Annotated in this window: 99 protein-coding genes (1 of these 99 running past the window's edge); 59 read left to right on the forward strand and 40 right to left on the reverse strand. The window is 61.4% G+C overall.

Annotated features, from left to right (window positions below; all coding sequences use genetic code 11):
• The first annotated feature begins 109 nt into the window (after positions 1 to 109).
• Together AC1RMG_RS08215 and AC1RMG_RS08220 are read left to right on the forward strand one after the other, a co-directional pair.
• Positions 110 to 1234, forward strand: coding sequence for a polysaccharide deacetylase family protein (locus tag AC1RMG_RS08215; protein WP_053156463.1), 1125 nt, complete (start codon positions 110 to 112; stop codon positions 1232 to 1234).
• 346 nt (positions 1235 to 1580) lie between these two features.
• Positions 1581 to 2975: a PhoH family protein gene (locus AC1RMG_RS08220; RefSeq protein WP_011059380.1), complete on the forward strand. Its 1395-nt coding sequence runs from the start codon at positions 1581 to 1583 to the stop codon at positions 2973 to 2975.
• A 59-nt stretch (positions 2976 to 3034) separates the two neighbouring features.
• On the opposite strand, the gene AC1RMG_RS08225 is transcribed toward AC1RMG_RS08220, so the two are convergent.
• Genes AC1RMG_RS08225 through AC1RMG_RS08235 form a run of 3 tightly spaced genes read right to left on the reverse strand, consistent with a single transcriptional unit; the run spans position 3035 to position 7689 of the window.
• Positions 3035 to 6097 carry a MexW/MexI family multidrug efflux RND transporter permease subunit gene (locus AC1RMG_RS08225; RefSeq protein ID WP_072443060.1) on the reverse strand — a complete coding sequence of 1021 codons (3063 nt, stop codon included), beginning with the start codon at positions 6095 to 6097 and terminating at the stop codon, positions 3035 to 3037.
• Entirely contained in the window at positions 6094 to 7245 is a 1152-nt protein-coding gene (locus tag AC1RMG_RS08230; RefSeq protein ID WP_125062791.1) for an efflux RND transporter periplasmic adaptor subunit, read from the reverse strand. Before AC1RMG_RS08230 ends, AC1RMG_RS08225 begins: the two co-directional genes overlap by 4 nt.
• A gap of 30 nt (positions 7246 to 7275) precedes the next feature.
• Positions 7276 to 7689, reverse strand: a complete 414-nt coding sequence (locus AC1RMG_RS08235; RefSeq protein ID WP_015634243.1) for a VOC family protein — start codon at positions 7687 to 7689, stop codon at positions 7276 to 7278.
• Positions 7690 to 7735: 46 nt separating this feature from the next.
• Here AC1RMG_RS08235 and AC1RMG_RS08240 point away from each other — a divergent pair, with 46 nt between their 5' ends.
• A complete protein-coding gene (locus AC1RMG_RS08240; RefSeq protein WP_011059384.1) occupies positions 7736 to 8662 on the forward strand; it encodes a LysR family transcriptional regulator in 927 nt (308 codons plus the stop codon).
• Here AC1RMG_RS08240 and ribD read toward each other — a convergent pair.
• The 6 genes from ribD to AC1RMG_RS08270 all read right to left on the reverse strand — a co-directional run bounded on the left by ribD (position 8641) and on the right by AC1RMG_RS08270 (position 14531).
• Positions 8641 to 9747: a bifunctional diaminohydroxyphosphoribosylaminopyrimidine deaminase/5-amino-6-(5-phosphoribosylamino)uracil reductase RibD gene (ribD, locus tag AC1RMG_RS08245; RefSeq protein WP_011059385.1), complete on the reverse strand. Its 1107-nt coding sequence runs from the start codon at positions 9745 to 9747 to the stop codon at positions 8641 to 8643. The two genes, AC1RMG_RS08240 and ribD, sit on opposite strands and share 22 nt — an antisense overlap.
• The gene (locus tag AC1RMG_RS08250) at positions 9744 to 11447 is read right to left on the reverse strand and encodes a WD40 repeat domain-containing protein (protein ID WP_015634244.1); all 1704 of its coding nucleotides are present in this window, start codon (positions 11445 to 11447) and stop codon (positions 9744 to 9746) included. Before AC1RMG_RS08250 ends, ribD begins: the two co-directional genes overlap by 4 nt.
• A gap of 80 nt (positions 11448 to 11527) precedes the next feature.
• Entirely contained in the window at positions 11528 to 12127 is a 600-nt protein-coding gene (locus AC1RMG_RS08255; protein ID WP_011059387.1) for a GTP cyclohydrolase II, read from the reverse strand.
• Positions 12128 to 12193: 66 nt separating this feature from the next.
• Positions 12194 to 13201 (reverse strand): formylglycine-generating enzyme family protein, encoded by a 1008-nt coding sequence (locus tag AC1RMG_RS08260; protein ID WP_170866326.1) that lies wholly within the window; start codon positions 13199 to 13201, stop codon positions 12194 to 12196.
• A gap of 41 nt (positions 13202 to 13242) precedes the next feature.
• Positions 13243 to 13983 (reverse strand): class I SAM-dependent methyltransferase, encoded by a 741-nt coding sequence (locus AC1RMG_RS08265; RefSeq protein WP_015634246.1) that lies wholly within the window; start codon positions 13981 to 13983, stop codon positions 13243 to 13245.
• Positions 13984 to 14084: 101 nt separating this feature from the next.
• Positions 14085 to 14531: a DMT family transporter gene (locus AC1RMG_RS08270; RefSeq protein ID WP_011059390.1), complete on the reverse strand. Its 447-nt coding sequence runs from the start codon at positions 14529 to 14531 to the stop codon at positions 14085 to 14087.
• Between the two features lie 230 nt (positions 14532 to 14761).
• Here AC1RMG_RS08270 and moaC point away from each other — a divergent pair, with 230 nt between their 5' ends.
• The 4 genes from moaC to AC1RMG_RS08290 all read left to right on the forward strand — a co-directional run bounded on the left by moaC (position 14762) and on the right by AC1RMG_RS08290 (position 16923).
• Entirely contained in the window at positions 14762 to 15235 is a 474-nt protein-coding gene (gene moaC, locus AC1RMG_RS08275) for a cyclic pyranopterin monophosphate synthase MoaC (protein WP_493168916.1), read from the forward strand.
• The gene (locus AC1RMG_RS08280; RefSeq protein ID WP_493168918.1) at positions 15232 to 15474 is read left to right on the forward strand and encodes a MoaD/ThiS family protein; all 243 of its coding nucleotides are present in this window, start codon (positions 15232 to 15234) and stop codon (positions 15472 to 15474) included. Before moaC ends, AC1RMG_RS08280 begins: the two co-directional genes overlap by 4 nt.
• 1 nt (position 15475) lies before the next feature.
• Positions 15476 to 15928 carry a molybdopterin synthase catalytic subunit MoaE gene (moaE, locus tag AC1RMG_RS08285; RefSeq protein WP_283990866.1) on the forward strand — a complete coding sequence of 151 codons (453 nt, stop codon included), beginning with the start codon at positions 15476 to 15478 and terminating at the stop codon, positions 15926 to 15928.
• Positions 15929 to 16146: 218 nt separating this feature from the next.
• The gene (locus AC1RMG_RS08290) at positions 16147 to 16923 is read left to right on the forward strand and encodes an ABC transporter substrate-binding protein (RefSeq protein ID WP_015634249.1); all 777 of its coding nucleotides are present in this window, start codon (positions 16147 to 16149) and stop codon (positions 16921 to 16923) included.
• A 94-nt stretch (positions 16924 to 17017) separates the two neighbouring features.
• On the opposite strand, the gene AC1RMG_RS08295 is transcribed toward AC1RMG_RS08290, so the two are convergent.
• From AC1RMG_RS08295 to AC1RMG_RS08315, 5 genes are all read right to left on the reverse strand, one after another.
• A complete protein-coding gene (locus tag AC1RMG_RS08295; RefSeq protein ID WP_011059395.1) occupies positions 17018 to 17647 on the reverse strand; it encodes a helix-turn-helix transcriptional regulator in 630 nt (209 codons plus the stop codon).
• A gap of 73 nt (positions 17648 to 17720) precedes the next feature.
• The gene (locus AC1RMG_RS08300; RefSeq protein ID WP_019094753.1) at positions 17721 to 18860 is read right to left on the reverse strand and encodes an NAD(P)/FAD-dependent oxidoreductase; all 1140 of its coding nucleotides are present in this window, start codon (positions 18858 to 18860) and stop codon (positions 17721 to 17723) included.
• A gap of 33 nt (positions 18861 to 18893) precedes the next feature.
• Positions 18894 to 19847 (reverse strand): ornithine cyclodeaminase family protein, encoded by a 954-nt coding sequence (locus tag AC1RMG_RS08305; protein WP_493168921.1) that lies wholly within the window; start codon positions 19845 to 19847, stop codon positions 18894 to 18896.
• A gap of 140 nt (positions 19848 to 19987) precedes the next feature.
• Positions 19988 to 21484, reverse strand: coding sequence for an ATP-dependent RNA helicase RhlB (rhlB, locus tag AC1RMG_RS08310; RefSeq protein ID WP_015634252.1), 1497 nt, complete (start codon positions 21482 to 21484; stop codon positions 19988 to 19990).
• A gap of 97 nt (positions 21485 to 21581) precedes the next feature.
• Entirely contained in the window at positions 21582 to 22238 is a 657-nt protein-coding gene (locus AC1RMG_RS08315) for an alpha/beta hydrolase (protein WP_011059398.1), read from the reverse strand.
• A gap of 476 nt (positions 22239 to 22714) precedes the next feature.
• On the opposite strand from AC1RMG_RS08315, the gene AC1RMG_RS08320 reads away from it, so the two are divergent.
• The 4 genes from AC1RMG_RS08320 (at position 22715) to AC1RMG_RS08335 (ending at position 26873) form a co-directional block, all read left to right on the forward strand.
• Positions 22715 to 23743, forward strand: coding sequence for an amino acid ABC transporter substrate-binding protein (locus tag AC1RMG_RS08320; protein WP_011059399.1), 1029 nt, complete (start codon positions 22715 to 22717; stop codon positions 23741 to 23743).
• A gap of 65 nt (positions 23744 to 23808) precedes the next feature.
• Positions 23809 to 24990, forward strand: a complete 1182-nt coding sequence (locus tag AC1RMG_RS08325) for an amino acid ABC transporter permease (RefSeq protein ID WP_011059400.1) — start codon at positions 23809 to 23811, stop codon at positions 24988 to 24990.
• Between the two features lie 10 nt (positions 24991 to 25000).
• On the forward strand, positions 25001 to 26098 hold the full coding sequence (locus AC1RMG_RS08330) for an amino acid ABC transporter permease (protein ID WP_011059401.1): 1098 nt from the start codon (positions 25001 to 25003) through the stop codon (positions 26096 to 26098).
• A 10-nt stretch (positions 26099 to 26108) separates the two neighbouring features.
• Positions 26109 to 26873, forward strand: a complete 765-nt coding sequence (locus AC1RMG_RS08335; RefSeq protein WP_011059402.1) for an amino acid ABC transporter ATP-binding protein — start codon at positions 26109 to 26111, stop codon at positions 26871 to 26873.
• Positions 26874 to 26938: 65 nt separating this feature from the next.
• Here the strand turns inward: AC1RMG_RS08335 and AC1RMG_RS08340 are convergent, their stop codons facing one another.
• Positions 26939 to 27421: a type II toxin-antitoxin system MqsA family antitoxin gene (locus AC1RMG_RS08340; RefSeq protein WP_015634254.1), complete on the reverse strand. Its 483-nt coding sequence runs from the start codon at positions 27419 to 27421 to the stop codon at positions 26939 to 26941.
• Positions 27418 to 27729 (reverse strand): type II toxin-antitoxin system MqsR family toxin, encoded by a 312-nt coding sequence (locus AC1RMG_RS08345; RefSeq protein WP_011059404.1) that lies wholly within the window; start codon positions 27727 to 27729, stop codon positions 27418 to 27420. The genes AC1RMG_RS08340 and AC1RMG_RS08345 overlap by 4 nt, the downstream gene beginning before the upstream one ends.
• Before the next feature lie 16 nt (positions 27730 to 27745).
• Here AC1RMG_RS08345 and AC1RMG_RS08350 point away from each other — a divergent pair, with 16 nt between their 5' ends.
• The 6 genes from AC1RMG_RS08350 (at position 27746) to AC1RMG_RS08375 (ending at position 31828) form a co-directional block, all read left to right on the forward strand.
• Positions 27746 to 27889, forward strand: coding sequence for a hypothetical protein (locus AC1RMG_RS08350; protein WP_350404221.1), 144 nt, complete (start codon positions 27746 to 27748; stop codon positions 27887 to 27889).
• Positions 27890 to 27894: 5 nt separating this feature from the next.
• The gene (locus AC1RMG_RS08355; RefSeq protein WP_065364583.1) at positions 27895 to 28554 is read left to right on the forward strand and encodes a FadR/GntR family transcriptional regulator; all 660 of its coding nucleotides are present in this window, start codon (positions 27895 to 27897) and stop codon (positions 28552 to 28554) included.
• 13 nt (positions 28555 to 28567) lie between these two features.
• Complete coding sequence (locus AC1RMG_RS08360; protein ID WP_262213382.1) at positions 28568 to 29860, forward strand: CynX/NimT family MFS transporter; 1293 nt, start codon at positions 28568 to 28570, stop codon at positions 29858 to 29860.
• Positions 29861 to 29959: 99 nt separating this feature from the next.
• Positions 29960 to 30430, forward strand: a complete 471-nt coding sequence (locus AC1RMG_RS08365) for a nuclear transport factor 2 family protein (RefSeq protein ID WP_011059407.1) — start codon at positions 29960 to 29962, stop codon at positions 30428 to 30430.
• A 54-nt stretch (positions 30431 to 30484) separates the two neighbouring features.
• Positions 30485 to 30805, forward strand: a complete 321-nt coding sequence (locus AC1RMG_RS08370) for a GIY-YIG nuclease family protein (RefSeq protein WP_493168924.1) — start codon at positions 30485 to 30487, stop codon at positions 30803 to 30805.
• An 87-nt stretch (positions 30806 to 30892) separates the two neighbouring features.
• Positions 30893 to 31828, forward strand: coding sequence for a glutathione S-transferase family protein (locus AC1RMG_RS08375; protein ID WP_210671547.1), 936 nt, complete (start codon positions 30893 to 30895; stop codon positions 31826 to 31828).
• 79 nt (positions 31829 to 31907) lie between these two features.
• On the opposite strand, the gene AC1RMG_RS08380 is transcribed toward AC1RMG_RS08375, so the two are convergent.
• Entirely contained in the window at positions 31908 to 32261 is a 354-nt protein-coding gene (locus AC1RMG_RS08380) for a glutaredoxin family protein (protein WP_493168926.1), read from the reverse strand.
• Entirely contained in the window at positions 32261 to 33265 is a 1005-nt protein-coding gene (yejK, locus tag AC1RMG_RS08385) for a nucleoid-associated protein YejK (protein WP_015634258.1), read from the reverse strand. The genes AC1RMG_RS08380 and yejK overlap by 1 nt, the downstream gene beginning before the upstream one ends.
• Positions 33266 to 33659: 394 nt before the next feature.
• On the opposite strand from yejK, the gene AC1RMG_RS08390 reads away from it, so the two are divergent.
• A complete protein-coding gene (locus AC1RMG_RS08390; RefSeq protein ID WP_003440137.1) occupies positions 33660 to 33941 on the forward strand; it encodes an HU family DNA-binding protein in 282 nt (93 codons plus the stop codon).
• A 94-nt stretch (positions 33942 to 34035) separates the two neighbouring features.
• Here AC1RMG_RS08390 and rlmF read toward each other — a convergent pair whose 3' ends face one another.
• From rlmF to AC1RMG_RS08415, 5 genes are all read right to left on the reverse strand, one after another.
• Positions 34036 to 35061, reverse strand: coding sequence for a 23S rRNA (adenine(1618)-N(6))-methyltransferase RlmF (gene rlmF, locus AC1RMG_RS08395; protein WP_493168928.1), 1026 nt, complete (start codon positions 35059 to 35061; stop codon positions 34036 to 34038).
• Positions 35062 to 35266: 205 nt separating this feature from the next.
• Positions 35267 to 38113, reverse strand: coding sequence for a valine--tRNA ligase (locus AC1RMG_RS08400; protein ID WP_493168930.1), 2847 nt, complete (start codon positions 38111 to 38113; stop codon positions 35267 to 35269).
• Between the two features lie 119 nt (positions 38114 to 38232).
• Positions 38233 to 38721 carry a DNA polymerase III subunit chi gene (locus AC1RMG_RS08405; RefSeq protein ID WP_493168932.1) on the reverse strand — a complete coding sequence of 163 codons (489 nt, stop codon included), beginning with the start codon at positions 38719 to 38721 and terminating at the stop codon, positions 38233 to 38235.
• A 7-nt stretch (positions 38722 to 38728) separates the two neighbouring features.
• Positions 38729 to 39157, reverse strand: coding sequence for a DNA polymerase III subunit chi (locus AC1RMG_RS08410; protein WP_015634262.1), 429 nt, complete (start codon positions 39155 to 39157; stop codon positions 38729 to 38731).
• Positions 39158 to 39217: 60 nt separating this feature from the next.
• Positions 39218 to 40708 (reverse strand): leucyl aminopeptidase, encoded by a 1491-nt coding sequence (locus AC1RMG_RS08415; protein WP_065364580.1) that lies wholly within the window; start codon positions 40706 to 40708, stop codon positions 39218 to 39220.
• Between the two features lie 306 nt (positions 40709 to 41014).
• On the opposite strand from AC1RMG_RS08415, the gene lptF reads away from it, so the two are divergent.
• The 8 genes from lptF to pdxJ all read left to right on the forward strand — a co-directional run bounded on the left by lptF (position 41015) and on the right by pdxJ (position 49420).
• Positions 41015 to 42133 carry an LPS export ABC transporter permease LptF gene (gene lptF, locus AC1RMG_RS08420; protein ID WP_015634263.1) on the forward strand — a complete coding sequence of 373 codons (1119 nt, stop codon included), beginning with the start codon at positions 41015 to 41017 and terminating at the stop codon, positions 42131 to 42133.
• Positions 42126 to 43187 carry an LPS export ABC transporter permease LptG gene (gene lptG, locus AC1RMG_RS08425; RefSeq protein ID WP_011059418.1) on the forward strand — a complete coding sequence of 354 codons (1062 nt, stop codon included), beginning with the start codon at positions 42126 to 42128 and terminating at the stop codon, positions 43185 to 43187. The genes lptF and lptG overlap by 8 nt, the downstream gene beginning before the upstream one ends.
• A gap of 168 nt (positions 43188 to 43355) precedes the next feature.
• Positions 43356 to 45155, forward strand: a complete 1800-nt coding sequence (lepA, locus tag AC1RMG_RS08430) for a translation elongation factor 4 (protein WP_011059419.1) — start codon at positions 43356 to 43358, stop codon at positions 45153 to 45155.
• A 5-nt stretch (positions 45156 to 45160) separates the two neighbouring features.
• Entirely contained in the window at positions 45161 to 46015 is an 855-nt protein-coding gene (gene lepB, locus AC1RMG_RS08435) for a signal peptidase I (protein WP_011059420.1), read from the forward strand.
• 216 nt (positions 46016 to 46231) lie between these two features.
• Positions 46232 to 46921 (forward strand): ribonuclease III, encoded by a 690-nt coding sequence (gene rnc, locus AC1RMG_RS08440; protein WP_011059421.1) that lies wholly within the window; start codon positions 46232 to 46234, stop codon positions 46919 to 46921.
• Positions 46914 to 47816 carry a GTPase Era gene (gene era / locus AC1RMG_RS08445; RefSeq protein WP_019094760.1) on the forward strand — a complete coding sequence of 301 codons (903 nt, stop codon included), beginning with the start codon at positions 46914 to 46916 and terminating at the stop codon, positions 47814 to 47816. Before rnc ends, era begins: the two co-directional genes overlap by 8 nt.
• A 118-nt stretch (positions 47817 to 47934) precedes the next feature.
• Positions 47935 to 48624: a DNA repair protein RecO gene (recO, locus tag AC1RMG_RS08450; RefSeq protein ID WP_011059423.1), complete on the forward strand. Its 690-nt coding sequence runs from the start codon at positions 47935 to 47937 to the stop codon at positions 48622 to 48624.
• A 49-nt stretch (positions 48625 to 48673) separates the two neighbouring features.
• Positions 48674 to 49420: a pyridoxine 5'-phosphate synthase gene (gene pdxJ / locus AC1RMG_RS08455; protein ID WP_011059424.1), complete on the forward strand. Its 747-nt coding sequence runs from the start codon at positions 48674 to 48676 to the stop codon at positions 49418 to 49420.
• Between the two features lie 66 nt (positions 49421 to 49486).
• On the opposite strand, the gene mltF is transcribed toward pdxJ, so the two are convergent.
• On the reverse strand, positions 49487 to 50947 hold the full coding sequence (mltF, locus tag AC1RMG_RS08460; RefSeq protein ID WP_011059425.1) for a membrane-bound lytic murein transglycosylase MltF: 1461 nt from the start codon (positions 50945 to 50947) through the stop codon (positions 49487 to 49489).
• 287 nt (positions 50948 to 51234) lie between these two features.
• Here mltF and purL point away from each other — a divergent pair, with 287 nt between their 5' ends.
• Positions 51235 to 55131 (forward strand): phosphoribosylformylglycinamidine synthase, encoded by a 3897-nt coding sequence (purL, locus tag AC1RMG_RS08465; protein ID WP_011059426.1) that lies wholly within the window; start codon positions 51235 to 51237, stop codon positions 55129 to 55131.
• A 5-nt stretch (positions 55132 to 55136) separates the two neighbouring features.
• Positions 55137 to 55448 (forward strand): YqfO family protein, encoded by a 312-nt coding sequence (locus AC1RMG_RS08470; protein WP_015634269.1) that lies wholly within the window; start codon positions 55137 to 55139, stop codon positions 55446 to 55448.
• Positions 55449 to 55571: 123 nt separating this feature from the next.
• Here the strand turns inward: AC1RMG_RS08470 and nagE are convergent, their stop codons facing one another.
• The 7 genes from nagE to AC1RMG_RS08505 all read right to left on the reverse strand — a co-directional run bounded on the left by nagE (position 55572) and on the right by AC1RMG_RS08505 (position 64097).
• Positions 55572 to 57278, reverse strand: a complete 1707-nt coding sequence (nagE, locus tag AC1RMG_RS08475; protein WP_019094762.1) for an N-acetylglucosamine-specific PTS transporter subunit IIBC — start codon at positions 57276 to 57278, stop codon at positions 55572 to 55574.
• Between the two features lie 22 nt (positions 57279 to 57300).
• Positions 57301 to 59823, reverse strand: coding sequence for a phosphoenolpyruvate--protein phosphotransferase (ptsP, locus tag AC1RMG_RS08480; protein ID WP_262213095.1), 2523 nt, complete (start codon positions 59821 to 59823; stop codon positions 57301 to 57303).
• 26 nt (positions 59824 to 59849) lie between these two features.
• A complete protein-coding gene (locus AC1RMG_RS08485; RefSeq protein ID WP_011059430.1) occupies positions 59850 to 60872 on the reverse strand; it encodes an SIS domain-containing protein in 1023 nt (340 codons plus the stop codon).
• Positions 60853 to 61959: an N-acetylglucosamine-6-phosphate deacetylase gene (nagA, locus tag AC1RMG_RS08490; protein ID WP_072443088.1), complete on the reverse strand. Its 1107-nt coding sequence runs from the start codon at positions 61957 to 61959 to the stop codon at positions 60853 to 60855. The genes AC1RMG_RS08485 and nagA overlap by 20 nt, the downstream gene beginning before the upstream one ends.
• Positions 61960 to 61986: 27 nt before the next feature.
• Positions 61987 to 62718, reverse strand: a complete 732-nt coding sequence (locus AC1RMG_RS08495) for a GntR family transcriptional regulator (RefSeq protein ID WP_011059432.1) — start codon at positions 62716 to 62718, stop codon at positions 61987 to 61989.
• Between the two features lie 275 nt (positions 62719 to 62993).
• The gene (locus AC1RMG_RS08500) at positions 62994 to 63497 is read right to left on the reverse strand and encodes a L,D-transpeptidase family protein (protein ID WP_011059433.1); all 504 of its coding nucleotides are present in this window, start codon (positions 63495 to 63497) and stop codon (positions 62994 to 62996) included.
• Positions 63498 to 63545: 48 nt separating this feature from the next.
• A complete protein-coding gene (locus AC1RMG_RS08505) occupies positions 63546 to 64097 on the reverse strand; it encodes an NUDIX hydrolase (protein ID WP_011059434.1) in 552 nt (183 codons plus the stop codon).
• A gap of 147 nt (positions 64098 to 64244) precedes the next feature.
• Here AC1RMG_RS08505 and AC1RMG_RS08510 point away from each other — a divergent pair, with 147 nt between their 5' ends.
• The 13 genes from AC1RMG_RS08510 to AC1RMG_RS08570 all read left to right on the forward strand — a co-directional run bounded on the left by AC1RMG_RS08510 (position 64245) and on the right by AC1RMG_RS08570 (position 79660).
• Positions 64245 to 64844, forward strand: coding sequence for a CoA pyrophosphatase (locus AC1RMG_RS08510; RefSeq protein WP_011059435.1), 600 nt, complete (start codon positions 64245 to 64247; stop codon positions 64842 to 64844).
• A gap of 56 nt (positions 64845 to 64900) precedes the next feature.
• A complete protein-coding gene (locus AC1RMG_RS08515; protein WP_011059436.1) occupies positions 64901 to 65425 on the forward strand; it encodes a gamma carbonic anhydrase family protein in 525 nt (174 codons plus the stop codon).
• A complete protein-coding gene (locus AC1RMG_RS08520) occupies positions 65422 to 65637 on the forward strand; it encodes a DUF1289 domain-containing protein (RefSeq protein ID WP_011059437.1) in 216 nt (71 codons plus the stop codon). The genes AC1RMG_RS08515 and AC1RMG_RS08520 overlap by 4 nt, the downstream gene beginning before the upstream one ends.
• Before the next feature lie 132 nt (positions 65638 to 65769).
• Positions 65770 to 66237: a preQ0 transporter gene (locus AC1RMG_RS08525; protein WP_011059438.1), complete on the forward strand. Its 468-nt coding sequence runs from the start codon at positions 65770 to 65772 to the stop codon at positions 66235 to 66237.
• A 93-nt stretch (positions 66238 to 66330) separates the two neighbouring features.
• Entirely contained in the window at positions 66331 to 67512 is a 1182-nt protein-coding gene (gene purT, locus AC1RMG_RS08530) for a formate-dependent phosphoribosylglycinamide formyltransferase (protein ID WP_493168936.1), read from the forward strand.
• Between the two features lie 1110 nt (positions 67513 to 68622).
• The gene (locus tag AC1RMG_RS08535; RefSeq protein ID WP_125062599.1) at positions 68623 to 70077 is read left to right on the forward strand and encodes a mannose-1-phosphate guanylyltransferase/mannose-6-phosphate isomerase; all 1455 of its coding nucleotides are present in this window, start codon (positions 68623 to 68625) and stop codon (positions 70075 to 70077) included.
• 199 nt (positions 70078 to 70276) lie between these two features.
• Positions 70277 to 71071, forward strand: a complete 795-nt coding sequence (locus AC1RMG_RS08540) for an ABC transporter permease (protein ID WP_125062600.1) — start codon at positions 70277 to 70279, stop codon at positions 71069 to 71071.
• Positions 71071 to 72318, forward strand: a complete 1248-nt coding sequence (locus AC1RMG_RS08545) for an ABC transporter ATP-binding protein (protein ID WP_125062601.1) — start codon at positions 71071 to 71073, stop codon at positions 72316 to 72318. The genes AC1RMG_RS08540 and AC1RMG_RS08545 overlap by 1 nt, the downstream gene beginning before the upstream one ends.
• Positions 72315 to 74414: a class I SAM-dependent methyltransferase gene (locus tag AC1RMG_RS08550; RefSeq protein WP_194237944.1), complete on the forward strand. Its 2100-nt coding sequence runs from the start codon at positions 72315 to 72317 to the stop codon at positions 74412 to 74414. The genes AC1RMG_RS08545 and AC1RMG_RS08550 overlap by 4 nt, the downstream gene beginning before the upstream one ends.
• A 226-nt stretch (positions 74415 to 74640) precedes the next feature.
• Positions 74641 to 75894 carry a glycosyltransferase gene (locus AC1RMG_RS08555; RefSeq protein WP_493168940.1) on the forward strand — a complete coding sequence of 418 codons (1254 nt, stop codon included), beginning with the start codon at positions 74641 to 74643 and terminating at the stop codon, positions 75892 to 75894.
• Positions 75895 to 76128: 234 nt separating this feature from the next.
• Positions 76129 to 77400 (forward strand): glycosyltransferase, encoded by a 1272-nt coding sequence (locus AC1RMG_RS08560; protein ID WP_125062604.1) that lies wholly within the window; start codon positions 76129 to 76131, stop codon positions 77398 to 77400.
• A complete protein-coding gene (locus tag AC1RMG_RS08565) occupies positions 77397 to 78527 on the forward strand; it encodes a glycosyltransferase family 4 protein (protein WP_368994149.1) in 1131 nt (376 codons plus the stop codon). Before AC1RMG_RS08560 ends, AC1RMG_RS08565 begins: the two co-directional genes overlap by 4 nt.
• 8 nt (positions 78528 to 78535) lie before the next feature.
• On the forward strand, positions 78536 to 79660 hold the full coding sequence (locus AC1RMG_RS08570; protein ID WP_125062606.1) for a glycosyltransferase family 4 protein: 1125 nt from the start codon (positions 78536 to 78538) through the stop codon (positions 79658 to 79660).
• Positions 79661 to 79758: 98 nt separating this feature from the next.
• Here the strand turns inward: AC1RMG_RS08570 and cysC are convergent, their stop codons facing one another.
• From cysC to AC1RMG_RS08590, 4 genes are all read right to left on the reverse strand, one after another.
• Complete coding sequence (gene cysC, locus AC1RMG_RS08575) at positions 79759 to 80355, reverse strand: adenylyl-sulfate kinase (protein ID WP_125062607.1); 597 nt, start codon at positions 80353 to 80355, stop codon at positions 79759 to 79761.
• Positions 80356 to 80761: 406 nt separating this feature from the next.
• The gene (locus tag AC1RMG_RS08580; RefSeq protein WP_262213086.1) at positions 80762 to 82075 is read right to left on the reverse strand and encodes an MFS transporter; all 1314 of its coding nucleotides are present in this window, start codon (positions 82073 to 82075) and stop codon (positions 80762 to 80764) included.
• A gap of 290 nt (positions 82076 to 82365) precedes the next feature.
• Positions 82366 to 83595: a transporter associated domain-containing protein gene (locus AC1RMG_RS08585; RefSeq protein ID WP_019094768.1), complete on the reverse strand. Its 1230-nt coding sequence runs from the start codon at positions 83593 to 83595 to the stop codon at positions 82366 to 82368.
• Between the two features lie 9 nt (positions 83596 to 83604).
• Positions 83605 to 84417: a cytochrome C assembly family protein gene (locus AC1RMG_RS08590; protein ID WP_125062609.1), complete on the reverse strand. Its 813-nt coding sequence runs from the start codon at positions 84415 to 84417 to the stop codon at positions 83605 to 83607.
• 209 nt (positions 84418 to 84626) lie between these two features.
• Here AC1RMG_RS08590 and ffh point away from each other — a divergent pair, with 209 nt between their 5' ends.
• The 5 genes from ffh to rplS all read left to right on the forward strand — a co-directional run bounded on the left by ffh (position 84627) and on the right by rplS (position 88198).
• Entirely contained in the window at positions 84627 to 86003 is a 1377-nt protein-coding gene (gene ffh / locus AC1RMG_RS08595) for a signal recognition particle protein (RefSeq protein ID WP_161466239.1), read from the forward strand.
• Between the two features lie 250 nt (positions 86004 to 86253).
• Positions 86254 to 86505 carry a 30S ribosomal protein S16 gene (gene rpsP / locus AC1RMG_RS08600; RefSeq protein WP_007927680.1) on the forward strand — a complete coding sequence of 84 codons (252 nt, stop codon included), beginning with the start codon at positions 86254 to 86256 and terminating at the stop codon, positions 86503 to 86505.
• 5 nt (positions 86506 to 86510) lie between these two features.
• Positions 86511 to 87047 (forward strand): ribosome maturation factor RimM, encoded by a 537-nt coding sequence (gene rimM, locus AC1RMG_RS08605; protein WP_493168944.1) that lies wholly within the window; start codon positions 86511 to 86513, stop codon positions 87045 to 87047.
• Positions 87029 to 87802 carry a tRNA (guanosine(37)-N1)-methyltransferase TrmD gene (gene trmD / locus AC1RMG_RS08610; RefSeq protein ID WP_019094770.1) on the forward strand — a complete coding sequence of 258 codons (774 nt, stop codon included), beginning with the start codon at positions 87029 to 87031 and terminating at the stop codon, positions 87800 to 87802. Before rimM ends, trmD begins: the two co-directional genes overlap by 19 nt.
• 45 nt (positions 87803 to 87847) lie before the next feature.
• On the forward strand, positions 87848 to 88198 hold the full coding sequence (rplS, locus tag AC1RMG_RS08615) for a 50S ribosomal protein L19 (RefSeq protein WP_009047143.1): 351 nt from the start codon (positions 87848 to 87850) through the stop codon (positions 88196 to 88198).
• A gap of 58 nt (positions 88199 to 88256) precedes the next feature.
• Here rplS and AC1RMG_RS08620 read toward each other — a convergent pair whose 3' ends face one another.
• Positions 88257 to 90383 (reverse strand): DUF4132 domain-containing protein, encoded by a 2127-nt coding sequence (locus AC1RMG_RS08620; protein ID WP_493168946.1) that lies wholly within the window; start codon positions 90381 to 90383, stop codon positions 88257 to 88259.
• Between the two features lie 324 nt (positions 90384 to 90707).
• On the opposite strand from AC1RMG_RS08620, the gene AC1RMG_RS08625 reads away from it, so the two are divergent.
• A complete protein-coding gene (locus AC1RMG_RS08625; RefSeq protein ID WP_019094772.1) occupies positions 90708 to 91121 on the forward strand; it encodes an acyl-CoA thioesterase in 414 nt (137 codons plus the stop codon).
• A gap of 69 nt (positions 91122 to 91190) precedes the next feature.
• On the opposite strand, the gene AC1RMG_RS08630 is transcribed toward AC1RMG_RS08625, so the two are convergent.
• A complete protein-coding gene (locus AC1RMG_RS08630; protein WP_065364573.1) occupies positions 91191 to 92993 on the reverse strand; it encodes a cation:proton antiporter in 1803 nt (600 codons plus the stop codon).
• A gap of 107 nt (positions 92994 to 93100) precedes the next feature.
• On the opposite strand from AC1RMG_RS08630, the gene xerD reads away from it, so the two are divergent.
• The 6 genes from xerD (at position 93101) to AC1RMG_RS08660 (ending at position 102887) form a co-directional block, all read left to right on the forward strand.
• On the forward strand, positions 93101 to 93997 hold the full coding sequence (gene xerD, locus AC1RMG_RS08635; RefSeq protein ID WP_011059449.1) for a site-specific tyrosine recombinase XerD: 897 nt from the start codon (positions 93101 to 93103) through the stop codon (positions 93995 to 93997).
• 149 nt (positions 93998 to 94146) lie between these two features.
• A complete protein-coding gene (locus AC1RMG_RS08640) occupies positions 94147 to 94878 on the forward strand; it encodes a thioredoxin fold domain-containing protein (RefSeq protein ID WP_011059450.1) in 732 nt (243 codons plus the stop codon).
• A gap of 134 nt (positions 94879 to 95012) precedes the next feature.
• Positions 95013 to 96317: a homoserine dehydrogenase gene (locus AC1RMG_RS08645; protein ID WP_011059451.1), complete on the forward strand. Its 1305-nt coding sequence runs from the start codon at positions 95013 to 95015 to the stop codon at positions 96315 to 96317.
• 107 nt (positions 96318 to 96424) lie between these two features.
• Complete coding sequence (thrC, locus tag AC1RMG_RS08650) at positions 96425 to 97834, forward strand: threonine synthase (protein WP_011059452.1); 1410 nt, start codon at positions 96425 to 96427, stop codon at positions 97832 to 97834.
• Between the two features lie 100 nt (positions 97835 to 97934).
• Complete coding sequence (locus tag AC1RMG_RS08655; protein WP_493168948.1) at positions 97935 to 101537, forward strand: ATP-binding protein; 3603 nt, start codon at positions 97935 to 97937, stop codon at positions 101535 to 101537.
• Positions 101538 to 101627: 90 nt separating this feature from the next.
• Complete coding sequence (locus AC1RMG_RS08660; RefSeq protein WP_493168950.1) at positions 101628 to 102887, forward strand: EAL domain-containing response regulator; 1260 nt, start codon at positions 101628 to 101630, stop codon at positions 102885 to 102887.
• On the opposite strand, the gene AC1RMG_RS08665 is transcribed toward AC1RMG_RS08660, so the two are convergent.
• The gene (locus AC1RMG_RS08665; RefSeq protein ID WP_011059455.1) at positions 102884 to 103546 is read right to left on the reverse strand and encodes a response regulator; all 663 of its coding nucleotides are present in this window, start codon (positions 103544 to 103546) and stop codon (positions 102884 to 102886) included. The genes AC1RMG_RS08660 and AC1RMG_RS08665 overlap by 4 nt on opposite strands.
• A gap of 208 nt (positions 103547 to 103754) precedes the next feature.
• On the opposite strand from AC1RMG_RS08665, the gene AC1RMG_RS08670 reads away from it, so the two are divergent.
• Positions 103755 to 104042: a DUF3509 domain-containing protein gene (locus tag AC1RMG_RS08670; RefSeq protein WP_011059456.1), complete on the forward strand. Its 288-nt coding sequence runs from the start codon at positions 103755 to 103757 to the stop codon at positions 104040 to 104042.
• Between the two features lie 168 nt (positions 104043 to 104210).
• On the opposite strand, the gene AC1RMG_RS08675 is transcribed toward AC1RMG_RS08670, so the two are convergent.
• Positions 104211 to 105062 (reverse strand): TIGR02285 family protein, encoded by an 852-nt coding sequence (locus AC1RMG_RS08675; protein ID WP_065364568.1) that lies wholly within the window; start codon positions 105060 to 105062, stop codon positions 104211 to 104213.
• 76 nt (positions 105063 to 105138) lie between these two features.
• Positions 105139 to 106338 (reverse strand): CaiB/BaiF CoA transferase family protein, encoded by a 1200-nt coding sequence (locus AC1RMG_RS08680; RefSeq protein ID WP_011059458.1) that lies wholly within the window; start codon positions 106336 to 106338, stop codon positions 105139 to 105141.
• A 320-nt stretch (positions 106339 to 106658) separates the two neighbouring features.
• Here AC1RMG_RS08680 and bacA point away from each other — a divergent pair, with 320 nt between their 5' ends.
• The 5 genes from bacA to AC1RMG_RS08705 form a co-directional block, all read left to right on the forward strand.
• Complete coding sequence (bacA, locus tag AC1RMG_RS08685; RefSeq protein WP_011059459.1) at positions 106659 to 107279, forward strand: biofilm formation regulator BacA; 621 nt, start codon at positions 106659 to 106661, stop codon at positions 107277 to 107279.
• A gap of 15 nt (positions 107280 to 107294) precedes the next feature.
• Positions 107295 to 107990 carry a PspA/IM30 family protein gene (locus tag AC1RMG_RS08690; protein ID WP_041116143.1) on the forward strand — a complete coding sequence of 232 codons (696 nt, stop codon included), beginning with the start codon at positions 107295 to 107297 and terminating at the stop codon, positions 107988 to 107990.
• A gap of 66 nt (positions 107991 to 108056) precedes the next feature.
• The gene (locus AC1RMG_RS08695) at positions 108057 to 108698 is read left to right on the forward strand and encodes an OB-fold-containig protein (RefSeq protein ID WP_011059461.1); all 642 of its coding nucleotides are present in this window, start codon (positions 108057 to 108059) and stop codon (positions 108696 to 108698) included.
• Positions 108699 to 108735: 37 nt separating this feature from the next.
• On the forward strand, positions 108736 to 110811 hold the full coding sequence (locus AC1RMG_RS08700) for a flotillin family protein (RefSeq protein WP_011059462.1): 2076 nt from the start codon (positions 108736 to 108738) through the stop codon (positions 110809 to 110811).
• A 176-nt stretch (positions 110812 to 110987) separates the two neighbouring features.
• Positions 110988 to 114169, forward strand: the 5' portion of a protein-coding gene (locus tag AC1RMG_RS08705; RefSeq protein WP_493168952.1) for a DNA repair ATPase. 1966 nt of this gene lie beyond the right edge of the window; 3182 of the gene's 5148 nt are visible here — the first part of the coding sequence; its start codon is at positions 110988 to 110990; its stop codon lies off the right edge, out of view.

A 114169-nucleotide genomic window follows, 5' to 3' on the forward strand; every position in this document is an offset into this window, starting at 1 on the left:
GTGGAGAAGAAACAGAGCCTGTAGGAGCCGGCTTGCCGGCGAAGGGGCCCTGATTCCTGGCACAGATCGGCTATAGTGCGGCGCGGGTTTTGTTCTGGAGGCATCCCTTTTGCGTATCGCGTTTCTCTTCTCGGCCTGGCTTCTGAGTTTCAGCGTGCTGGCAGCGCCCAATGATGTGGCGACCCTGGACCGCAGCACCTGGCCGGAAAAGCTCGACAATCCGACCCTGTTCGACGTCGCCTCGCGGGCCGAGATCCTCACCTTCGCTCGCGCCTTGCTGATCAGCGAAGCCTGGGACGAGGCCTCGATGAAGCAGCGCCTGGGCCTGCGGATGATCAATATGGAGGCGATCTCTGAGCTGCGCGAGCATCTGTGGCAGCGCCTGCTGGATAACTACAACTTCGCCCAGCAGAGCTGCGACCAGGACGCGTCCTTCTGTTACCTGGTGGAAAACATGCAGCAGTTGCGCAAGCAGGCCGGCAAGTTCCATCTGGCGCAGGACTCCTACTACGCACGCTGGGGCGAGCCGAGCCGGACCTTCCACGAGCAGTACCTGGACGAATTGCTGCGCAAGGCCGCGCTGTCACCGCAGACCAGCAGCGAAGTGCTGCGCTTTGGCGACTACGAGCGCAATGGCGACGAGCTCAATGACCGGCTGTTTCTGCTGACCTTCGACAGCGCCGCCAACCTGGCGCCGGACAACACGCCCTGGCTCACCAACTACCTGCGCAAGGCCAACCTCAGCGGCACCTTCTTCGTTCTTGGCAACGATATCCAGAACCGTCTCGACAAGGCTTCGGTGGCCAGCCTGCAATCCCTGTATTCCCGGCAGTGCGTTGGGGTCCAGGGGTGGGAATTCCGTTCCCACAGCCATTGGCAGGACTGGCAGTACTCGATCCAGCGCAGCGCCGACCTGGTGAAAAGCAAGCTGCCGGAAAACTACGTGCCGCTGTTCCGCCCGCCCTATGGCCAGCGTCGCGCCGACGCCCAGGGCTTCTTCAATGCCCAGGGCATGCAGGTGGCGCTATGGGACATCGACGCCCAGGATGGCGCCGGCAAGCTCAAGGCCGAGGACAGCGGGCAGAGAGTGTTGACCTTGATGCTGCTGTGGCGACGCGGGGTGATCGCCTTCAATGCCAAGCAGGATGGGGTCAAGAGCAGCCTGCCCTGGTTGCTGGCCCAGACCGCGCAGAGCGGCATCGGTTGGGAAGACTGCCAGGATGCATTTCGCTGAAACGAAACAGCCTGCGCAAACAGGGAGAAATGGCGGTTGAAGAGGGGAAAAATAGCGGGATTTCGAGGCAGGCGGACTTCCGACTTTAACGGTGCCCGGGCCACTCGCCAAGGGCTATTCGTCACTCTGCAAAATAAACATCAAAAAAGCGTCAAAGTGCTTTTTCCTGTCACGGCTTTTGGAGTATTACGAACTCAGACCGCCGAAACCTGCGACACAGGTGGCGTCTCCCAAGACTCCTTGTGTGTGCAGGTCACCTGAACCCCCGCGGGTGAATTCGGTGGCCCTTCGAGGCGCGATACCCCATGGTATTGCGTCGACTGGCTCCCACATAAGGTGACCGAGTATGGATGACCACGGACGTAGCTCTTCTTCCAACCAGCCAATCCTTTATGTACTCGATACCAATGTATTGATTCACGATCCAAACGCCTTACTGAATTTCGAAGAACACCACGTCGCCATCCCTATGACCGTCCTCGAAGAGCTGGACAAGCTCAAGAGCGGGCATCACAGCGTGGCCGCCGAATGCCGCCAGGCCATCCGCCTGATCGACAAGACCCTGGGTGAGGCCTCACCCGAGGACGTCGAGCTGGGCGTACCGATCCAGCGTGGCAAGAGCGGGCCCAAGGGCTTGCTGTCGATCCTCATGAGCAAGCGCAACGAGCCCACCAGCCTGTTGCCGGACAACCTCAACGACAACATCATCATCAACCAGCTGATCGACCTGCACGCGCGCAACAAGGACCTGCCCGTGGTGCTGGTGACCAAAGACATCAACATGCGCCTCAAGGCGCGGGCCTGCGGGATCGCCGCCGAGGACTACAGCACCGACCAGCTGGTGGACGATGTTTCCCTGCTGCCCAATGGTTTCCACAACATGAGCGGCTCGTTCTGGGACCGCGTAAGCAAGGTGGAAACCCGCCAGGACCATGGCCGTACCTGGCACCAGGTGCAGTTGATCGACAACCTGCCGGCGGTGCACATCAATGAATTCATCATCGACGAACAGGGCTTTGTCGGCTGGATCAAGGAAATCCGCGCCGATGTGCTGCTGATCCTCGACCTGCATCAGGAACCCCTGTTGCACCAGGAAGCCTGGGGCCTGAAACCGCGGGACATCTATCAGGGCCTGGCGCTGTACGCGCTGCTCGATCCGGATATCCACCTGGTCAACCTGTCCGGCGCCGCGGGCTCGGGCAAGACCATCCTGGCCCTGGCCGCCGCTATCGAGCAGACCATGGTCAGCAAGCGCTACCGGCGCATCATCGCCACCCGCAGCGTGCAGGGGCTGGACCAGGAGATCGGCTTCCTGCCCGGCACCGAGGCGGAGAAGATGGAACCCTGGCTGGGCGCCATCACCGACAACCTCGAAGCCCTGCACATGGATGACGAGAACACCCACGGCAGCGTCGACTACATCCTCAGCAAGGTGCCGTTGCAGTTCAAATCCCTGAACTACATCCGCGGCCGCAGCTTCCAGCAGAGCCTGATCCTGATCGACGAATGCCAGAACCTCACCCCGCACCAGATGAAGACCATCATCACCCGTGCCGGCGCCGGTTCCAAAGTGGTGTGCCTGGGCAACCTGGCACAGATCGATACCCCCTACCTGTCGGCCACCAGTTCTGGCCTGACCTACCTCACCGAACGTTTCAAGGACTTCCCCAACGGCGTGCACATCACCCTGCAAGGGGTGCCGCGCTCGATCCTGGCGGAATACGCCGAAAGCCACTTGTAACCTCACCCTGGAACACAACGGGCGGCCCTTGGGCCGCCCGTTGCACTTCTGGCGCAGGCTCAGGCCAGTTGCTGCAGTTCCTCCAGCTCGCTGGAACGACTGTGGGCGCGTGCCATCAGGCTGTAGATCGACGGCAGCACGAACAGGGTGAACAGGGTGCCCACCAGCATGCCGATGACGATCACCAGCCCCAGGCCGAAACGGCTGCTGGCGCCGGCGCCGGAAGAAAACAGCAGCGGTACCAGCCCCACCACCATGGCGGCGGTGGTCATGAGGATCGGCCGCAGGCGGATCCGTGCCGCGCGGATAATCGCCTGTGCCGCAGTGCAGCCCAGGGCCGCGCGCAGTTCATTGGCGAACTCCACCATCAGGATGCCGTGCTTGCTGATGAGGCCGATCAGGGTCACCAGGCCGATCTGCGTGTAGATATTGATGGTCGCCAGCCCCAGCGCCAGGGGAATCAGCGCGCCACAGATCGACAGCGGCACGGTGATCAGGATGATCAGCGGGTCGCTCAGGCTTTCGTACTGCGCGGCCAGCACCATGTAGATCACGATGAGGGCGAACAGGAAAGTCAGCAGCAGGGCATTGCCTTCGTGGATGAACTGCCGCGAATCGGCCTGCCAGTCATGGCTGAAACTGGCGGGCAGGGCCTGGCTTTGCTGCTGCAGGAAGGCCACCGCCTGGCCCAGGCTGACCCCCGGGGCGGGGATGCCCTGGAAGGTCGCGGCATTCTGCTGGTTGAACTGCTTGAGCTTGTTGGGTTGGATGCTGTCATGCAGGCTGACCACGGTGGACAACGGCACCTGGGTGCCGCTGTCGGTCTCCACGTAGAAGCCGTTGAGGGCCTGGGGCGTCAGGCGCTGGGCCGCGGCGCTCTGGGGAATCACGTCGTAGGAGCGGCCCTGCAGGGCGAAGCGGTTGGTGTAGTTCTCGCCGATCAGCACCGCCAGGGTGGTGCCGATGTCCTGCATGCGGATGCCCAGGCTGTTGGCCTTGCTGCGATCGATGCGCACCTCGGTCACCGGGTTGTTGAACTCCAGGTCGCTGTCCACCACCGCGAACAGGCCGCTGGCCCGGGCCTGCTGCTTGATCTCCTCCATGGCCTGGAACAGCGAGCGGTAGTCCTCGGTGCTGCGGATCACCAGTTGCACCGGCAGGCCGCCGGTGGAGGCCGGCAGCGGCGGCAACTGGAAGACGAAGATCGAGTTGCCCTCGACCGCATCGACCTCCTGCTGCAACTGCTGCTGGATGCTGGCCGCGCTGCGCTGGCGTTGCGACCACTCGCTGAAGTTGACCCCGGCGAAACTGGCGGCCACGCCGTCGCTGCCATTGATGATCCAGGTGCTGACGGTTTCCGGCAGGCCCTGGAGGATCGCGTCCAGCTGGTAGGCATAGCGCTCGACATAGTCCAGGTTGGCGTGCTGCGGCGACTTGATCGCCAGCAGCAGGTTGCCCTGGTCTTCGTTGGGCGCCAGCTCCTTGCTGGCGTGGCCGTAGAGCCACGGCAGGCTGAGCAGCACCAGGGCGGCAAACGCCAGGACCGCGCCGCGCCAGCGCAGGGAACGCACCAGGCCGTGCTGGTAGAGACGTGCCAGCCAGTGGAAGAACTGCTCGGCCCAGCGGCTCATGCGACCTTCCTGCTGCCCCGCCGGCAGCAGCTTGGCGCACATCACCGGGGTCAGGGTCAGGGCCACTACCCCGGAGATCAGCACCGCGCCGGCCAGGGTCAGGGCGAACTCCTTGAACAGCGCGCCGGTCAGCCCGCTCATCAGGCCGATGGGCATGTACACCGCAGCCAGGGTGATGGTCATGGCGATCACCGGCGAGGCGATTTCGCGGGCCCCGACAAAGGCCGCCTGCAACGGCGTGCGACCCTCCTTGAGGTGGCGGTGGATGTTCTCCATGACCACGATGGCATCGTCCACCACCAGGCCGATGGCCAGGACCATGGCCAGCAGAGTCAAGAGGTTGATGCTGAAGCCGAACAGGTGCATCAGCGCCAGTGCGCCGACCATCGACAGCGGAATGCTGACCACCGGGATCAGCACGCTGCGGGCCGAGCCCAGGCACAGGTAGATGATCGCCACCACGATCAGGATGGCTTCGATCAGGGTTTCGATGACCTCGATGATCGAGGCCTGGATGAAGTGGGCGGTCTCGAACGCCAGGGCCACCTCCACTCCCGGCGGCAGGGTCTTCTGGATCTCCGGCAGCAGGCGCTTGATGTCGGCGACGATCAGCAGCGGGTTGCCCTTGGGCGTGGCATACAGGCCCAGGTGCACCGCCGGCTTGCCGTCCATCAGCGCACTGGTTTCATAGGACGCCGAGCCCAGCTCGACCCGGGCGATGTCCCGCAGGCGCAGGAGGTGGTCGCCACGGTTGCTGATGACCATGTCGCGAAACTCGTCGAGGTTGCTCAGGTCGGTGTTGACCTGGATCGACGAGATCACGTACTGGCCCTTGATCTGCCCGGGGGCGGCCTGGAAGTTGTTGGCGCGGATCGCCTGTTCCACCTGGGCCGCGCTGACGCCGTGGCCGGCCATGCGCTGCGGGTCCAGCCACAGGCGCATGGCCAGGCGCTGGCCGCCGAAGGTCTCGACCTTGGCCACGCCCTCGATGCTGGAAAACAGCGGCTGTACCACCCGGCTGAGGTAGTCGCTCAGCGCCGAGGCGGACAGCGAGCGGCTGGCGAAACCGACATAGGCCACGGCGGTGGCGTCCCCGGCGGAACGCTCGATCACCGGGTCGTAGGCCTGCTCGGGCAGGCGGTACTTGACCTGGTTGACCTTGGCGATCACCTCGCTCAGGGTCTTCGACGAATCCTGGTTGAGGGCCATGCGCAGGGTGATCAGGCTGCGCCCCTGGACCGAGGACGAGCTGACGTAGTCCACCCCCTCCACCGAGGCCAGGGACTGGTTGATCGGCTGGGTGACAAAGCCCTGCATCAGCTCAGCCGGCGCCCCGGGGTAGTCGGTGGTGACGCTGATCACCGAGCTTTCCAGCAACGGGTACTGGCGCACCGGCAGGTTGCTGTAGGCCTTGAGCCCCGCTAGCAGGATCAGCAGGCTGACCACCAGCGCCAGCACCGGGCGGCGGACAAACAGATCGGTGAACTTCACGGCTCTTCTCCTGCGGCCAGGGTCGTCGCACTGCCGCCGGCATCGCTGAGCACGCTGTGCTGCTGCGGTTCGATCGGGGCGCCGTCACTGAGCTTGATCTGCCCGGACGTCACCACTTGCGCGCCCGGCGCCAGGCCGCTGTCGATCACCACCCGGCCGGCATGCCGCGCGCCGGTTTTCACCGATACCCGCTGCACCGTCGGCGCGCCCTGGGCATCCTTGGCCGGCTGGACCACGAACAACTCTTCGCCGTAGGCGTTATAGGTCACCGCGGTTTCCGGCACGCTCAAGGTGCCACTGGGCAGCGGCTGGGCCAGCCGCACACGAGCGAACATATGGGGCAGGGCGCTGGCTGGCGGGTCTTGCAGGCGCGCCTGGATGCTCAGGGTGCGGGTGCGATCGAGAAACGGATCGACAGCGCTCACTTTGGCGCTGAGCACCTGCCCGGGCAGGGCGTCGAGAAGCACTTCCAGGGTCGCCCCTGGCGTGACTTGGGCCAGCGCCTGCTCGGGCACGCTGAAGTTGACGTACAGGCCCTTGTCGCCAATCAGGTTGATCAGTACGTCCCCAGGCTTCACGTATTGCCCCAGGTGCACCTTGCGAATGCCCAGGGTGCCGGCAAAGGGCGCGCGGATGGTGCGCTGCTCGATTTCCGCGGTCAGCGCCTGCAAGGCGCCCTTGGCGGTGGACAGCTCGGTCTGGGCATTGTCGAAGGCTTCCCTGGAGGTGGCGTTGACCGACACCAGGCGCCGCGAGCGTTCGAGGCGGATCCGGGCGTTTTCCATTTCCCCTTGCAGGCGCACCAGGTTGCCGCGCTGGGGCGCGTCGTTGAGCTGGACCAGGACCTGGCCGCGTTCGACCCGCTGCCCTGACTGGATCGGCAGGTTGACGATGCGCCCGCCGATTTCCGCCGGCACGCTGACTTGCTGGATCGCCTCCAGTTCGCCGATGGCTTCCAGGTAGTTGGGGAAGGGCAGGGTACTGGCCGTGGCCACGGCGACCTTGACCGGTGCCTGTGCATAGGCCTGTGGGCCGGGCCGGGCCCCGTGCCACAGCCACCCGGCCAGCAGGCCGACGGTCAGCAGCGCCGCGATCAGCGCCAGCCATGCGCGCAGGGAGGGGGGCTTGGTTACACCGACGGACACCATGACATTCACTCCTTGACGTCAGTTGCAGTTTCAGTAGATCGGCCAGCAACCGGGGGTGAGCAGCTCGACGAGGTTTTCATCCGGGTCGCGGAAATAGATGCTGGAGCCGCCCTTGGGCCATTCGGTACGACCTTCCAGGGGGATGCCGGAGTGGGCCAGGCGTTCCTTCCAGCCGGGCAGGTCCTGCTTGTCGATGGCAAAGCACACATGGATCCGCCCGCTGGCATCGTGGGGCGGGATCTCGCCGCCGCTGAGGTATTTGGTGTGCAGCGAGGCGCCCCGCTTGAACAGCAACAGGGTATTCTGGCCGCCGATGTTCAGCGCCACGAGGACATCACTCTCGACCATGACTTCCAGCTGGAAGGTTTTTGCGTAGAATTCTTTCGCGATGTCGAGATCGTTCACATAAAGGGCTGTTTCAATAATTCGTTTGAGTTGCAGCATGTGTTGCTCCTTTTGGGACCTTGCTCCCTGAGTTGGAAATGACAGGATGGTCACGGTCTTACTGCGCAATATCGATTTGAACCTGCTGGTGGTGCTTGATGCCCTGCTGACAGAAAAACATGTCACCCGCACGGCCTTGCGCCTGCACTTGAGCCAGCCGGCCATCAGCCACTCGTTGAGCAAGTTGCGCGGGTTGCTGGATGACCCGATCCTGATTCGCCGGGGCAGCGAACTGGTGCTCAGTTCCCTGGCCCAGAACATCCAGCAGCCGCTGCGGGAAATCCTCGGCCAGATCGAAACCCTGTTCGGCAAGTCCATCGACTTCGACCCGGCCAGTTCCCAGCGCATCTTCACCCTGGCGATGTCCGACTACGGCGCCGCGCTGGTGCTGCCCAACCTGATGGTGCGCTTGCGCCGCGATGCGCCGAACACCACCTTGGTGGTGACCCAGGACACCCGGCACGGAATGTTCGAGCAGGTTTCCCAGGGCAAGATCGACCTGGCCCTGGGGGTGTTTCCCAACCTGTCCGGCGACATTTCCACCGAGGTACTGTTCGAGGAAACCTTCTCCTGCCTCCTCGACCGACGCACGTTGCCGGCCGACGGCACGCTGGACCTGGACAGCTACCTGGCCCGGCCACACATCCTGGTGTCGATGGATGGCAGCGCCAACGGCGAGGTGGACAGCCTGCTGCGCGACGAAGGGCTGCAGCGGCGGATAGCCGTGAGCGTGCCCCATTGGCGCACTGCCCCCAGCATGATTCACAACACCGACCTGATTCTCACGGTGGCCACTCGCACCCTGGACGAAGCGCTGCTTAACCAGGACCTGATCCAGCTGCGACCGCCGTTGCCGATTCCGCCGTTTCCCTTCGTGCAGATCTGGCATCAGCGTTTCGACAATGAACCGGCCCATGTCTGGTTGCGCGAACAGGTCAAGCAGGTGGTCGCTCATAGCGCGCTCGGCGGCTGAGCCGGCCGCAGGCGCAGACGCAGGTCCGGCCCCAGCTGGCTGACGTCATACAGGGCAAAGTCCAGGGCCTCCTCCAGGCGGTCGAAGCACGGCAGGTGCACCAGCGGCCGGGCCAGATCCCCCAGCAGGCGCGGAGCCACGTACAACAGCAACTCATCCACCAGATGCGCCTTGAGCAGGTTGCCGGCCAGTGTCGGGCCGGCTTCCACCAGCAGGTCGTGCAGGCCGCGCTGGCTGAGGTTGTGCAGCAACTGCTCAAGGTGCAGGCCCTGGTCGTCCCCGGGCAGCGCCATGACCTGCTCGCTGTCGCTGCTGGCCAGCGGGCACTCCCGGTGCACCACGTGCAGGCTCGGCGCCTGGTCGTTGAACACCCGCGCCGTGGCGGGCACCCGGCCCTGGCTGTCGAGCACCACACGTACTGGCGCCAGGGCCTCCGGGGAGGACAGCTGGCGTACCGTGAGCAGTGGGTCGTCCGCCAGGACGGTACCGCTGCCGGTGAGGATCGCCGAGCTGCGGGCCCGCCAATACTGCACGTCGGCCCGGGCCCGGGTGCTGGTGATCCACTTCGAGCGCCCATTGTCCAGGGCCGTGCGCCCGTCCAGGCTCATGCCCATTTTCAGTTGCACCCAGGGCCGCTGGCGCCGCACTGTGGACAGAAAGCCCCGGTTCAACTCCTGGGCCGCCGATTCCAGCAGGCCGACCCGCACCTCGATTCCGGCGTTGCGCAGTTGGGCGATGCCCTGGCCGTTGACCTGTTCGAACGGGTCCTGATGGGCCACCACCACGCTGTGCACGCCGCTGTCGATCAGGGCCTGATGGCAGGCACCGGTGCGTCCGACATGGCTGCAGGGTTCCATGGTCACGTAGGCGGTGGCCCCCCGCGCCAGGCCACCGGCCTGGCGCAGGGCGAACACCTCGGCGTGGGGCCCGCCGGCCCGCCGATGCCAGCCTTCGCCGACCACTTGCGAGCCATGGGCGATCACGCAACCCACCCGCGGATTGGGCCAGGTGGAGTGGCTGCCCCGTTCTGCCAGGGACAGGGCGTGCTGCATGTGCTGGAAGTCGACTTCGCTGAAGTAGGTCATGGGCGCGCCGACTGGACAGCGGCCGGGGGCGTGATCGGGTAGATCCGGCCGTCGTAGGCGCTGGCCAGGAAACCTTCGCCGCTGGCGTCATGGATCAGGCAGGAAATGCCGCTGGCGGTGGGTTTCTCCACGCTGGCCCAGACGCGCTTTTTCAGATCGAAGACGGCCACGGTGCCGCCGTAGCTGCCGGTGGCGATCATCGAGCGGTCCCGGGAGATGGCGATGCACTTGATCGAGTGGCTGTGGGGCGTGTCGAACACCTCGCTGGCGCCATCGCGCCACAGGCGCAGTTTCAGGTCGCGACCGATGCTGGCGAAGCCGCCCTGGATCTGCGTGCAGCCGTTGGAGATCCGCTCGTGGGCCTTGTCCAGGTAGGTTTCCAGGCCGAAGTCGGCAATCCGGAAGAAGGCCGCGGCTGCGGTGGCGCACACGCTGAAAATGTAGGTTTCATCGGCGGCGATGCCTTTGATGGCGTTCTCATGCATGCGCACCTGGGTGACGAAGCGCGGCTGCTGCTGGTCCAGGCAGAAGATCAGCGCTTCGCCGGTGTAGGTGCCGATGGCTGCGTGCAAGGCACCGTCCTTGATGAAGGTGGTGCCGCAGTTCAGGGGCGAGCGGTGCTGGTACAGGGTGGCGCCGGTGCGGGCGTCGAACACCGTGCCCATCTGGCCGCCGGTCAACACACTGTCGCCAAAGGGCAGGAGGAAGTTGCACAGGCTGCCGGCCTTGATGCTGGGTTGGCCGTTGATGTGCAGGATGCCGGCGTCGCCGATGCTGTAGACGTCTTCGCCGACCACCGCCACTGCGTTGAGGCTGACCGCCGGTTCGATGCCGCTGAGGTCCCAGGTCTGGGTGGCGAAATCCCAGGTGGCATAGCGCGAGCCGAAGGTGACGAAGGCGATGCGATGGCTGCCCAGCAGCGCGCAACTGCGTGGCCAGATGATGCTCGGCAGGGAGGTTTCCGCGGTCTTGACCAGGGTGCCGTCCTGCTTGAGGTGCCAGAGCATGACCGAGCGGTCGTAGCTGAGGCTGATCAGCAGGCGCTGGCTGTCGTCCCAGATGATGCGCTTGATCCCGGCGCTGTGGGCGGGCTGCAGCAGGGTGCCGCGGGGGCTGATGATGGAGATCTTGCCTTCGTCGTCGCCGGCGAAAATGATGCCCTCGCGGGACAGGGCCACGGTGTCGGTTTCCACGCCGCCCAGGTCGATGGTTTCCAGCTGTTGCCCGGTATTGGCATCCCAGCGCCGGATCGAACCGTCATCGCTGCTCGACACCAGGGTCTGGCCATCGGCCGACCAGCACACCGAGATCACGTCGGCGGTGTGGCCGTGGAGGATCCGCAGGGTCTGGCCGCTGAGGTTGAACAGGCGGATGCTGTGGTCCCGGGAGCAGGTGGCGATGGTCTGGCCGTCCGGGGAGAAGGCGGCCATCTCGATGTCGTCGTCATGGCCGATGAGCACGGTCTTCAGGCGCAGGGACGGCACTTCCCAGACCCGCGCGGTGTAGTCGCTGCTGGCGCTTACCAGCAGCGTGCCGGCGGCGTTGAATGCGCACTGGTTGGCCAGGTGATCGTGAAGGACCCGCTGGATCGGGGTCCGGGTCCTGGCATCCCAGAGGATCACCTGGTTGTCGTAGCCGGCGGTGGCGACGTAGGTGTCCTTGAACGTGGCGATGCCGCTGATGGGCCCGAAATGTCTCATGATTATTGTCCTTAATAATGCGTTGGCGGATGACGGGCAGCCGTCCCCCGGCCCGCGGGCTCCGGGGGAGGCAGGCTCTTCTATTTGATGAGATCGATGAGGTGGTGCTTCTTGTCTTTCTTGGCTTGCAGGTAGTGGCTGTTGTGCCGGGTGAGGAAGACCCCGGTGGGGATGGTGCTGTCCACGATGATGCCGTTGTCCTTCAGGGCCTGGACCTTGTCCGGGTTGTTGGTGATCAGGCGGCAGTGCTGCACGCCCAGGGCCTTGAGCATCCTGGCGGCCATGGAGAAGTCCCGGCCGTCCTCGGGGAAGTTCAAGTGGCTGTTGGCTTCGAAGGTGTCCATGCCGCCGTCTTGCAGGCGGTAGGCATCCAGCTTGGCGTACAGGCCGATGCCCCGGCCTTCCTGGCGCAGGTAGATGAGGTAGCCGCCTTCTTCCTGCATGCGCGAGATGGACTCGCTCAGTTGCGGGCCGCAATCGCAGCGCTGGGAGTTGAAGACATCGCCGGTCAGGCATTCGGAATGAATGCGCACCAGGGGGCTGTGTTCGCTGGCGGGGCCCAGCTTGATCAGGATGTGTTCATGGGCCGCTTCCAGGCCGCTGAAACTGTAGAAAGTGCCGGGGGTGGGCGAGTCGTTCAGGGGGATGTCGACCTGGTTTCTGATACTGAGTGTGTTCATGGAAATCCCTTCCGTTCTTTGACGTTGAACGTGTAATTGTTTGGTTGCAAAAGTAGAAATGCCGGGTCAGAGGCTCTCGGCGAGCCTGAAGCCCATCACGTAGATCTCCCTGGGGTATTTGCCGTGTCGACGGCAGTTGCGGGTCAAGTCGCGAAAGCGCGTGAAGCTGCCGCCGCGGGCAATCCGGTGGGTGCCGACCACGGTCACCAGGTCGTCGATGACGGCGTTGCCGCCGGGGTAGGGGGCGTAGTCATCGGCCACGTATTCTTCGACGTTTCCGGCCATGTCCATGCAGCCGAAGGGCGATGCGCCCTCGGGCAGGGCGCCTACCGGGGTGGTGGCGAACAGGCCCATTTCCGCGGTGTTGGCGTGCAGGGGCAGAAACTGGTCGCCCCAGGGGTATTCGAGGTTTTCATGGCCGGCGGCGGCAAACTCCCATTCCGCTTCGCTGGGCAGGCGGAACGAGCGACCGGTACGGGCCGCCAGCCACTGGCAGTAGACGTCGGCATCGCCGGCGCTCAGGCCATAGACCGGATGGTTGGCGCGTTCGCTGGGGAACTGGCCGAAAAGCCAGTTGCCGGGGATGGCGGGGTACTGCGAATCCTCCAGGAATGCCCGGTATTCCAGGTTGGTTACCGGGTACTTGCCAATGGCGTAGGGCTTGAGCTCCACCCGGTGGCGCGGGGCCTCCTTCTCGATCCAGCTGCGGTCCAGCCCCAGGCCCTGCATGCGCTGCAGCACCTGGTCGATGGCCGACTCCTCCAGGCCGATCTCGACCTGGCCGCCTTCGATGGTGATCATCGGCGGGTTGAGTACATCCAGGCGTGGGTCCATGGTCTGTGCCAGCAGCCGTGCCGAGGCCAGACGCCATGACAGGGGAGCGTCAGGGTTTTCCACCCCCAGGGCCAACTGCTCCGCCGATTTGTCGGACAACTGCCGCCAGACTGCCAGGGGCAGCGAAAGCTCGATGCCTGGCTGAAAGTGTTCCGCGAGGCCCATCAATTGCCTGTCGGTCATTTCGGCTGTCAGGGGGCCGTCGAACACTGGCCAGTGAGCAAAACCCTTGGAATTCATAGTACTTCTTGTCCTGCATCTGGTTGAGGGGAGAGGGGCGGTCACAGGGTGCAGATCAGCCCGGTTTGCAGGCAGTTGCGCTCGAAATCGTCCCAGTAGCCGACGGGATGCTTGGCACGATTGGCGACGGAGATGATTGGCTTCTGCCACTGCAGCTTGGAGAAGCCGGCCTTGAGGATGGCGTGCTCGTAGGTGTCGCGGCTCCAGCGGTGGAAGGTGAAGGCGCTGGGCGGTTGGGTAACGAACTCGGCGTGATGGCGGAAGCCACCGGCATGGGCTTCTTCGCTGAGTACGTGGACGCCGTACTTGGTGAAGTTGCCGCGTTGCAACTCGAAGCCCGGGTCCACGGTGTAGGCGATGAGTTTGCCGCCGGGGACCATGTTCCTGGCCACCACCTTGAACATCTTTTCCAGCTCTTGTGGTGATTGCGCGTAATTGAACAGCCAGGCCGCAGTGACGCGGTCGAAGTGCCCCAGTACGCCCATGTCGCAGACGTTGGCGACGTGATACTCGATGGCCTCCTGGTTGCGTGCCGATTCCTTGCGTGCCAGTTCGATCATCGATGAGGAAATATCCACCCCGACCACCTTGCTGGCGCCCTGGTGGTAAAGCTCGCGGCCGAAGTAGCCGAAGCCGCAGGCCAGGTCCAGGACGGATTTGCCTTGTATGGCTCCCACCATATGGAAGAAGGTTTCGGTTTCTACCGAGCGTTGCGAGGCGGTGTCGGTAAAGTCTTCAAAGCGTTCACCGATGGAGTCATAAGTTGCAGCTTGACTGGTCATTGTTCACCTATATGGTCGGCTGAGTGTTATTAACTTTCCGATGAGGAAATAGTTGGGCAGGTTGTTTCTGGTTGTTATCGGTTGTTGCGTTGTTCTTATGGCTAGCCGCGAGTGGTAATGATGAATCCACCAATGACGACTAGTACGCCAATGAGTTTTTGCATGCTTATTGTTTGGCGTGGAAGACCGACCAAACCGAAATAGTCGATGAGCAAGGAAATGATCAGTTGTCCGACAATCACTGTCATGATGAAGTTGAGGGCCCCTAGGCGTGGCGCCATCAGCAGGGCGACGGTGATGTAGAACACACCGGCAATCCCGCCCATCCAGATCCACCAGGGGCCTTCCTGAGCGGCTGCGAAGTTGGGGCGAGGAACTTTAATAAAGATTATTACAGCAATAAGTGCCAGTAGGCTGACAAGTAGTGATACCCCGGTGGCCCATAGTGGATGGCCTAATAAGTGTCCAAGTCTTGAATTGGTTCCTGCTTGTAGTGGTACTGCGAAACCGGCCAGGAGGCTTAGGAGGATTGATATTAGAAATGCCATGTTTTTTCGTTTCCTTTTTCCGGGAAGTTGTACTTTTATTAATATAATGGCGCCAATTCTTTGTTCTTATGCTGGGTATTCGCCACGCTGATCGTCCTCTGGGACCCTGGGCCAGACAGGCCGGCTGACCATCTCGGGCAGGAATGTTTCCCCCCGGGGGGCGGGGCTGCAGGGTGCGGAAAACTGACTCGCGGGTTTACAATCGCCGCCACCAGATCAGGAGTAACGCCGTGCTGACTCATCTCGATTCCCAGGGGCGCGCCAATATGGTCGACGTCACCGACAAGGCCGTGACCTTTCGCGAGGCGGTGGCCGAAGCGCGGGTACGCATGCTCCCGCAAACCCTGCATATGATCGTCAGCGGCGGTCACCCCAAGGGCGATGTATTCGCCGTGGCGCGCATCGCCGGGATCCAGGCGGCAAAGAAAACCAGTGACCTGATTCCCTTGTGCCATCCGTTGATGCTCACCAGTGTCAAGGTCGAGCTCAGTGCCGAAGGCGAGGACTGCGTGCACATCGTTGCGCGTTGCAAACTATCGGGGCAGACCGGGGTGGAAATGGAGGCGCTGACCGCCGCCAGCGTCGCCGCGCTGACCATCTATGACATGTGCAAGGCGGTGGACCGGGGCATGACCATCGACAGCGTTCGGGTGCTGGAGAAGCTCGGCGGCAAGAGCGGCCATTACCAGGCGGATCAGGCATGAAGATCTCGGTGAAGTTTTTCGCTCGCTACCGCGAGGCTCTGGGCATTGACGGGCTGGAGATCGAAGGCGTGTTCCAGCAGGTCGAGGATGTGCGCCAGGCGTTGCTGCCCCGGGACGGGGCCGAGGTATTGGCCGAGCAGAACCTGATGTGCGCCCGCAATGAAGAGCTGTGCCAGCTGGACGAACCCCTGGAAGACGGCGACGAAGTGGCGTTTTTCCCCACGGTGACCGGAGGTTGAGATGGTGATTCGAGTGCAGTCAGCAGCGTTCGATCCCGGGGCTGAAGTCAACGCCATGCACGCCGCGGATACCGGGGTGGGTGCGGTGGTCAGCTTTGTCGGCTACGTGCGCGATTTCAATGATGGGCAGGATGTCCACGGCATGTTTCTTGAGCACTACCCGGGCATGACCGAAAAGGCCCTGGGCAAGATCGCCGCCGAAGCCGAGCAGCGCTGGCCGCTGTTGCAACTGGAAGTGCTGCACCGCATCGGCGCCCTGGAGCCGGGCGAGCCCATTGTGTTTGTCGGTGCGGCCAGTGCCCATCGCCAGGCTGCGTTCGATGCCTGTGCCTTTGTCATGGATTACCTCAAGACCCGGGCGCCGTTCTGGAAAAAGGAAAACACCGCCGACGGCCCGCGCTGGGTGGAAGGTCGCGACAGCGACCATGCGGCGGCCGCGCGCTGGAAAGACTGATCCCCTGATACTTGCCGGCGGCGCCTGAGCCCGCCGCAATCCAACCTGCAATCGACTGCGACTGTTCCCGCCGACCGCTGGGGATAAGTCGTTGCGCGCGCCGTTGACGATATGTACGTAAAAGTCCAGTATGGATTAACAAGTACAAATAAAGCGTCGCCTGTTTCTCCTCTTCTTTCTGTCTTGCCAAACCAACAACAACCCGCGAGAGAACGAACATGAAAAAACTCCCCCTGATCAGTGGCCTGGCCTTGAGCCTGTTGGCGTGCAGCAGCCTGTTCGCGGCCGAAAAGACCCTGCGCCTGGGCATCGAGGCGGCGTACCCGCCATTTGCCTTCAAGACCGCCGAGGGCAAGATCGGTGGTTTCGACTACGACATCGGCAATGCCCTGTGCGCGCAGATGCAGGTCAAGTGCGAGTGGATCGAGGGCGAGTTCGACGGCCTGATTCCTTCGCTGAAGGTGAAGAAGATCGACGCTGCGCTGTCCTCCATGACCATTACCGCCGAGCGCCGCAAATCCGTGGATTTCACCCACAAGTACTACTTCACGTCGTCGCGCCTGGTGATGAAGAAGGGCGCCGAGGTGGACGACCAGTACGCCAGCCTCAAGGGCAAGACCGTGGGCGTGCAGCGCTCCACCACCACCGACCGCTATGCCACGGAGGTGTTCGAGCCCAAGGGCATCAAGGTGGTGCGCTACAGCAACAACGAGGAGATCTACATGGACCTGGCGGCCGGGCGCCTGGACGCGATCTTTGCCGACAGCATTCCGCTGGCCGACTTTCTGTCGATGCCCCGGGGGGCCGACTACGCCTTTGTCGGGCCTGAGCTCAAAGATCCGAAGTACGTCGGCGAGGGCGCCGGGATTGCCGTGCGCAAGGGCAACAGTGAACTGGTGGGCGAGTTGAACAGGGCCATCGATGATATTCGGGCCAATGGTGAATATCAGAAGATCCAGGCCAAGTACTTCAAGTCGGATATCTATGGGGATTGAGACATTGTGGCGTTCTTGAGGACGCCTTCGCGAGCGAGCTCGCTCCTACAGGTGTTGTGCAATTCCGCGTAGGAGCGAGCTTGCTCGTGAACCTTTATTGTCCCTTCAATTCCTTCAGGTGCTTGTACACCGTCGCCCGGCCCATGTTCAGCACGTTGGCCACGTAGTTGGAGGCGCTCTTGCCCTTGAAGGCGCCCTCGGCGTGCAGCGCCAGCACCAGTTCGCGCTTGTGATCGCGGGTCAGCAGGTTCAGCCCCAGCTGGCGCTCGCGCAGCCAGTTGTGCAGGAAGGTGTTGATCCGCTCCTGCCAGTCATCGCGAAACAGCGAGTCGGGCTGGGGAATCAGTTTGCTCGGCGACAGAAACAGGTCCAGCGCCGCCTTGGCGTTTTCGAACAGCGAGATGTTCAGGTTGATGCACAGCACCGCCTGGGGCTGGCCTTGGCTGTCGCGCAGCACGCTGCTGAGGCTGCGGATCTTCTGTCCGTCCCAGTTGAGTTTTTCATAGGGGCCGATGTTGCGTTCGTCGCGGTCGCCGCTGAGCAGGTCTTCCAGGGCTGCGTCGTCGCCCACTTCGCGTTTGGACAGGTTGTTGGCGATGTAGTCGATCTTCTGTGTACGCAGGTCGTGGAGCACCACCTCGGCATGGGGGAAGAACAGGGTGGCAATGGCATCGGCAATCGCCCGGAAATTGTCCAGGGCAGGGTCCTTTGCAGGTGAGGTCATGGTCGTACTCCAGGCAGCTTCAGCGCCCGCCGGCAGCGGGCGCTGGGAGTGTGCCGCAATCGTTGGGGGCGCCTCAACCGGTGGTTCGGTCGAGGCGGGCCGGGGAGAGCATGGCAGGCGTGAGGCCGAAGCGGGTCAGGTGTTCCGGCAAGGGGGCACCTCGCACCAGGGCGGCGCTGGCCTGGCCCATGGCCGGCGAGGTCTGGATACCGTAGCCGCCCTGGCCTGCAACCCAGAACAGCCCCGGAACCTGCAGGTCGAAACCGGCCAGCAGATCGCCGTCGCTGACAAAGCTGCGCAGCCCGGCCCAGGTCCGGGTCGGACGACGGATGCTCAGGGTGGTGGCTTCTTCGATCTGGTGGATACCCAGGGCAATGTCCAGTTCTTCGGGTTGCACATCGTGGGGTTCAACCGGATCGGCATTGGCCGGTGAGCCGAGGAACATGCCGGCGTCGGGCTTCATGTAGAAGGATTCATCCAGGCTCACCAGCATTGGCCAGTGGTGAAAGTCCAGGCCTTCGGCGGCGGCGAAGATGAAAGCCGCGCGGCGCTTGGGCTGCAGGCCCAGGGCGCGGGCTCCGGCCATTGTGCCGATGTGGTCGGCCCAGGCCCCGGCGGCATTGATCAACACCGGCGCACTGAACGCCTGAGCGGCCGTTCGCACCTGCCACTGCCCTTGGCTGTCGCGCTCGATCCCCAGCACTTCATGGTCGGTGCAGACCTGGCCCTGGTTGCGGCGGATGCCCCGCAGGTAGCCCTGGTGCAGGGCGTCGGTGTCGATATCGCTGGCGCTGGGGTCGTAGAGCGCGCCATGGACCTTTTCCCGGCGCAGGATCGGCAGGCGCGCGCAGGCTTCGTCGGCGCTCAGCAGTTGCATCTCCGGCACCGTGGCCCTGGCGCTCAGGTACTGGTTGTTCAGCTCGGCCGGATCACCGTTGAAGTCCACGGTCATTTCACCCCGCGGGGTCAGCAGCGGGTGCTCGCAGAAACCCTGCGGCGGGTGGTCGAAGAAGGCCCGGCTGGCCAGGGTCAGGGCGCGCACCTGGGCGGTGCCGTAGGCGGCGGTATAGAGCGCCGCGGAGCGGCCGGTGGAGTGATAGGCGGGATGGGATTCACGCTCCAGCACAACCACCCGGCCATGGGGCGACAGCCAGTAGCCGGTGGACGCTCCGGCGATACCGCCGCCAATGATGATGAAATCTGCCTGGATCATTCGAAGCTCCGCAATAGGGGCGAGCAGCAGTGGTTACTGCGGGCGCCGCAGGTGGTACAGGGCATTGGCCAGGGCGATGTCTTCCAGGCCCAGGCCGATGGAACGGAAGAACACCGGGCGTTCGGCATCCGGGAGCGGGGCCTGTTCGCTGAGCAGCTCCGGCAGGTCGCCGAGAATCGCCGCACTGTCCCAGCCGTGCTGTTCGCCGGCGATCAGCATTTCACCGGCGCAGCCCGGCGTGGTGCGCCGGTAGTCGCAGTAGACCTGCATCTGTGCCAGGGCCGCGGGCGGCACTTCGTGGGCCCGTGGCGCATTGGTGCTGATGGAGGTGATCAGCGCCGGCTTGCCGAGGCTGCTCGGATCCAGCACGGGTCCGGCGGACGAGGTGCAGAGCATGATCACGTCGGCGCCCTCGGTGGCGTCCTCAAGCCGGGCCACCAGTTGCAAGCGCGGGTCGAGGGCTTGCAGGCGGGCAAGCTCTGCGGCGGGCTTGTTCGCCAGGCTCGGGGAGTAGAGGCGGATGCTCTGCCAGGGGCGCAGGTTCTGCACATAGCGCAAGTGCGCCTGGGCCACCGCGCCGCTACCGATGATCGCCAGGTGCCGGGTTGTGGGGGGCGCCAGGGCGTCGACCGCGACCGCTGTGGTGGCCGCGGTACGGGCGGTGGTCAGTTCGGCGGCGTCGCACAGCAGTAACGGCTGGCCGCTGTCCATGGACATCAGTAACGTCCAGGCGGTAACCAGCGCACCTTCGGTACGGACGATGTAGGGCGAGGTCTTGACCCCGTACACCCGGTCTTCGGCCAGCACCCCCAGGTAATTGATGAAGTCGCCGGCCCCCTGGGGAAACTCCACCAGTTGCTGCGCCGGTTGCACGGCGAGCCCGGCAGCCAGGTCGCGGAACAGTTTGCGCAGGATCTGCGGCACGTCGATGCGTTCGAGCAATTGACGGGCCTCGGGGCGGGCAATCACGTAAGGCGTGCTGGACATGCAAGGGCTTCCTGGATTTAAACTAATTTGTCTATTATGGACTTTTAGTTTTGATGGGCAATATCCAGGCGAAAAAAAACGCAGCCTGTGGTCGGGCTGCGTTTCTCCAGGTTGCCGGGGCGCCGCGGGAGCGCCGGCCGTCAGGCTTGCGGGCGCTTGCGCTCCACCGGGCGCAGCAGTTCGGCGGGCGGCATCTCGCAGCTGATCTTGCGGCCCAGCAGGGCTTCGATCGATGGCAGCTGGTAGGAGTCGTCTTCGCCGGCGAAGCTGATGGATACGCCGTCGGCACCGGCGCGACCGGTCCGGCCGATGCGGTGCACGTAGTCGTCCGGCACTTCCGGCAGGGTGAAGTTGATCACGTGGCTGATGCCGTCGATGTGGATGCCGCGGCCGGCCACGTCGGTGGCCACCAGGACCCGGATCTTGCCTTCGCGGAAGCCTTCCAGGGTCTTGATCCGCTTGTGCTGCGGCACGTCGCCGGACAGCTGGGCGGCGTTCACCCCATCGCGTACCAGGCGTTCCTCGATGCGTCGCACTTCATCCTTGCGGTTGGCGAAGACCATCACCCGTTCCCAGCCGTTGTCGGTGACCAGGTTGTACAGCAGTTTGTACTTGTCGGCGCCGGCCACGGCATAGATGTGCTGTTCGACGTTGGCGTTGGCGACGTTCTCGGCTTCGATCTCGACGATGGCCGGGTCGGTGGTCCATTGCTTGGCCAGGTTCATCACGTCTTCGGTGAAGGTGGCGGAGAACAGCAGGGTCTGGCGCTCGCTCTTGGGAGGCGTCTGGCGAATGATCTGCCGTACCTGCGGGATGAAGCCCATGTCGAGCATGCGGTCGGCTTCGTCCAGCACCATGACTTCGACCATGTCCAGGTGCACGTCGCCGCGCTGGTTGAAGTCCAGCAGGCGGCCCGGGGTGGCGACCAGGATGTCGCAGTGGCGCGCTTCCAGGTGCTTGAGCTGCTTGTCGAAATCCATGCCGCCAACGAAGGTCATGACGTTGAGGCCGGTGTACTTGGTCAGCGCCGCGGCGTCCTTGGCGATCTGTACCACCAGCTCCCGGGTCGGAGCGATGATCAGCGCCCGTGGTTCGCCCATGTAGCGCTCCTTGGGCGGCGGGGTCTGCAGCAGCTGGGTGATGATTGACACCAGGAATGCGGCGGTCTTGCCGGTACCGGTCTGGGCCCGGCCGATGGCGTCCTTGCCCGCCAGGGTATAGCCCAGCACCTGGGCCTGGATTGGCGTGCAATAGGGAAAGCCCAGGTCCTGGATGGCGTGCATCAGTTCCGGAGCGAGCTTGAAGTCGTGGAAGCGGGTCTTGCCTTCCTGGGGTTCGACCACGAAGTCTTCGAGTTTCCAGGTGCTGACCGGCGGTTTCGGCGCGCGCGGGCGACGCGGCTGCTCAGCTTTGGGTTGCTCGGCCTTGGGCTTCTCTTGGCGTGGGGCTTTGGGAGCGGAAGGGGTGGCCGGTGTGTTCACCGGTTCTTTTTTAGCTGCGGTAGCGGGTGCGCTCCGTTCCGGCTGACGGCCGTCATGACGGCTGCTGGAACTGGGGGAGGGAGCACTGGGGCTTGGCGCGAGCGGCTCAGCCTCGCTTTTACCGAAGATTTTCTTGAGTGCTTTGAGCACGGTCATCTCATCAATTGGTTAAGGAATGTACGCCGGCCAGTGTAATGCAAGAAGCGGGCGCGGCGTAGTCTGTTGCTCGCCGGGGGCACGGCGCGCGGATTTTCTAGCGCAAGCGCTCGCTCAGCCAGGTGCCGATGTCGCGGATTTCCTCTGGTAACACCTCGTGTTCCATTGGGTATTCCTGCCATGTCACGGTGACACCATGCTGCTTCAGGTACTCATAAGCGGTACGGCCCATGGCGTTCTGCACCACTTCGTCGTACTGGCCGTGCAGGCAAAGCACCGGAATCCGCTGTTGGCTGGCCGATAGTTGCAGTTCATCGCTGAAGGTCGGGGCATAGGTGGACAGGGCAAGTACGCCACCCAATGGACCCTGCCATTTGAGGAAGGCGGTGTGCAGTACAACGGCGCCACCCTGGGAGAAACCGGCGAGGAAAATTCGCGATGCGTCTATTCCGCTGGTGCGTTGTTCTTCGATCAGTCTGATGACCTCGTCAGACGATTCCTCGAGCTGTTCACGGCTGATGGCGCGGGCCGGGTTCATGGCCAGAATGTCGTACCAGCTGGGCATGGCATATCCGCCATTGATGGTCACTGCCCGGGTCGGCGCCTGGGGCAATACGAAGCGCGTGCTCAGCAGGGTTTCCTGCAGCATCTCGGCTACCGGCAGGAAGTCGTAACGGTCCGCTCCCAGGCCGTGAAGCCAGATCACACAGGCATCTGCGGGCTTGCTGGGCTGAAGAATCAAGGGCTCGGTCATGGCTGCTCCATTTGTGTGCGTGCGCGCTGATTGAGTGCGTGAGTGAAGGGCGCGCCCGGTTGATCGGTGAAGAAGATGTCGCACGGTTGAACGTTTTACTGTTGACCACTGGCTGAAACGCTTTAGCCGGGACTGTGGTACGGGCTTTGCTATGGCTCAGAAAGAGGAGTCCAGGTGAAAGCCCTGTCCGCCGGCGGTAACACTAACAGGCTACCGCAGGCGATGGGATAGCCAGCCTCCTCTGATGAAGGTTCGCCACTGGCCGCTACGGGCTTTGCGAACTGCGAAGGGCTACAGCCCGTTCGGCCGATTGGTGAGATGTAGGCCCCCTATTACGTGGATTTCTCCTACTAGACTCATAGCTAAGGTCTTACGCCGCTTGACCCCATAAAAAAGCCGACACGGGTCAACAGCGCCTCATGAGGGTGCGGCAGGACTCAAGCTCCGACACAACAAGAGCAAAATTGGAGGTTTGAATGAAGATGTTGAAATCCACCCTGGCTGCCGTCACGGCAGCAACGGTGCTGGGTATGAGCGGTTTCGCACAGGCGGGTGCAACCCTCGATGCAGTACAGAAGAAAGGATTCGTGCAATGCGGCGTCAGTGACGGTTTGCCGGGCTTCTCGGTACCGGATGCCACCGGCAAGATCCTCGGCATCGATGCCGACGTCTGCCGCGCGGTGGCGGCTGCGGTGTTCGGCGATGCGACCAAGGTCAAGTTCAGCCAGTTGAACGCCAAGGAGCGCTTCACTGCGCTGCAGTCCGGCGAGATCGACGTGCTGTCGCGCAACACCACCTGGACCAGTTCCCGCGATGCGGGCATGGGCCTGGTGTTCGCCGGCGTCACCTATTACGACGGCATCGGTTTCCTGGTGAACAAAAAGCTGGGCGTAAAAAGTGCCAAAGAGCTGGACGGTGCGACTATCTGTATTCAAGCCGGTACTACTACCGAACTGAACGTGTCGGACTACTTCCGCGGCAATGGTCTGAAATACACCCCGATCACTTTCGATACCTCTGACGAAAGCGCCAAGTCCCTGGAGTCCGGGCGTTGCGACGTACTGACCTCCGACAAATCCCAGCTCTACGCACAGCGCAGTAAGCTGGCAACCCCTACCGACTATGTCGTTCTGCCGGAAACCATCTCCAAGGAGCCCCTGGGCCCGGTGGTGCGCAAGGGCGACGAAGAGTGGTTCAGCATCGTCAAGTGGACCCTGTTCGCCATGCTCAACGCCGAAGAGGCGGGCGTCACCTCGAAGAACGTCGAGGCTGAAGCCAAATCCACCAAGAACCCTGATGTTGCACGTCTGCTGGGCGCGGACGGTGAATACGGCAAAGACCTGAAACTGCCGAAGGACTGGGTGGTGCAGATCGTCAAGCAAGTAGGTAACTACGGTGAAGTGTTCGAGAAAAACCTCGGCAAGAGCACGCCACTGGCCATCGACCGCGGCCTGAACGCGCTGTGGAACAACGGCGGCATCCAATACGCACCACCTGTGCGCTGATGGTTCTATCACCCGGCGGGCCAACCGCCGGGTGATGTTCTGTTCCATTATTCCTGGGGCACTTCATGCAAAATACAATCGGCGCACCCAAGCAGAGGCTCAGCCTCAGCGATCCCCGTGTGCGCGCCTGGCTGTTCCAGATCATCACCCTGGTGGCGGTGGTTTCGCTGGGCTGGTTTCTGTTCGACAACACGCAAACCAACCTCCAGCACCGAGGGATCACCTCGGGTTTCGACTTTCTCGAGCGCAGCGCCGGGTTCGGCATCGCGCAACACCTGATTGCCTACACCGAAGCGGACAGTTATGCCCGGGTGTTCGTCATCGGCCTGCTCAACACCCTGCTGGTGACCTTTATCGGGGTGATCCTCGCGACCCTGCTGGGGTTCATCATCGGTGTGGCGCGGCTATCGCCGAACTGGATCATCAGCAAGCTGGCGACGGTGTATGTGGAAGTGTTCCGCAACATTCCGCCGCTGCTGCAGATCCTGTTCTGGTACTTCGCGGTATTCCTGACCATGCCGGGGCCGCGCAACAGCCACAACTTTGGCGATATGTTCTTTGTCAGCAGCCGCGGCCTAAACATGCCGGCGGCGCAGATGGCCCCCGGTTTCTGGGCGTTTGTCGCAAGCCTGGTCCTGGCCATCGGCGCCATCGCGCTGATGTGCCGCTGGGCCAACCGGCGCTTTGAGGCCACCGGCGTGCCTTTTCACAAGTTCTGGAGCGGCCTGGGCCTGCTGTTGGTGATTCCCGCGTTGTGCACGCTGATCTTCGGCTCGCCGGTGCACTGGGAGATGCCGAAGCTGGCGGGGTTCAATTTCGTCGGCGGCTGGGTACTGATTCCCGAGCTGCTGGCCCTGACCCTGGCCCTGACTGTCTACACCGCGGCGTTCATCGCCGAGATCGTGCGGTCCGGGATCAAGTCGGTGAGCCACGGCCAGACCGAGGCGGCCCGCTCCCTGGGGCTGCGCAACGGCCCGACCCTGCGCAAGGTGATCATTCCCCAGGCCCTGCGGGTGATCATTCCGCCGCTGACCAGCCAATACCTGAACCTGGCGAAGAACTCTTCCCTGGCCGCGGGTATCGGCTACCCGGAAATGGTTTCGCTGTTCGCCGGCACGGTGCTCAACCAGACCGGCCAGGCCATTGAAGTCATTGCCATCACCATGAGCGTATACCTGGCGATCAGCATCAGCATTTCCCTGCTGATGAACTGGTACAACAAGCGCATTGCGCTGATCGAGCGGTGAGGAAGCGCCCATGACGACTCATACCTTCAAGCCCGATATGCCGCCGCCCAGCCGCAGTATCGGCGTGCTGGCGTGGATGCGCGCCAACATGTTCTCCAACTGGCTCAATACCCTGTTGACCCTGTTTGCCTTCTACCTGATCTACCTGGTGGTGCCGCCGCTGCTGCATTGGGCGATTCTCGACGCCAACTGGGTCGGTACCTCTCGCGCCGACTGCACCAGGGGCGGCGCCTGCTGGGTGTTCATCCAGCAGCGCTTCGGCCAGTTCATGTACGGCTACTACCCGGTGGAACTGCGCTGGCGAGTGGACCTGAGCGTGTGGCTGGCGGTGATCGGTGCCGCACCGTTGTTCATCTCGCGCTTCCCGCGCAAGGCGATCTACGGGCTGTGCTTCCTGGTGGGTTACCCGATCATTGCCTACAGCCTGTTGCACGGCGGTTACCTGGGCCTGAGCACGGTGGCCACCAGCCAGTGGGGTGGCCTGATGCTGACCCTGGTGATTGCCACCGTGGGCATCGCCGGGGCACTGCCGCTGGGAATCCTGCTGGCATTGGGAAGGCGCTCCAACCTGCCGGCGATCCGCGTGGTCTGCGTGACCTTCATCGAGTTCTGGCGCGGCGTGCCGCTGATCACCGTGCTGTTCATGTCCTCGGTGATGCTGCCGCTGTTCCTGCCCGAAGGCATGAACTTCGACAAGCTGTTGCGTGCGCTGATCGGGGTGATCCTGTTCCAGTCGGCCTATGTGGCCGAGGTGGTGCGGGGCGGCTTGCAGGCCATTCCCAAGGGCCAGTACGAAGCGGCTGCGGCCATGGGCCTGGGCTACTGGCGCGCCATGGGGCTGGTGATTCTGCCGCAGGCCCTGAAGCTGGTGATTCCCGGCATCGTCAACACCTTCATCGCCCTGTTCAAGGACACCAGCCTGGTGATCATCATCGGCCTGTTCGACCTGCTCAACAGCGTCAAGCAAGCCGCCGCCGACCCCAAATGGCTGGGCATGGCCACCGAAGGCTATGTCTTCGCGGCCCTGGTGTTCTGGATTTTCTGTTTTGGTATGTCCCGCTACTCCATGCACCTGGAGCGTAAGTTGGACACAGGCCACAAGCGTTAGGAGTATCTCCATGAGTCAAGCGAGCAAAAAGCCTGTGGGCCCTGAAGGCATTATTCAGATGCAGGGTGTGAACAAGTGGTACGGCCAGTTCCACGTGTTGAAGGACATCAACCTCAACGTCCGCCAAGGCGAGCGCATTGTCCTGTGCGGGCCTTCGGGTTCGGGCAAATCCACCACCATCCGTTGCCTCAACCGCCTGGAAGAGCACCAGCAGGGGCGCATCGTGGTGGACGGCGTGGAGCTGACCAACGACCTCAAGCAGATCGAGGCCATTCGCCGGGAAGTGGGCATGGTGTTCCAGCACTTCAACCTGTTCCCGCACCTGACCATTTTGCAGAACTGCACGTTGGCGCCGATGTGGGTACGCAAGATGCCCAAGCGCAAGGCCGAGGAAATCGCCATGCATTACCTGGAGCGAGTGCGCATTCCGGAGCAGGCCAACAAGTACCCTGGCCAGCTCTCCGGTGGCCAGCAGCAACGGGTGGCGATTGCCCGGGCGTTGTGCATGAAGCCCAAGATCATGCTCTTTGACGAGCCCACCTCGGCCCTCGACCCGGAGATGGTCAAGGAGGTGCTGGACACCATGATCGGCCTGGCCGAAGACGGCATGACCATGCTCTGCGTGACCCACGAAATGGGCTTTGCCCGCACCGTGGCCAACCGGGTGATCTTCATGGACAAGGGCGAGATCGTCGAGCAGGCGGCGCCCAACGATTTCTTCGACAACCCGCAGAACGACCGTACCAAGCTGTTCCTGAGCCAGATCCTGCATTGATGCTGCAGCGGGGCCTGCGCTGACGATAAACCCGGACTGGCTCCGGGTTTATTTTTGCCCGGCGTTCAACGGCCGGCAGCGCCGAGCTGTGGTTCGGGTTGGTCGCTCAAGGCTGAGGGCGCCAGTTGCGGTTCGCTGAGCTCCAGTACGTCCTTCATCAACTGCGGGTGGCGATCCAGCAGGCGCATCAGCATGTACAGCGGCTGGGGCGCGCCGACTTCGCCGCGCTCGTAACGGGAAAAGGCATTGTGCCCGCCACCCGACAGCAGCCTGACCGCTTCTTTCTGGGAAAGGTGCAGCTTGCGGCGGATGCGCTTCATGTCGGCGGCGACGCTCTGCCGGTACTCCTCCAGCAATTGGTCGCCCGCGGCGGCGTAACGTTCTGCGCTCGGTGCGTCGAATTCGATTTCACCGCATTCCTGGCATTCCCAACCCGCCAGGCCATGGAGGTGACGCTGCAGGTGCCGGTAGTCGATGAGCTCGCTGCGCTGCTCGAACGCCAGCATGCCGGTGGGAGCGCCGCAGCTGTAGCACTGTTGTCGTTTCATGCTTGTGCCTCCTTGAAGGAGATCACTGGAGGCCCTATGCCGGGGCGCTGGGTGATCTTGATGTAGAGCGTCCGGTTATCGATGCCGGTGTAATACACGTCCTGCCACACTCGGTGATCGTGATAGGTGGTCATCGATTTGTAGAACATGCTGCCCTGGAGTCCGGCTATCACTCGTTGCATGGCCGCCAAGGACAATCCGAGTTCCTTGCCGCAGAGCAACGCGCTTCGAGTGAAGGCTTGTGCCCCTTGCCGAACGACCTGTGCCTTGATCAGCGACAGGTCGTAATGAGGTGTTTTCTTTTCCATGAGACACCCTTGAGGCTTGATTGAAATTACCCTTATAGGGTTTTTTGTCAAGGCCTGGCTGAAATGGCGAAAGTGCCTGCTCCAGCCTAAAACGTTGAACTCTGGGAAAGGTCTGAATACCATGCCAGGCAATTCGTCCGATGATTGGATGAAAGAGTGAGTTCAATGAGCGAAATATCCCCCCTGATCAAACGTTCCCTGGTCGACCAGGCCCTGGAGCAACTGCGCCTGCGCATCACCAATGGCGCCTGGGTCGTGGGCCAGCGCCTGCCCACCGAACCGGAACTGGCCAGTGAGCTGGGCATCAGCCGCAACACGGTGCGCGAGGCCCTGCGGGTACTGGCGTTTTCCGGGCTGATCGAGATCCGCCAGGGTGACGGCAGTTACCTGCGGGCGGTGGCCGATCCCTTGGACATGCTCCAGGCACTGTCCCAGTGCTCCCTGGAGCAGGCCCGGGAAACCCGCCACATTCTGGAAGTTGAGGCCGTCGGCCTGGCCGCCCTGCGCCGCACCGACGAGGACCTGCACGCCCTGAGCGATGCGCTGGCCGTCAGCGGCGGGCACTTTCATGGCGACCTGGAAAGCTACATCGCCTGCGACCTGGTGTTTCACCAGCGCCTGGTGGACGCCGCCCACAACCCGACCCTCAGCCAGCTGTATCGCTATTTCTCCAGCGTGGTCGGCGCCCAGTTGCGCCAGACCCTGACCGTGACCCCCAGGCGTCAGGAAGTCTTCGATCGGCACCAGCACCTGCTGGATGCCATCGAGCAACGCGACCCCGAACGAGCCAAGAACATTTCCCGCCAGCTGATCAACGAATCCTGAGTCCGAGACCTCCATGTCCAATCAAACGGTACCTGCGAATACCCCGTCCTCGCCTCGGCGTTCCGCCGAGCTCGAAGAGCTGCTGATCGACGCCGAGGCTGATGATGAGGAGGTGCAGCAGGCTCCACCGCCTCTGCAGCGCCCCTGGCTGTTGCTGCTGGGGCTGATCCTGGTGGCGCTGAACCTGCGTCCGGCGCTGTCGAGCATGGCGCCACTGCTCAGTGATGTGTCGCAGCACCTGGGGCTATCGGCCGCCAAGGCCGGGCTGCTGACTACCTTGCCGGTGCTGTGCCTGGGGCTGTTCGCGCCTTTGGCGCCGCTGCTGGCCCGGCGCTTCGGCGCCGAGCGGGTGGTGCTGGGCATCCTCATGACCCTGGCCCTGGGCATTGTGCTGCGCAGTTCCTTCGGTGAGGTCGGAGTGTTTGCCGGGAGCATCCTGGCCGGCGCCAGCATCGGCGTGATCGGGGTGCTGCTGCCGGGTATCGTCAAGCGCGACTTCGCCCGGCACGCGGGCACCATGACCGGGGTCTACACCATGGCCCTGTGCCTGGGCGCGGCGATGGCGGCGGGGGCCACGGTGCCTCTGAGCCAGCATTTCGGGGGCAGTTGGGCCATGGGGCTGGGCTTCTGGATGGTGCCGGCGCTGGTGGCGGCCCTGTTCTGGTTGCCTCAGGTGGGGCACAAGCACGGTGCTCACCATGTGGCCTTTCGCGTGCGCGGCCTGTTGCGGGACCGCCTGGCCTGGCAGGTAACCCTGTACATGGGCCTGCAATCCTCCCTGGCGTACATCGTGTTTGGCTGGTTGCCGTCGATCCTGATCGGCCGTGGGCTGACCCCGACCCAGGCCGGGCTGGTGCTGTCCGGTTCGGTGATCGTGCAATTGGCCAGTTCTCTGGCGGCGCCCTGGCTGGCGACCCGGGGCAAGGACCAGCGCCTGGCCATCGTGATTGTCATGCTGATGACCCTGGGCGGCCTGTTCGGTTGCCTGTACGCGCCCATCGAGGGCCTGTGGGGCTGGGCGGTCCTGCTGGGCCTGGGGCAGGGCGGCACCTTCAGCCTGGCCCTGACCCTGATCGTGCTGCGCTCCCGGGACCCCCATGTGGCGGCCAACCTGTCGAGCATGGCCCAGGGCATCGGCTACACCCTGGCTTCCATGGGGCCGTTTGCGGTGGGCCTGGTGCACGACTGGACCGGGGGCTGGAACGCTGTGGGCTGGATTTTCGCGGTGTTGGGCTGCGGTGCGATCATTGCCGGGCTGGGCGCCGGTCGTTCGCTGCATGTGCAGGTGCAGAGCGAGAGAATCTGACGGGCCTTGCTTGCGCTATTTGCCCGGTAAATGCCGATAGTGTTCGCCGGGGTTGCGGATTATTGTGCTGCATCCCCCTTGCCCTTTCGGAGTCCGTTCATGAGTGATGCCCATCGCGCCCTGATCACCGAGTTCTATCAGGCTTTCCAGCGCCTGGATGCCGAGGCCATGAGCGCCTGCTACACCGAGGATGTGCTGTTCAGTGACCCGGCGTTCGGCGAGTTGCGCGGGCGTGATGCCGGCGATATGTGGCGCATGCTCACCTCCCGTGCCAAGGACTTTTCCCTGACTTTCGATCAGGTGCGTGCCGACTCGAATTCCGGCGGCGCGCACTGGGTTGCCACCTACCTGTTCAGCCAGACCGGCAATACGGTGATCAACGATATCCAGGCCCGGTTCGTGTTTCGCGACGGCAAGATCTGCGAGCATCACGATCAGTTCGACATGTGGCGTTGGGCGCGCCAGGCCCTGGGCACCAAGGGCCTGCTGCTGGGCTGGACGCCGCTGCTCAAGAATGCTGTTCGAGCCCAGGCGCGCAAGGGGCTCAAGGCCTTCCAGAGCGGTCGCTGAAAGCCATCCTCTGCTAAGATCGCGGCTTGTTATCCACAGGCCTCGATACCTTTTGTGACCAGCCCTCTTTCATCCTCCAGTGCCGAAACGGCGCAGCCTGCCACTGACGTCAAGCCCTGGTTCGTGTATCTGGTGCGGGCGGCCAACGGTGCCCTGTACTGCGGTATCAGCGACGACCCGGTGAAGCGCTTTGCCAAGCACCAGAGCGGCAAGGGCGCGCGTTTCTTTCTCTCCAGCCCGGCGGTGGCGCTGGTCTATACCGAGGCTTGCCGGGACAAGGGCGAAGCCTTGCGCCAGGAGCGGCTGATCAAGAAGCTCAGGAAGAGTGCCAAGGAATGCCTGGTGGCTTCGGCCACCGCCGCGGCATCAATCTGACTGATAGGTTCTCATCAGCCGGATCTGTAGGCCGTCCACGGATTGCGCGCTAAGCTCAGCGCTCTCCCTCTTCCGGCGGACCCCAGCATGTCAGAGTTGATTCTCCACCATTACCCGACCTCTCCCTTTGCGGAAAAAGCCCGCTTGCTGCTGGGTTTCAAGGGGCTGTCCTGGCGCTCGGTGAAGATTTCCCCGGTGATGCCCAAGCCCGACCTGACCGCCCTGACCGGTGGCTATCGCAAGACCCCGGTGTTGCAGGTCGGCGCGGATATCTATTGCGACACGGCCTTGATCGCGCGCCGCCTGGAGCAGGAAAAATCCTCGCCTGCGCTGTTTCCCGAAGGCCAGGAAATGATCAGTGCGGCCTTCGCCGCCTGGGTCGATTCGGTAGTGTTCCAGCACGCGGTGACCCTGGTATTCCAGCCTGAATCCGCAGCCGTGCGTTTCGGCAAGCTGCCGCCGGAAGCGGTCAAGGCCTTCATGGCCGACCGTGCCGGGCTGTTCAGTGGCGGCAGCGCCAGCCGGCTGCCTCTGGAGGTGGCCAAGCATCAGTGGCCGACCCTCATGGCGCGCCTGGAGCAGCAGTTGCAGCGCGAGCCCGGGGACTTCCTGTTTGGCCAACCGTCGATTGCCGATATTGCCCTGGCTCACCCGCTGTGGTTCCTCAAGGGCACGCCGGTGACCGCGCCGCTGGTGGACGACTACCCGGCGGTTGCTGGCTGGCTGGCGCGGGTCCTGGGTTTTGGGCATGGCTCCTTCACCGAAATGAGCGCCGAAGAGGCCCTCGAGGTCTCGCGCAGTGCCAGCCCGACGGCGCTGCCGGATGAACAGTTCGTCGACCCCAACGGCTTCAAGGCGGGCCAGCAGGTGGTGATTGCCGCGACTGACTACGGTGTCGACCCGGTGGCGGGCGAGTTGCTGTTCGCCGGTACTGAAGAGCTGATCCTGCGCCGTGAAGACCCACGTGCCGGAGTGGTCCACGTGCACTTCCCACGGCTGGGCTTTCGCATCCAGGCCCAGTGATGCATATCTGCAGGAGCTGGCTTGCCTGCGAAGGCGTTCCCAGAGCGGCCGCCCCCTTCGCCGGCAAGCGAAACGGCTCCTAGGGCTTCAGCGCGGCCATGATTGCGTCGGGGTCGTAGGTGCGGATTAGGGTGCCATTCACGTCCAGGATCGGAATCCCGGCACCGCCCAGGGCGGTGTAGGCCTGGCGTGCCGCGGCGTCTTTCTCGATGTCGAATTCCCGGAAGGGAATGCCCTTCTGATCGAGAAAGCGCCGGGTGGCCTTGCAGTAGCCGCACCAGTCGGTGGCGTACAGCACCACCCGGGCATGCTCGCGGGTCTCTTCGCTGACCATTGCCGAAGGGTTGAACAGCCGTTCGATCTTGCCCCAGTGCTGGTAGGCCACCACCACCAGCAGGATCAGCAGGAACTTCTTCAATACCCCCTGGAGCATCAGTTACGGCGCTTGAGCTGGTCGGTCAGCTGGGTTGGCAGGCCCTTGATGATCAGGGTCCCGGCTTCTTCGTCGTACTCGATCTTCGAACCCAGCAGATGGGCCTCGAAACTGATGGACAGGCCCTCGGCGCGACCGGTGAAGCGGCGGAACTGGTTCAGGGTGCGCTTGTCCGCCGGGATCTCCGGCGACAGACCGTAGTCCTTGTTGCGGATGTGATCGTAGAACGCCTTGGGGCGATCCTCGTCGATCAGTTCCGAGAGTTCTTCCAGGCCCATGGGTTCGCCGAGCTTGGCCTGGCTGCTGGCGTAGTCCACCAGGGTCTTGGTCTTCTCCCGGGCCGAGTCTTCCGGCAGGTCCTCGCTTTCCACGAAGTCGCTGAAGGCCTTGAGCAGGGTGCGGGTCTCGCCCGGGCCGTCGACGCCTTCCTGGCAGCCGATGAAGTCGCGGAAATACTCCGAGACCTTCTTGCCGTTCTTGCCCTTGATAAAGGAGATGTACTGCTTGGACTGCTTGTTGTTCTGCCATTCGGAGATGTTGATCCGCGCCGCCAGATGCAGCTGGCCCAGGTCCAGGTGACGGGACGGCGTCACGTCCAGCTGGTCGGTCACCGCCACGCCCTCACTGTGGTGCAGCAGGGCGATCGCCAGGTAGTCGGTCATGCCTTGCTGGTAGTGGGCGAACAGTACGTGGCCGCCCACCGACAGGTTGGACTCTTCCATCAGCTTCTGCAGATGCTCCACCGCCACCCGGCTGAACGCGGTGAAGTCCTGGCCGCCTTCCAGGTACTCCTTCAGCCAGCCGCTGAAGGGGAACGCACCGGACTCGGGGTGGAACAGGCCCCAGGCTTTGCCCTGTTTGGCGTTATAGCTTTCATTGAGGTCGGCGAGCATGTTCTCGATGGCCGCGGACTCTGCCAGTTCGGAATCGCGGGCGTGCAGGACTGCTGGGCTGCCGTCGGGTTTTTTGTCGATCAGGTGGACGATGCAATGACGGATCGGCATGGGCTTCTCGGCTGATTGAAGGGGGAGGGCGGGCTCCCCGAAAAAGTGCCCAGTGTACCGCACCCGCTGGTTTTGGCGCGGTTTGCCGGGTGATGAACGGCTCGTCGGTAAGGCTTATGCATTTTTTTACCGATTTAGAGCAATAAAGCTGACCAAATGGCTAGGTAGAGGCGGATATTTCCCCGTCTGTGTGCTAGTTTTGCCCCGTCTTACGCGATGTCTCAGCGTTAAGCGTGCATTCAGCATTTGTCGGGTCGAACCAAACCCTGATTTCGGTATCTATAACCCCGATCTGTCGTGGTTGTAACCGGGGTGCCAGATTCACAAGATCTGGCTCGATGGCTGACACTGCACTCTGCAATCCAAATGAATTTGATAGGGAAGGAACACCACAATGGCTATTACTAAAGACCAACTGATCGCTGATATCGCTGAAGCTATCGACGCGCCGAAAACCACCGCGCGTAACGCCCTGGACCAACTGGCTCAGATCGTTGCTGATCAATTGGAAAATGGCGGCGAAATCACTCTGCCAGGTATCGGCAAACTGAAAGTGACCGAGCGTCCTGCCCGTACTGGCCGTAACCCATCGACTGGCGCTGCCATCGAAATCGCTGCCAAGAAAGTTATCAAGCTGGTTGTGGCTAAAGGCCTGACCGACGCTGTTAACAAGTAATACTTGCAGTGAAACCGTGCTCAGAAGTTTTCCGGGCACGGTTTGTGTAACACCGATTCACGCAAGGTGAATCGTCCTTGAATCCCCCGCCTCTCTAGTTCTTCCTCATCCAGCGTTCCTGGCTCCAGGCCTGTTGCTGTGCCTTGTCCTTGAAGGTCCAGGCGACGAAGCGGCTCTGTTTCTGCCCCTGGGACATTTCCACCACCTGGCTTTCCAGGGCTCCGGCCTTTTTCAGCGCGCTTTCAATCGCCGGCAGGTTAGAGGCCTTCGACACCAGGGTGCTGAACCACAGTACCTGTTGGCCGACGCTGGCGCTTTCACTGATCAACTGGCTGACAAAGCGGATCTCGCCGCCTTCGCACCAGAGCTCCCGGGCCTGCCCGCCGAAATTCAGCACCGGCAATTTGCGCTTGGGGTCGGCCTTGCCCAGGGCCCGCCATTTACGCTGGCTGCCGCGGGTGGCTTCGTCCAGGGAGGCATGGAAGGGCGGGTTGCACATTGTCAGGTCGAAACGCTCGGTGCTGTCCAGCAGGCCGGTGAGGATCTGCTTGGGATTGCCCTGCTGGCGCAGGCTGATGGCCTTGTTCAAGCCGTTGGCCTGGACAATTGCCTTGGCCGCCGCCAGGGCGGTGCTGTCGATGTCCGAGCCGAGGAACTGCCAGCGGTAGTCGCTGTAGCCGATCAGGGGGTAGATGCAGTTGGCGCCGACGCCGACATCCAGGACCCGCACGGCCGCGCCACGAGGGATTTCACCCTGGTTGTGGCTGGCCAGCAGATCGGCGAGGAAGTGCACATAGTCAGCGCGACCGGGCACTGGCGGGCAGAGGAAGTCCGTCGGAATATCCCAGTGGGCGATGCCGTAGAAGGCCTTGAGCAGGGCCCGGTTGAATACCCGCACGGCGGCCGGGTCGGCAAAATCGATGCTTTCCTTGCCATAGGGATTGAGGATCACGAATTGCCCCAGCTCCGGGGTGCTCTTGATCAGTTGCGGGAAGTCGTAACGCCCCTGGTGACGATTGCGCGGATGCAGGCTGGCCTTTTCCCGGGGGGCGGCGGCTTTCACCGGGGCGGTTGGCTTGGGCTTCTTGCGCGGAGGCTTGGGGGTGCTGGGGGCGGTCATGGGGGATCGATTCGGGGGTGGTTCAAAGTGGCGGGCATTGTCCCATATCTTGCGGCGTTGGGGCGTGAGGCTTCGCCGTCGGCAGCCGGCCCCTGCCAAAGCACCGTCTACTGGTAGGAGCTGGCTTGCCAGCGAAAGCGATCTGCCGCCAATAAAAAAGGGAGGCCTCTGCGGGCCTCCCTCTTTCACACTGCGCGAATCGCCGTTACAGGCTGGAGATCCGTGCGTGCTGCTCCGCCAGCTTGCCCAGGGCCTGTTCGGCCTCGGCCAGTTTGGCGCGTTCCTTCTCGATCACTTCGGCCGGGGCCTTGTCGACGAAGGAGGCGTTGGACAGCTTGCCGCCCACGCGTTGCACTTCGCCTTGCAGGCGCTGGATTTCCTTGTCCAGGCGCGCCAGTTCGGCGTCCTTGTCGATCAGGCCGGCCATGGGCACGAGCACTTCCATCTCGCCCACCAGCGCCGTGGCGGACAGCGGCGCTTCGTCGCCGGCAGCCAACACAGTGATGGATTCGAGTCGGGCCAGCTTCTTCAGCAAGGCTTCGTTCTCGGTCAGGCGACGCTGGTCTTCGGCGCTGACGTTCTTCAGGAACAGGGCCAGGGGCTTGCCCGGGCCGATGTTCATTTCCGCGCGAATGTTGCGCGTGCCGAGCATCAGGCCCTTGAGCCATTCGATGTCGTCCTCGGCGCCTTGGTCGATGCGGGTTTCGTTAGCCACCGGCCAAGGTTGCAGCATGATGGTCTTGCCGGTGCTGCCTGCCAACGGCGCCAGGCGCTGCCAGATTTCCTCGGTGATGAACGGCATGAACGGATGCGCCAGGCGCAGCGCCACTTCCAGCACGCGCACCAGGGTGCGACGGGTGCCGCGCTGGCGTTCAACCGGCGAGTTCTCGTCCCACAGCACGGGCTTGGACAGCTCCAGGTACCAGTCGCAGTACTGGTTCCAGATGAACTCGTACAGGGCCTGGGCGGCCAGGTCGAAACGGAACTGGTCGAGTTGGCGGGTGACTTCGGCTTCAGTGCGCTGCAGCTGCGAGATGATCCAGCGGTCCGCCAGGGACAGCTCGTAAGCTTCGCCGTTCTGGCCGCAGTCCTCGCCCTTGTCCAGCACGTAGCGCGCGGCGTTCCAGATCTTGTTGCAGAAGTTGCGGTAACCCTCGACGCGGCCCATGTCGAACTTGATGTCGCGACCAGTGGTGGCCAGGGAGCAGAAGGTGAAGCGCAGGGCGTCGGTGCCGTAGCTGGCGATGCCGTCGGCGAATTCGGCGCGGGTCTGCTTCTCGATGGCTTTCTGCAGTTTGGGCTGCATCAGGCCGGTGGTGCGCTTCTGCACCAGGGTTTCCAGGTCAATACCGTCGATGATGTCCAGCGGGTCGAGGACGTTGCCTTTGGACTTGGACATCTTCTGGCCCTGGCCATCGCGGACCAGGCCGTGCACGTACACGGTCTTGAACGGAACCTGCGGCGTGCCGTCCTCGTTCTTCACCAGGTGCATGGTGAGCATGATCATCCGGGCGACCCAGAAGAAAATGATGTCGAAGCCGGTGACCAGCACGTCGGTGGGGTGGAAGGTCTTGAGGAAGTCGGTCTGCTCCGGCCAGCCCAGGGTGGAGAAGGTCCACAGCCCCGAACTGAACCAGGTGTCGAGCACGTCGTTGTCCTGTTGCAGGGCAACGTCCGGACCGAGGTTGTGCTTGGCGCGCACTTCGGCTTCGTCGCGGCCGACATAGACCTTGCCCGACTCGTCGTACCAGGCCGGAATACGGTGGCCCCACCACAGCTGGCGGCTGATGCACCAGTCCTGGATGTCGCGCATCCAGGAGAAATACATGTTCTCGTACTGCTTGGGCACGAAGGCGATGCGGCCGTCTTCCACAGCGGCGATGGCAGGTTCTGCCAGCGGCTTGGTGGAGACATACCACTGGTCGGTCAGCCACGGCTCGATGATGGTGCCGGAACGGTCGCCCTTCGGCACTTTCAGCGCGTGGTCGTCGACGCTCACCAGCAGGCCGGCGGCGTCGAACGCGGCCACGATCTGCTTGCGTGCTTCGAAGCGGTCCAGGCCCACGTACTCGGCCGGGATCTTGCCGTCGATGCTGTCGTTCAGGCTGCCGTCCAGGTTGAACACCTGGCAGGCCGGCAGTACGGCGGCGTTCTTGTCGAAGATGTTGAGCAGCGGCAGGTTGTGGCGCTTGCCGACTTCATAGTCGTTGAAGTCGTGGGCCGGGGTGATCTTCACGCAGCCGGTGCCGAACTCGGGGTCGCAGTAATCGTCGGCGATGATCGGGATGCGGCGGCCCACCAGGGGTAGCTCGACGAATTTGCCGATCAGGGCCTTGTAGCGCTCGTCTTCAGGGTTCACCGCGACGGCGGAGTCACCGAGCATGGTTTCCGGACGGGTGGTGGCGACGATCAGGTAGTCGTTGCCTTCGGCTGTCTTGGCGCCGTCGGCCAGCGGGTACTTGAGGTTCCACAGGAAACCCTTCTCGTCGTGGTTTTCCACTTCGAGGTCGGAAATCGCCGTGTGCAGCTTGGTGTCCCAGTTGACCAGGCGCTTGCCGCGGTAGATCAGGCCGTCTTCGTGCAAGCGCACGAAGGCTTCCTTCACCGCTTCCGAGAGGCCGTCGTCCATGGTGAAGCGCTCGCGGCTCCAGTCCACGGAGGAGCCCAGGCGGCGGATCTGGCGGCTGATGTTGCCCCCGGACTGATCCTTCCATTCCCAGACTTTCTCGAGGAATTTTTCCCGGCCCAGGTCATGGCGATTCTGGCCCTGGGCTTCGATCTGGCGCTCCACCAGCATTTGCGTGGCGATACCGGCGTGGTCGGTGCCCGGCTGCCACAGGGTGTTGCGACCCTGCATGCGGCGGAAACGGATCAGGGCGTCCATGATCGCGTTGTTGAAGCCGTGGCCCATGTGCAGGCTGCCGGTGACGTTCGGCGGCGGGATCATGATGGTGTAGGAGTCGCCCGCGCCTTGCGGGGCGAAGTAGTTCTCGGACTCCCAGGTCTGGTACCAGGAAGTTTCAATGGCGTGCGGCTGGTAGGTCTTATCCATGCGCGGCGGGACCCTATTGGCATTTATTCAGGAAAAGCCGGGAAGTATAGCGGAGGGGGGCGGCAGCAAGCCACCAGCGGCAAGCGACAAGATGGCCCGGCCCGGCTTTTGCGTGTGGCTTATGGTTTGCCGCTGGTGGTCGCTGCGAGCAGGCGTTCCAGGCGGGCGTCGAGGCGACGCTTGATTTCGGTTTCGATATGCGGCGCGAAGTCGTCGATCACGTCCTGCATGATCAGTTGTGCGGCGGCGCGCAGTTCGCTGTCCAGGTGCAGCAAGGCATCGGCGTTGTTGCTGGCGGGGGCAGGCTTGGCGACGGGGGCCGCCTCAGCAGGTGCTGGAGCGGGTGTTGCCGCTTGAGCCGGTGCGGGTGCGGCGGCTTGCGCCGGGGCTGGCGCGGGTTGCGCCTTGGCGGGTGCGGCAGGAGCGGCTTGGGCAGCGGCCGGCTGCTGGTTGCCCACCATATCGAACAGCAGGGGAATCTGTACTTCGCTGCTGACGGTCTCGGTCAGCAGTGGCGGTTGCAGGTTTTCATCGCCGAGCAGTTTACGGATCGACTCGAGGTCATCCAGCAGGTGCGCGGGCTTTTGCAGCGGATTGGGAGTGTCCATCGGGTGCTCAGAGTCGCTGTAAACGGTGATCTTGCAGAGGATAGCCCTGTTCGCGATAGAAACGGAAACTCTCGCGGGCCGCCTGACGAATAGCGGGGTCTTCCACCACCACCTCGGCAATCCGGGCAAAACGCGGGGCGAAGGCCGGCACTTTCAGGTCCAGGTTCACCAGCAGGTCATTGTGGGGGCCGGGGTCCTGGCCGAGGCCGAGGACGATCAGGCTTTCGGGTTCGCTTTCCGCCGGGCCGTGGGGGACGAAGGTTTCGCCCTTGAAGCGCCACAGGCGGGCATCGAGCTCGTCCCGTTGCTCTGCATCGCTGCAATGCAGGTAGATGCGGTGGCCCATGCGCCAGGCCTTGTCGGTGAGCTTGCAGGCAAAATCCAGGCGCGCCGCAGGGTCCGCGCTGGGAAGAATATAGAAGTCGACTTTGGTCATTGGGCTTCCTGAGCCGAGGAGGGCGCCGCCTTCATGCGGCGCCCCCTGCGGTCATGGTTTTCAGGCTTTGGCGCGGTCCAGCAGGTATTGGGTCAGCAGGGGGACCGGACGGCCAGTGGCGCCTTTGTCCTTGCCACCGCTGGTCCAGGCAGTGCCGGCGATGTCCAGGTGCGCCCAGTTGAGGTTCTTGGTGAAGCGCGAGAGGAAGCAGGCGGCGGTGATGGTGCCGGCCTTTGGCCCGCCGATGTTGGCGATGTCGGCGAACGGGCTGTCCAGTTGCTCCTGGTACTCGTCGAACAACGGCAGTTGCCAGGCGCGGTCGTCGGCTTGCTGGCCGGCGCTGAGCAGTTGGCCGATCAGTTCGTCGTTGTTGCCCAGCAGGCCCGAAGTATGGGCGCCCAGGGCGACCACGCAGGCACCGGTGAGGGTGGCAATATCGATCACGGCCTGTGGCTTGAAGCGCTCGGAGTAGGTCAGGGCATCGCACAGCACCAGGCGGCCTTCGGCGTCGGTGTTGAGGATCTCCACGGTCTGCCCGCTCATGGTGGTGACGATGTCGCCAGGGCGCGCGGCGCCACCGCTGGGCATGTTCTCGGCGCAGGCCAGGATGCACACCAGGTTGATCGGCAGCTTCAGCTCCAGCACGGCGCGCAGGGTGCCGAATACGCTGGCGGCGCCGCCCATGTCGTACTTCATTTCATCCATGCCGGCGCCCGGCTTGAGGCTGATGCCGCCGGTGTCGAAAGTGATGCCCTTGCCCACCAGGGCGAACGGCTTCTCGGACTTCTTGCCGCCGTTGTACTGCATGACGATCAGGCGTGGCGGCTGGTCGCTGCCCTGGCCCACGGCATAGAACGAGCCCATGCCCAGTTCCTTGATCTTCTTCTCGTCGAGGACCTCGACCTTCAGGCCCTTGAACTCCTTGCCCAGGGCCTTGGCCTGTTCGCCGAGGAAGGTCGGATGGCAGACGTTCGGCGGCAGGTTGCCCAGGTCGCGGGTAAAGGCCATGCCGTTGGCGATGGCCTGGGCATGGGTCACGCCGCGCTGGACTTCGGCTTCGGCGGCCTTGATGGTCAGCAGGGTGATTTTCTTCAGGGCGCGGGGCTCTGCCTTCTGGCTCTTGTAGCGGTCGAAGACATAACCACCGTCCACCAGGGTTTCTGCCAGCAGGCGGGTCTTGCCGTAGCTGTCGCGGCCCTTGACCACGACTTCATCCAGCGCCAGCACGGCGTCGCTGCCGCCCAGGCCCTTGAGGGTGGTGAGCACGCCGCTGATGATCTTGCGGAACGGGCGGTCGCCCAGTTCGCCGTCCTTGCCGGTGCCTACCAGCAGCACCCGCTCGGCCTTGAGCTTGGCCACGCCGTGCAGAAGCAGGCTCTGGCCGACCTTGCCGGCCAGGTCGCCGCGCTTGAGTACGGCGCTGATGGCGCCGCCGCTGAGTTCGTCGAGTTGCTTGGCAACGCTGCCGAGTTTGCGGCCTTCGCCGACGGCGACCACCAGGGTGGCGGTCTTCAACGTTTCCGGGCTAACGCTTTTTACAACCAGTTCCATGTCTGGGTCCCTGAATAAATGGTCAAAGAGCGCAGGAGGCTGTCCTGCGCCGAGCTTATCTATATAGAAGAAGACGCCGCATGCTGCCGACGACAAAGCCGCCAGTTTGAACCTCGCCGGTCGCGGCTGACAACCCTCGCATGGGCCAGTTTCGGCGCATTAGAGCGCTGGGTGAGCATCCTCCGTGACAGGCGCACGCAATCACAGGATAATGCGCCATCTTTTTTCGGCGGCCCTGCGTCTGGGGCCGGCTCGATACGTTTGCTTGTTCGGCCGCCTTAGCCTGACAACCCTGGAGTGTCTGGTTTGATCGTCTTTCGTTATCTGTCCCGCGAAATCCTGCTGACCCTGAGTGCCGTGAGCGCGGTATTGCTGGTCATCATCATGAGCGGGCGCTTCGTCAAGTTCCTCGCGCAAGCCGCCTCGGGGGCCCTGGATCCGGGCTCGCTGTTCCTGATCATGGGGTTTCGCCTGCCGGGCTTCTTGCAACTGATCCTCCCTCTGGGGCTGTTCCTCGGCATTCTCCTGGCTTACGGCCGGCTCTATCTCGAAAGCGAGATGACCGTGCTGTCGGCCACCGGCATGAGCCAGCAGCGCCTGTTGGGCATAACCATGATCCCCGCGGCCCTGGTGGCCCTGCTGGTGGCCTGGCTGAGCCTGAGCCTGGCGCCCCAGGGTGCCAACCAGTTCCAGCTGTTGCTGAACAAGCAGGATGCCCTGACCGAGTTCGACACGCTGGTGGCGGGGCGCTTCCAGGCGCTCAACGACGGTACCCGGGTCACCTACACCGAGCAGTTGTCCGAAGACCGAACCAACCTGGGCGGCGTGTTCATTTCCGAGAAGCGCCTGGGCCAGCAGAAAAAGGACGAGGGCATTTCGGTGCTGGTGGCCGAGAAGGGCCATCAGGACATTCGCCCCGACGGCAATCGCTACCTGATCCTGGAAAACGGCTATCGCTATGACGGCAACCCGGGCGAGGCCAACTACCGGGTGATCAAGTACGACACCTACGGTGTTTTGCTGGAGCGTCCGGACGTCAGCGACGAAGTCACCGATCGCGATGCCATGCCCACCGCCGACCTGATCGGCAAGGATGACCTGCGAGCCCGTGCCGAGCTGCAATGGCGCCTGTCCCTGCCATTGCTGGTGTTTATCGTGACCTTGATGGCGGTGCCGTTGTCCCGGGTCAACCCGCGCCAGGGCCGCTTCCTCAAGCTGATTCCGGCGATCCTGCTGTACATGGCTTACCTGACCATCCTGATCGCCGTGCGCGGTGCACTGGAGAAGGGCAAGATTTCCCCGGCCCTGGGGCTGTGGTGGGTGCACCTACTGTTTCTGTTGATCGGCCTCGGCCTGATGTATTGGGAGCCGATGCGCTTGAAAATGGCGAGTCGTCGCAGCGTGAAGGAGATGGCTCGTGGTTAAGCTCGATCGCTACATCGGTAGCAGTGTGTTCATGGCTATCCTGGCGGTCCTGGGGATCATCCTCGGGCTGGCCTCGCTGTTTGCCTTCATCGATGAGATGGGGGCTGTCAACGAAACGTATACCGTGGTGGATGTAATGAGCTACGTGGCCCTCACTGCGCCGCGTCGGGTCTATGAAATGCTGCCGATGGCAGGCCTGATCGGCTGCCTGATCGGCCTTGGCAGCCTGGCCAGTAACAGCGAGTTGACCATCATGCGCGCGGCCGGTGTATCGGTGGGCCGTATTGTCTGGGCGGTCATGAAACCCATGCTGGTGCTGATGCTGGTGGGCGTGCTGGTGGGCGAATACGTAGCGCCGGCCACCGAGACCCAGGCCCAGGCCAGTCGGGCCCTGGCCCAGGGTTCCGGCGATGCCCAGAGTTCCAAGCACGGCCTGTGGCACCGCCAGGGCGATGAATTCATCCATATCAACGCAGTGCAGCCCAATGGCCTGCTCTATGGCGTGACCCGCTACCACTTCGATGACCAGCGCCACATGCTGTCGTCGAGCTTTGCCCGCCAGGCCCGTTTCCACGAGGACTACTGGCAGCTGACGGATGTCACCACCACCTACTTCCGCGACGGTCATACCGAAGTCATCAGCGTGCCCGGCGAACGTTGGGATGTGGCCTTGAGCCCGCAACTGCTGAGCACTGTGGTGATGGCGCCGGAATCCCTGTCCATCAGCGGCCTGTGGGGCTACATCCACTACCTGGCCGACCAGGGCCTGAACAACGGTCGCTACTGGCTGGCGTTCTGGGTCAAGGTCCTGCAGCCGCTGGTGACGGCGGCGCTGGTATTGATGGCCATTTCCTTCATTTTCGGTCCGCTGCGTTCGGTGACCCTGGGTCAGCGGGTATTCACCGGCGTACTGGTGGGTTTCACCTTCCGCATCGCCCAGGATCTGCTGGGCCCTTCGAGCCTGGTATTTGGCTTTTCGCCGCTGTTCGCGGTGCTGGTGCCTGCGGGTATCTGCGCGGTGGCGGGCGTCTGGCTGTTGCGCCGGGCCGGCTGATTCCGCGGCTTTGCCAGGGTCTTGACGTAACGCCCCGGTCCTTGGATCGGGGCGTTTTTGCATTTGACAAACGCTGACAGGCGAGCGTGACGCTTGTGCCGAGTATCAGGTACAATTCCCGGCTATTTTTCGGCGGGCCATGCCTGCAGCCTTTTTGAGTGTTCATCCGTGAGTGATTTGAGTCATATCCGCAATTTCTCCATCATCGCCCACATTGACCATGGCAAGTCGACTCTGGCCGATCGCTTCATCCAGATGTGCGGCGGCCTGGCCGAGCGCGAAATGGAAGCCCAGGTTCTGGACTCCATGGACCTTGAGCGTGAGCGCGGGATCACCATCAAGGCCCACAGCGTCACCCTCTATTACAAGGCCCGCGACGGCATTACCTACCAGCTGAACTTCATTGACACCCCGGGCCACGTGGACTTCACCTACGAAGTCAGCCGTTCCCTGGCGGCCTGTGAAGGTGCATTGCTGGTGGTGGACGCCGGCCAGGGCGTCGAAGCCCAGTCGGTTGCCAACTGCTACACCGCCATCGAGCAAGGCCTGGAAGTGATGCCGGTGCTGAACAAGATCGACCTGCCACAGGCCGATCCGGAGCGGGTCAAGGAAGAGATCGAGAAGATCATCGGTATCGATGCCACCGACGCCGTGACCTGCAGCGCCAAGACCGGCCTGGGCGTGGACGAGGTGCTCGAGCGCCTGGTGACCACCATTCCGGCACCGACCGGCAACATCGAAGACCCGCTGCAAGCCCTGATCATCGACTCCTGGTTCGACAACTACCTGGGCGTCGTGTCCCTGGTACGTGTACGTCATGGCCGGGTGAAGAAGGGCGACAAGATCCTGGTCAAGTCCACCGGCAAGATCCACCTGGTGGACAGCGTTGGTGTATTCAACCCGAAACACACCGCCACCACCGACCTCAAGGCCGGTGAAGTGGGCTTCATCATCGCGGGCATCAAGGACATTCACGGCGCGCCCGTGGGTGACACCCTGACCCTGAGCTCGACCCCGGACGTTGAAGTGCTGCCGGGTTTCAAGCGCATCCAGCCCCAGGTCTACGCCGGCCTGTTCCCGGTCAGCTCCGACGACTTCGAGGATTTCCGCGAAGCCCTGCAGAAGCTCACCCTCAACGACTCTTCCTTGCAGTACACCCCGGAAAGCTCCGACGCCCTGGGCTTCGGCTTCCGCTGCGGGTTCCTCGGCATGCTGCACATGGAGATCATCCAGGAGCGCCTGGAGCGCGAGTACGACCTGGACCTGATCACCACCGCACCGACGGTAATCTTCGAGCTGCAACTGAAGAACGGTGAAACGATCTACGTCGACAACCCGTCCAAGCTTCCGGATCTGTCGGCGATCGAAGACATGCGCGAGCCGATCGTGCGGGCCAATATTCTTGTGCCGCAAGAGCACCTGGGCAACGTCATAACCCTGTGCATCGAGAAGCGCGGCGTACAGCACGACATGCTGTTCCTCGGCAGCCAGGTCCAGGTGACCTACGACCTGCCGATGAACGAAGTGGTCCTGGACTTCTTCGACCGCCTGAAATCCACCAGCCGCGGCTATGCTTCGCTGGATTACCATTTCGATCGTTACCAGTCGGCTAATCTGGTGAAACTGGATGTGCTGATCAACGGTGAGAAGGTCGACGCCCTGGCGTTGATCGTGCACCGTGACAACGCCCACTACAAAGGGCGTGCGCTGACCGAAAAGATGAAAGAACTGATTCCTCGGCAGATGTTTGACGTGGCAATCCAGGCCGCCATTGGCGGGCAGATTGTGGCGCGGACAACCGTCAAGGCACTCAGAAAGAACGTACTGGCCAAATGCTACGGCGGCGACGTTAGCCGTAAGCGCAAGCTGTTGGAAAAGCAGAAGGCCGGTAAGAAACGCATGAAGCAAGTGGGCAACGTGGAAATTCCACAAGAAGCCTTCCTTGCCGTGCTCAGGTTGGATAGTTAGGTCCTATGTCACTAAATTTCCCGCTGTTGCTGGTCATCGCTGTCTTCGTTTGCGGTCTCTTGGCGTTGCTCGACCTGGTGTTCCTGGCACCGCGCCGGCGTGCCGCCATTGCCAACTATCAGGGCAGCGTCAGCCAGCCGGACGGGGTGGTGGTCGAGAAGCTGAGCAAAGAGCCGCTGCTGGTTGAATACGGCAAGTCGTTCTTTCCGGTGCTGTTCATCGTCCTGGTGCTGCGTTCGTTCCTGGTGGAGCCGTTCCAGATTCCATCGGGCTCGATGAAGCCGACCCTGGATGTGGGCGACTTCATCCTGGTGAACAAGTTTTCCTACGGGATCCGCTTGCCGGTGATCGACAAGAAGGTCATCGAAGTCGGTGATCCGCAGCGCGGCGACGTGATGGTGTTCCGCTACCCAAGCGATCCGAACGTCAACTACATCAAGCGTGTGGTCGGCCTGCCGGGTGATGAAGTGCGCTACACCAGCGACAAGCACCTGTTCGTCAACGGTCAGCCGGTGGCGGAGCAACTGGTGGGGGCTGAACCCGGCACCTTGGGCAGCGCCGAGCTGTACAAGGAAAAACTGGGCGCCGCCGAGCACTTGATCCGCAAGGAAATGAGCCGTTACCGGGCAACCCCGGACGGTCGCTGGGTGGTGCCGGCCGGGCACTACTTCATGATGGGCGACAACCGCGACAACTCTAACGACAGTCGCTACTGGGACGATCCAAGTATTCCCAAGGACCTGCTGGGCATGGTTCCCGACAAGAATATCGTCGGCAAGGCCTTCGCAGTCTGGATGAGCTGGCCCGAACCGAAACTCAGCCACCTGCCGAATTTCTCGCGGGTTGGCCTGATCAAGTAATCACACGCGGCGCTGTTGAACACAGCGCCGAATGCTTTTCTGGCTCTTGTATAAAACGGCCTTGCCCTTGGGCGACCCGTAACAGCCTTATCGCCAGAAGCATGCAGTCAACGATATTCAGGATGTAAATTTGAACACAGCGTTAATTGCCACCCGCACCTCGTGCGCGGCCCCTGGGATGGCGAGTTTCGGCAACGAAACCAGCGTGGGTAAACCGTGAGCGTTTCTTTGAGCCGTCTCGAGCGTCAGCTCGGTTATTCCTTCAAGGACCAGGAGCTGATGCTGCTGGCCCTCACTCACCGCAGCTTTGCCGGGCGCAACAACGAACGCCTGGAGTTTCTCGGTGACGCCATTCTCAACTTCGTTGCCGGCGAGGCGCTGTTCGAGCGCTTTCCCCAGGCCCGCGAAGGCCAGCTGTCGCGTTTGCGCGCGCGTCTGGTGAAAGGTGAAACACTGGCGGTGCTGGCCCGTGGTTTCGACCTGGGCGAGTACCTGCGCCTGGGCTCCGGCGAATTGAAGAGCGGCGGTTTCCGTCGTGAGTCGATCCTTGCCGATGCCCTGGAGGCCCTGATTGGTGCGATCTACCTGGACGCCGGCATGGAGACTGCCCGTGACCGCGTGCTGTCCTGGCTGGCCTCGGAGTTCGAGAGCCTGACCCTGGTGGACACCAACAAGGACCCCAAGACCCGGCTGCAGGAATTCCTCCAGTCCCGCGCCTGCGAATTGCCACGTTACGAAGTGGTGGATATCCAGGGCGAACCGCATTGCCGGACATTCTTCGTTGAATGTGAAGTCACCTTATTGAATGAAAAAAGCCGAGGTCAGGGTGTGAGCCGCCGTATTGCCGAACAGGTAGCGGCCGCCGCAGCACTGATTGCCCTGGGCGTGGAGAATGGCCATGACTGATTCAACTGCAACACGCTGTGGCTATGTCGCCATCGTCGGCCGCCCCAACGTGGGCAAGTCGACGCTGCTCAACCACATCCTCGGCCAGAAGCTGGCGATCACCTCGCGCAAGCCCCAGACCACTCGTCACAACATGCTCGGGATCAAGACCGAAGGCGCCATCCAGGCGATCTACGTCGATACCCCCGGTATGCACAAGAGCAACGAGAAGGCGCTGAACCGCTACATGAACAAGACCGCTTCGGCGGCGTTGAAAGACGTCGACGTGGTGATCTTCGTGGTCGATCGCACCAAGTGGACCGACGAAGACCAACTGGTACTGGAGCGTGTGCAGTACGTGCAGGGCCCGGTAATCCTGGCGATCAACAAGACCGATCGCATCGAGGACAAGGCCGAGCTGATGCCGCACCTGACCTGGCTGCAGGAGCAACTGCCGAACGCCGAGATCGTGCCGGTCTCCGCCCAGCAGGGGCACAACCTCGAAGCCCTGGAAGGCCTGATCGCCAAGCACCTGCCGGAGAACGACCACTTCTTCCCGGAAGACCAGATCACCGACCGCAGCAGCCGCTTCCTCGCCGCCGAACTGGTGCGGGAAAAGATCATGCGCCAGCTCGGTGCCGAGCTGCCCTACCAGATCACCGTGGAAATCGAAGAGTTCAAGCAGCAGGGCAAGACCCTGCATATCCATGCCTTGATCCTCGTCGAGCGCGACGGCCAGAAGAAAATCATCATTGGCGACAAGGGTGAGCGGATCAAGCGCATCGGCATGGAGGCGCGCAAGGACATGGAGCTGCTGTTCGATTCCAAGGTCATGCTCAACCTCTGGGTCAAGGTCAAGGGCGGCTGGTCCGACGACGAACGCGCCCTGCGCTCGCTGGGCTACGGCGACCTCTGATGCACTTCGCCGGCAAGCCGGCTCCTGCACCTTCCTGTAGGAGCCGGCTTGCCGGCGAACAGCTGCAACCCCTTCTCCGGACCCGGTTCCCTCTCTTCCCCTGAGATCCCCCGCAACCATGTCCAGCAACGCCCCAGTCGGCCAACTCGCCTACGTCTTGCACAGCCGCGCCTACCGCGAAAGCAGTGCCCTGGTGGATTTTCTTACCCCCCAAGGTCGCCTGCGTGCTGTCCTGCGCAATGCCCGGGGCAAGGCCGGGACCCTGGCGCGGCCCTTCGTGCCCCTGGAGGTCGAGTTTCGCGGCCGTGGCGAACTGAAGAACGTCGGGCGCATGGAAAGTGCCGGCATTGCCGCCTGGCTCAATGGCGAGGCGTTGTTCAGCGGCCTCTATCTGAACGAGCTGTTGATTCGCCTGCTGCCGGCAGAAGATCCCCATCCCGCGGTATTCGACCACTACGCTGCCACGCTGCTGGCCCTGGCCGAAGGCCGTCCCCTGGAGCCTCTGCTGCGGGCCTTTGAGTGGCGCCTGCTGGATGACCTGGGTTACGGCTTTGCCCTGGACAGCGACATCCATGGCGCGCCCATTGCTGCCGACGGTCTGTACCGCTTACAGGTGGATGCCGGGCTGGAGCAGGTGTTCCTGCTGCAGCCGGGGCTGTTCAACGGCACCGAGTTGCTGGCCATGGCCGATGCCGACTGGAGCGCTCCCGGCGCGCTGTCGGCGGCCAAGCGCCTGATGCGCCAGGCCCTGGCGGTGCACCTGGGCGGCCGGCCCCTGGTCAGTCGCGAGTTGTTTCGCAAGCCTTAGTCTCCCCGTATGCTGTGCGCCGAATCTTCATTTATTCAGGAGCGCTTCCGTGACCACCAGCAATCGCATTCTTCTTGGCGTGAACATCGACCACGTTGCCACCCTGCGCCAGGCACGGGGCACCCGTTACCCGGACCCGGTCAAGGCAGCGCTGGACGCGGAAGAGGCGGGCGCCGACGGCATCACCGTGCACCTGCGCGAAGATCGCCGGCATATCCAGGAGCGCGACGTGCTGCTGCTCAAGGATGTGCTGCAGACCCGCATGAACTTCGAAATGGGCGTCACCGAAGAGATGATGGCTTTTGCCGAGCGTATCCGTCCGGCACATATCTGCCTGGTGCCGGAAACCCGCCAGGAGCTGACCACCGAAGGCGGCCTGGATGTGGCGGGGCAGGAGGCGCGGATCAAGGCGGCGGTAGAGCGGCTGTCGAAAATCGGTTCCGAAGTGTCCCTTTTCATCGATGCCGACGAGCGCCAGATCGAGGCCTCCAAGCGGGTCGGCGCGCCGGCCATCGAGTTGCACACCGGGCGTTATGCCGATGCCCAGACGCCCAGTGAAGTGGCCGAGGAGCTGCAGCGTATCGTCGACGGCGTTGCTGTTGGCCTGGCCCAGGGCCTGATCGTCAACGCCGGCCATGGCCTGCATTACCACAACGTCGAGGCGGTGGCGGCGATCAAGGGCATCAACGAGCTGAACATCGGCCATGCCCTGGTGGCACACGCTCTGTTTGTCGGTTTCAAAGGTGCGGTGGCTGAGATGAAGGCCTTGATCCTGGCGGCTGCGGCCAAGGCCTGAATCGCCTTCGCCGGCCAGCCGGCTCCTGCACAACCTGCGTAGGAGCCGGCTGGCCGGCGAATGCTTTTAAAGCGGCGGATTCTCTTCCGGCGGCTTGGTCTTGTTGACCCCGGGTACGTGCAGGTTGCCTTCGGCAACCTGGTCGCCTTCCAGCTGCGGCTGGGTCACCCAGGTGAGAATGTCGTAGTAGCGACGGATGTTGGCGACGAAATGCACGGGCTCGCCGCCCCGGGCATAGCCGTAGCGGGTCTTGCTGTACCACTGCTTCTGCGACAGGCGCGGCAGCATCTTCTTCACATCCAGCCACTTGTTCGGGTTCAGGCCTTCTTTCTCGGCCAGCTTGCGCGCATCGTCCAGGTGGCCGGTGCCGACGTTATAGGCGGCCAGGGCGAACCAGGTGCGGTCCGGTTCCTCGATCTTGTCGTCCAGCTGTTCCTTGATATAGGCCAAGTACTTGGCCCCGCCGCTGATGCTCTGCTTGGGGTCCAGGCGGTTGGAAACGCCCATGGCCTGGGCGGTGTTCTGGGTCAGCATCATCAGCCCGCGCACCCCGGTCTTGGAGGTGACCTCGGCCTGCCACATCGATTCCTGATAGCCCACCGCCGCCAGCAGGCGCCAGTCGAGCTTTTCCTGCTTGGCCGACGCCTTGAAGTGCTTCTCGTACTTGGGCAGGCGTTGCTGCAGGTGCTGGGCAAAGGTGTAGGCGCCGACATAGCCGAGCACGTCCACATGGCCGTAGTAGCGGTCCTTCAGGCGTTGCAGGGTGCCGTTCTTCTCGACCTTGTCGAGGAAACTGTTGATCTCGTTGAGCAGGCTGTTGTCGTCGCCTGCGGCCACGGCCCAGCTCTGGCTGCGGGCGTCGCCCAGGTCAAAGGCCACTCGCACATTGGGGAAGTAGACCTGGTTCATCGCCAGTTCGTTGGAGTCCACCAGGGTCAGGTCGATCTGCCCTTCGTCCACCATGCGCAGCAGGTCCACCACTTCCACGGCGTCCGACTCTTCGTATTCGATGCCGGGGTACTTGAGCTTGAGTTCCGCCAGTTGTTCGGCGTGGGTGCTGCCCTTGAGCACCATGATGTGCTTGCCCACCAGGTCTTGCGCGGTGGTGGGGCGGGAACGGCCATTGCGATAGATGACCTGGGGCGTGACTTCCAGATAGGGGTGGGAGAACCGCACCTGCTGCTTGCGCTGCTCGCTGCTCACCAGGCCGGCGGCGGCCAGTACCGGGCCCTTGGGCTGGCCCAGCTGGTCGAACAGATCGTCGAGGTTGTCGGCGGTCTCGATCTTGAGCTCCACCCCCAGATCGTCGGCAAAGCGTTTCACCAGCTCGTATTCGAAGCCGGTTTCACCGTTGCGATCCTGAAAGTAGGTGGCAGGGCTGTTACGGGTGACCACCCGCAGCACACCATCCTCCTTTACGCGCTCGAGCGTGCTGGGTTTCTCAACACAGGCGCCGAGCATCAGGAAGAGTCCGGTAACGATGAGCCACTTGGCGCAGCGCGGACGTAAAGCCATAGGGGAAAACATTGGCGCAGTATACGCAAAGGATAACGGCCGCCATATCTCGACAGCGAAGGGCTTGTCTGCTAGCGATGGTCGAGCCGGGCTGAAGGCCTCAGGAATGGGGCCTGGGCGCTGAATGTGACGTTTAAAATAACCACCGGCAATGACCCTGATGAGGCTTTGTTATAGGGGGCTGGCCCCGGGCCGACGTCCGGAGGCGCCCGGGGGTTGCGTTTCGAGTGCCGATGCCAGCGGTTTACGTTAGAATGCACGGCCTCAAAGCACACCCCCTTCCCGAGGCTGTCCCGAAGATGTTGATCCTGCGCGGCGCTCCTGCCCTTTCTGCCTTTCGCCACAGCAAACTCCTTGAGCAACTGAGCCAGAAAGTACCGGCTGTCAGTGGCTTGTATGCTGAATTCGCTCACTTCGCCGAAGTCACCGGCGTCCTGACCGGCGACGAACAGCAGGTGCTTGCGCGCCTTCTGAAGTACGGCCCCAGCGTTCCGGTACAAGAGCCGACCGGCCGTCTGTTCCTGGTCCTGCCACGTTTCGGCACCATTTCGCCGTGGTCGAGCAAGGCCAGCGACATCGCCCGCAACTGTGGCCTGGCGAAGATCCAGCGCCTGGAGCGCGGCATCGCCTTCTATGTGGCCGGTGAGTTCAGCGAGGCCGAGGCCCAACTGATCGCCGACGCCCTGCACGACCGCATGACCCAGATCGTGGTGGCCAACCTGGAACAGGCCGCCGGCCTGTTCAGCCACGCCGAACCCAAGCCGCTGACCGCCATCGACATCCTCGGCGGTGGCCGGGCTGCGCTGGAGCAGGCCAACAGCGAGCTGGGCCTGGCCCTGGCCGAAGACGAAATCGATTACCTGATGAACGCCTTCCAGGGCCTCAAGCGTAATCCCCACGACATCGAACTGATGATGTTCGCCCAGGCCAACTCCGAGCACTGCCGCCACAAGATCTTCAACGCCAGTTGGGATATCGACGGCCAGAGCCAGGAAAAAAGCCTGTTCGGCATGATCAAGAACACCTATCAGATGCACAACGAAGGTGTGCTCTCCGCCTATAAGGACAACGCCGCGGTCATCGTCGGTTCGGTTGCCGGGCGTTTCTATCCGAACCCTGAGACCCGCCAGTACGGTGCGGTACAGGAGCCGGTGCACATCCTGATGAAGGTCGAGACCCACAACCACCCGACCGCCATCGCGCCGTTCCCGGGGGCCTCCACCGGTTCCGGCGGCGAAATCCGCGACGAAGGCGCCACCGGGCGCGGCGCCAAGCCCAAGGCCGGCCTCACCGGTTTCACCGTGTCCAACCTGCAGATCCCGGGCTTTGAACAGCCGTGGGAAGTGCCGTACGGCAAGCCAGAGCGCATCGTCACTGCCCTCGACATCATGATCGAAGGCCCACTGGGTGGCGCGGCGTTCAACAACGAATTCGGCCGTCCGGCCCTGACCGGTTATTTCCGCACCTTCGAGCAATCCATTACCACGCCTCGTGGCGATGAAGTTCGCGGTTACCACAAGCCGATCATGCTGGCAGGCGGCATGGGCAACATCCGTGACGAGCACGTGCAGAAAGGCGAGATCACCGTCGGCTCCAAGCTGATCGTGCTCGGCGGCCCGGCGATGCTCATCGGCCTGGGCGGCGGCGCCGCTTCCTCCATGGCCACCGGCACCAGCTCGGCGGACCTGGATTTCGCTTCGGTACAGCGTGAAAACCCTGAGATGGAACGCCGTTGCCAGGAAGTCATCGACCGTTGCTGGCAACTGGGGGACAACAACCCCATCAGCTTCATCCACGACGTGGGCGCCGGTGGCCTGTCCAACGCCTTCCCGGAACTGGTCAACGATGGCGGCCGTGGCGGTCGCTTCGAACTGCGCAACATCCCCAACGACGAGCCGGGCATGGCCCCGCACGAAATCTGGTCCAACGAATCCCAGGAGCGTTATGTCCTGGCGGTAGGCGCTGCGGATTTCGAACGTTTCAAGGCCATCTGCGAGCGCGAGCGCTGCCCGTTCGCGGTGGTCGGCGAAGCCACTGCCGAACCACAGTTGACCGTGACCGACAGCCACTTCGGCAACAGCCCGGTGGACATGCCGCTGGAAGTGCTGCTGGGCAAGGCCCCGCGCATGCACCGTTCGGCCGTGCGGGAAAACGAACTGGGTGACGATTTCGATCCAAGCACCCTGGATATCGCCGAGAGCATCGAGCGCGTCCTGCACCACCCGGCCGTGGCCAGCAAGAGCTTCCTGATCACCATCGGCGACCGCACCATCACCGGCCTCGTGGCCCGCGACCAGATGGTCGGCCCATGGCAGGTGCCGGTGGCCGACGTGGCCGTGACCGCCACCAGCTTCGACGTCTACACCGGTGAGGCCATGGCCATGGGCGAGCGCACGCCGCTGGCCCTGCTGGACGCCCCGGCGTCCGGCCGCATGGCGATCGGCGAGACCCTGACCAACATCGCGGCCTCGCGCATCAACAAGATCAGCGACATCAAGCTCTCCGCCAACTGGATGTCCGCAGCCGGCCACCCGGGCGAAGACGCGCGCCTGTACGACACCGTCAAGGCAGTGGGCATGGAGCTGTGCCCAGAGCTGGGCATCACCATCCCGGTGGGCAAGGACTCCATGTCCATGGCCACCCGCTGGAACGAAGAGGGCGTGGACAAGAGCGTCACCTCGCCGCTGTCGCTGATCGTCACTGGCTTCGCACCCGTAGCGGACATTCGCCAGACCCTGACCCCGCAACTGCGCATGGACAAGGGCACCACCGACCTGATCCTGATCGACCTCGGTCGCGGGCAGAACCGCATGGGCGCCTCGATCCTCGCCCAGACCCACGGCAAGCTCGGCAGCCAGGCACCGGACGTGGATGATGCGGAAGACCTCAAGGCCTTCTTCGCGGTGATCCAGGGCCTCAACGCCGACGGTCACCTGCTGGCCTACCACGACCGTTCCGATGGCGGCCTGCTGGTCAGCGCCGTGGAAATGGCCTTCGCCGGCCATTGCGGCCTGAACCTGAGCCTCGACGCCGTGGCGGAAAACACCGCCGAAATCGCCGCCATCCTGTTCAACGAAGAGCTGGGTGCGGTGATCCAGGTGCGCCAGGACGCTACTCCGGACGTGCTGGCCCAGTTCAGCGCCGCCGGCCTGGGCGATTGCGTGGCCGTGATCGGCCAGCCGATCAACAACGGTGAAGTGAGCATCTCCTACAACGGCGAAAGCGTGTTCACCGGCCAGCGCCGCCTGCTGCAGCGTCAGTGGGCAGAAACCAGCTACCAGATCCAGCGCCTGCGGGACAACGCCGACTGCGCCGAGCAGGAATTCGACGTGGTCCTGGAAGAAGACAACCCGGGCCTGAGCGTCAAGCTGGGCTTCGACGTTAACCAGGACATCGCCGCGCCTTACATCAAGAAAGGCGTGCGTCCACAGGTGGCGGTACTGCGTGAGCAGGGCGTCAACGGCCAGGTGGAAATGGCAGCGGCCTTTGACCGCGCCGGCTTCAACGCCATCGACGTGCACATGAGCGATATCCTCGCCGGTCGTGTCGACCTCAACGACTTCAAGGGCATGGTTGCCTGCGGCGGCTTCTCCTACGGCGACGTACTGGGCGCCGGTGAAGGCTGGGCCAAGTCGGCGCTGTTCAACAGCCGCGCCCGCGACGCCTTCCAGGGCTTCTTCGAACGTACCGACAGCTTCACCCTGGGTGTGTGCAACGGTTGCCAGATGATGTCCAACCTGCACGAGCTGATCCCGGGCAGCGAGTTCTGGCCGCACTTCGTGCGCAACCGCTCCGAGCAGTTCGAAGCCCGGGTGGCCATGGTCCAGGTGCAGGAGTCGAACTCGATCTTCCTGCAGGGCATGGCCGGTTCGCGGATGCCGATCGCCATCGCCCACGGTGAAGGCCATGCGGAGTTCGAAAGCGAAGAGGCATTGCTGGAAGCCGACCTGTCCGGTTGCGTGGCCCTGCGTTTCGTCGACAACCACGGCAAGGTCACCGAGCGCTACCCGGCCAACCCCAACGGTTCGCCGCGCGGGATCACCGGCCTCACCAGCCGCGACGGCCGCGTCACCATCATGATGCCGCACCCTGAGCGGGTGTTCCGTGCCGTGCAGAACTCCTGGCGCCCGGATGAGTGGAACGAAGATGGGGCGTGGATGCGCATGTTCCGTAACGCTCGGGTCTGGGTGAACTGAGGCTGATGTACAAGCTCAGCTTCTTCGTGCCCCCCAGCCATGTGGAGTCGGTCAAGAGCGCTGTGTTCGCCGCGGGCGGCGGACGCATCGGTGCCTATGACCAGTGCGCCTGGCAGGTGCTCGGCCAGGGCCAGTTTCGCCCGTTAGACGGCAGCCAGCCGTTTCTCGGGCAGACCGGCCAGGTGGAGCGGGTGGAGGAGTGGAAGGTCGAGCTGGTGGTGGCCGACGAACTGATTCGCGACGTGGTACTGGCCCTCAAGCAGAGCCATCCCTACGAAACGCCGGCTTATGAAGTCTGGCGCCTCGAAGCGTTCTGAGGTTATCCACAGACACAAAGCCCGCTGAACCGGCAACGGTCAGCGGGCTTTTTTGTGGGCCTTCGCCGGCCAGCCGGCTCCTACAGGAGCCTTGCAGGAGCCGGCTGGCCGGCGAAAGTGCCTTCAAGCACCTGCGCCGACCTCTCGGTGCAGCAAGCCCGCCAGCGCCACCTGCAAGCCCCCGGCCTTTTCGCCAATCAGCACGTGCCAGACGTCCCCCTCCATGCGCCGCATGCCCTGGCAGCCCAGCCCCTTGAGCATCGGCTCCGATAGGCTGCGGCTATTGTTCACTCGCACTCGCAACCGGGTCAGCGCCACACAGTCCATCTGCACCAGGTTGTCCCGACCGCCCAGGGCGTTGAGCCACTGCTGGGCTTCGTGGATGGAAATGTCGACCTGCGGGGGTTCTTCAACAGGCGCCTGTGCCACCGCAGCCCTGGCCGAAACGGGTGACGCCAGGCGGATCTCGTCGGCGATGCTGTCTGCCAGCGGCCCCACCACCACCTGCAAGCTGCCGCCCTTGCCGGGGCGCACCACGGCCATGGCGCCCAAGGCCTTGAGCTCGCTGTCCGAAGCCAGGTTGCGGTCTGCCAGTTCCAGGCGCAGGCGCGTGGTGCAGGCACCGACGGTAAGCAGGTTGCCGGCGCCACCCAGGGCCTTGATGTAGGCTGCGGCGCGCTGGTCGACGCTCAGTTCAGTCTTTTCGCTGGAGGGGCTGTCTTCACGGCCCGGGGTCTTGAGGTTGAAGCGGCGGATGCAGAAATCGAACACCAGGTAGTACACCACCGCGTACAGCAGGCCCACCGGAAACACCTTCCAGCCGTTGGTGGAGCGGCCCCAGCCCAGGGCCATGTCGATGGCGCCGCCGGAAAAGGTAAAGCCCAGGTGGATGTTCAGCAGGTTGGTCAGGGCCATGGCCAGCCCGGTGAGCAGGGCATGCACCAGGTACAGCAGGGGGGCAAGGAACATGAAGGCGAATTCGATCGGCTCGGTGACCCCGGTCAGGAAGGATGTCAGGGCCATGGACAGGAAGATCCCGCCCATTACCTTGCGCCGTTCCGGCGGTGTGTTGCGGTACATCGCCAGGCAGGCGGCGGGCAGGCCGAACAGCATCATCGGGAACATCCCGGTCATGAACTGGCCGCCCTTGGGGTCGCCGGCAAAGTAGCGGGTCAGGTCGCCGGTGACCACGGCGCCGGTGCTCGGGTCGGTGAAGCTGCCGAAGATGAACCAGGCCATGTTGTTGAGGATGTGGTGCAGGCCGGTGACGATCAGCAGCCGGTTGAACACGCCGAAGACGAAGGCGCCGAAGCTGCCGCTCTCCAGCAGCAACTGGCCGAAGCTGTTGATGCCGTGCTGGATCGGCGGCCAGATCAGGCCGAACACCACCCCCAGGCCCACGGCGGTGAAACCGGTGGCGATGGGCACGAAGCGCCGGCCGCCGAAGAACGCCAGGTACTCCGGCAGCTTGATGTCCTTGAAGCGGTTGTACAGCGCGCCGGCCATCAGCCCGCTGATGATCCCGGCGAGCATACCCATGTTGATGCTGGCGTCCAGCACCTTGAGGGTCGAGATCATCACCAGGTAGCCAATGGCCCCGGCCAGCCCGGCGGTGCCATTGTTGTCCTTGGCAAAGCCGACGGCGATACCGATGGCGAAGATCAGCGCCAGGTTGCCGAAGATCGACTGCCCGGCATCGTGGATGATCGCGATGTTCAGCAGGTCGGTGTCGCCCAGGCGCAGCAGCAGACCGGCGATGGGCAAGATGGCGATGGGCAGCATCAGCGCCCGGCCGAGGCGTTGCAGGCCCTCGATGAAATACTGGTACATGGCGTCTCTCCTGGAATTCTTGTTATGAGTGCAGAGGCCAAAGCCGTTCGCAGGCCTGACGGACTGCGGCGGCACCGGGCAGGTTGAGCAGCGGCTGGCTGAGCTGGCGGCACTGGCTGGCGTCCAGCTGGCGCACCCGGTCCTTGATCTCGCCCACCTGTGGCGGGCTGACCGACAGCTCGCTGACGCCCAGGCCGATGAGTACGGGTGTGGCCAGGGGATCGGAGGCCAGGGCGCCACAGACCCCGACCCAGCGACCATGGCGCTGGGCGCCGGCGCAGGTCTGGGCGATCAGCCGCAGCAGGGCGGGGTGCAGGGCGTCGACCCGTGCCGCCAGCCCGGCGTGGTCACGGTCCATGGCCAGGGTGTACTGGGACAGGTCGTTGGTGCCGATGGACAGGAAGTCGGCGTGTTCGGCCAGTTGCTCGGCCATCAGGGCGGCGGCGGGGACTTCGATCATGACCCCCAGTTCCGGGCGCTGGCTCAGGCCCAGTTCGGCAGCGAACAGGTCCAGGCGCTGGCGAATGTGCAGCAGCTCGGCGACTTCGGTGACCATCGGCAGCATCACCCGGCAGCGTTGCACGGGGCTGACCTGGAGCAGCGCCCGCAGTTGTTGGTCCAGCAGCTCAGGGCGCGCCTGGGCCAGGCGGATGCCGCGCAGCCCAAGTACCGGGTTGGCTTCCACCGGCAGGGGCAGGTAATCCAGCTGTTTGTCGCCGCCGACGTCGATGGTGCGAATGATCACCGGCTTGTCGCCCATGGCGTTGAGCACTGCCTGATAGGCCTGGCGCTGTTCTTCTTGATCCGGGGCGGTCTGGCGGTCAACGAAGAGAAACTCGGTGCGCAGCAGGCCGACGCCGTCGGCGCCACCCTGGTGGGCGTCCCGGGCTTCATCGCTGGACGCCACATTGGCCGCCACCTCGATCTGCTGGCCGTCCTGGGTCAGGGCGGGCTCATGGGCTTTTTGCTGTTGCAGCGCATGGCGCTGGCGCTGGGTTTCGCCGGCCTGTTGCACCTGTGCGATGCGCTGCGGGTCGGGCTCCAGTTCCAGGCGCCCGCCGTTGGCATCCAGCACCACCTGGCGGCCACTGTCGATGCGCAGCACTTGCGGGCCCAGGGCCACCAGGCAAGGCAGGCCCTTGCCCCGGGCGAGGATCGCCACGTGGGAAGTGGCACCGCCGGCGGCCATGCACAGCCCGGCCACGCCCTGGGCGCTGAGTTGCAGAAGGTCGGAAGGGGTCAACTCCTCGGCGGCAACGATCGCCCCGGCTGGCAGGTCGTAGTGCCAGGCTTCCCCCAGCAGGGCGCGCAGAACGCGCTGCTGCAGGTCCCGCAGGTCGTTGGCGCGTTCAGCCAGCAGCGTACTGCCCAGTTGCTGCAGGATCTGGCATTGCTCGGTAATCGCCGCGCTCCAGGCATGGGTGGCGGCGCGGCCCTGGGCAATGGAGGCTTCGGCGGCGTCCAGCAGGGTCGGGTCTTCGAGCAGCGCCAGGTGGGCGCTGAAGATGTCCTGTTCCTGCTGGTCGCGGCGTTGCCGGGCCTGCTCCAGGGTGTGGCGGATTTCCCCGCGCACCTGGTCCAGTGCGGTGCTCAATGCTTGCCGTTGGGGCTCGGGTGCATGCTGGCCATGATCCTCCGCCAGGACCATGGCGTTGAGCCGCACCAGGGGGCCGCATACCAGGCCCGGCGCGGCGCAGACGCCCGGCAGCACGCCGTCTTCCACGGGGCCTTGGGCGGCCGGGGCCGGTACCGGGGTTTCGCCATGGGCATCTGCGGCCATCGCGGTGCCGAGGGTCTGCAGCATCGCCTGCAGGGCATCCTGGCAATCGTCGCCCTGGCAACTGACCAGCACTTCTTCCTGTTCACCGATGCCCAGGCTCATCAGGGCAATCAGGCTGGTGCAGGGGGCGCTCTTGTCCTTGAAGGTCAACTGCGAATGGCTGTTGAAGCTCAGGGCGGTCTGGCGCACCAGGGCGGCGGGGCGGGCATGCAGGCCGCCGCGATGGGCGACCTTGATCCGGGCGCTGGCCTGCTGCCCGGATTGCTCTTGCGTAAGCGGCTGCGGGCCCGCGTTGGCGCGCCGGCTGATGTGCAGCAATGGCTCGCCCACCTGGACTGTCGACAGGGTCAGCGGGCGCAGGTCGAAACCCTCGCCATTGGTCAGGATCAGCAGGCTGATCAGGCTTCGGCAATGCTGTGCCACGTGGTCCAGATCAACCCGCAGCAAGGGCTGGCCGGCACGCACCTGCTGGCCTTCCTTCACCAGCAGGGCAAACCCCTCGCCCTGCAGTTCGACAGTGTCCAGGCCCAGGTGCAGCAGCAGTTCGGCCCCATTGGCGGCGCGCAGGGTGATTGCGTGCCCGGTACGTGCGACCTGGATCACCTGGCCGGCGCAGGGCGCATGCAGGGTGTCGTTGAGGGGATCGATGGCGATGCCGTCGCCCATGGCACCGCTGGCGAACACCGGGTCGGGCACGCTGCGCAGTGCTAGCACTGGCCCGCTTAACGGGGCACCGAGCGTCAGTTCGTTATTGTTGTTGTGCATGGCGCAGTACTCGTTGGCGATGGGGCTTAGTGAGTGCGGGTCACTTTGCTCAGGTGGCGCGGTTGGTCGGGGTCCATGCTGCGGGCTTGGGCGAGGCCGGCGGCCATGACGTAGAAACTCTGGATCGCCAGGATCGGGTCGAGTGCCGGGTGTTCGGCACGACTCAGGGTCAGGTCCCGCTCACCGATGTCGTCCGGAGCGGCCAGCAGCACCTTGGCGCCGCGCTGGCGCATGTCGGCGGCCAGGCTCAGCAGGCCGCCCTGCTCGGCGCCGCGGGGGGCGAACACCAGCAGCGGATAGTCGTGGTCGATCAGCGCCATGGGGCCGTGGCGGACTTCGGCACTGCTGAAGGCTTCGGCCTGGATAGCCGAGGTTTCCTTGAGCTTGAGCGCGGCTTCCTGGGCAATGGCGAATCCCGCCCCGCGGCCGATCACCATCAGGCGCTGGCAATCGCGCAGCGCATTGACGGCCAGGCTCCAATCCTGGGTCGCGGCCTGGCGCAGGCCTTCGGGCAGGGCCAGGCCGGCTTCGAGCAAGCGTCCGTCATCATTCCAGTGGCCGATCAGTCGCGCGCTGGCACTGAGGGTGGCAATAAAGCTCTTGGTGGCGGCCACGCTCTGCTCGGCGCCGGCGTGCAACGGCAGGAAGAATTCGCTGGCCGCTTCCAGCGGGCTGTTTTCCGCGTTGACCATGGCCACGCTGAGGGCCCCGCGCTTGCGCAGCAGGCGCACGCTGTTTACCAGGTCCGGGCTTTGCCCCGATTGCGAAAAGGCGAACACCGCCTGGCCGCTGACCCGCAGGGGCGCCTGCTGCATGGTCACCACCGACATCGGCAGCGAGGCCACGGGAATACCCACTTGCTGCATGGTCAGGTAGGCGAAGTAGCTGGCGGCGTGGTCGGAGCTGCCCCGGGCCACGGTCATTGCCACTTGGGGCGGCTGGCGGCGCAGGCGGCCGGCGACCTCGAGCAGCGCCGGGTCAAGGTGCTGCAACTGGTTGCTCGCGGCCAGGTGCGAGGACAGCGCCTCTTCAAGCATTTTTGAAGTCAATGTCTTCTCCTTCGACCATGACGGCGGTCAGTGTGAGTGCCCGGTCCAGGCGCACGCTGTCGGCCCAGCTGCCAGGTTGCAGGCGGCCGCGTTGGGGGATGCCGAGGTAGTCGGCGGGAAATTGCGACAGGCGCTGCGAGGCTTCGGCCAGGGGCAGGCCGATCTTCACCAGATTGCGCAGGGCCTGGTCCATGGTCAGGGTGCTGCCAGCCAGCGTGCCGTCGGCCAGGCGCACACCACCCAGGCACTTGGTCACGGTGTGGCTGCCCAGCTTGTATTCACCGTCGGGCATGCCGGCAGCTGCGGTGGAGTCGGTAACGCAGTACAGGCAGGGGATCGAGCGCAGGGCCACGCGCATGGCGCCGGGATGCACGTGCAGCAGGTCCGGGATCAGCTCGGCGTACTGGGCATGGGCCAGGGCCGCGCCGACGATCCCCGGCTCGCGGTGATGCAGCGGGCTCATGGCGTTGTACAGGTGGGTGAAACTGGTGGCGCCAGCGGCGAGGGCCGCCACGCCTTCCTCGTAGCTGCCCAGGGTGTGGCCGATCTGCATGCGCACGCCGCGGGCGCTGAGTTCGCGGATCAGGCCGTCGTGGCCGGCGACTTCCGGGGCGATGGTGATCACGCGGATCGGCGCCAGCGCCAGGTACTGCTCCACTTCCGCCAGCAGTGCGGTGTGGGCGAAGTTGGGCTGGGCGCCAAGTTTGCCGGGGTTGATGTAGGGGCCTTCCAGGTGCACGCCGAGCACTCGGGCGCAGCCTTTGGGGCGCTGTTCGGCATAGCTGCCCAGTTGCTCCAGGACCTGGCGGATTTCCTCGCTGGGGGCCGTCATGGTGGTGGCCAGCAACGAGGTGGTGCCGAAGCGCACATGGGTGCGGGTGATGGTCTGGAAGGCATCGCGGCCTTGCATGATGTCCTTGCCGCCGCCGCCGTGCACATGCAGGTCGATAAAGCCGGGCAGCAGGTAGGGCAGGTCGTTGTCCGCCGGATTGCAGGGGCTGCCTTCGATGGCGATCACCTTGCCGTCCTGATGCAGCAGACGGCCGCGGACCCAGCCTTGGGGCGTGAGGATATTGTCTTCGGACATGGCGTTTCTCTGGCTCCGGAAGCGGGTTCAGCGTCGCAGTTCAGCGACGAAGTCGTAGTAGTCGTTGCGGCAGTAGGTGTCGGTGACCTCGATCGGCGTGTTGTCTTCCAGGTAGCCGACCCGGGTCATCAGCAACATGGCGGTGCCGGGGGCGATGCCCACCAGGGCGGCGAATTCGTCCGAGGCATTGATCGCCTGGATGTGCTGCAGCGCCCGCACCACGGGCTTGCCGATGCCATCGAGGTATTCATAGAGCGAATCCCCGACCGCTTCCGGCTGGGCGATGATGCTGGCCGGCAGGGTGCTCATCTCGATGGCCATCACTGTGTCATCGGCTTTGCGCAGGCGCTTGAGCCGCGCCACCTTGTCGTTGGGCGACAGGCCGAGGCGGATCAGTTCTTCATGGGTGGGCGGGGTGAGGGTGCGTTCCAGCCATTGGGAGCCGGGCACGAAACCCTTCAGGCGCAGCATTTCGCTGAAGCCGGAGAGCCGCGACAGCGGTTGCTCCAGGCGCGGGGTGATGAAGGTCCCCGAGCCCTGGCTGCGGCGGATCAAGCCCTGTTCGAAGAGCACTTCCAGGGCCTTGCGCGCGGTGACCCGGGAGATCCCCAGCAATTCGCTGAGGTTGCGTTCCGACGGCAGTGCCTGCTCGGCTTTCCACTGGCCGGCATGGATTGCCGCTTCCAGGTTGCGAGCCAGTTGCAGGTACAGCGGAGTGGGTTGGGAGTCGTCGGGGCGCAGGGCCAGGAGGTGATTCATCTGTAGGTTTTCCGATGCGGTTATTAGGTTGTTGTCGCCCGGTAGTGCCGAAAAACTAATACCACTTAGATACCATGTCAACGCTACTGGTCAGCTGAAGGTGGCGTAAATCCAGCGTTTACGGGGTGCTTTGAAGGGTAAATGATTAAAGTGGTATTAGGCAGGTCTGACTGCCATCGCCATGGCGTCGAGTGGCGACCCCTTGCGGGTCGCCAAGTGGTATGGGCGCAGTGGAAGAGCTGGCGGGAGTAAAAATATTTTTTGCGGAAGGGAAATTAAGGGCGGATCTCGATCATGGTGCCGTCCTTGACCAGGCCCCAGACCTCGCGCATGTCGACGTTGCGCATGGCGATGCACCCGTCTGTCCAGTCCAGGGTGTGGAAATACTGCTCCGGGAATTCTTCGGTGTCCGGGGTGCCGTGGATCATGATCATGCCGCCCGGATCCACCCCTTCGCGCCGCGAGCGGGCGGCATCGGTGATGTTCGGATAGGAGATGTGCATGGCCAGGTTGTAGCGGTCGCTGGTCTTGCGCCAGTCGAGCCAGTAGAGGCCTTCAGGGGTGCGCTTGTCGCCCTCCATGAGCTTGGGACCCTTGGGTTTCTTGCCCAGGGATATGCGGTAGGTCTTCAGTGGCTTGCCACCGTTGATCAGTTGCAGTTGATGGGCGGACTTGAGCACCAGGACCTTTTCGATGACCTTGCCGTCCAGGGTTTCCACGGTGGAGGCCTGGCACACAGCAACGACGGAACAGCACAGCAGGGCAAGCAACCAGCGCATTGACACGATATCCCCAGGCGCACACAGATCCCGTGCACGTTTTATTATTTAACTGATGGCAGGCTGAGAGAGCGGCGGAATGGATTCGGAGCGCACTTCAAAGGCTGCGGCCCGCCGGTCAGCGAAGAAGCATTCTAAGGTACGGCCGACGGTGCGGAAAGCCAGCTCGGACCAAGGGATATCGGCTTCGTCGAACAACTGCACTTCCAGGCTCTCGGGGCCGGCGGCAAAGTCCAGGTCGGCGAGCTCCGCGCGAAAGAACACATGCACCTGGCTGATGTGCGGCACGTCGATCAGGGTGTAGATGCTCAGGCCGCGCACCCGGGCGCAGGCTTCCTCGTAGGTTTCGCGAATGGCCGCCTGTTCGATGGTCTCGCCGTTTTCCATGAAGCCTGCGGGCAGGGTCCAGTAGCCCAGGCGCGGCTCGATGGCGCGACGGCACAGCAGCACCTTGCCCTCCCAGGTGGCAAGGCAGCCGGCGACGATATTGGGGTTCTGGTAATGGATGGTCTGGCAGTGGTCGCAGACATAGCGCAGGCGCGAATCGCCTTCGGGAATGCGCTGGGTCACCGGGTTGCCGCACTGGCTGCAAAATTTCATGTGGGGTATCCGAAAAGGCTGCGGCTATCTTGGCGCGCCAGCCCCGTTGTCGGCAAGTTGTCGTTAAGCGACATGCCCGGGGGCGGGGGTTGGGCCGAAGATTGGATTGGTGCATGATGCACGGTAGCCAACAGATCGAGATGCCTCATGCTGGACGAGCTACTTCATCGGGTAAGCCACTACACGCCGCGTACGCTGGAGACCGACCGACGTTTTCCCGAGGCTGCGGTGCTGGTGCCCATCACCCGCAGCGAAGAACCGGAACTGGTATTGACCTTGCGTGCCAGCGGGCTGTCGACCCATGGCGGCGAGGTGGCTTTCCCTGGTGGCCGGCGCGATCCGGAAGACCCGGACCTGATCTTTACCGCGCTGCGCGAGGCCAAGGAGGAAATCGGCCTGCCGCCGGGGCTGGTGGAGGTCATCGGGCCTTTGAGCCCGCTGATTTCCCTGCACGGAATCAAGGTCACACCTTACGTCGGGGTGATTCCCGACTATGTCGAATACCAGGCCAATGACGCCGAGATCGCCGCCGTTTTCAGCGTGCCCCTGGAGTTCTTCCGCCAGGACCCCCGTGAACATACCCATCGCATCGATTACCAGGGGCGCAGCTGGTACGTCCCCAGCTATCGCTTTGGCGAGTACAAGATCTGGGGCCTGACCGCGATCATGATCGTCGAGCTGGTCAATCTGTTGTACGACGCCGGAATCAGCCTGCATCGCCCGCCGAAAAACTATATCGATACCTGAAGCCATCACTTCGCATGGCATAAACCCGCGGCTGCCTGAGCCATGAGGACAATAAGATGAAATACCGCCTGGGCGACGCCCGAGTCGAGACCCATCCACAGAGCTGGGTTGCCCCGAATGCCACGCTGGTGGGCAAGGTCAAATTGGAGGAGGGAGCCAGCGTCTGGTTCAACGCCGTGCTGCGCGGGGACAACGAACTGATCCTGATCGGCAAGCACAGCAACGTCCAGGATGGCACGGTGATGCACACCGACATGGGCTTTCCCCTGACCATCGGTACCGGCGTGACCATCGGCCACAATGCCATGCTGCACGGCTGCACCGTGGGCGACTACAGCCTGATCGGCATCAACGCGGTGATCCTCAATGGCGCGAAGATCGGCAAGAACTGCATCATCGGCGCCAACTCGCTGATCGGCGAGGGCAAGGAAATCCCCGACGGTTCGCTGGTCATGGGCTCGCCAGGCAAGGTGGTACGGGAGTTGACCGAGCCGCAGAAGAAAATGCTCGAAGCCAGCGCCGCGCACTACGTTCATAATGCCCAGCGTTATGCCCGAGACCTGGTTGAGCAAGAACAATGACAGCCCCTGAAAGACCCGTCGCTTCGCCCTGCGTGAGCATCTGTGCCCTGGACGAGCAGGATATCTGCACCGGTTGCCAGCGCACGGTGGACGAGATCACCCGCTGGAGCCGCATGGACAACGCCGAGCGGCGTGCGGTCCTGGCCCTGTGCCATGAGCGGGCCAAGTCCAGCGGCTTGCTGTGGATGATCGGCTCCAGCTCGGCAAGTTGATCCGCTCGTTTCGCCAGCAAGCCGGCTCCTGCAATCTTGTGCAGGTGCCAGCGTGCTGGCGAAAGGGCTTCTTGGCCCAGCCCCGGGCCTGCAGTAACCTGTGCACCTTCCTGACAGGTACCCTTCGCCCCCATGTTCTTCCTGATCGCCTATATCAGCAGTGTCGTGCTGATCAACTACGCCTTTTCGTCTGCCCCGCATCTGGACATCATCTGGTCGGCCTGGGGCGGGTTGGTGTTTGTCCTGCGGGACATGGTGCAGACTCGTTTCGGCCACGGCGCCATCGTCGCGATGCTGGCGGCCCTGGTGCTGTCCTATGTGACCTCCGATCCGACCATCGCCCTGGCCAGCGCCACGGCATTCGCCGTCTCGGAATGCATCGACTGGCTGGTGTTCAGTATCACCAGGCGGCCCCTGCATGATCGTCTATGGATCAGCTCGGCCCTGAGCATTCCCCTGGATACCTTCATCTTCTTCGGCATGATCGATGCCTTGACCCCTGGGGTGATCCTGACCGCCCTGGGTTCGAAGTTCGCCGGTGTCACCGTGGTCTGGCTGGCCATGGCCTGGCGTTTGCGCAAAGCGGCGTGCGCCGGCTGAGCCAAAGCCCGCGCTTCATGTAAAATGCCGCTCCCCATGGGTCGCCCGCCTGGCGCTCGGCCCTCGATGATCCGCTCCTTTGAGGACCTTCAGATGACTCGTATCGGAACTCCACTGTCGCCAACCGCGACCCGCGTCTTGCTTTGTGGCTGTGGTGAGTTGGGCAAGGAGGTGGTGATCGAGCTGCAACGCCTGGGTGTCGAGGTGATTGCCGTGGACCGCTACGCCAACGCTCCGGCGATGCAGGTGGCCCATCGCAGGCACGTGATCAACATGCTTGATGGCGCGGCGCTGCGGGCCGTGATCGAAGCCGAGAAGCCGCACTTCATCGTGCCGGAAATCGAAGCCATCGCTACCGCGACCCTGGTGGAACTGGAAGCCGAGGGCTTCACCGTGATCCCCACCGCCCGGGCCACCTCCTTGACCATGAACCGCGAAGGCATCCGGCGCCTGGCCGCTGAAGAGCTGGACCTGCCGACCTCGCCGTACCATTTCGCCGACACCTTCGAAGACTATTCCAAGGCCGTGCAAGACCTGGGCTTCCCGTGCGTGGTCAAGCCGGTGATGAGTTCCTCGGGCAAGGGCCAGAGCCTGCTGCGCAGCGTCGACGACGTGCAGAAAGCCTGGGACTACGCCCAGGAAGGCGGCCGTGCCGGCAAGGGCCGGGTGATCATCGAAGGCTTTATCGACTTCGACTACGAAATCACCCTGTTGACCGTGCGTCATGTGGGCGGCACCACCTTCTGCGCGCCGGTCGGCCATCGCCAGGAAAAGGGCGACTACCAGGAATCCTGGCAGCCTCAGGCCATGAGTCCCAAAGCCCTGGCCGAATCCGAGCGGGTGGCCAAGGCAGTCACCGAGGCCCTGGGGGGCCGCGGCCTGTTTGGCGTGGAACTGTTCATCAAGGGCGACCAGGTGTGGTTCAGCGAAGTGTCGCCGCGCCCACACGACACTGGCCTGGTGACCCTGATTTCCCAGGACCTGTCCCAGTTCGCCCTGCATGCGCGGGCCATTCTCGGCTTGCCGATTCCGCTGATCCGCCAGTTCGGCCCTTCGGCTTCGGCGGTGATCCTGGTAGAAGGCACATCCACCCAGACCGCCTTCGCCAACCTCGGTGCCGCCCTGAGCGAGCCGGACACTGCGCTGCGCCTGTTCGGCAAGCCGGAAGTCAATGGCCAGCGCCGCATGGGCGTAGCCCTGGCGCGTGACGAGTCGATCGAAGCCGCCCGGGCCAAGGCGACCCGTGCTGCGCAAGCGGTGGTAGTCGAGCTGTAAAGCCCTTATCGACAGTGGGCCACTTCATTCTGACTGATAGTGGGAATATATTTCCCTCGGTTGTGACATGAATAGTGGCCTGCTGTTCCTGCCTATCAATATGTACATATTCAATGTTCAGGTAGTGTCTGAATGCTGGATGGTGTCTCAATGAATATCTAGTTACTTTAGTATGGACAACAATATGTTCCATTCTAAGTGTCCAGGCGTAATAACCCTCAGCAAAGAAACCTGAGTTCTACAGGGCAGAGAAGCTATGTGTGCTTGATTCTGCCTGCTACGAAGCAAGCGTGCCGAGATAGCGCAAGCATGTTTTCTTGCTTCATAATCTTTGGATAGCCGATTGAACTGCTTTTTAAGGTGCCTGCTTTTTGAGTGGTCCGCATCCAGCATAGGTGTTCTCGAGTAAAATTAATAACCAGAAAATTCTCGTATATATATAGAAAATTCTTGCATATTTTTTTGGGCTATTCGTGAATTATAGACGCGCTTGCTAACGGCAGATCCCCCTAGTCTCAACTCATCCGAACAACTGGGCTCTAGAGTTAATCATACTTCACTTTAACGACTGTGCTGTTGGGGTTTTTATATGGCGGCCAGGAGTTTTGGGTATGTAATGGTTGAATTAAGTGCTTTGGAATCTTGGTAGTTCCTTCATGAAAAACGGTTGATCTAGATGGGGTCTCCGGCTTGATTTTTTGTGTCTAATGCAATTTAAGTATTGTGGCGGTAGTTAACTAGCGTCTTGTTTTCAATGTTCTTTCTTCTTTTTTAAGTTAAACATTGGATGGGAAATTTGTTGTAGGCATGGATGGTTTAATTACAGATTCTAACAAGTTAAAGGAGTGAAAAGAGCATCTGTATCCAGCGTATCCAAGGTACGGAAATGTCTTGGATGCTTTGATTTTTTAGTTATATATAGTTGGTTTTTTACAATTTTTTGTGCGGATTCCCTTGTGGTCGGTTATGATCTGACTGATTAGTCCTATCAGTGATCCATCATCGAGGGTCAGGAACGAGTCGGAATGGCAAGCGACCAGCCGGCAAAATTTGAATGCTGCATCAAGACTTCCGGTGGTCCGGGAGGTCTTAGCGAAAGGAATAGCGCTCGTGAATCTTATTCCCGTAATCATGTCTGGCGGTGTGGGCAGTAGGCTTTGGCCTGTGTCTAGGGAACTCCACCCCAAACTATTCATGCCTCTTCCAGATGGCCAGAACCTGATCCATAAAACCTTCGTGCGCGTCTCTAGTCTGGAGGGCGTATTGGAGGTGATGACGGTGACCAACAACGAGTTGTTCTTCAAGACTGAGGACGAGTATCTACGCACGGGAAAAGCGTGCTCTGCGCAAAGTTTCATCCTCGAACCTTTTGGCCGAAACACCGCGGCGGCGGTAGCAGCAGCGGCGACTCAACTGAATGACATCCATGGGGCGGATGCTCTGATGTTGGTTTTGGCGGCAGATCACCTGATTACGGATCAGGCAGCTTTTGCCGAGTCGGTTAAAAAAGCGCAGGTGCTGGCAGCAGAAGGCTGGCTGGTGACCTTCGGCGTCAAGCCCCAATACCCTGAAACAGGTTTCGGTTACATCCAGGCCGATAGCAACTCTCCGCTGAGCAACGGATTCAAGGTTCAACGTTTTGTCGAGAAACCCGATCTTGAGACTGCCAAGGAATACATGGCAGCGGGGAGTTATTACTGGAATTCGGGCATGTTCTGTTTTCGCGTAGGCACACTACTTGAGGAGTTAAGTGCTCACGCTCCCGACATCCTTGATGCCGTACGTACCACTCTTGAACATTCTCGCTTCAGCGAGGGAGAGCAGCATCGCTGTGTGCGTCTGGACGGAGAGTACTTTGCCAAGGTCGCGGATATCTCCATCGACTACGCGTTGATGGAGCGATCGGACAGAGTGGTAACCGTGCCTTGTGATATTGGCTGGAGCGATATCGGTTCCTGGAGTGCCATGAGCGAGTTGACTCCCGCAGATGCCAGCGGTAATCGCCTGGAGGGCGAAGTCCTTGTTCACCAGGCCAACGGCAACTTCGTGCAGAGTCCTGAGCGTCTGACCGCGCTGGTCGGCGTCAAGGATCTCATCGTCGTCGTTACTCCTGATGCAGTCCTGGTCTCTCACAAAGACAGCGCTCAGGAGGTCAAGCAGATTGTCGCTCAATTGAAAAAGAGTGGTCATGACGCTCATCTGACTCACCGCACTGCCCAGCGCCCTTGGGGTACTTACACCACGCTTGAAGAGGGGGAGCGTTTCAAGATCAAGCGCATCGTGGTAAAGCCAGGGGCTTCCCTTTCGTTACAGATGCATCATCACCGCAGCGAGCATTGGGTCGTGGTCAGTGGCATGGCGCGGGTGCTCAATGATGAGAACGAGATGTTACTCGATACCAATGAGTCCACCTTCATCCGTGCAGGGCGCAAGCATCGCTTGGAAAACCCAGGCGTGATCGATCTCGTACTGATCGAAGTACAGAGCGGCTCCTATCTCGGTGAAGATGACATCATTCGTTTTCAGGATATTTACGGTCGCGCTGGAAGCGAGAAGAACTTATAGAGTAAATATGCAGTGCTGCTATATAAAGTCCAGTGCTGCAGTCTATTAAGGCTTAAAAATCATATTTGGTTTGTGTGATGGCTTTATTGTTTGAATGAATCATTAAGCTATTGGGGGGGGCGGGGCTTGAATCTCAAGTCGTATATATATTATGTCTGGAAGACTTAAGTGTTTTTGTGACAAATGAGGAAGCCTGCAGATGCAAGACGCGGTTAAAGCGCTATGGGGCTATCGAGGATTCATATCTGGTAGTGTCAAGCGTGAGTTTCAATCAAAGTATCGTAACTCCCTGCTGGGGGTCGCATGGACAGTTCTTCAGCCCCTTGCGATGATCATCGTATATACCGTGATTTTTTCCCAAGTCATGCGCGCCAAGTTACCTGGCGCAGAAAGCCTATTCGGTTACAGTATCTATCTCTGCGCAGGGATACTTACGTGGGGCTTTTTCAGTGAGATTGTGGGGCGTGCGCAAAATATTTTTATCGAGAACGCCAATCTTCTTAAGAAACTCAGTTTTCCTCGGCTTTGTCTTCCCGTGATCCTGGTTCTCAGCGCCTGCTTGAATTTTACGATAATTTTCACTTTGTTTACTGCCTTTCTGTTGATAAGTGGCCAATTTCCAGGGTGGGTGTTCGTCGCTTTATTTCCAGTTTTTTTGATCCAGATCCTATTCTCTGTCGGGCTGGGTATTACGCTTGGTGTTTTGAATGTGTTTTTTCGAGATGTCGGCCAATTATTCGGTGTGGTGCTGCAGTTCTGGTTCTGGTTAACGCCTATAGTTTATCCCGCGAGTATTCTACCAGCAGCGGTAAAATCTCTGATGGAGTTCAATCCAATGGCTTCTTTTATTGGCGCCTATCAAAAAATTTTAGTTTATGGGCAATGGCCGGTATGGGGGACCCTCTGGTTTCCTGCCTTACTGAGTATCTGTTTATGTGCCTGGGCTTTACGCTTGTTCAGGAAGCATTCAGGTGAGCTGGTGGATGAACTCTGATGGGGAGAATTATCGTTCGAAACTTGGGCAAGGCCTACAAGCAATACCCTTCGCGTTGGGCACGCCTGTCTGAGTGGATAATTCCTTATCGAAAACCCCGGCATGTTTTGAAGTGGGTGCTGCAGGACTTGAATTTTGAAGTGCATCCAGGAGAGGCCTTTGCCATCGTTGGAATCAATGGTGCTGGTAAGAGCACCCTGCTCAAGATGATCAGCGGTACCACCCAGCCAACTACTGGAAGCGTCACTATCACTGGTCGAGTGGCAGCCTTGCTTGAGTTGGGGATGGGATTTCATCCCGATTTTACAGGGCGCCAGAATGTGCTTATGTCCGGACAGTTATTGGGCTACAGCAGCGAAGAAATATCTGAATTGATGTCGGCGATAGAGACTTTCGCTGAAATAGGGGATTACATTGACCAGCCAGTACGGGTTTACTCCAGCGGAATGCAGGTGCGTTTGGCATTCAGTGTGGCTACCGCAATAAGACCATCAGTATTGATTGTTGATGAAGCACTGGCTGTTGGTGACATAGCTTTCCAGAGGAAGTGCTTTGCACGGATTGAAGAGTTCAGGAAACTTGGAACTACATTGCTTTTTGTAAGTCACGATCTAGAGACAATAAAGAAACTGTGCGATAAGGCGGTATTTTTAAATCAAGGAAGTATCCAGTGCCAGGGAGCTCCAAAAGCGGTATGTGCCGAGTATGAAAAAGTCATCTTCGGGGTCGAATGCCCAAGTGATGGGGCGGTGGAAGTAAATGCCTGCAAATATGACGGAGCACTCTCCGTTTCCGCCTGTGAAGAGTACGGAGACTCTGCTGTAGTTATTTGTGGTTATCGCATTGAAGATTCCGAAGGGAATAAGGCCAATGTGTTTTCTGGTGGAAGTCGGATAATAATTACATATACGCTTTTCTTTAACGAAGAACTGATGGATCCGATTGTTGGCATGATGCTGAAAACTCGAGAAGGCGTTTGTATATATTATATTGATACGAAGATTTTACGGCTTCATCCTGGTGGTTTCGGTGCTGGGCAAAAGTGCGATGTGAAGATAGTTCTCGAAAATAACCTCACCCCGGGAAGTTATTTTTTAAATTTTTCAATAAGAACAGAGATGGGTGATAAACAAGCAGTCCACCATCGTATGCTTGATGCCGCAATCATAACAGTAAACCCGCGGCACGCTGGTAAATATCCAGGTGGTTTGACTGATTTAGACGCAAAAGTTAATTTTTTGAGATGAGTTTAGATATGCAATCAGAAAAAAGCGTCATGATCCACTCCATGTTTCGGACTGGAAGTACCTATATTTTCAATGTGTTCAGGCGCTCTAAATCAGGATTTTGGTGTTATCAGGAACCACTGAATGAGGCTCTTGCTGATCTCTCGCCTGATGCTATGTGGCGTCAACAGGGAATGGGTGAGGCGCGGACATCCATAAATAGGCACCCAGAGTTGGATCGCCCATATTTCTGGGAGTTTTCACACTGCCCAGATGTTGTGGAGTCGCTATACAAGAAAGAATTTGAGTTCAACAGGTTTTTCTTGGAAGCCGAAGCAGATGAGCCAGATCTGCTGAGATACATCAAAGCTTTAGCTACGGCAGCGTGTGGGCGGCCGGTATACCAGTTCTGTAGATCAGTCGGCAGGATGGGCTGGTTCCGGCGCCAGTTCGATGCGACTCATCTATATCTGTGGAGGAATCCATGGGATCAGTGGTGGTCCTATAAGGTAGATAGTTATTTTGATAATACTTTATTAAGCGTATATTCCAGCAAAAATTTGCCTATTTTTTTTAAAAATCTAAAAGAACACTCCGGACTCATTAAGCTTAAATGCCCTGATGCTCTGGAAGGTGTTTACGATTATGAAAATGACGTTCCGTTAATTTCGGATTCGCAGTTGAGCTATTTTCTATTTTATGGACTTTGGGTGTACGGGCTTGTTTCGAGCCGAGAGTGTGTGGACGAATATATAAATATAGATTCACTTAGCCAGTCCCCCGAGTATCGTCAACGCCTTATCGAACGACTTGCTGAGCATGGGTTGAGCGGAATCGAATTCGATGACGCGAGAGTGGCGCAGATTGGTTATGAGGAACGGGATCGAGATTTCTTTACCCCAATAGAGAATAGAGTCCATCAGGTGCTGATGTGCAGTGGCTATGCACAGGAAGATATCGATTGGTTACTTGAGCAGAGAAAAGCTCATGAACCAAATATCCCTGTGGCATCTGCTGGGCAGCAGGTGATTGCGCTGAGACACCTATATCTACGAAGCGGAGAGTCTGTCTCGGAACTTAAGAGAAAGCAGGCTGCAGTTTTGAATAAGGTCACAGACCTAGAGCAAAAAGTAGCTGACTTGGAGATGCAACTGCAGCGTGAAGAAAAGAAAGCGGTTTCCGCAGAGCGTGATAGGTCTGAGTTGGAGGGACAGCTGATACACAGCAGATATGAGTTCGAGAAGGTACTAAAAAGTACTTCATGGAGGATCACCGCGCCATTGCGTTATTTGCGAAATGCAGATTTTAGGTTTATGCAGGACGGACAAGGAAAGCTTCCTGATGCTGGGGGAATGAAGCTGGAAGGCGGCCGACCTATGTTTTCTCCGCTAAATATATCGTGTTCCCCGGAATGTTCGAATATTTTGAATTCAAGTATCGAACATCGCCGAAAAGCATTTCTTGAATGGCTCGAGGAAAATACACAAACTCAATATGATCTCGATCATAAGCTTCGCTTCTGGGAAACTTATTTACGGCTTGATGAGTTTCTGAGTCCTACTACCAAGATTGTCGAGCTTGGAGGAGAGTCAAAAATAACTAACTACCTTAAGGGTGAGTTGGGGTTGTCTGTAGATGTATATGGCCAAGACTTGCGGTATGAGTTCGATGTTGAAAGTTCCGTCTATGATTTGGTCTTGTGTCTCGAAGTGATTGAGCATATCAAAGATCGTACTGAAACGCAGGGTATAAATGAAGTTGCGATGTTTACTCGGTCGGGAGTGCGCAACGTATTTGCTGAAAGTAGTCGTGTTTTAAAAAGAGAGGGTCTATTGTTTATGACGACCCCGAACGCCTGCGGCGTTGATTCGATTGCAAAGTTGTTCCTTTATCAGTCACCACAAATTTATGCACCTCATGTGAAGGAGTATGCGGCTCAGGAACTCCAGCAACATGCTGAAGAACATGCTTTTGAGTTGGTTGCTTTTAGCACTGCTAATGTGTGGAATCCTCATCCAGCTATTGAGCGTAGTAAAGTTATGGATATTCTGCGTGAACATGAAATACCAACTGATCATCGTGGTGATGATATGTTTCTTGTCTTTAGAAAGAAGTGAAGGCTTTTCATGATTCTGGCACGGGTTAAAAGTTATATTAAACGGCTCATTAATTGGTGGCGTCGTCGGCGTGATGTTGCGGCGCGCGTTTCTCGACTCGAAAGCGAAGTGCAATCGCTGCGTACCCGGATAGAGGTCATGAGTGCTTTCTACGAGCGTAGGCTCGATGCAGCTATTCATGCCCTGATGGAAAGAGAAAGCAAACCGGGATGCAGTCAGTATAAAAGTGAACTGGATAGCTCAAAGAGCACCCAATGATATGAGTCGGCGAGCACTTCAAGTTTGTTATTACCCTATCCGAAATCCAATTGCTGGAGGACAAATTCGTGCTACGCAACTGGCAAACCTGATTGAGGGCATGGGCTACAAACGTGAGTTCATGGGGATATATCCACATCGTGTTGATGGCTGGGTAAGTGACTTCCCCATAGGGCAAGTAGCCAATGATTGGGTTTTCAGTGTGCCACATGATTTTGAAATGCGGCTCACTGACGCTGTCATCGCTGATATCGATTTTTATAATAAAATCTTGAAGCAGGCCAGTGCTTATGATCCGGATCTATTATGGCTGGAACATCCATTTTTGTGGCCGATTTTTAAAACCTGGGCATGTTCTCGTCATGACCGCATGAAGGTTGTTTATAGCAGCCATAATGTCGAGTGGGCCATGAAAGAGCAACTTTTGAAGCGTCATGAGGTATTTGATAATTATTGTGTGCAGCGAATATACACTACTGAGCGGGATCTACTTCTGAGTGCTCATGGGGTTTTATGTTGCAGCGAGGATGACCAGAAGACCTATGCGTACCATGGAAGGAAAGATGCTCTAGTTATCCCAAATGGTTCAAGTTGTCCAGAAATCAGTGAGGAGAACTTGGGGGAGCCGAGCTTAATGGGGGGGGTGGACATATCAGAGGGTAAAGTTGTCCTGGTTTTTATAAGTTCTTACCACGAGCCGAATTGGTTTGGACTACGAGACCTTGTTCTTTCCCATATGGTTTCAGGTGGGCTGTTGGAGAATTCGCTTCTTATCTTGATGGGCGATATATGCCGACTGTATGAGGATTGGTGTGCGAGCACGGGGCATAGAATTTCCGGGGTGCATTGTGTAGGGCGAGTCACTGACGAAGAAAAAAGCAGCTACTTCAAAACCGCGGATATTGCGGTTTTGCCCATTACTGATGGTGGTGGAACAAACTTGAAAACGGCTGAAGCACTACTCTCATGCCGTGCGGTAGCTGCCACTAGCATCGCATTTCGTGGTTTTGAACGCCATATGACATTGCCTGGTGTTTTCTGCTCTCCAGTCGAGGGTTTCGCTAGCGCACTTTTCGAGGCGATGTCCTTCGTCAAGGAAATGGGGACCCGGTCAAAAATGGAGCTGGCATGTGCTGCTCGCCATGATCAAGTTGAAGACTGTCGTTGGCCTGAAATAATCCGTAATGGAAAGAAGTTCTCTGAAATTTTAGATAAACAATAGTTGCCATTCCAATAATGGTGAAGTCTTAAACTAAGGGAGTGCGATATCCGATGCTAAGCAGGCTTCGCGTGCCATCTATACAGAGTTGGAGTAACGCGATGAACTGGAAATGTATGCAGGGATAGTTATTGCTACATCAGGTTTGGTTTTGTACCGACCCTTCATATAAAAAATGGGGACTTGGAGTGCCTGGCGTGGTGGCTTTGTCCGCCTGAAATTAATTGGAGTTTTATAATGATTTACTTTTTATCTCCATTGCCCCCTAAACAAACGGGTACCGCAGATTACATAATGCAGCTTCTGTTTGACTTGGAGTGCGATCTGGGAAGTAAAGTTCGTCAGAATATAACGCTTTTAGATAAGGCTCCAAGTGCCGATGGGCTGAATGAACTTCGAGGGAAGGGCTGGCTCGCCGAAGATATTTCCGATGTGGTTTTTTGCGATACAGATGTAGTGATTCTATTCCTTGCATCAAACGAATTTCATCGTTGGGTATGGGAGGTGCTCGCCGAGTCCAACCTTCCTAATGTTGTTGCGGTAGTACACGATTTAACAGCCTTTCCAATGCTTAGATCTATGGCAAGAGACCCAAATAGTTCTTTCTCTCGTGAAGATGAGATTCTGGCATTACAGTTCGAGTTTGGTATGCAAGCGGAGTGGATGGCGGATAACTTCGACAATTTACCTGAAACATCACGTTATTTTCTTATGGGGCAAGGTATAACGCTTTCCCGGGCAGATATAGTGGTTGTTCATTCAAAGTATGCACGATTACGCTTGGTTTCTGAGGCGATAAAAGGAGTGCAGTTGCCCACTGTTCTAGTGTATGACCATCCGCGACCAAGAGTATTTGAAGTTTCTCCCCTTACTACAGGTCCGGCTGAGGGGGTTTTTTGTGTAGGGTCTATTGGGTTCTATAGTGACATCAAAAGAAATGAGATTTTGCTCGAGGCATTTGGGGCTTTTGCACGTTCTCTGTCGGCAGCAGATAGAGCGCGTGTTGAACTAGTGTTTGTGGGGAAGATTGATGGGGACCTACGTTTTGCCGCGGAGCAGATTATTGAGCGTTGGCAAATCAAGGAGCTAGTCAGGTTCACCGGCTATGTAGAAGAGGAAGTTCTGCAGGCTTGGCAAAATCGTATCGATTTACAAATGAACTTGAGATTCCCTTCGTGTGGAGAAACATCCGGGACTCTTGCCCGTGCCCAAGTCATGGGTAAACGTGTAGTTTGCTCAAGTTTTGCAGCCTTCCATGAGGAAAATGCTACTTGGAAAATAAGTGTAGATCCGCTTAGGGAGTTTCCGCAATTGCTTGAGGTAATAGAAAAGGAGTTTTTACTTTGGAGGGATAAAGTTGCGCCGTCAGGGATCCGTGAAGAGCATATTTCTAAAAAGTTGGCCTTTTCAAGGTTAGTGTCGCTTCTGCTTGATGGTAATTATTTAATGGGAAAGGGCAAGGGCTCCCTTTCCGAATTGGTAATCATTAATGAAGAATTGGTGCGATGAGAATTGGTGTTGATGCGAGTTCTATCTCCGGGGATATAACTGGAATTGGCCGCTACACGTTGGAACTGCTCAATCGACTAGTGATGATGGGACACGAGTGGTTTCTATATTCGAGTGACGATGTCAGTTCCAAGGTTCCGGTAGGGGGCGAGGTTAGTTTCAGGGTCTCGGAAAAATTTGGGCGTATTCCCAATCTATTTAATGCCCAGTCTTTTTTTCCTTTTTATGCTTGGAAGGACAGGGTTGACGTGTTCTGGTCTCCGACACATCGACTACCTTTTTTTTTGAGCAAACGTATTGCTAGCGTAGTTACTGTTCATGATTTGGTCTGGAGGTACGCACCGGCAACAATGCATCCGGTTAATAGGCGTATGGACTCTTTTTTCATGCCGCTCGCAGTTCACGCAGCTGACCGGGTAATCGCCGTTTCTAAAAGTACGGCGTCGGATTTGAGCGTAGAGTTTCCAAATCATGTGGCGAAGATAAGGGCTCTTCAATTGGGAAGTTCTTTGCCCTCTGGAGAGGAGCAACTGGGTCTCTTAGAGTCCACCGGCATAAATTACCCATATTTTCTGTTTGTTGGGACCCTGGAACCTCGCAAGAATCTTTCTCGATTGATTGAGGCTTTCTCTCTCTTACCGTTACGTATTAGAAATGGACGTAAGTTGGTCGTGGCTGGTGGTGGTGGTTGGGGAGGGATCGATGCAAGCAATATCGCGAAGAGGTTTTGTGTTGAAGATGATGTCGTTGTACTTGGCTATGTAAGTGAGGCACAGCTATCAGCTTTGTATCGAAATGCGTTGTTTTTAGCAATGCCATCTCTCTATGAAGGCTTCGGCCTTCCGCTTCTGGAGGCGATGGCCAACGGCGTACCGGTTCTTACCTCTAACTGCTCTTCGATGCCGGAGGTCGCGGGACAGGCGGGGATCTTGGTTGATCCCACTAACCTGGCATCAATTGCGAACGGGTTGGCTCAACTATTGGACGATGAGGCTGGTCGGAAACGCCTGGCTGGATTGGCGGTATCTGTAGCGGGCCATTTTAGCTGGGACTCGACAGCAATGGAGACACTTGCCGTCTTTGAAGAGGCCTTTATGAGTCGTAAAAAACGCAATTCGCAATGTTAGGCCTGTAAATGAAAGTATTGCATTTTTATAAGACTTCATACCCAGATACCATGGGCGGGGTTGAACAAGTAATTAATCAAATTGCCCGTGGCGCCAAAAGATTGGGTGTTGAAACCGATGTTCTGTCACTGACCTCTGAAAGATTGCCGCGCTCATTTGAGGTAGATGGTTATACAGGGCATCGAGCCAGGATGGACTTGCAGGTGGCCTCGACTGGATTCTCCGCTTCTGCTTTTTTCAGATTTGCGAAACTTGCTAAGGAAGCGGATATAGTTCATTACCATTTTCCTTGGCCGTTCATGGACTTGGTGCATTTTGCCACCCGTGTCAAGAAGCCAACAATTGTAACTTATCATTCCGATATAATTAGGCAGAAAAATTTGTTGAAAATTTATCGGCCATTGAAGTTAAAATTTTTGGGGGATGTTCAACATATAGTAGCAACCTCTCCTAATTACTTTGAAACTAGCGATGTTCTAAGGAGGTATTCTGACAAAGTCAGTGTTATCCCGATTGGCTTGGATAAATTAAGTTACCCTTCTGTGCCACCATCATTGCTCGAGGCTTGGCGTGAAAGAGTCGGATCTAAATTTTTCTTGTTTGTTGGGGTTATTCGTTACTATAAAGGCTTGCATATACTGATGGAGGCTGGCCAAGGGTTGAACCACCCCATTGTCATTCTTGGTGCGGGGCCTATCGAATTAGAGTTAAAGGCCCAGGCTGAAGCTCTCGGTTTGTGCAATGTTCACTTTTTGGGGCAACTGCCAGACGAAGACAAGGTTGCATTGCTTACGCTTTGCTACGGAGTGGTATTTCCATCCCATTTGCGCTCCGAGGCTTTCGGTATCTCGCTGCTCGAGGGAGCAATGTATGGAAAGCCAATGATTTCAAGTGAGATTGGTACCGGTACTACATTCATCAATATTCATGGGGAGACCGGTATGGTTGTGCCTCCTAGTGACGCAGGGGCCTTGCGTCAGGCCATGAACTATCTTTGGGACAACCCCGTGCATGCCGCAAATATGGGGGAAAACGCTGAAAAGAGATATTGGGAACATTTTACTGCGGAGCAGATGGTTCGATCATATGTGGGCTTGTACTCGGAGCTGATAGCGACGTTTCACTCTAGATAAAATAAAGGCGTATTGAGCTCTTGGTGGTTAAACGATGGCAAGGGTTCAAGAACCTTGCCAATTTAATGACCGTTTGTTTTTATGTACTCGCTTGGTTATCAGGAAGAGTGGTTTTTCAAGTCGAGATACTCCAGGATTTTTTGTACTCCGGTTGCTATGGCCTCTTCCTGTGTATTGATCCGGATGTCTGGATTGATGGGCACTTCATAAGCCGAGTCTATGCCGGTGAAGTTCCTGATCAACCCAGATCTGGCTTTGTCGTACAGGCCTTTGGGGTCTCTTCGTTCACATTCGACCAAGGGGGTATCAACAAATACCTCTATGAATCTATCGGTAGAAATTACTTCCCTGGCCATGGCTCGGTCACGTTGGAATGGAGAAATGAACGCGGTGATCACGATAACACCAGCATCTACAAATAATTGAGCGACCTCGGCAACTCTTCGGATATTTTCCTCGCGATCGATATCGCTGAAACCTAGATCGCGACATAGCCCCATTCGAACATTATCGCCGTCCAGGAGATAAGTATGATGTCCAAGTTCAAACAGAGCCTGTTCAAGGGCATTTGCCAGTGTTGATTTACCCGCACCGCTCAATCCGGTAAACCATATAACTGCCGGCCGCTGCTTTTTCAGGTTGGCTCGAGCGTGTGCATTCACCGTGGAATATTGAAATACCAACTCTTGAGTCATGCGTTATTCATCCTTAGAAACGTCCTGGACAGTTATGCCTCTATACCTGGGCTCATGCCGCATATAAAAATTCACATTCAGTGAAGGCTATCTCGGAAGCTCTGGTTGGAGCTTGTCCAGAGGGACAGTTCGGTCGTTATCGATAGCTGAGCACTATCTTTTAACAGGAGTATTCAATATTTGCCATGTCGCGGTTTAATTGTTTGCGAAGTGGCCATCGATCTCATAGCTAACAGGTGGATTTTGATAGCGGAGTGACTTATGCAGAGGCAGCCTGCGGCGGCTAAGAGCCGACCGGTCAGAGTGACGTGTATATGGAAACATCAGCATTCGAGTTCAGGTGAATTTTTTCATTCATTGAAGGGCTCGTTCCCACGCTCTGTCTGGGTGGGAACGATTTATTTCTTCAGATTTTGTTCAAATCGTTATTGCGCGTTTCCTTCAGGCACAGCACCGCGATCAGGCTCAGGATCGCCGCCCCTGAAACATACCCCCCAACCCAGCTCAAACCGCCCATCGCCACCAGTTTCTGGGCGAAGAACGGCGCGGCCGAAGCTCCGACGATGCCCCCCAGGTTGTACGCCGCCGAAGCGCCGGTATAGCGCACGCGGGTCGGGAACAGTTCCGGCAGCAGGGCGCCCATCGGGGCGAAGGTGACCCCCATCAGGAACAGTTCGATGCACAGGAACAGCGCCACGCCGGCGGTGGAACCCTGGGTCAGCAGGGGTTCCATGGTGAAGCCGGACAGAATCGCCAGCACGCCGCCGACAATCAGCACCGGCTTGCGCCCGAAGCGGTCGCTGGCCCAGGCCGACAGAGGCGTGGCCGCGGCCATGAACAGTACGGCGAAGCACAGCAGGCCGAGGAAGGTTTCCCGGCTGTAGCCCAGGGTAGCGACGCCGTAGCTCAGGGAAAACACCGTGGAGATGTAGAACAGGGCGTAGCACACCACCATCGACGCGGCGCCCAGCAGTACCGGCAGCCAGTACTGGCTGAAGAGTTCCACCAGTGGCATCTTCACCCGTTCCTGGCGTGCCACGGCGTTGGCAAAGACCGGGGTTTCGTGCAGCTTCAGGCGCACGTACAGGCCCACCATCACCAGGGCGGCGCTGAGCAGGAAGGGAATGCGCCAGCCCCAGGAGCGGAACTGTTCGTCATCCAGGCCCATGGCCAGGGCCAGGAACAGGCCGTTGGCAGCGAGAAAACCGATGGAGGGGCCCAACTGCGGGAACATGCCGAACCAGGCGCGCTTGCCTTCCGGTGCGTTCTCCGTGGCCAGCAGCGCGGCGCCGCCCCATTCGCCACCCAACCCCAGGCCCTGGCCGAAGCGCAGCACGCAAAGCAGGATGGGCGCCCAGGCGCCGATGCTGGCGTAGCCTGGCAGTACGCCGATCAGGGTGGTGCACACGCCCATCAGCAGCAGCGAGGCAACCAGGGTCGACTTGCGTCCGATACGGTCGCCGAAGTGGCCGAACAGTGCCGAGCCCAGGGGGCGGGCAAGGAAGGCGATGCCGAAGGTCAGGAACGCCGAGAGCATCTGGGCGGTGCCGGAGGTCTGGGGAAAGAATACCGGGCCTATCACCAGTGCGGCGGCGGTGGCGTAGACGTAGAAGTCGTAGAACTCGATGGCGGTGCCGATAAAGCTGGCAGTGGCCACCCGCGAGGCGGAATTGCTCGGTTGGGCAGGCGTGGTGGCGCTGTAGGCGGTGCTGGTCGTCATGTGGTTATCCCTGACAGTCTGTGCTCCGGTGGAGCGAATTATTATGGTCGAGCACCCAGGGATGTGGGTTTGGCGCGGTCGTCCCTCGGGATGGGAGTGACGTCGAACAGAAGGGCTGGTTATCGGCAGGTTTGCGCTGGGTGCGGGTAGCACGCGGGTCTGCACAGGGCTTGGGTAAGCGGATCGATTATAGAAAGGCGGCTAACGATTCAACAAGGGGCTTGGCGGCTGCCGGGCTGGCGAGAAGGTTTTCGACCTTCAGGGGCGCCATTGGCTGCGGCGGCAGGCGATCAGATGCGGGCGGGGACGCTGCTGGTGTGCCAGATCAGTACGCGGCTGACGCGGTTTTCCTCGGTTTCGAGGATTTCCAGGCGGTAGCGGCCGATTTTCAGGCACACCGCACTGTCGGGGATGGTTTCCAAGGCTTCGGTGACCAGGCCGTTGAGGGTCTTGGGACCGTCGCTGGGCAGGTGCCAGCCCAGGCTCTTGTTCAGCTCGCGGATCGATGCCGCACCTTCCACCACATAGCGGCCATCGGCCTGGGGGTGGATGTGCGGGTTGTCCAGGCTGTGCTCGCTTTCGAACTCGCCGACGATTTCTTCGAGGATGTCTTCCAGGGTGACGATGCCCAGCACTTCGCCGTATTCGTCCACCACCATGCCCAGGCGCCGTTGCTGCTTGTGGAAGTTGAGCAGTTGCAACTGCAACGGGGTGCTTTCCGGGACGAAGTAGGGCTCGTGGCAGGCCGCCAGCAGGGCGTCCTTGGTCAGGCTGGCGTCCGGCAGCAGGTGACGGATCTGCCGGGTGTTGAGCACCGCTTCGACCTGGTTGATATCGCTGTGGAACACCGGCAGCCGTGTGCGTCTGTTCAGGCGCAGTTGGGCGATGATGTCCTCGATCGGGTCGTCCAGGTTGATGCCGTCCACTTCGCTGCGGGGCACCAGGATGTCATTGACGGTGATGTTGTCCAGGGCGTGGATGCCGGACAGGGCATGTGGCTCCTGTGGCGTGGGCTCGTCGTCCAGTAGCGCCGGGTCGTCGTCACTGTGCTTGACCGCGCCGGCCTTGCGGGCAAACGGGCGCAGCAGCAACTGGCTGAGGGTGTCGAGCAGCCAGGCCAGGGGATAGACGATTTTCATCGGGATGAGCAGCAGGCTGTTGCCAAAGCCCAAGGTACCTTCCGGGTAGCGCACGGCCAGGGCCCGCGGCAGGTATTCGGCCAGCACCAGCAGGGCGCAGGTGCTGATCAGGCAGGCCAGCCAGGGGCCATTTTCCGCCCAGTAGAACAGCGCCAGCAGGGTGCTGATGATCACCGCCAGGACCCGGCACAGGGTATTGCACAGGATCAGGCTTTCCTTGGGGAAGGCCAGGCGTGCCTGGGACTTGTCGCCATTGCGCAAGTTGCCGCGCAGGGTCAGCAGGTGCTGCTGGGCGGCATCGATAGCGGTGAACAGGCCCGACCAGACGATGAGCAGGGCGATTACCGCGAGCATGGGCCCGGTGGGCAGGGAGTCGGTCATGGCCGGTCGTCAGATGTGCAGGATGTATTCACGAACCAGCTTGCTGCCAAAGTAGGCCAGCATCAGCAGGCAGAAACCTGCCAGGGTCCAGCGAATTGCCTTGTGCCCGCGCCAGCCGAGGCGATTGCGGCCCCATAGCAGCACGCTGAACACTACCCAGGCCAAACAGGCCAGCAGTGTCTTGTGCACCAGGTGCTGGGCGAACAGGTTCTCGACGAACAGCCAGCCGGAGATCAGCGACAGCGACAGCAGGGTCCAGCCGGCCCAGAGAAAACCGAACAGCAGGCTTTCCATGGTTTGCAGCGGCGGGAAGTTCCTGATCAGCCCGGACGGGTGCTTGTTCTTCAGCTGATGGTCCTGCACCAGCAGCAACAAGGCCTGGAACACCGCGATGGTGAACATGCCGTAGGCCAGGATCGACAACAGGATGTGGGCGAGGATCCCGGGTTCCTCATCGATCACCGGCACTGTGCCGGTGGGGACGAATTGCGCCAGTAGCGCGGTCAGGGCGCCGAGCGGGAACAGCAATACCAGCAGGTTTTCCACCGGGATGCGCCAGCAGGCCAGCAGGGTCAGGGCGATGACTGCAGCGGCAATCAGGCTGGCGGCGCTGAAGAAGTCCAGGCCCAGGCCGACCGGAGTCAGCAAGTGGGTCAGCAGGCTGGTGGCATGGGCCAGCAAGGCCAGGATGCCGAGCGTAACCAGCAGGCGCTTGTTCGCCTTGGCGCCTGTGGCCAGGCGGGAGCCTTGGTAGAAGGTCGCAGCGGCATAAAGGACGGCGGCGGCGAGGGTGGGTAGCAAACTGGGTGACAAGGGGAGCATAAATCCTGTTAGGCAGGCCCGAAAGTCGCTGAGTTTGGCATAGAACCCAGAGCCCTGAAAGACCAGGCAAGCAGACGGCGAGGTGTCCGCCACGCACAGTCTTCGCTATAATCCGCGACCTGCCCACGCCGCAGGCTCATCGAGCACCTGTTTATTACGCTCTGGGCCGCCATTACCCCCGGTCTACCTTGGGCCTGAAAGGATCGAGCATGTTTGAAAACCTAACCGACCGTCTCTCGCAGACGCTGCGCCATGTCACCGGCAAGGCCAAGCTGACCGAGGACAACATCAAAGACACCCTGCGCGAAGTGCGCATGGCGCTGCTCGAAGCCGACGTTGCGTTGCCGGTGGTCAAGGACTTCGTCAACTCCGTGAAGGAGCGTGCGGTCGGCACCGAAGTGTCCCGCAGCCTGACGCCGGGCCAGGCTTTTGTGAAGATCGTCCAGGCCGAGCTGGAAAGCCTGATGGGCGCGGCCAACGAAGATTTGAACCTCAGCGCAGTGCCACCGGCCGTGGTGCTGATGGCCGGTCTGCAGGGTGCGGGTAAGACCACCACCGCCGGCAAGCTTGCGCGCTTTCTTAAAGAGCGCAAGAAAAAGAGCGTGATGGTGGTCTCCGCGGACGTCTACCGTCCGGCGGCTATCAAACAGCTGGAAACCCTGGCCAATGATATTGGCGTGACCTTCTTCCCATCGGACCTGAGCCAGAAGCCGGTAGCTATCGCCGAAGCGGCTATTAAGGAAGCGAAGCTCAAGTTCATCGATGTCGTGATTGTCGACACCGCCGGTCGCCTGCACATCGACAGCGAGATGATGGACGAGATCCAGGCGCTGCACGCGGCCATCAAGCCGGTGGAAACCCTGTTCGTGGTCGACGCCATGACCGGTCAGGACGCCGCCAACACCGCCAAGGCCTTTGGCGAAGCGCTGCCGCTGACCGGTGTGATCCTGACCAAGGTCGACGGCGATGCCCGTGGTGGTGCCGCGCTGTCGGTGCGGGCCATTACCGGCAAGCCGATCAAGTTCATCGGTATGGGCGAGAAGAGCGAAGCCCTGGAGCCGTTCCACCCTGAGCGCATCGCTTCGCGCATCCTCGGCATGGGCGACGTGCTCAGCCTGATCGAACAGGCTGAAGCGACCCTCGACAAGGACAAGGCCGACAAGCTTGCTAAAAAACTGAAGAAGGGCAAGGGCTTCGACCTCGAAGACTTCCGCGATCAGTTGCAGCAGATGAAGAACATGGGCGGTCTCGGCGGCCTGATGGACAAGCTGCCGAACATCGGTGGCGTGAACCTGGCGCAGATGGGCAATGCCCAGGGCGCGGCAGAGAAGCAGTTCAAGCAGATGGAAGCCATCATCAACTCCATGACCCCGGCCGAGCGCCGCGACCCCGAGCTGATCAGCGGTTCGCGCAAGCGCCGGATCGCCCTGGGTTCCGGCACCCAGGTGCAGGACATCGGTCGCTTGATCAAGCAGCACAAGCAGATGCAGAAGATGATGAAGAAGTTCTCCGCCAAGGGCGGTATGGCCAAGATGATGCGCGGCATGGGCGGTATGTTGCCCGGCGGCGGCATGCCGAAGATCTGAAGAATCCGCGCCGGCCGTCATGCCGGCGCTTTTTCCACGGGGACGTGGAATCCCGGGCAAACCCTCGATTGGGGTGCGCTCACTCGCTGTCGCTTGCGGCAGCTCCATGGCAAATCTGAATGGCAGCCGACGGGCGCCGGAAAAAGTCATTTGCAAAAGTCCGGATATTCCTTAGAATATGCGGCCTTTCGGGCACCCATGCCCGCTGTGCATTTAGATTTGCAGCACCGACTACAGGAACGATGTTCACATGCTAACAATCCGTCTTGCCCTTGGCGGCTCCAAAAAGCGCCCGTTTTACCACTTGACCGTGACCGACAGCCGCAACCCACGCGACGGTTCGCACAAAGAACAAGTTGGCTTCTTCAACCCGATCGCTCGTGGTCAAGAAGTCCGCCTGTCCGTGAACCAAGAGCGCGTAGCCTACTGGCTGAGCGTTGGTGCACAGCCTTCTGAGCGTGTTGCTCAGTTGCTGAAGGAATCGGCTAAGGCTGCAGCCTGAACCCTATGAACGCGACGCCAGCTCCTGCTGATGATTTGATCGTTATCGGCAAAATCTACTCTGTTCATGGCGTTCGCGGCGAAGTGAAGGTCTTTTCCTTTACTGATCCGATTAAAAACCTGTTGGACTACAAAACCTGGACGCTCAAGCGCGAAGGTAGCGTGAAGCAGGTTGAGCTGGTCAGCGGACGCGGGAACGACAAGTTCCTGGTCGCAAAGCTCAAGGGTCTTGATGATCGCGAGGAAGCTCGTCTTCTGGCCGGTTACGAGATCTGCGTGCCGCGCAGCCTGTTCCCTGAACTGACCGACGGCGAGTACTACTGGTACCAGCTGCAAGGTCTCAAGGTTATCGACGGCCTCGGGCAACTGCTCGGGAAGATCGATCACATGCTGGAGACCGGCTCGAACGATGTAATGGTGGTCAAGCCTTGCGCTGGCAGCCTGGATGATCGCGAACGCCTGTTGCCCTATACCGAGCAATGCGTGTTGGCCGTCGACCTGGCCGCGGGCGAGATGAAGGTGGAATGGGATGCGGACTTCTAAGCGTGGCTAACTTGCGCGTAGAAGTGATCAGTTTGTTTCCCGAGATGTTCTCCGCCATCAGCGAGTACGGCATAACCAGCCGCGCGGTGAAACAGGGGCTGTTGCAGCTGACCTGTTGGAATCCGCGAGACTACACCACGGATCGACATCACACTGTGGACGATCGCCCGTTTGGCGGTGGTCCGGGCATGGTGATGAAGATCAAGCCCCTGGAAGATGCACTGGTTCAGGCCAGAAACGCAGCCGGGGAGGGCGCGAAGGTGATCTACCTGTCGCCCCAAGGCCGCCAACTGAATCAGTCGGCGGTGCGCGAGTTGGCGAATGAGGATGCATTGATCCTGATTGCTGGTCGTTATGAAGGCATTGACGAGCGTTTTATTGATGCTCATGTCGATGAAGAGTGGTCGATTGGCGACTATGTACTCTCCGGTGGCGAGCTGCCGGCGATGGTCCTGATTGATGCGGTTACGCGACTGCTGCCCGGAGCTTTAGGGCATGTGGATTCCGCGGAGGAAGATTCCTTCACGGACGGTCTGCTGGATTGCCCGCACTACACCCGACCGGAGGTGTATGCGGATCAGCGTGTTCCCGACGTGTTGCTAAGTGGCAACCACGCACACATCCGGCGTTGGCGTTTACAGCAGTCCCTTGGTCGGACCTATGAACGACGCGCCGATCTTCTGGAAAGCCGCTCGCTTTCTGGAGAAGAGAAGAAGCTGCTCGAGGAATATCTCCGCGAGCGGGACGATAGTTAACAACGTATCGATGGTAGATCCGACGATTTACCTTAGGAGCACAGCATGACCAACAAAATCATCCTTGCACTCGAAGCAGAGCAGATGACCAAAGAGATCCCAGCCTTTGCCCCGGGCGACACCATTGTCGTTCAGGTGAAAGTGAAGGAAGGTGATCGTTCCCGTCTGCAGGCGTTCGAAGGCGTAGTTATCGCCAAGCGCAACCGCGGTGTGAACAGCGCGTTCACCGTACGTAAAATCTCCAACGGCGTTGGCGTAGAGCGTACTTTCCAGACCTACAGCCCGCAGATCGACAGCATGGCTGTCAAGCGTCGCGGTGACGTGCGTAAAGCCAAGCTGTACTACCTGCGCGACCTGTCGGGTAAAGCAGCTCGCATCAAGGAAAAACTGGCTTAAGTCCAGCTTCCGATGCAGAAAAAAGCAGCCTACGGGCTGCTTTTTTGTTGCCTGTCATTTAATGCCCGGAGCGGTTCAGCAGGGCGCAGACCGTGTTGGCGATCCGTTCCAGCAGTACCTCGTCATAAGGCAGCCAGGGCAGGGCGGTCAATTTGCCGCTTTGCGCCGCCAGGGCCATCTCCACGGGTTCGCCATCGCGTGTCACGCGCCCGGTGGCCAGATGCACCGCATGGTCGCCGATGCGGACATGACGCCCCTCCATCGACAACACCCCCTGCTCGATAAGTGGGGCGAAAGCCCTGCCCAGCACGTGCTGGCGCATCAGAGCCATCTGGGTGAGGTTGTGCCCGGCCAGCAGGTTCAGGCGTTGCTCGCGCCTGGCGGCCGGCATTTGCGGCAGGGGCTGGCCGGTGGCGCTCTGTGCCAGCTCTTCGATGGCGAAACTGCTGACGCTCACCAGCAGGTCGATGGCCCGGCAGGCTTCTGAAAACACCTGCGGCGGCACATCCTGCAGCAGCATCGGCTGCCAGTGTTTATCGGCGCGCCGAGCGAAGCTTGCGCTGCCGGACAGGCAGTGCCCCTGCAGCCCCGGATAGAGTGCCGCGTCCACCGCAAAGCCCACCCGGATATCCCCCAGGTTCCGGCTCAGGCCGCTGTCCCTGTCGATCTTCCAGCCTTCGCGGCGGGCCAGGCCGATCAGGGGGCGGATGGACAAGCTGTATCCGGCGAATGCCTGGCAGGTGTGGCTTTCCAGCTCTTGCTGAGAGGGCAGGTAGTACTCGCGAAACACTTGGCGCAGCGGTTGTTTGATCCGGCGTTCGCTGATCAGGGCCTGCCAGGCGTGGCGCTCTGCGGCGTTGGCTGACAGCGGGTGCCATAGCGAAATCCTGCACCCGGCATCCAGGCTCAGCGGTTGGCCCCGGGAGTCTAGCGCTTGCGCATTGGCGTCCAGCAGGAAGCTGCGGCGTTGGCCATCTGTGCAATGGGCAACCCAAACCAGTGAGCGGGCAAAGGGCGAGCCCACGGCGGAGTCCGCCAGTTGCGCTCGCCAGTCGCTGAAAGACAACTCAAAGGCTTGCCACAGCCCGGATTCCAGGCAACTGGCCAGAAGCCCGTGCTGGGCCTTGCCGGGCGTGCTGGTGGGGGCCAGGCGCAGGGCGATCTCGGGGCGTTGGGCCAGGCCGCGTTCGGCAGGTTTGAGGTTGCGGGCGAGTTTTTTCTGGATGCTGGCATGGCGCACCAGGCCCAGGGCGCTGCGCAGTGCCTGCACGCTTTCCGGGGTTGGCACCTGCTCGATGCAATGCCCCAGGGCGATGGACAGGGACTGCGACGGCGCAGTCTTGGCCTGGGCCGGGGCGACGCAGGCCTTGGGCAGCAAAATGTCCATCAGTGGCGGCAGCCAGGAGGCATCGCGCAGCAGGGCGACCCGCGCGGCGCGGGCGATCACCGGAGTGTCATCGGTGGTAAAGGCGCCATCGGCCACATAGGGCGTGGCGCCGTTGTGGATGGCGTCCAGGCGCTGGGCTGCGGTACTGAGGATCTGCTGTGAGAATTCGACGTACGCCGCGTCATCCATCAGCACCCTGGCCGGATCGGCGCTCAGGTGATGATGGCCGGTCCAGTACTCGCTGCCGGCCAGGGCCTGCCGTGAGCGAGGCTCCAGTTGCCCAAGCAGTTCGAACTCCTGCCGGGCGTAGGGCGCATCGGCGTAGTGTTGTTCCACACAACGCCGCAGCGCCGTGCGGGTTTCTTCATCCACCCATTGCGCCAGCACGTACGCCTGGTGGTAGTACAGCGCCCACTGTGGGCCCGGTTCCGCAAGGATCCTGCGCAGTTCTTCGGCCAAGGCGGAGCTCGGTGTTCCGCTGAAACAGGCCAGTTGTTCCAGTGCCTCCTGCCAGTTCACGCAACTGCGCAGCGCCTCCAGCAGGGTGGTTTGATCGAGGGCCGGGCTCAGCTCCAGTTGCGTGGCCTGCTGCACGATCGCGGTCGCCAGTTGCTGCGCTGCCGGGTTGGCATGATCGCGCAGGGCTCGGCGGATGGCCGGCCACAGGCTGCCCAATTGAGCGGGCGTCAATGGGCTGATGTCGGGCGGCGGGCCGATGAAGTTCGGATGATCCACTCGGTCGGTGTTCAGGCGTTGTTGCAGGTGCGCGACGAGCGAAGGCGCGAGCGGGGCATCCATGGCGGCGGGTCTCCTTTTTCAGTGCGCGGATAATCGCATTTTTTATCGCCGGTTGTGGCCTCTGGCCCCTGGCGGGTTCTTTCGGCCCCTGCCGGGCGGCGATATACTCGCCGGCCCAATAAAGTGTGATCGCCCGATCCGTGCAGCCTGCACGGACGCCCAGGGTGCGTCGCATCCTCCCGGCAATCCTGGCCTGGTTCTATCCACAGGCAGGCCGCCCCGATTATTCCCATCAAGCCTTGGGTCGCTGCCCTGCAGCGCTCATGGGCGTTCCATGCCCGCAGCGTGCCCGTGCGCGGATCCATCCATTCAGGCAGTAGTCCGATGACCCTTCGTGAGCAAGAAATCCAGCGCCGTACCGAACTCTCGGTGACCCGCGTGACCAAGGCGGTATTCCCGTCCACCACCAATCATCACAACACCCTGTTCGGCGGCACTGCCCTGGCCTGGATGGACGAGGTTTCGTTTATCGCCGCGACCCGCTTCTGCCGGCTGCCGCTGGTGACGGTGTCCACCGACCGCATTGATTTCAACCATCCGATTGCCGCAGGTTCGATCGTCGAATTGGTGGGGCGAGTGGTGAAGGTGGGTAACACCAGCCTCAAGGTCGAAGTCGAGGTGTTTGTAGAGAGCATGAGCTGTGATGGTCGGGAAAAGGCCATCCATGGCTTGTTCAGCTTTGTCGCCATCGACGATGACAAGCGCCCGGTGCCGGTGCTTCCAGGGTTTGCGACGTAGGAGCCGGCGTGCCGGCGAATAAGCCATCGGGCCTCTTCGCTGGCAAACCAGTTCCTGCAAGGGGGAGCGTTACAGGGACTCGGGCTGGATCAGGGCCAGCAGCGTCCAGCCTGCCGCCGGCTTGAGGCTGCTGTCTGGGGTGACGACATGCACCCAGCCGCTACTGTCGCGGGCAAACAGCAGAGTGGCGCGTTCGCCGTGCAGGGCCTGGTAATCGTCCCAGCCAAAGGCTTCGGTCAGATTGGTGCTGTACAGCTCCGCGCCCTGGCCCAGCAGGCTGGCCAGCTTGGTGTAGGTCAAGGCCTCGCTGCCCAGCAACTGGCCGCGGTGTTCGTGGCTGGCCCGGTGCTTGTCGGTGCGCCGGCTTTCCTGGCTGTTGGCCAGGGCGAACAGGCGCTGGTGGCCGAAGTCGTGGCGAAAGCGCATGGCGGCCAGGGTGTTCAGCTCTCCTGAGGGCGAGAGTGCAAGCAAGTGGCCCAGGCCCACCAGGTCCAGATGGGCATCGGCGTGCTGCGAGGCCGGGTTGCCGAAATAGGTGGGCAGCCCTTCCATGCGCGCCGCGCGAATGTTTTCCCAGCTGGAGTCGGTCAACAGCACCCGGCTGCCCAGTTGCTGCAAGGCTTTGCCAAGGGTCCGTGCCGGGCCGTTGGCGCCGACGATGAGAAAGCCGCTGGGCGCCGGCTCGGCGACTTTCAACAGGCGCGCCAGGGGGCGAGCCGTGGCGCTTTGCAGGACCACGGTGCCGATGATCACGGCAAAGGTCAGTGGCACCAGCAGCAATGCCCCCTCATGACCGGCTTCATCCAGGCGGATGGCGAAGATCGCTGACACTGCTGCCGCAACAATCCCCCGTGGGGCAATCCACGCCAGCAAGGCGCGTTCACGCCAGTTGAGGCTGGAGCCGGCCGTGGACAGCAGCACGTTCAGTGGCCGGGCGATAAACTGGATCACCAGCAGCAGGATCAGCACCAGCGGGCCCAGGGCAATCAGCGCCTTGAGGTCCAGGCGTGCCGCCAGGAGGATGAACAGCCCGGAAATCAGCAGCACGCTGAGGTTTTCCTTGAAGTGCAGGATGTGCCGCACATCCACGCCCTTCATGTTGGCCATCCACATGCCCATCAGGGTCACCGCCAGCAGTCCGGATTCGTGCATCACCTGGTTGGAAGCGATGAAGATTCCCAGCACTGCCGCCAGGGTTGCCAGGTTGTGCAGGTATTCCGGCAGCCACTGGCGGCGCATGATGCTGCCCAGGACCCAGCCGCCGGCGATGCCGAACAGGCTGCCGCACAGAATCACCCCGCCAAAGGTCAGCAGGCTCTGGCTCAGACCGGCGCCCTCGGCGCTGGCGATGATGAAGCTGTAGACCACCACCGCCAGCAGGGCGCCGATAGGGTCGATGACGATGCCTTCCCAGCGCAGGATATTGGCGATCGAGGCCTTGGGCCGCACTACCCGCAGCATGGGCACGATCACCGTCGGTCCGGTGACCAGGGTCAGGGTGCCGAACAGCAGGGCCAGCATCCAGTCGAAGCCCAGCAGCCAGTGGGTGGCCAGGGTGATCACGGCCCAGGTGGACAGCGCGCCGATGGTCACCAGGCGGTGCACCACACTGCCGATCTCGCGCCACTCGGAGAGGTGCAGGGTCAGGCTGCCTTCGAACAGGATCAGCGCCACCGCCAGCGAAACCAGGGGCATCAGCAGCGGGCCGAACATCTCCTGCGGGTCGAGCCAGCCCAGTATCGGCCCGGCCAGAATGCCGCTGAGCAACAGAAAGAGAATGGCCGGCAGTTTCAGCCTCCAGGCCAGCCACTGGCAGCCCAGCGCGGCCACGCCGATGCCGCCGAAGGCCAGCAGAATCTGTTGTTCACTCATCAATGCACCCTGTTCCTGAAAATGGCTGGCTATGAAAGACTAGCGACCCTGCGCGCAGTTCACTATTTTTTTACGCCTGGCCTCTGGGCCGCGCCTTTCGAGTCTTTATGCCTGCCATCGACCACCCCCTGATCGACCGTTTTCTCGACGCCCTGTGGTTGGAGAAAGGCCTGTCCGACAACACGCGCGACGCCTATCGCAGTGACCTGGCGTTGTTCAACGGCTGGTTGCAGGAGCAAGGGCTGGAGTTGCCGCGGGCCGGGCGCGAGCTGATCCTCGATCACCTGGCCTGGCGCGTGGAGCAAGCCTACAAGCCCCGCTCGACAGCGCGATTCCTCTCGGGCGTGCGTGGTTTCTATCGCTATCTGCTGCGGGAAAAGCTGATTGAAATCGATCCCACCTTGCAGATCGACATGCCGCAACTGGGGCGTCCGTTGCCCAAGTCGCTGTCGGAGGCGGATGTGGAAGCGCTGCTGGCCGCGCCGGACCTGAGCGAGGCCATCGGCCAGCGCGACCGGGCCATGCTCGAAGTGCTCTATGCCTGTGGCCTGCGGGTTACCGAGTTGATCAGCCTGACCCTGGAGCAGGTCAACCTGCGCCAGGGCGTGCTGCGGGTCATGGGCAAGGGCAGCAAGGAGCGCCTGGTGCCCATGGGCGAGGAGGCGATTGTCTGGGTCGAGCGCTACATGCGTGATGCCCGTGCCGAGCTGCTGGGCGGGCGTCCCAGCGACGTGCTGTTCCCCAGCCTGCGTGGCGAGCAGATGACCCGCCAGACCTTCTGGCATCGGATCAAGCACCAGGCCAAGGTCGCCGGGATCGGCAAGGCGCTGTCGCCCCACACCTTGCGCCATGCCTTCGCTACCCATCTGCTCAATCACGGCGCCGACCTGCGAGTGGTGCAGATGCTGTTGGGCCATAGCGACCTGTCCACCACCCAGATCTATACCCATGTGGCCCGCGCCCGGCTGCAGGATCTGCACGCCAAGCACCATCCGCGCGGTTGATTTGCCTTCCGGGCCGCGCTTTGCGTCGCCCGTAGTCGGTGCCGGCAAACAGATGTGATAGGCTTTGCCGGTTTGCAAAACGGCTGTTTGCGAGCGGTTGCCATGGTGATCGCTGCGAGTGGCCCATTTGCCCGCCTTCAGGAGTTCCCATGCGCTTGACCCAGATTTTTGCCGCCGCCTCCCTGGCGCTGCTCAGCACTTTTGCCATGGCCGATGACAGTGCCGAGAAAGCCATCCGCAAGAGCCTCGAGACCCTGCAGCTCGAAACGCCTGTGGAAAGCATTACCGCCAGCCCCATGGGTGGCCTGTACGAAGTCAAGCTCAAGGGCAGCCGTGTGCTGTACGCCAGCGCCGACGGCCAGTTCGTGGTCCAGGGCTACCTGTTCCAGCTCAAGGACGGCAAGCCGGTCAACCTCACCGAAAAAACCGAGCGCCTGGGCATTTCCAAGTTGATCAACGGCATTCCGGTCGCGGAAACTGTGGTCTATCCAGCCATTGGCGAGACCAAGACCCACATCACCGTGTTCACCGACACCACCTGCCCGTACTGCCACAAGCTGCACGCCGAAGTGCCCGAGCTGAACAAGCTGGGTGTGGAAGTGCGCTACGTGGCGTTCCCGCGCCAGGGCCTGGGCTCGCCGGGTGACGAACAGCTGCAGGCGGTCTGGTGCTCGGCGGACAAGAAAGCCGCGATGGACAAGATGGTCGACGGCAAGGAAATCAAGGCCGCCAAGTGCGCCAACCCGGTGTCCAAGCAATTCGCCCTGGGCCAGTCGATCGGTGTCAACGGCACCCCGGCCATCGTTCTGGCCGATGGCCAGGTGATTCCCGGCTACCAGCCGGCACCGCAGATCGCCAAACTGGCCCTGGGTGCGAAATAATCCTGCATCGTCACGCTAGCCTTTGACGATCATGGCCCGCCGGCCAAGCCGGCGGGCCATTAATAGAGAGCCGCGCAGTTTGCGGCTGTATTCCACGGCCGGCCTAGAGTCGGCCGTTTTATGGGGAGTTCAGAGTGAATCCGGTCAAAGTAGGCATCTGTGGGCTGGGTACTGTCGGTGGCGGTACCCTAAACGTACTTCAGCGCAACGCCGAGGAGATTGCCCGCCGTGCCGGGCGTGGAATCGAAGTAGCGCAGATTGCTACCCGTACGCCAAAGCCGCAGTTCCAAACGACCGGTATTGCGATTACCAACGATGTCTTCGCCGTGGCCACCAACCCTGAAATCGATATCGTCATCGAGCTGGTGGGCGGCTACACCGTGGCCCGTGACCTGGTGCTCAAGGCCATCGAGAACGGCAAGCACGTGGTCACCGCGAACAAGGCGCTGATCGCCGTGCACGGCAACGAGATCTTCGCCAAGGCCCAGGAGAAGGGCGTGATCGTGGCCTTCGAAGCCGCCGTTGCCGGTGGCATCCCGGTGATCAAGGCGATCCGCGAAGGCCTCTCGGCCAACCGTATCAACTGGCTGGCGGGGATCATCAACGGCACCGGCAACTTCATCCTCTCGGAAATGCGCGAGAAGGGCCGCACCTTTGAAGACGTGCTGGCCGAAGCGCAGGCCCTGGGCTACGCCGAAGCCGATCCGACCTTCGACGTCGAAGGCATCGATGCCGCGCACAAGCTGACCATCCTGGCGTCCATCGCCTTTGGTATCCCGCTGCAGTTCGACAAGGCCTACACCGAAGGCATCACCAAGCTCACCACCGCCGACGTGAACTACGCCGAGGCCCTGGGCTACCGCATCAAGCACCTGGGTGTGGCGCGCCGCACCGAGGCCGGTATCGAGCTGCGGGTGCACCCGACCCTGATTCCGGCCGATCGCCTGATCGCCAACGTCAACGGTGTGATGAACGCGGTCATGGTCAATGGCGATGCCGCCGGTTCGACCCTGTTCTACGGCGCCGGCGCGGGCATGGAGCCGACCGCTTCCTCGGTGGTGGCCGACCTGGTGGACGTGGTTCGCGCCATGACCAGCGACCCGGAAAACCGCGTGCCGCACCTGGCGTTCCAGCCTGACTCGCTGTCGGATCATCCGATCCTGCCGATCGAGTCCTGCGAGAGCGCCTACTACCTGCGCATCCAGGCCAAGGATCACCCGGGCGTACTGGCCCAGGTGGCGAGCATTCTTTCCGAGCGCGGCATCAACATCGAATCGATCATGCAGAAGGAAGTGGAAGAGCAGGACGGCCTGGTGCCGATGATCCTGCTGACCCACCGTGTTCTGGAGCAGCACATCAACGATGCGATCACCGCCCTGGAGGCCCTGCAGGGCGTCGTTGGCCCGGTGGTGCGTATCCGCGTCGAACATTTGAATTAATGAAGCAGCCGCAAGTGGCAAGCGGCAAGCGCCAAGTCAGAAGCTGATCGGCTTTGACTTGAGGCTTGAAGCTTGCGGCTTGAGGCTCAAACCGAAGGTTTGTCCCCATGCGCTATATCAGTACTCGTGGCCAGGCACCGGCCCTGAATTTCGAAGATGTGCTGCTGGCAGGTCTGGCCAGCGACGGCGGTCTCTATGTGCCAGAGAATCTGCCGCGTTTCACTCAGGAAGAAATCGCTTCCTGGGCTGGCCTGCCGTATCACGAGCTGGCGTTCCGGGTCATGCGCCCGTTCGTCACCGGCAGCATTCCGGACGCCGATTTCAAGAAGATCCTTGAAGAAACCTACGGCGCTTTCTCCCACAACGCCATTGCGCCGCTGCGCCAGCTCAACGGCAACGAGTGGGTGCTGGAGCTGTTCCATGGCCCGACCCTGGCATTCAAGGACTTCGCCCTGCAACTGCTGGGTCGCCTGCTGGACTACGTGCTGGAGAAGCGCGGCGAGCGCGTGGTGATCATCGGTGCCACCTCCGGTGACACCGGCTCGGCGGCCATCGAAGGCTGCAAGCGTTGCGACAACGTCGACATCTTCATCCTGCATCCGCACAACCGTGTATCGGAAGTGCAGCGCCGGCAGATGACCACCATCCTCGGCGAGAACATCCACAACATCGCCATCGAAGGCAACTTCGACGACTGCCAGGAAATGGTCAAGGCCAGCTTCGCCGACCAGGGCTTCCTCAAGGGCACTCGCCTGGTGGCGGTGAACTCGATCAACTGGGCGCGGATCATGGCCCAGATCGTCTACTACTTCCACGCGGCCCTGCAGTTGGGCGGCCCGGCACGTTCCATCGCGTTCTCGGTGCCCACCGGCAACTTCGGCGACATCTTCGCCGGTTACCTGGCGCGCAACATGGGCCTGCCGATCAGCCAACTGATCGTCGCCACCAACCGCAACGACATCCTGCACCGCTTCATGAGCGGCAATCAGTACGTCAAGGAAACCCTGCACGCGACCCTGTCGCCGTCCATGGACATCATGGTCTCGTCGAACTTCGAGCGTCTGCTGTTCGACCTGCACGGTCGCAACGGCGCGGCCCTGGCGGCCTTGATGGACAGCTTCAAGCAGGGCGGCGGTTTCAGCGTCGAACAGGATCGCTGGACCGAAGCGCGCAAGCTGTTCGACTCCCTGGCGGTGAACGACGAGCAGACCTGCGAAACCATCGCCGAAGTCTTCGCCCAGACCGGCGAAGTGCTGGACCCGCACACCGCGATCGGGGTCAAGGCCGCCCGTGAATGCCGGCGCAGCCTGGATACACCCATGGTGGTCCTGGGCACCGCGCACCCGGTCAAGTTCCCGGATGCGGTGGAAAAGGCCGGTGTCGGCAAGGCTCTGGAGCTGCCGGCGCACCTGTCCGACCTGTTCCAGCGTGAAGAGCGCTGCACGGTCCTGGCCAACGACCTGAAAGCGGTGCAGGCTTTTGTCAGCCAGCACGGCAATCGTGGCAAGCCGCTCTGATTCATTGGCTTTGCCGACTAACAAGCCCGTCTTCTGACGGGCTTTGTTTTTTCTTGCCCCAGTGGCATGAGTGTGGCTCGCAAGACGCCGGGAGGCCCGGATGATTCGCCGTCGAACCTATCGGAAACTGCCCGTCCAGCGCTGGCTGTGCGGGCCTGTGCTGGTCTGTGCAATATTCGCTTGGGCGGCACCTGCCTACGCCGCTCAGAACCTGTCTTTCAAGTTGGTGCCGGCCTTCGTCGATCTCGACCCCTTGCCCCTGGCTCCCGCCGAGCAGCGATGGCTGAAAAGCCACCGGACCCTAAGGGTGGGGATTTCCATCGATGACTACCAGCCCATCGACATCACTCGCGACCGTAACCGTTACCAGGGCATCAGCGCCGATTACCTGAGCCTGGTGGGCGAGCGCCTGGGGACGTCCATGGAGGTCCTGGGCTTTTCCGAGCGCGAGCAGGCGGTGGAAGCGCTGCGCAACGGCACCATCGATGTGCTGACCAGTGCCAACGGCTATGAGCGCGGAGCGCCGGGGCTGCGTTTTACCAGTGACTACATGCCGGACCTGGCGGTGGTCGTGGTGCGTCGGGACGAGCCGCAGCCCAGTGACGACCTGGCGGGCAAGAAGGTGGTGCTGCTGGACGGCTACGCCAATGCCGCCCAGGTCCATGCGGCCTATCCCGACAGCCAGATCATGCTTTCACCGAACCTCTACAGCGGCCTGGAAGCGGTGAAGCAGGGGGATGCCGACGCCTTCATCGGCAACGAGGTGATCGTTCGCGCCTACAAGGCCCTGCGTCCCTACCTGGGGTTGCAGATCCACGTGGAAAGCCGCCTGCCGCCCACCGGCTTCGCCTTCGCCACCCGCGACAGCAATGTGCTGCTGGCGCAGTTGCTGGAAAAGGCCCTGCAAAGCATCGATGAATCCATACGCCGGGAAATCCAGGCACGCTGGACCACTGGCCTTGGGGCGAGCAACTTCGCCGAGCCGATCGAGCTCAGCGCCCAGGAACAGGCCTGGATCCTCCAGCACCAGCATGTGGTGGTGGCCTCCCAGCAATACCCGCCCCATGTGTTCAAGGACAAGGAAGGCCAGTGGACCGGCCTCAATATCGACCTGCTCAACCGTATCTCGCGCATGACCGGGCTGCATTTCGTGCAGAAGGAAAGCCAGACCACTGCCCAGACTCTGGAACTGCTGGAAAGCGGGCAGGCGCAGATGAACACCACCCTCACGGCCAGCGACGACCGGCGGCTGTTCCTGAACTTCTCCCATGCCTTCGGCGGCGCGGCGTGGGTGTTCGTGGTGCGTCCCGAGGACCGGCGCCTGAGCAGCCTGAAGCAGATGGCGGGGGAGGTGCTGGTGCTTCCGGCCCGGCACACCCTGGAGAGCTTTATCCGGCGCAACTACCCGGACATTCGCCTGCGCAGCGTTGCCAGCTATGAAGAGGCCCGGGCCCTGGTCAGCAATGGCGAGGCCATGGCGACTATCCAGAGCGAGGTGCAAGCCCTGGGGCCGGCCGAGACCGGGGTGATGGTAGGGCGCAGTGTCGAGGGCACCTGGTCGGCCGACGAGTTTTCCGTGCGCAAGGACCAGCCCGAGCTGCTGAGCATTCTCAACAAGGCACTGGAAGCCTTGCCGGTAGCGGAGCTCAGCGCTCTGCGCCTGAAATGGCTGGGGGCTACGCCAGTGCCGGTGCCTGCCTGGCAGCGCGTGCCGAACTGGGTGTATTGGGCGATTGCCACAGCACTGCTGTTCGGCCTGATTTCCCTGGCCTGGAACAGTCGCCTCAAGCGCCAGATCCAGCAGCGATTGCTGGCTGAACAGCGGCTCAATGATCAACTGGTGTTCAAGCGGGCCTTGCTCGACGGTATTCCCAACCCGATATTCGTGCGCGACCTGCAGGGGCGTTTGATGACCTGCAACAAGAGTTATGAACAGCAATTGGGCACCAGCCTGGCGCAGATACAGGGGCGGCAACTGACCGAACTGGACATCCTGCCGCCGGCCACCGCCCAGCAGTTGCATGGTGAGTTCATGCAGTTGCTGGCCTCCGGTGAGTCGGTGTTCGCCGACCGACAGGTGGAGTCCAGGGATGGCCCTATCGATGTCTATCAGTGGGCGGTGCCCTTCTACAGCGCAGAAGGGCAGTTGCAGGGCTTGCTGGGCGGCTGGATCGACATCACCGAGCGCAAGCGCCTGGAGAACCAACTGGTGGAGGCGCGCCAGGCGGCCGATCAGGCCAACGCGGCGAAGACGGCTTTCCTGTCCACCATGAGCCACGAGATCCGCACACCGATGACCGCCATCCTTGGCCTGCTGGAACTGGAGAAAGAGCAGGCGCGGCTGCGCGGCGTGCCCTTTTCCGAAGCCCTGCGGGTGGCTTACCAGTCTGCCCAGGAATTGATCGGCCTGATGGGCGATAGCCTGGACCTGGCCAAGATCGAAGCCGGGTATATGCACCTGGTGCCCCAGGTCACCGCCCTCAAGCCGTTTTTCGAGAGTATCCGGCAGTTGTTCGAGGTCACGGCGCGCAACCAGGGCGTGCAGTTGCAGCTGGTGTTCAGTGAGCGGGCCAAGGGCCGTTATCTGTTCGACCCGGCGCGCCTGCGCCAGGTAGTGCACAACCTGTTGAGCAACGCGCTGAAATTCACCGCCCAGGGCGAGGTGCGGATGACGGTGGAGTGCCAGCCTGACGAGTCCGGCCTTGAGTGCCTGCGCATCAGCGTTGCGGACACCGGCCGCGGTATCAGCGCCGAGCAGCAGGCCAAGCTGTTCACGCCTTTTGTCCAGGCCGATGCCATGACCTCGTCAGCCTACGGCGGCACCGGGCTGGGGTTGAGTATCTGCCGGCAACTGGTGGAACTGATGGGCGGGCGGATTCACCTGCTCAGCGAGCCCGGGGTCGGTACCGTGGTGTCGCTGGAGTTGTACCTGGAGCGGGTCAGTGACGATTTCGAGTCTGGGCCGGCGTCGACGCAGGAACGTCCGCCGAGCCGGAGCATGGAGGTGCTGGTGGTGGATGACTTGAGCGCCAACCGCATGGTCCTGTGCCAGCAACTGATGTTCCTCGGGCACCGGGTGGTGGCCTGTGACAATGCCCGGGAGGCGTTGCAGCAATGGCGTGGTGGCACCTTCGACGTGGTGATGACTGACTGCAACATGCCGGACATGAGCGGCTACGCCCTGGCCGAGGCGATACGCCAGGCCGAGGCACAGGAAGGGCGCGGGCGTTGTCCGGTGATCGGCTGCACCGCCAATGCCTTTGAAGACGAACGCGAGCGCTGCGAGGAGGCCGGAATGGATCAACTGCTGGTCAAGCCGGTAACCCTGGATCAGTTGGCCCAGGCCCTGGCGCGCTTCCTGCCGCCGCCATCCTTCAACATCCAGACCTTGCGCAGCATGACCCAGGCCGACGACCAGGTGCTGCAACGCATGCTGCACGAGTTGTTGCGCAACCTCGCCGAGGAGCAGCAGGCGCTGGAAGCGGCGCACCAGGACCGCGACCGGGAACGCCTAGGGGGTACCCTGCATCGGCTCAAGGGCGTGTGCTGCCTGATCGATGCCCTGCCCCTGGCCAGGGCCTGTATCGAGCTCGAGGGGCTGGTCAAGGGGCGGCAGGACGAGGCCATCGATCGTCATTGGCCATTGTTGCTGGAGGTCATCGCCAGCTTGCGCAGTGATATCCAGGCTGTCCTGGATGATTAAGACTTGTCCTATGTGTGTGTAGGAATTGTCTGATTAACCTGCCGGCTCGTTGTGGATACTTGCCACGCACGTCGTACCGGAGGTTGCCCCATGCATTCGCTTAAAGTGCTGATTCTCGAAGATAACTCGTTCCAATTGATGGCCCTGCACCAGATGCTCAACGCCAATGGCGTGTTCAATGTGCTGACCGCCGAGAGTGTCGAGGCCGCGCGGCGTTCGCTGGACAGCAAGGGGGCGGTGGATATCGCCATCTGCGACCTGTACCTGGAGCAGGCCGACGGGCTGGAGTTGATCCGTGACCTGGCCCGCCAGGAGCGGGCCCGGGCGCTGATCATCCTCAGCGATGCTGAAGAGGATGTGCTGGAGGGGGCGGCCGGCATGGCCCGGGAGCTGGGCCTGAAAGTGCTGGGTTGCCTGCCCAAGCCGGCCTCGGTGACGGTGATCGGCGACTTGCTCACGGCCTACCAGCAGCACTCCAGGCAGGGGGCGCCGGCGCCGGACCAGGCGTTGCTGCGGGACTTGCTCGGGCTGGAGCCGTTTTCCCTCGACAGCGTCACCCAGGAGGAAGGGCTGGCGGCGATCCTGGGCCACGGCGTGGCGCATTTCCAGCCGGTCATCCAGCCCCACGGCGAGCTCCAGGGGGTCGAGGCCCTGGCCCGCTGGCAGCACCCCGAGCGCGGGCTGCTGATGCCCGGGGAGTTTCTGCCATTGATCGAGTTCGCCGGCCTGCAGGAGATCTTTACCTGGCACATGCTGGAACAGGCCCTGGAGCTGGCGGCCGGGGTGAAGCTGGTGATGGGCCATTCGTTGCCGGTGGCAGTGAACATTCCCATCGGCATCCTTGAACGGCCGCTGTTTCCCCGTCAGCTGGAGGCCTTGCTCAGGCGTTTCGAAGTGCCCGCCCGGCTGCTGACCCTGGAAATCATCGACACCACCCGGCTACAGACCGATACCGCCCATGTGGAGGCGCTGCTGCGCCTGCGGATGATCGGCTGCAAATTGTCCATTGGCGACTTCGGCATCGGCGGCACCAGCCTGCAGCGCCTGCTGGAACTGCCCTTTACCGAGTTGAAGATTCCCCCGGTGTTCGTGGCGGGCATGGCGGCCGACGAGCGCAAGGTGGCCCTGGTCGGTGGGGCGATGAACATGGCCCGGCGCATGTCCCTGGGAGTGGTGGTGGCCGGGATCGAGAGCGAGGCCGACTATAAGGCGGCCAAGGCCCTGGGGGCGGCCCATCTGCAGGGCTGCTTCCTGGCCGGGCCGATGAGCGCTGCCCAGATGCGCCAGTGGCTGGCGCAGGCGCTGGACCGGGGTGCTGAGGGGGCTGGCGCTGAGGGCCTGTGTGCCTAGGACAGCCCGTGCTCCTGCACGTAGATGTACAGCGCGGCTTCGCTGGACAGGCCGAGCTTGCGCATGGCACTGACCTTCTGCGCACTGACGGTCTGCTTGCTGCGGTTGAGTTGCGCGGCAATTTCCCCGACCGCATGGCCAGCGGCCAACAGGCGGATCACTTCCAGCTCCCGCGGCGACAACTGATCGCTGGAAACCAGGCGGTCCGGCCCCACTTCGCCGGCCAGGCTCAGGGCCTGCTTGATGGCCTGGGCGATGTAGGGCTTGTGTTGCCGCGCCCGGGCGATGGCGGTCGGCAGCTCGTCCGCCAGGCTGGCCTTGCTCAGCAGGCCCGTTACTCCCAGATCGAGGATCGAGCGGAACAGCCCGGGGTGGTTGAGCATGGTCACCACCACGATGGGCAGGTCGGGGTGGCGGCGGCGCAGCTGTTCGATCAGGCGCAGGCCGTCGTTCTGCTGTTCGGCTGGCATCATGAAATCCGTCACCAGCACATCGCATTCGATCTCCTGCATCAGTTGCGCCAGGGCGGAGGGCGAGCTGGCCTCGCCGACGATGGCCAGGCTGTCGTCCTGCTCCAGGACGGCGCGCAGGCCAATGAGGAAGATCGGGTGGTCGTCGGCAAGGATGATGCGCAATTTGTTGTTCGTCGTTGCTTTCAAAGCTGAGCTCCAATGCAAAGGCGGCGTTGTTTGCGCCTGGTCGGCCGTTTTTCAGCTGTCATATTACCCGTGCATGCTCGATTGACTCAGGTCGGCAGCAGTAGGTGTGGCGAACTTTCTTCTCTGAGCGATGGTCACTTGAATGTCAGAAAGCTACCGGCATTTTTGTTTTCGAACCTTTAATTCGAGCTATTGAGTGGTGATCTAGATGGAAAGTATCAGTCTTTTATTGAGTGAGGCCCTGAGCCCTTACCAGGTTGCTCTGACGCCTTGCGGGGCTCGGGGCGAATGCCTGGTGACCTTGAAGAATGCTGCCGGCGCCATCGTGGTGGAGCGTGAGGTCAATCGGGCCCAGCTCACTGACAAGCGCCTGCTCACTGATGTGGTGGACGGCCTGCACCGTGATGTGCTGATCGCCGAAGGCCGGCTCGAACCCTGCGTGATCGCCGCCCTGCGCCATGCCGCCGAAGACAAGGCGTTCGCCCGGCGCAATTGATCTGAAATTTTACGGAACCTTCCGCCAGGCCCGTCAGTCAGACTCAGTATCAGCAGGATCAGGCATTGTGCTCCGGTGCTTGTGGCCTGCTGGTACGGGTCTGCAAAGACCACGTTTAACCCCGAGTCGTCTCCCCACTTCTCGGGGTTTCTTTTTGCCCGGCGTTTGTCAGTGGTCCTTCAAGTCCTGGAAGTAGGCCCGGGCATCGGCGCGGTATTCATCGCGCATTCCGGGGTCCAGCCAGGCGGCATACAACTCCACCAGTCGCTCCTCGCGCAGCTTGAGCAGGGCCTGGTTGATCCGGGTGATGGCTTTGCGGCCCTGCGGGGTATCGGAGCAGCCGACGTGGATTTCCTGATACTTGCTGGTGCCTTCGACCGGGTAGAACTCCAGATCCTGCGGGTCCATGCCCTGCTGCACGGCCTGGTAGCGGATTTCCGGCCAGTAGCCCAACAGCAGTTGCAGGCGCCCCAGGCGCTGCATCTGCAGCAGGCTGCCCAGGGCGTCGTTGCCGTAGTGGGCGCGGATTTGCTGCGGAGCAACCTGCTGCAGCAGGTTGTCGAGCTGTTGCCCGTAGCTGCGCTCGGCCACCACCCCGATCAGTTCCTTGCCGCTGTCGAGCAGGCCATGCAGGTCGACCTTGCCGTCATGGATGAAGTGCGCGATCTGTTCACGGTCGGCACGGCGGATCGCCAGGCCATTGCTCAGCACTCGAAAGCTGGTGATGGAAAAGGCCACCCATTGCGCACGCTCCTTGTTCCAGATCAGCGCCGGATCACAGGTGAAGCTGGGGTCGCGCAACATCTGCATGCCCCGGGCGCGATTGACCCGTACCAGTTCGTGCTGGTACTCCGGCAGGCTGGCAATCAATTGCGGCATCAGCAGGTCGACCACTCCTCGATCTTTTTGCTGGCCCTCGAAAATATTCAGCGGCGGCAGGTCGCGCAGCAGCCAGGTGAGCATTTCGCCGGCGTGGCCGGGGGCGCAGGGTAGCCACAGCAGGCAGGTCGCGAGCGCCATCGTCAACCGGCCAAGGCCTGGCCTCGGGCGTCGCTGGGCCCGTTGCGGGGGGGCAGTGTGAGACGGCTGTTTCAGCTTAGATTGCCCCAGAGTTGCGCAGGTCCTGGATCTGCTCGCTGCTGTAGCCCAGGCCGGCCAGAACTTCGCTGGAGTGTTCGCCGAGCTCGGGGCCGACCCAGTCGGCCGAGCCCGGAGTCTGCGAGAGCTTTGGCACGATGCCGGGCATCTTGAAGGCCTTGCCGTCCGGCAGCCTGGCCTGGAGGAACATTTCCCGGGCGAGGAATTGCGGGTCGTGGAACATGTCCTCGGCGCTGAAGATCCGGCTCGCCGGGACTTCGGCCTGGTTCAACTGCTCCAGCACCTGCTCCAGGGGCAGGGACGCCACCCAGCGATCGATCACCCCATAGAGTTCGTCGCGGCGGGTGTCGCGCCCGTCGTTGCTGGCCAGGGCCGGGTCATTGGCCAGGTCCTCACGGCCGATCAGGAGCATGAAGCGCTTGAAGATCGCATCGCCGTTGGCGCCGATCTGCACGTGCTTGCCGTCGGCACTGGTGTGGATCGACGAAGGGGTGATGCCGGGCATGATGTTGCCACTGCGTTCGCGGATGAAGCCGAATACATCGAACTCCGGAACCATGCTTTCCATCATGGCGAAGATCGCCTCGTACAGCGCCACGTCCACCACCTGCCCCTGGCCGCCGTTGACCTCGCGGTGACGCAGCGCCATCAGCGCGCCGATCACCCCCCACAGGGCAGCGATGGAGTCGCCGATGGAGATTCCGGTGCGCACCGGTGGGCGGTCCTCGAAACCGGTGATGTAGCGCAGGCCGCCCATGGATTCGCCCACCGCGCCGAAGCCCGGTTGGTCCTTCATCGGCCCGGTCTGGCCAAAGCCCGATAGCCGCACCATCACCAGTTTGGGGTTGAGGGCGTGCAGCACGTCCCAGCCCAGGCCGAGTTTTTCCAGCACGCCGGGGCGAAAGTTCTCGATCAGGATGTCCGCTTCGCCCAGCAGTTGCTTGAGCACCGCCAGGCCTTCCGGGTGCTTGAGGTTCAGGGTCAGGGACTTCTTGTTGCGTGCCTGGACGAACCACCACAGCGAGGTGCCTTCATACAGCTTGCGCCACTTGCGCAGCGGATCACCGCCATCGGGTGACTCGACCTTGATCACCTCGGCACCGAACTCGGCGCAGATGCGCGAGGCGAAAGGGCCGGCGATCAGGGTGCCGAGTTCTATCACTTTCAATCCGGCGAGGGGCTTGCTGAGGCTGGTCATGGGGCATCCGCTGGGCAGGAAAATCCGCCTAGCCTAGACCATTGGTCGCCATTAAGGCAGCGCCTGACGCCTGCCTTTGCCGATTATTTCCCGCCCGGGCCAAGGATTATTGTGCTTCTCATTCCATTGGGCGGCAGGGTTTAATGACGCCGCTTGAAAAAAGAGCGGTTGCGAAAGCTGTAAAAGGGTCTATGCAGCGATGGATGCCTTGCGGCTGTTTGCCGAGCGATCCTCCTGATATTTCTTGTTACAAATGTCGCCTGTAAATTTTACATGTGATGAATTGAAAACCTTACATGTGATGTTCTAGTCTCTGCGCCATGGAAAACAAATCCTCAGCCCATTACCAACGTTTATTCCGCCAGCGCCTGCGTGATCAGGGCCTGGTGAAAAAGGAAGTCTGGATACTGCCGGAGAACGCCCAGGCGTTGCTGGCGGTTGAACGCAAACTGCGTCAGCCCTCAGAAGGGCTGGCTCCTGTGGAAAAGGATGGAGAAATGAGCATGCCGCAGATCTGGAATGCCCGATCGCTGTGCCAGGCCCTGGTAGCCACCGAGTTGTTCAGCAGTGGCGAAGCCAGCGTTGAACTGCTGGAGGGTGCGGAGCCGAGCTTGCACGTGACCATGCGCGAATACGGCGACCTGCCGTTGTTCGTGGCCCTGTCCGGCGAGCAGATCCTGGTGGAGGCGCTGCTGTGGCCGCAAAGCGAAGTGACCGATGTGGCCGCGTTCAACGAGGAAGTGTTGCTCAGCCGCCAGTTGTTCCCGCTGTCGAGCATCGGCCTGGAAACCCGTTTTGGCGGTGAGCGCCACTACATGATGTACGGCGCCCTGAGCGCAACCTCGATTCTCTCCAACGTGCTCTACGAGATCGAAACCCTGGCCAGCAACGTGATCAGGGCAACCGAGGCCTACGAAGGCTACCTGAAGGCTCAGGCCTGACCTGGAGGAATGCACATGAACGTATGGAGCAAGCTGCTCACCGCGCTGCGCGGTGGTGCCAATGAGGCGGGCGAGGCCCTGGTGGACAGCCAGGCACTGAGGATTCTCGATCAGGAGATCCGCGACGCCGATCAGGAACTGCGCAAGTCCAAGGAAGCCCTGGCCGAGATCATGGCCCGGCAGAAACTCGCCGCCGAGCGCGCCAACGGCAGCGCGGCCAAGATCGCCGAGTATGAAAGCTACGCCCTCAAGGCCCTGGAAGCGGGCAACGAAGCCCTTGCCCAGGAAGTGGCGCAAAAGATCGCCAACCTGGAAAATGACCTGGCCGTGGAGCGTGAGCAGGCCGATGGTTTTGCCGCCAGCGTCGCACAGTTGCGCAAGGCCGTGACCCAGGCCGAGGGCAATATCAAGCATTTGAAACAACAGGTGGATACCGTCAAGGCCACCGAAAGCGTGCAGAAGGCCCAGCAGGCCGTGGCCCAGCGCTACGGCGGCTCCCAGAGCAAGCTGCACACCGCCGTGGAGTCCCTGGAGCGGATCAAGCAGAAGCAGGCCGAGCGCGCGGCAAAGATGGACGCCGCGGCCGAGCTGGCCAATACCAGCAGCCCGGACGATGCCCTGGATGCCAAGTTGCGTGAAGCCGGGATCGTTGCCGGCAGCACCAGCGCCGACAGCGTGCTGGCGCGCCTGAAGGACCGTAGCAAGTCCTGATTCACCGTTGTGTTGTAGGGGCGGGGCCGCCTGGCCTTGCCCGGCTTTTTCAGGGATAGGAAAGCAATGGAAATCTTCCTGCAGACAGTGTTGTCGTTCCCCACAGTGCTGTTCAGCTTCATGCTCTGCCTGGCCGTGATCTACTGGGCCGTGGTGGCCATGGGCATGCTTGAAGTCGACCTGCTGGACTTCGAGGCCGACTCGCTGCTCGACAGTGCCCACGCCGGCGAAGGCCTGGCCGGGCTGCTGATCAAGTTCAAACTCAACGGGGTGCCGGTCACCCTGGTGCTGACCCTGCTGATGTTCTTCAGCTGGTTCCTGACCTATTTCGCCGAACTCTACGTGCTCAGCCACCTGCCCCTGGGTTGGCTGCGCTATCCCCTGGGCCTGTTGCTGGCGGTGCTCGCACTGTTCCTGGCAGCGCCCATCAGCGCGACGATCTGTCGTCCGCTGCGCCCGCTGTTTCTCAAGATGGAGGCCACCAGCAGCAAGTCGGTGCTGGGGCAGACGGCTGTGGTACGCAGCGGCAGAGTCACCCTGGAACATGGCGAAGCCGTGCTCGAGGACGGCGGCGCGGGCCTGATCCTGCGTGTGCGTGCCGATGAGGCACGAGCTTTCAAACGCGGCGATCGCGTCGTGTTACTGGAGTATCTGGAGGCGCAACACGCCTATCGGGTCATTACAGAGGACGAGTTTCGCGGCCTCTGAGCCCGGGCTCCCTCAAGAATCAAAGGAGATTGATTGCATGAATTTACCGTCGCTGCTGCCCATCCTGCTCGGGATCGGCCTCGTCGTCTTGGTGGTCTTCGGCCTGTTGGCCCTGTTCAAGGCCTTCTATATCAAGGTTCCCCAAGGCACGGCGTTGATTGTCAACGACATGTCCTCGACCCCCAAGGTGCATTTCACCGGTGCCCTGGTGTACCCGGTGATCCACCTCAAGGAGTTCATGCGCATCTCGCTGATCACCCTGGAAGTCGACCGTCGGGCCAAGGACGGGCTGATCTGCCGCGACAACATGCGCGCCGACATCACCGTGGCCTTCTACCTGCGGGTCAATGAAACCCAGGAAGACGTGCTCAAGGTGGCCAAGGCCATCGGTGTCGACCGTGCCTCCGACCGCGCCGCGGTCAACGAACTGTTCAACGCCAAGTTCTCCGAAGCGCTGAAAACCGTGGGCAAGCAGTTCGATTTCGTCCAGCTGTTCGAGAACCGCCAGGACTTCCGCGACCGCATCATCGAGATCATCGGCAACGACCTCAACGGCTATGTGCTGGAAGACGTGGCCATCGACTACCTGGAGCAGACCGCCAAGCACTCCCTGGACCCGAGCAACATCCTCGACGCCGAGGGTATCCGCAAGATCACCGAGCTGACCGCGGCGCAGAACGTCATCACCAACGAACTGGAGCGCAACCAGGAACTGGCGATCCAGAAGAAGAACGTCGAGACCCGCGAAGCCTCGCTGTCCCTCGAACGCCAGCAGGCCGATGCCGAAGCCCGGCAGAAGCGCGAGATCGAAACCATCCGTGCCCGCGAGGAAGCCGAGACCGCCAAGGTCAAGGAAGAAGAGCGCCTGAAGGCCGAACAGGCACGCATTCAGTCCCAGCAGGAAATCGACGTGCGCACCGAGAACCATCAGCGCGAAGTCGAAGTGGCCCAGCAGAACCGCCAGCGTGCGGTGGTCATCGAAGTCGAGAAAGTCACCCGCGCCAAGGACTTGGAAGTGGTGGCCCGCGAGCGTGAAGTGGAACTGCAACGCATCGAGAAAGAAAAGGCTCTGGAAGAACAGCGCAAGAACATCGCCACCGTGATCCGTGAGCGGGTAGCGGTGGAGAAGACCGTGGCCCAGGAGGAAGAGCGGATCAAGGAAGTGCGCGAAGTCTCCGAAGCCGAGCGCGCCAAGCAAGTGGTGGTGATCCAGGCCCAGGCCGAAGCCGAGCAGGACCTGGTGCGCCAGGTGAAGCAGGCCGAAGCCGACGAGACCCGTTCCAAGCACAAGGCCGTGGAAATCAACAACCTGGCCCAGGCCGAACTGGAAGCCGCGGCCAAGCAGGCCGAAGCCAAGAAACGCCTGGCCGAAGGCCTGGAAGCCGAGCGCGCCGCGCCTGGCCTGGCCGATGCCCGGGTGCTGGAAATCACCGCAGCGGCCCAGGAAAAAGAAGGCCTGGCCCAGGCTCGCGTACGCACCGAGCAACTGATTGCCGAAGCCCGTGGCGAGCAGGAAAAAGGCCTGGCCGACGCCCGCATCATGGAAGCCCAGGCGGCTGCCAAAGAGAAGGACGGCCTGGCTGAAGCCAAGGTCATGGAAGAGAAGCTCGGTGCCCAGGCCCGTGGCGAAGAACAGTTGGGCGCGGCCAAGGCCAAGGCCACCAAGGACCTGGGTTCGGCCGAAGCCGAAGTGCTGCTGCAGCGCCTGAACGCCGAGGCCGAAGGCCTGGGCAAGAAGTTCGGTGCCCTGGACTCCCTCAGCGACAGCGCGCGGTCCCACGAAGAGTTCCGCATGCAACTGGAGAAGAACTTCGAGGAAGCGATGGCTGCCATCGCCGCCAACAAGGAAATCGCCAAGGACCAGGCCGAAGTGCTGTCGGCTGCCCTCAGCAAGGCCAAGATCGAGATCGTCGGCGGCGAAGGCGACTTCTTCAATTCCTTCGCCAAGTCGCTGTCGGTGGGCAAGGCCATCGAGGGCGTGGTGGGCAAGAGCCCGGTGGTCCAGGACGTGCTGGCACGCCTGCTCAATGGCAAGGGCGCTCCGGCCGTAGCCGCTGAGCTGGCCGCCGCTGCCGTTACGCGCAAGGCCGACGCTCCGTCTGCCGAAGCCTGAAATGCCTGACCACAGCTGATTCGCCAGCCCTCGCCTGATCCTGTAGCCGTCGTTTTTATCGACGGCTGCAGGGCAGGTGGCAGGCGGCGGGTTTCAGCTGGCTGGTTTCAGGTGCTGGGCTCCAGGTTTGAGGAGCTCGCTTTTTTGCATACCGCCGTAGATCCAGGAAGGCCACGATGTCGGACGCTCAAGTCGCAACTCCCCCGCAGGACGTATTGGACAAGGCCGTCGCCGAAGGCGGCGCCTATGAGGTGCTGCAAAAGCGCCTGCTGGACCAGGGCCAGCGCCTGCGGGCCACCACTGACGACCTAAACCAGAGGCGTCTCGACGAGTTCGGCAACAGCCGCATGGAAGTGGTCGGGCGGGTGCGCATCCGTACCGAGAACAACTGCATCGCCCGGGACATCGTCCAGGTCGGCGACTGCTTGCTGTTCGGCTACAACGTGTTTATCGGCCTGAAGAAGGAAACCAGCGTCGCTGACGTGTTTTCCCTCTATCGGTTGGTGGAAGAGGGCGAAGGCTACGAAGCCGAGCCCGTGCCCCTGGAAGGCAGCTTTTTGGCGGCCCAGGGCTTCCTCAACGATTTCAACGAGCTCTATACCTATTACAAGAACACCCGCCTGCTGCAACTGGCGATCCGTGACGGCAAGCTGCTGGCAAGTTTCCAGATCGGCGAGCGGGTCACCGATGTGCGGGTGTTCCGCTGGTCGATCTCGGTGGACGGGCGTGATGTCCGTTACATCGACAACCGGGGCGAACGGGATATCGCCCTGCCGGCACCCTTCGATTTCGAATGGAAGAAAGCCACCCGCGAGATGGTGGTCGAAGGCCGCTTTCCGCACCTGAACATCCTCGACACGGTGTTCGTCGAGACCATCGGCGGCGACCTGACCATCAAGGTCGAGAACAACACCGAATCGGGCCTGGGCATCTACCGCGAAGAGGTGCTGGACAAGACCCAGTCCCTGGACGACTCGCAGATCGAATTCGCCCGCCTGGGCAGCCTGATCCTGCTCAAGGTCCTGCCGTACCGCGAAGAGCAGTGGCGCTACCTGGTGTTCAACAGCCTGACCCGCCAGGTGGAGCGCATCGACGCCATCGGCCTGGCCTGCGTGCAGTTGCCGGAGGACCACGGGATCATCTTCCCCGGCGGCTACTACCTGCAGAGCGGCGAGTACAAGACCTTCGAGCAGTCCATGGAGGGCATGCGCTACAAGCGCTCGGTGCGCTCGCCCAACGGTGAAGATGTGCAGTACATCTTCTACCACCCGGAGCAGGGCCGCTCGGTGCTGCTGACCTACAACATGATCAACCGCCAGTTGCAGAACCCGCTGTTCGGCCACGGCTACGCGCGCCTGGAAGACGGGCGCATGGTGATCTTCGCCGCCGAGGGCGACGAGCCGACCCGGGTCCACCCGATGCAGGTCTGGCAGACACCGTTCTTCACCGAGGAGTACGCCGCGCGGCAGCCGACCCGCAGCGGTTTCCTCGGGCGCATCGGCAACGCCGAACTGGTGCGCAGCGTTTCTGACCTCTACGACCTGTGCCGCGAGATCGACACCCCGGCGGTGTCGGTGCAGCGCTACTCGCTGCTGTGCCAGAACACCCGTCGGCTGTTCGATGTGTACCACTGGCTGGGCAGCGACGAGCTGGACGGTCTGGCGCCGCTGCTGCGGGAAGTGGCCTCCACCTCGGAGCTGGTGCTCGACGAATACGAAAAAGTCGAAAGCATCCGTCGCCAGTCGGACCAGGCCATGGTGGCCGCCGAGGCCAAGCAGAAAGCCCTGCTGGACAGCCTGCTGGTGGACAGCTGGGACCAGGTCCAGAGCTTCGTCGATGCGCTGAACGGCATCACCACCCAGCGCGGCCTGCTGCTGACCATTCGCGACTACCGCTACATCGACGTGGCGCGCATCGACGCCATGGAAGCCGAGCTGCTCAAGGCCCAGGAACGCACTGCCGCCGGCACCGCGACCTTCCTTGCCAGCGAGCAGGCCCTGCAACCCTTCGTCACCCAGCTGGAAACCCTGGACGCCCAGGCGCAGAAAGCCGAAACCGTGGCCCAGCTCAGCGAGCCCCTGGGCGCCCTGCAAGCCATGGCCGGGGACCTGGACATGCTGTCGAGCCTGATGGCCTCGTTGCAGATCGACGACGCCACCCAGCGCACCCGGATCATCGAATCCATCTCGCAGATCTACGCCCGCCTGAACCAGGCCAAGGCCCGCGCCGAACAACGGCGCAAGGCCCTGGGTTCGACCGAGACCGTGGCCCAGTTCGGCGCCCAGTTCAAACTCTTCAGCCAGGGCATCACCAACGCCCTGGCCCAGGCCCAGGACCCCGAGCGTTGCGATGAGCAACTGTCGCGCTTGCTGGTGCAGCTTGAGGAGCTGGAGAGTCGCTTTGGCGATCACGAACAGTTCCTCGGCGACATCCTCGGCAAGCGCGAGGAGTTGCTGGAAACCTTCGAGGCCCACAAGCAATCGCTGCTCGACGAGCGCCAGCGCAAGGCCCAGGGGCTGCTGGATGCCGCGCGGCGGATTCTCGACAGCCTCGGTCGGCGCACCGCCAAGTTCACCCAGGCCGAAGAGCTCAATGCGTTCTTCGCCGCCGACCCGCTGATCCTCAAGCTGCGGGAGCTGGCCGAGCGCCTGCGCGAGCTCAAGGACAGCGTCAAGGCCGACGATGTCGAGTCGCGCCTCAAGGGCGCCCGGGACCAGGCCGTGCGTGCCCTGCGCGACAAGACCGAGCTGTTCGAAGAGGGCGGCAACGTCATCAAGCTGGGGCCGCGCCACCGCTTCAGCGTCAACACCCAGGAGCTGGACCTGACCCTGATGCCCAGGGGCGATGAGCTGCACCTGCACCTCACCGGCACGGATTTCCTCGAACCCCTGCGCGACCCCGAGCTGGAGGCCCTGCGGGACTTCTGGCAGGTAGCCCTGGAGTCGGAATCGGCCCAGTTGTACCGCGCCGAATACCTTGCCGGGCAGGTGGTGGACGCTGCCGACCGCGGCCAGGAAGGCCTGAGCCTGGAAAGCCTGAAACCCTTGCTGGCGCACCCTGAAGAACTGGCGCGGGTGATCCGCGACTTTGCCGCGCCGCGCTACAAGGAAGGCTACGAGAAGGGCATCCACGACCACGACGCCGCAGCGATCCTCCTGCAGCTGCTGCCCCTGCGCGACAGCGCCGGCCTGCTGCGTTTCGGCGCGGCGGCCCGTGCCTTTGCCTGCCTCTACTGGGATCGCCAGCAGGAACAGCCGCAACCTCGGCAATGGGTGGAACGTGCCCGTACCAGCCGGCATATCCAGCAACTGTTCGGGCGTCGTGAAGGCTTGCTGCAATTGCAGGAGGAAATCCTCGT

The sequence above is a fragment of the Pseudomonas sp. GW822-FHT04H02 genome (assembly GCF_058800645.1).

What these genes read in the sequence shown, in the direction of transcription:
- AC1RMG_RS08220 (WP_011059380.1), top strand. Translation starts at nt 1,581, where the DNA reads ATGGATGACCACGGACGTAGCTCTTCTTCCAACCAGCCAATCCTTTAT.
- AC1RMG_RS08230 (WP_125062791.1), bottom strand. Translation starts at nt 7,245, where the DNA reads ATGGTGTCCGTCGGTGTAACCAAGCCCCCCTCCCTGCGCGCATGGCTG.
- AC1RMG_RS08235 (WP_015634243.1), bottom strand. Translation starts at nt 7,689, where the DNA reads ATGCTGCAACTCAAACGAATTATTGAAACAGCCCTTTATGTGAACGAT.
- AC1RMG_RS08240 (WP_011059384.1), top strand. Translation starts at nt 7,736, where the DNA reads ATGGTCACGGTCTTACTGCGCAATATCGATTTGAACCTGCTGGTGGTG.
- ribD (WP_011059385.1), bottom strand. Translation starts at nt 9,747, where the DNA reads ATGACCTACTTCAGCGAAGTCGACTTCCAGCACATGCAGCACGCCCTG.
- AC1RMG_RS08250 (WP_015634244.1), bottom strand. Translation starts at nt 11,447, where the DNA reads ATGAGACATTTCGGGCCCATCAGCGGCATCGCCACGTTCAAGGACACC.
- AC1RMG_RS08255 (WP_011059387.1), bottom strand. Translation starts at nt 12,127, where the DNA reads ATGAACACACTCAGTATCAGAAACCAGGTCGACATCCCCCTGAACGAC.
- AC1RMG_RS08260 (WP_170866326.1), bottom strand. Translation starts at nt 13,201, where the DNA reads ATGAATTCCAAGGGTTTTGCTCACTGGCCAGTGTTCGACGGCCCCCTG.
- AC1RMG_RS08265 (WP_015634246.1), bottom strand. Translation starts at nt 13,983, where the DNA reads ATGACCAGTCAAGCTGCAACTTATGACTCCATCGGTGAACGCTTTGAA.
- AC1RMG_RS08270 (WP_011059390.1), bottom strand. Translation starts at nt 14,531, where the DNA reads ATGGCATTTCTAATATCAATCCTCCTAAGCCTCCTGGCCGGTTTCGCA.
- AC1RMG_RS08280 (WP_493168918.1), top strand. Translation starts at nt 15,232, where the DNA reads ATGAAGATCTCGGTGAAGTTTTTCGCTCGCTACCGCGAGGCTCTGGGC.
- moaE (WP_283990866.1), top strand. Translation starts at nt 15,476, where the DNA reads ATGGTGATTCGAGTGCAGTCAGCAGCGTTCGATCCCGGGGCTGAAGTC.
- AC1RMG_RS08290 (WP_015634249.1), top strand. Translation starts at nt 16,147, where the DNA reads ATGAAAAAACTCCCCCTGATCAGTGGCCTGGCCTTGAGCCTGTTGGCG.
- AC1RMG_RS08295 (WP_011059395.1), bottom strand. Translation starts at nt 17,647, where the DNA reads ATGACCTCACCTGCAAAGGACCCTGCCCTGGACAATTTCCGGGCGATT.
- AC1RMG_RS08300 (WP_019094753.1), bottom strand. Translation starts at nt 18,860, where the DNA reads ATGATCCAGGCAGATTTCATCATCATTGGCGGCGGTATCGCCGGAGCG.
- AC1RMG_RS08305 (WP_493168921.1), bottom strand. Translation starts at nt 19,847, where the DNA reads ATGTCCAGCACGCCTTACGTGATTGCCCGCCCCGAGGCCCGTCAATTG.
- rhlB (WP_015634252.1), bottom strand. Translation starts at nt 21,484, where the DNA reads ATGACCGTGCTCAAAGCACTCAAGAAAATCTTCGGTAAAAGCGAGGCT.
- AC1RMG_RS08315 (WP_011059398.1), bottom strand. Translation starts at nt 22,238, where the DNA reads ATGACCGAGCCCTTGATTCTTCAGCCCAGCAAGCCCGCAGATGCCTGT.
- AC1RMG_RS08320 (WP_011059399.1), top strand. Translation starts at nt 22,715, where the DNA reads ATGAAGATGTTGAAATCCACCCTGGCTGCCGTCACGGCAGCAACGGTG.
- AC1RMG_RS08325 (WP_011059400.1), top strand. Translation starts at nt 23,809, where the DNA reads ATGCAAAATACAATCGGCGCACCCAAGCAGAGGCTCAGCCTCAGCGAT.
- AC1RMG_RS08330 (WP_011059401.1), top strand. Translation starts at nt 25,001, where the DNA reads ATGACGACTCATACCTTCAAGCCCGATATGCCGCCGCCCAGCCGCAGT.
- AC1RMG_RS08335 (WP_011059402.1), top strand. Translation starts at nt 26,109, where the DNA reads ATGAGTCAAGCGAGCAAAAAGCCTGTGGGCCCTGAAGGCATTATTCAG.
- AC1RMG_RS08340 (WP_015634254.1), bottom strand. Translation starts at nt 27,421, where the DNA reads ATGAAACGACAACAGTGCTACAGCTGCGGCGCTCCCACCGGCATGCTG.
- AC1RMG_RS08345 (WP_011059404.1), bottom strand. Translation starts at nt 27,729, where the DNA reads ATGGAAAAGAAAACACCTCATTACGACCTGTCGCTGATCAAGGCACAG.
- AC1RMG_RS08355 (WP_065364583.1), top strand. Translation starts at nt 27,895, where the DNA reads ATGAGCGAAATATCCCCCCTGATCAAACGTTCCCTGGTCGACCAGGCC.
- AC1RMG_RS08360 (WP_262213382.1), top strand. Translation starts at nt 28,568, where the DNA reads ATGTCCAATCAAACGGTACCTGCGAATACCCCGTCCTCGCCTCGGCGT.
- AC1RMG_RS08365 (WP_011059407.1), top strand. Translation starts at nt 29,960, where the DNA reads ATGAGTGATGCCCATCGCGCCCTGATCACCGAGTTCTATCAGGCTTTC.
- AC1RMG_RS08375 (WP_210671547.1), top strand. Translation starts at nt 30,893, where the DNA reads ATGTCAGAGTTGATTCTCCACCATTACCCGACCTCTCCCTTTGCGGAA.
- AC1RMG_RS08380 (WP_493168926.1), bottom strand. Translation starts at nt 32,261, where the DNA reads ATGCTCCAGGGGGTATTGAAGAAGTTCCTGCTGATCCTGCTGGTGGTG.
- yejK (WP_015634258.1), bottom strand. Translation starts at nt 33,265, where the DNA reads ATGCCGATCCGTCATTGCATCGTCCACCTGATCGACAAAAAACCCGAC.
- AC1RMG_RS08390 (WP_003440137.1), top strand. Translation starts at nt 33,660, where the DNA reads ATGGCTATTACTAAAGACCAACTGATCGCTGATATCGCTGAAGCTATC.
- rlmF (WP_493168928.1), bottom strand. Translation starts at nt 35,061, where the DNA reads ATGACCGCCCCCAGCACCCCCAAGCCTCCGCGCAAGAAGCCCAAGCCA.
- AC1RMG_RS08400 (WP_493168930.1), bottom strand. Translation starts at nt 38,113, where the DNA reads ATGGATAAGACCTACCAGCCGCACGCCATTGAAACTTCCTGGTACCAG.
- AC1RMG_RS08405 (WP_493168932.1), bottom strand. Translation starts at nt 38,721, where the DNA reads ATGGACACTCCCAATCCGCTGCAAAAGCCCGCGCACCTGCTGGATGAC.
- AC1RMG_RS08410 (WP_015634262.1), bottom strand. Translation starts at nt 39,157, where the DNA reads ATGACCAAAGTCGACTTCTATATTCTTCCCAGCGCGGACCCTGCGGCG.
- AC1RMG_RS08415 (WP_065364580.1), bottom strand. Translation starts at nt 40,708, where the DNA reads ATGGAACTGGTTGTAAAAAGCGTTAGCCCGGAAACGTTGAAGACCGCC.
- lepB (WP_011059420.1), top strand. Translation starts at nt 45,161, where the DNA reads ATGTCACTAAATTTCCCGCTGTTGCTGGTCATCGCTGTCTTCGTTTGC.
- era (WP_019094760.1), top strand. Translation starts at nt 46,914, where the DNA reads ATGACTGATTCAACTGCAACACGCTGTGGCTATGTCGCCATCGTCGGC.
- recO (WP_011059423.1), top strand. Translation starts at nt 47,935, where the DNA reads ATGTCCAGCAACGCCCCAGTCGGCCAACTCGCCTACGTCTTGCACAGC.
- mltF (WP_011059425.1), bottom strand. Translation starts at nt 50,947, where the DNA reads ATGTTTTCCCCTATGGCTTTACGTCCGCGCTGCGCCAAGTGGCTCATC.
- purL (WP_011059426.1), top strand. Translation starts at nt 51,235, where the DNA reads ATGTTGATCCTGCGCGGCGCTCCTGCCCTTTCTGCCTTTCGCCACAGC.
- AC1RMG_RS08470 (WP_015634269.1), top strand. Translation starts at nt 55,137, where the DNA reads ATGTACAAGCTCAGCTTCTTCGTGCCCCCCAGCCATGTGGAGTCGGTC.
- nagE (WP_019094762.1), bottom strand. Translation starts at nt 57,278, where the DNA reads ATGTACCAGTATTTCATCGAGGGCCTGCAACGCCTCGGCCGGGCGCTG.
- ptsP (WP_262213095.1), bottom strand. Translation starts at nt 59,823, where the DNA reads ATGCACAACAACAATAACGAACTGACGCTCGGTGCCCCGTTAAGCGGG.
- nagA (WP_072443088.1), bottom strand. Translation starts at nt 61,959, where the DNA reads ATGTCCGAAGACAATATCCTCACGCCCCAAGGCTGGGTCCGCGGCCGT.
- AC1RMG_RS08495 (WP_011059432.1), bottom strand. Translation starts at nt 62,718, where the DNA reads ATGAATCACCTCCTGGCCCTGCGCCCCGACGACTCCCAACCCACTCCG.
- AC1RMG_RS08500 (WP_011059433.1), bottom strand. Translation starts at nt 63,497, where the DNA reads ATGCGCTGGTTGCTTGCCCTGCTGTGCTGTTCCGTCGTTGCTGTGTGC.
- AC1RMG_RS08505 (WP_011059434.1), bottom strand. Translation starts at nt 64,097, where the DNA reads ATGAAATTTTGCAGCCAGTGCGGCAACCCGGTGACCCAGCGCATTCCC.
- AC1RMG_RS08510 (WP_011059435.1), top strand. Translation starts at nt 64,245, where the DNA reads ATGCTGGACGAGCTACTTCATCGGGTAAGCCACTACACGCCGCGTACG.
- AC1RMG_RS08515 (WP_011059436.1), top strand. Translation starts at nt 64,901, where the DNA reads ATGAAATACCGCCTGGGCGACGCCCGAGTCGAGACCCATCCACAGAGC.
- AC1RMG_RS08520 (WP_011059437.1), top strand. Translation starts at nt 65,422, where the DNA reads ATGACAGCCCCTGAAAGACCCGTCGCTTCGCCCTGCGTGAGCATCTGT.
- AC1RMG_RS08525 (WP_011059438.1), top strand. Translation starts at nt 65,770, where the DNA reads ATGTTCTTCCTGATCGCCTATATCAGCAGTGTCGTGCTGATCAACTAC.
- purT (WP_493168936.1), top strand. Translation starts at nt 66,331, where the DNA reads ATGACTCGTATCGGAACTCCACTGTCGCCAACCGCGACCCGCGTCTTG.
- AC1RMG_RS08540 (WP_125062600.1), top strand. Translation starts at nt 70,277, where the DNA reads ATGCAAGACGCGGTTAAAGCGCTATGGGGCTATCGAGGATTCATATCT.
- AC1RMG_RS08545 (WP_125062601.1), top strand. Translation starts at nt 71,071, where the DNA reads ATGGGGAGAATTATCGTTCGAAACTTGGGCAAGGCCTACAAGCAATAC.
- AC1RMG_RS08550 (WP_194237944.1), top strand. Translation starts at nt 72,315, where the DNA reads ATGAGTTTAGATATGCAATCAGAAAAAAGCGTCATGATCCACTCCATG.
- AC1RMG_RS08560 (WP_125062604.1), top strand. Translation starts at nt 76,129, where the DNA reads ATGATTTACTTTTTATCTCCATTGCCCCCTAAACAAACGGGTACCGCA.
- AC1RMG_RS08565 (WP_368994149.1), top strand. Translation starts at nt 77,397, where the DNA reads ATGAGAATTGGTGTTGATGCGAGTTCTATCTCCGGGGATATAACTGGA.
- AC1RMG_RS08570 (WP_125062606.1), top strand. Translation starts at nt 78,536, where the DNA reads ATGAAAGTATTGCATTTTTATAAGACTTCATACCCAGATACCATGGGC.
- cysC (WP_125062607.1), bottom strand. Translation starts at nt 80,355, where the DNA reads ATGACTCAAGAGTTGGTATTTCAATATTCCACGGTGAATGCACACGCT.
- AC1RMG_RS08580 (WP_262213086.1), bottom strand. Translation starts at nt 82,075, where the DNA reads ATGACGACCAGCACCGCCTACAGCGCCACCACGCCTGCCCAACCGAGC.
- AC1RMG_RS08585 (WP_019094768.1), bottom strand. Translation starts at nt 83,595, where the DNA reads ATGACCGACTCCCTGCCCACCGGGCCCATGCTCGCGGTAATCGCCCTG.
- AC1RMG_RS08590 (WP_125062609.1), bottom strand. Translation starts at nt 84,417, where the DNA reads ATGCTCCCCTTGTCACCCAGTTTGCTACCCACCCTCGCCGCCGCCGTC.
- ffh (WP_161466239.1), top strand. Translation starts at nt 84,627, where the DNA reads ATGTTTGAAAACCTAACCGACCGTCTCTCGCAGACGCTGCGCCATGTC.
- rpsP (WP_007927680.1), top strand. Translation starts at nt 86,254, where the DNA reads ATGCTAACAATCCGTCTTGCCCTTGGCGGCTCCAAAAAGCGCCCGTTT.
- rimM (WP_493168944.1), top strand. Translation starts at nt 86,511, where the DNA reads ATGAACGCGACGCCAGCTCCTGCTGATGATTTGATCGTTATCGGCAAA.
- trmD (WP_019094770.1), top strand. Translation starts at nt 87,029, where the DNA reads ATGGGATGCGGACTTCTAAGCGTGGCTAACTTGCGCGTAGAAGTGATC.
- rplS (WP_009047143.1), top strand. Translation starts at nt 87,848, where the DNA reads ATGACCAACAAAATCATCCTTGCACTCGAAGCAGAGCAGATGACCAAA.
- AC1RMG_RS08620 (WP_493168946.1), bottom strand. Translation starts at nt 90,383, where the DNA reads ATGGATGCCCCGCTCGCGCCTTCGCTCGTCGCGCACCTGCAACAACGC.
- AC1RMG_RS08625 (WP_019094772.1), top strand. Translation starts at nt 90,708, where the DNA reads ATGACCCTTCGTGAGCAAGAAATCCAGCGCCGTACCGAACTCTCGGTG.
- AC1RMG_RS08630 (WP_065364573.1), bottom strand. Translation starts at nt 92,993, where the DNA reads ATGAGTGAACAACAGATTCTGCTGGCCTTCGGCGGCATCGGCGTGGCC.
- xerD (WP_011059449.1), top strand. Translation starts at nt 93,101, where the DNA reads ATGCCTGCCATCGACCACCCCCTGATCGACCGTTTTCTCGACGCCCTG.
- AC1RMG_RS08640 (WP_011059450.1), top strand. Translation starts at nt 94,147, where the DNA reads ATGCGCTTGACCCAGATTTTTGCCGCCGCCTCCCTGGCGCTGCTCAGC.
- thrC (WP_011059452.1), top strand. Translation starts at nt 96,425, where the DNA reads ATGCGCTATATCAGTACTCGTGGCCAGGCACCGGCCCTGAATTTCGAA.
- AC1RMG_RS08655 (WP_493168948.1), top strand. Translation starts at nt 97,935, where the DNA reads ATGATTCGCCGTCGAACCTATCGGAAACTGCCCGTCCAGCGCTGGCTG.
- AC1RMG_RS08660 (WP_493168950.1), top strand. Translation starts at nt 101,628, where the DNA reads ATGCATTCGCTTAAAGTGCTGATTCTCGAAGATAACTCGTTCCAATTG.
- AC1RMG_RS08670 (WP_011059456.1), top strand. Translation starts at nt 103,755, where the DNA reads ATGGAAAGTATCAGTCTTTTATTGAGTGAGGCCCTGAGCCCTTACCAG.
- AC1RMG_RS08675 (WP_065364568.1), bottom strand. Translation starts at nt 105,062, where the DNA reads ATGGCGCTCGCGACCTGCCTGCTGTGGCTACCCTGCGCCCCCGGCCAC.
- AC1RMG_RS08680 (WP_011059458.1), bottom strand. Translation starts at nt 106,338, where the DNA reads ATGACCAGCCTCAGCAAGCCCCTCGCCGGATTGAAAGTGATAGAACTC.
- bacA (WP_011059459.1), top strand. Translation starts at nt 106,659, where the DNA reads ATGGAAAACAAATCCTCAGCCCATTACCAACGTTTATTCCGCCAGCGC.
- AC1RMG_RS08690 (WP_041116143.1), top strand. Translation starts at nt 107,295, where the DNA reads ATGAACGTATGGAGCAAGCTGCTCACCGCGCTGCGCGGTGGTGCCAAT.
- AC1RMG_RS08695 (WP_011059461.1), top strand. Translation starts at nt 108,057, where the DNA reads ATGGAAATCTTCCTGCAGACAGTGTTGTCGTTCCCCACAGTGCTGTTC.
- AC1RMG_RS08700 (WP_011059462.1), top strand. Translation starts at nt 108,736, where the DNA reads ATGAATTTACCGTCGCTGCTGCCCATCCTGCTCGGGATCGGCCTCGTC.